Source organism: Pseudomonadota bacterium (genome assembly GCA_018823285.1).
Taxonomy (GTDB): domain Bacteria; phylum Desulfobacterota; class Desulfobulbia; order Desulfobulbales; family JAGXFP01; genus JAHJIQ01.
Genome location: JAHJIQ010000065.1, coordinates 1 through 89,786 on the forward strand (window position 1 = coordinate 1; position 89,786 = coordinate 89,786).

Sequence of the window (89,786 nt, forward strand, 5' to 3'; positions counted from 1 at the left end):
TCCAAACTGAAAGAGTCCGGGCATTATGAAAAATTTGTCGGTCGCCTCATCTGCAAGGACGGGTCGATTAAAAATATCGAGGTCAGTTCTTCAGCCGTCTATGATAATGGTGGCGAATTCATAGGTTCTCTCGATATCGTCCGGGATATCACGGCCCGTCTTAAAACCGATGAGGATATCAGAAGGCGGTTTGAAACCATGATGTCCGAACGGTCCGATGAACTCGCCCGGACCAATAAGCTGCTGATTGAAAAGATCAAGCAGCGGCAGGAGGCCGAAGATGCCCGACGGGCCTCCGAAAACAAGATCCGGCGGATCTTTGAGAGTTTACGGGAGGATTATTTTTTCTATTCAAGGGATCTGGCGGGGGTGTTTGTCTACTTAAGCCCGTCTATTCAGGACGTTCTGGGATACAGCCGTAAAGAATTTGCTGAACATGCAACTCTCTACAGGACCGCGAATCCGGTGAACGATCTGGCGGCCGACGCCTTGAAGCAGATCAGAAACGGCAGGAACCGGGCCTCATTCGAGCAGGAATTTGTCGCCAAGGACGGGATTATTCACTGGCTTGATTTCAGTGAAGTCCCCCTGCGGGACGAGTCGGGAAAAATTATCGGCGCTGAAGGGGTGGCCCATGATATCACCGACCGGAAACTGCTGGAAAAGGAGATTCTTAAAACCCAGAAACTGGAATCGACCGGGATTCTGGCCGGCGGCATCGCCCATGATTTCAATAACCTGCTGTCCGCGATCCTCGGGAATATCTCCCTGGCCAAGATATACGCCGAGCCTGAGAGCAAGGTGTTCGAGAAACTTGAACAGACGGAAAAAGCCTCCTGGCGGGCCAGGGACCTTACCCAGCAGCTTCTGACCTTTGCCAAGGGCGGCTCTCCCGTCACCCGACCTGAGTCCATAGAGGAGATGGTCAAGGACTCCGCCTGGTTTACCCTGCGCGGTTCAAACGTGAAGTGTGCGTTCCATGCGCCGGACGACCTGATGGCGGTGGATGTCGATGAAGGGCAGATCTGCCAGGTCATCCAGAATATTGCCCACAATGCCGACCAGGCCATGCCGGACGGTGGGAACTTCACCGTTACCGCCAGCAACGTCACCATCGATTCATCAAGCCAGCTGCCGCTTTCCGACGGCCCCTATGTTCTTATTTCGTTAAAAGACGACGGGCCGGGGATCAGCAAAAAGGACCTTGAGAAAATTTTTGACCCATATTTTACAACCAAAAGAAAGGGGAGCGGCCTCGGACTTGCGATAAGCTATTCCATCGTGAGGAGCCACGGCGGACTCATCACCGCCACATCCGTCAAGGGACAAGGCACCGAGTTTCTGATTTATCTGCCGGCGACTGAACACAAGCCTTTGGCCGTGGTAAAAGATGACGGCAAAAGTCTGTCCCGCAAGGGGAGCGGAAGAATCCTGATCATGGACGATGACGAGATTGTCAGGGAAATCGGTTGCGAAATGCTCGAACATCTCGGTTACCGGGCGGTTGCGGTCAGCGACGGAAAAATGGCCGTTGATCTCTATCAGGAGGAACTGGCGGCGGGGGACCCATTTGATGTGGTGATTCTTGATCTCACTGTTCCCGGTGGCATGGGGGGGCAGGAGACAATCCGGCAGCTCAAGGTGATCAATCCGGACGTCAAGGGGATTGTCTCCAGCGGTTATGCCAACGATGAGATTCTCGCCAATCATCGTGAGTACGGGTTTCTGACAATAATGCCCAAACCTTACAAGATTGAAGGCCTCAACGAAATTCTGAAAAACATCCTCTCGGAGTGATTATTGTTTCGCATTTGATTGATGGCATTTATGACCTGACTTATGATGGCATTTTGAAATTGTCTTTTATCCTTGACGGACCACATTCCTTACCTTTATAGATAAAGGTTTTCTATGATTTTTTAAGCTTCAGAGGCCATGTTATGAAAGGCAGCGTCAAAAGAGAACTCATCGGCAATGAAGGAATGGTCATTCTCGACACCCTGCGGCGCCTGATCCGCAGAAATGCCGTTGAAAATCTGTTGAAGCTGCTCCAGAAGACTCATCCTGCAGATATTGCCTGGGTTTTTCGACATCTCAACCCCGACGAAAGAAAATTCACTTTCAATATTATTGCCCAGACGGAAGCCATCAGCGAGTTCTTAAGCGAACTCGACCAGTCCATCATGCTGGAGCTTGTTGAAACCCTCACCCCCCAGTTCATGACCACGATCATCAAGGCCATGGCATCGGACGATGCCGCTGATATCCTGGAGGTTCTTCCCAAGGATCTTGCCAATGAAATCCGCCGCCTGATGGGCAAGGAAGACCGGGAAGAGGTCGATGAACTCCTGCAATATCTTCCAGACACCGCCGGAGGGCTGATGTCTCCGGATTTCATGTCTCTTGACGAGGAGCTGAGTGTCGGGGATGCGATCCAGAAAATCCAGGAGCGCAGTGAGGAGATGGAGATGTCTTTCTATCTCTATATCACCCACGGTGATGATGAGCAGCTGTCGGGTGTTCTTTCAATGCGGGAGCTGCTCATGCATCCGCCTTACCGGCTATTGAAAAACATCATGAATCCGAACGTGCTGGCCGTTGCCACCGATACCGACCAGAGCGAGGTCGCCCATATCGTGGCCCAGTATAATTTTCTGGCCATCCCGGTTGTGGATTCCTCCTACAATCTGGTCGGTATCGTCACCGTTGATGATGTGATCGATGTTATCCGGGCCGAGGCCACCGAAGATTTCCTGCAGATGGCCGGCGCCGGTAAAGACCGTGAAATTCTGCTGAAATCGACGATCGACAATGCCCTGATTAGGGCGCCCTGGCTTTTTGCGAGCTGGCTCGGTGGTCTTATAGCGGTGTTCATTATCACCTTCTTTGAAGAGGAACTCAGCAAAGTGATCGCCCTCGCCGCCTTTATCCCGATAGTTATGGGTATGGGCGGTAATATTGCCACCCAGTCGAGCACCATTGTGGTGCGAGGTATTGCCACCGGCAGAATCAACATGAAGGCCCTGGCCAATGTTATTTTCAAGGAGATGAGAGTCGGTCTGATTCTTGGTGCATTTTACGGTATTTTTCTTGGCCTGATCGCTCATTTCGGCTATCTGGAAACTGCCAATTTCGGCATAGTCATCGGTCTGTCCGTTCTTTTCGCAATGACACTGGCAACAACGGTCGGCACCTTTGTCCCTCTCATTCTGCGTCGCCTGGATATTGACGCGGCAATCGCTACCGGCCCTTTCGTTACCACCGCCATTGATATACTTGGTGTGTCCGCCTATTTCCTGATCGCCAAACTCATCCTCAATCTTTGATCGGTCATGTACAGTTCAAAACCCCAGTCTTTTCGGGACAGGGTCCCGACTTACCTGGTTTGGGCCCTCTGCCTTTTTGCCCTCTGGCATATCTTCGTACCCGACCGGCTCCCGGTAACCGATCCTGATGCCGTTCCGAGGAGTGTCACCCCGAGCGGAAATCTGGCTGATGATGAGCGGAACACGATCAGTCTCTTCAAGAATGCATCACCTTCGGTTGTCTACATCAACAGCATAGAATTGCGCAGGGACTTTTTCAGCCTGAATGTTTATGAGATTCCGCGGGGTACCGGTTCCGGGTTTGTCTGGGATCATGAAGGGCGGATTGTTACCAATTTTCACGTGATTGGCGATGCCGGCAGGGTTGAGGTTACTCTTGCCGACAACTCAACCTGGAAGGCATCCCTGGTTGGCGCCGCTCCAGACCGGGACCTTGCCGTGCTGCAGATCTCGGCTCCTCCGGAACGATTAAAACCCATTACCGTCGGCGACTCGGAAACCCTGCAGGTCGGGCAGAAGGTTTTTGCCATCGGCAATCCCTTCGGGCTTGACCAGACGATCACCAGCGGCATTGTCAGCGCCCTCGGCCGTGAGATCAAATCTGTGACCGGCCGGACCATCCAGGGGGTCATCCAGACCGATGCGGCCATCAACCCCGGGAATTCCGGCGGCCCTCTTCTCGACAGTTCAGGAAGGCTTATCGGTGTGAACACCATGATTTACAGCCCTTCAGGAGGGAGCGCCGGGATCGGTTTTGCGGTGCCGGTTGAATCCGTCAACCGGGTTGTCCCACAGATCATCAGACACGGCAAGGTGATCAGGCCCGGTCTCGGGGTGACTCTGGCGAGTCGTGAAATCCATGACCGCCTTGGTATCAAGGGGGTTCTGATCATCAGCGTCAGCAAGGGCGGCGCTGCAGACAGGGCTGGTCTCCGGGGGACAAGAAAGTCCTGGGGAGATATCATTCTCGGCGATATCATCATTGCTGTTGATACGCATCAGGTCAGTGATTATGATGAACTGCGCAATGTTCTTGATAATTACAGGGTTGGTGATCAGATTACAGTGGTCGTGATCAGGGATCAGAAAAAGCTCGAACTGCAACTCACTCTCGAAGAGGTCGGTTGATTGACCTGGTGGACCAAAGCCATAAGAAGTCTCATTTCCTCGGAGGAAGGAGAGAGGCTTGACCTGTTCCAGGTTTTTCCCGGAATCCGAAGGTTTCTCGCGACCCGTCAGCACTATGCCTACCTGCGTACCGCCGGTGATGTTCTTTTTGTTCTGGTTGTCGTTTCCGGTCTCTTCGGGCCTGCCGCTGCGGACAGCAATATCGCAGTTTTTCTCACCTGGGGTCTGTTGTGGCCTGCCATCGTACTCAGCTGGTTTTTTGTAGGTCGCATGTGGTGCGGGATCTGCCCCTTTCCGGGGCTCGGCGTTTTTCTGCAGCGCAAAGGACTTTCCCTGAATCTTCCGGTCCCGAGATTTCTTCAGAAATACGGGGTGTATTCCTCGGTTTTTCTCCTTGCTCTCATCATCTGGATCGAAGTGGTCGCAGGTCTTGATCAGTCGCCGGTGGGAACCTCATGGCTGGTCCTTTCCATCGTCGGCGGAGCTGCGATATTAAGTGTTCTTTTCAACGGCCAGTCGTGGTGTCGGCATCTCTGCCCGCTGGGCCGAATCAGCGGGGCGGCGGCAACCCTTTCAATCACGGAGTTCAGACCGGACCATTCCCGATGCCGGGTCTGTGAAACATATGCCTGCCGGAAGGGGAACAGCGAGAAAAAAGGGTGTCCGGTTTATCTCGGCGCCTTCGGGGTCCAGAACAATCTGCATTGTCTGGTTTGTGGCCATTGCCTGCCGTTATGTGAATTCAACTCGCCGCAGCTGCTCCTCAGGAATCCCTATTCAGAGCTGATCAGGAACAAGGGGCGGTATATCACCTGTACCTATATTGTTCCTTTCCTGATCGGCTCGCAGATCTCACGGTTCTTTCGTCTTCATGAAGAGCCGTATCACCTTTTCACCTCCTGGCTTGGACTGTCGGATGCCATGGCCTTCAGTTTGTTACTGGTGATCGGTTTTGTGGTGGTTCTTGCATTGATCAGGCTTGGCTCACTGCTGTTCGGAATAAGTGAGGATCCGCTCTTCGGCAAGTTTTCACCACTTGTTCCGGTGCTTATTCCAATGGCTTTTACCGGAGAGCTGATCTACAGGATGTCATATTTTGCAGCGGGGATTGGCGATTTTCTGCCGACCATCGGCAGGCAGTTTTCCCTTCCTTTTCTGGAACAGATTTCATTTTCGGTTCCGGACTTTCCCATTCAGATTCTTTCTGCTTTTTTCATGCTGAACGGAGCCATTGCCGGGACGTATATTTTCTGGCGATTATGTCTTGAGGATTTTGAAGGGATCGTGCTGCTGAAAAATTTTCTCTGCATCAACCTGCTCATCATGACCCTGCTGATTCTCTACCTTGCGGTGATATTCTGAGCAACAGCAGGGTGCCGTCTGCATCCATCGGACTCAGCTGATATTGCCGCTTTTTCTGTTTTCAGCCGCTCTCTTTTTCTGTTTTTTCTTGGCAAGGGCTCGCATATCCTGGGTCTGGTCGGACTCGTCCATAATTTCATGGCCGACGATCTCTTCAATGATATCCTCAAGACTGATGACACCGGTCACACTGCCGTATTCATCGACAACCACGAAAAGGTGGCGTTTCATTTCAAAGAAATCGAGCATGGTTCTGCTGAGTCTTGCCGATTCAGGTACAAAGTGGGCGGGATGAATCATGGTAGAAATTTTTATGCTGTCCATTCCTTCGGCGGCAGCCTGAAGCACGTCTTTTCGTAAGACAATACCGGTTATTTCGTCCGGTTTGCGATTGTAGACCGGAACCCTGCTGTGATAATTCCATTTGTTGGCGTGGGTTAATGCCTCCGCGACGGTGAGGTTTTCATCAAGGCTGAAAGTAACGGTTCTCGGGGTCATCACGTCGATTACATATTTGTTTTTAAGTTCCAGGATGTTCCCGATGACTTTCTCTTCCTGGGAGTCTATTTCTCCTGATTTCCGGCTTAATGCCGCAATGGCCTTCACCTCGTCCTGGGAGGCCGGGTATTTATTGTTGTGCCTCGGAATCATTCTGGTCAGGGCCTGGAAGAACCAGATGATCGGGGTCAGGATTTTCACCATCAAGGTGATCGGCAAAGCAATCCAGGGGGAGATTTCCCGGCAATAGGCGACGCCGATGGTCTTGGGGAGAATTTCCGAGAAAATCAGGATGGTCATGGTGAAAGCTGCAGAAAAAAGCGCCAGTCGCGACTCCCCGAAAACTGCCGCGGCTGCAGCGCCTGCCACCGCGGCGCCCATGGTGTTGGCGATCGTGTTCAGGGTGAGGATGGCGGTGATCGGTCTATGAATATCGGCCTTCAGAGAGCGGAGGGCTTTTGCCGATCCGACCCCCTTTTTGTCCAGTATCTCAATATGGGTCAAAGGGACGGAGTAAAGCGCTGCCTCCAGGATACTGCATATTGCGGAAATGCCGACAGCCATACCCACGGCCAGACAGAGTTGGGTGATCAAGGTGCCTCCTTTGGAGAAATAAAAAGATTGAGTGATTTGCCGATTGATTCTGTCAACGATTTAATAATATACTTTTTCAGATCAATACAGAAATAAAGCTTCAGTTGAGCAGCTCGTCTGCTCGTACCGATAGGATAAGCTTGCCAGACATCGAGACTTATACCCGAAGGGTGGAAGATCTTTCATGCCGGGGAGGCTGTCAGAGCCAATTGATTCCGCGCGGACAGGTGAAGAGGGCTTCTGGTCATGGGAAAAAAGTATTCTATCATGGTGGTTGACCATGATTCTGAGAATCTTGACAAGTTCCGGACTTTCCTGGTCGGCAAGGGACATCTCTCAAACTTCTGTACTTCCATGTCCGAAGCGAAATCGCTGATGATCGGGGTTTATCCTGATGTCTTTATCTCCAGACTGGATGTCGAGGATGATGACGGTGACATCCTGCCGTATGTCAGTAAAAATTTCCCGAATGCCATCAGAATTGCTTATGACGACAAGGAAAAAGAATCCGATCTGATGCGTCAGGTCGCTTCAGGCAATGCCCATCGCTATCTGTGTCTCCCCTGGGATGCGACCAGAATAAAAAATGCCCTTTCAAAAGACATTTACACCAGATCAAGAATCAGTCTGCACCGCTGCTGGAAGTTTATCGTCAAAAACAAGATAAAACCTGCCCTGCCGGAGATTGTCAAAGATATCGAGGTACTGATCAGGGATGAGGAGTTTTCGTTTGACAAACTGGTGCGTCTCATCGAAAAAGATCCGGTGATCACCGCAAATATCCTCAAGGTTGTCAATTCGGCCGCATTTGCAAAAAACGGCACCATCGGCGATCTTTATCATGCCGTGACCTACCTCGGGGTTTCGCGGGTCCGGGAGCTTGTGCTGTTTATCTGTGCAAAAGAAGCAGTCACGTTACACCGGAAATTCTCCGAACATGCCCGGGAAGTCGCAGACCACTGCTACAAGTGCAGTCGACTGGCCGGCCTGATTGCTGAAGAGATTCTGCCGGGCAGGGAAAAATCAACAACCACTGCGGCCCTGCTCCATGATATCGGTAAATTTCTCTTTTTCACCTACGCCGAAAACAACCCTTATCTTCAGTTTAAAGAGCTTAAAAGTTTCTTTGACATGGCCTCTTCGGAATATGAGGTAGAAGAGTTTGGGGTTACCCATGCCCAGCTCGGCGGCGCCCTGATGCTCTGGTGGAACCTGCCGATGACCATTGTCGAGACTGCTGCCAATCACAATATGCCGCTTGACAAGCTCAATGGAATCGTTCGGGTTGTGGCCATCGCTGACCGGTGTCTGCTCGAGGCACACCCCGGAAACACTATCCAGACCGATCTCAACCTGATTGCCGATAAGTTTCCCGTTGATAACTGGCGGAAGATTGCTCAGAAACTTCATCAGGATGGGGAGAATCCTTTCGACTGAAAGGTGCTCGGTTTTCCCGCTAAAAAAGTTGTGCCGGTAGATGGCTGTCCGGTTCTGTTGTTCCCAGCTGAACCCATGCAATTCTCAGGCAGGTCTGAAATTTCCCCGATCAGAAATCTTTGGAGAAGGCGGTATAAAAATGTTTTTCTTACGGCCAGCTGCCGCCAATTTATGTTAAATTGTCAGCTCATTTCCAGATTGCATTGAGTTTGTGATTTGTAACCATATGACGGGCTTGCCAATTAAATCGAATTCTTACCATACCGGAGTTTACAATGATCAAGGTGAGCAGCAGGCCATTTGCTGAAAGCAGGGAGGACACCGCAGTCTGCTTTGTCTATCAGAACAGTAAAAAACAGGTGTATTCATCGGACAAGGGAATATCCGAATATATCACCCAGGCCTGCAAGTCAGGTGATTTTAAAGGGAAGGAAGGCGAGACGCTTCTTTTCTATCCGACGATGACCGGAGGAACTGCCCGGGGAAAAAGGGTTGCGAGGGTCTTGGTTATCGGTTTGGGCAAGGATGAGCCGGACCTGGAAATGTTCCGCAAGGCCGGTGGTGCGGCTGCCGCTGCAGCAGTGAAGACTAAGGCGGCAACCATCAGTGTTGAGCTGCCCGCATGCAAGTCTTTGACGGAGATGGAGATTGCCGGAGCGATCACGGAAGGGCTTGTTCTGGGGACCTACCAGTTCAACAAATATAAGAATGTTGACACAGAGGATGACAAACCAGGAAAAATACAAAGCATTACCCTGCACGCGAGAAAAGGGGAAAAGATCGAGACGGCATCCGCCAGGGCCCTGGTTACTGCCGAAGCAGTCTGCCTGGCTAGAGACATGGCGAATGAGCCGGGAAATTTCTGGACCCCGGAACATTTTGAAAAAGCCGGACGGAAAATTGCCAAAAAACACGGTCTCTCCTGTACCGTTATGAACAGCGCCGCCATGAAGATGATGCGCATGGGTGGCATTCTCGGGGTAAGTCAGGGTTCGGCCCGGCCCCCCAAGATGGTGACCCTTGAATACCGTTCCGGTGAAAAGAATCCGACCCTGCTTCTGGTCGGCAAGGGATTGACCTTCGATTCCGGCGGTATTTCCCTGAAACCGGGGCTCGGGATGCAGGATATGAAGTTCGATATGTGCGGCGGCGCGGCAGTCCTGGCGGTGATGCAGGCGATAGGCGCCCTGAAACCGAAAGGAATCAATGTAGTCGGTATTGTGCCGGCCGCGGAGAATCTTCCCGGCCCGGAGGCCCTGAAGCCCGGCGATGTCATCACCCATTACAACGGCAAAACGGTGGAAGTGCAGAACACCGATGCCGAAGGCCGCCTGATCCTTGCTGATGCACTCGCCTATGGGATCAAAAAACACAAGCCGGCAGCGGTGATTGACCTGGCAACCCTTACCGGTGCTGTGATCATAGGCCTTGGCCACCATCTCACCGGCTTGATGAGCAATGATGAAAAACTTGCAACTGCCCTGTTGCGGAGTGGAGAAAAAACCGGAGAGCCCCTGTGGCGTCTCCCCCTCGGGAAAGAGTATCGAAAACAGCTTGACTCCAGAATCGCCGATCTGAAAAACATCGGCGGCAAATCTGCCGGAACCATCACTGCCGCCTGTTTTCTCCAGGAATTTGTCGGAAAAACACCCTGGGCCCATCTTGATATTGCCGGGACCGCGTGGGATTATACGAAAAAATCATATGTGCCTGAAGGACCCTCCGGTGTCGGGGTCAGGACACTTGTCGATCTTGTCATGAACTGGAAGAAAGAATAGCAGTATCCCCGGTAAATTCTGGAGCACTCGATGACATTCAATGCCTTGGCCATTCATGAAGGGATGTTCAACAGTTTTTTCAGACACGCCAACATCGGCATGTCTCTGACATCTCTGCAGGACGGCTCTTTCCTGATGGTGAATCCCGCTTTTTGTGAAATGCTTGGCTTCACTGAAGAGGAACTTCTTTCGATCAAACATGCCAATGTGGTTCATCCGGGAGACCTCGGTGAGCATAACAGCCATTTCACCTGTCTTGTCAAAGGGAAAGCGGTCTCGGCGAACTATGAGCTTCGCTATCGAAACAAAAGCGGGGAAACACTGTGGGCCCTTGTCGGATCATTTCTCCTGAACGATGACAACGGCTCCCAGCAATATCTTGTTACCCATATCCAGGATATCACCAGAGTCAGGCATCTTGAACTCCAACTGCGTCAGGCCCAGAAACTGGAGGCCATCGGCACCCTGGCCGGAGGAATCGCGCATGATTTCAATAACATCCTGGCGGCAATCCTTGGATTTACCAGCATGGCCAGAGACGATATATCAGAATCAAATCCCGCCAGATATCAGCTTGATGAGGTGATCAAGGCCGGAAACAGGGCCAAGGATCTGGTCAAACACATCCTGACCTTCAGCAGGCAATCGGACCTGCAGCGAAATCCGATGCTCCCCGACGAACTTGTCAATGAGGCGCTTGATCTTCTTCGTGCCTCCCTGCCGGCAACCATCGAAATCCAAAGAAATATTGCTTCCGATATCGGGACCATCATGGCCGATTCCACCCAGATCCATCAGGTCATCATGAACCTGTGCACCAATGCTTCACATGCAATGGATGAAAATGGCGGCATTCTCGGGGTGACTCTTGACCGTGTTGAGATGTCTGCTGCCGATCTGGCAGAAGATAAGGGTCTGCTCCCGGGTCCGTTTGTACGGATCAGAATCACAGATACCGGGACGGGCATTGCCCCTGATATTATCGATAGAATTTTTGAGCCGTATTTCACAACCAAGGAGGTTGGCAAAGGTTCGGGACTCGGTCTTGCGGTGGTGCATGGCATTGTCAAGACCCATGGCGGCAAAATCACCGTGGAGAGTGAGCCTGGCAAGGGCACGGCATTTACCATATATTTCCCTCTGATCGAGGAACAGTACCGCAATGCTTTCCTGGATGCAGGGCCGCTTCCTACAGGAAAGGAGCGAATTCTCATCATTGATGATGAAACGGTCATGGTTGAGATGACCATCAAAATCCTGGTCCGACTCGGGTATGAAGTTGTCGGCAGGGCAGGGAGTGCGGAAGCGCTGGAACTGTTCGCCGAAAACCCTGACGCATTTGATCTGATCATCACCGACCAGACGATGCCGGGCATGACCGGGATAAAAATGGCCGAAGAGATGCTCAGGATCAGGCCCGATATCCCGATTATTCTCAGAACCGGGTACAGTTCCAAGGTTGATGAGGAAAAGGCGAGGGCTATCGGGATCAAAAAATATGCCCTGAAGCCCATTGACTTAAGAGAACTATCGGCCATGATCCGCGAACTGCTGGATGAAAAGGCGAGCCGCTGAACCTGTTTTCACTGCAGAAGACACAGAAAGGACAGAAGGATAATAAACCAGCTGCATTATTCTTTATGCTCTGAGTCGCCTGCAATTGACATTTTACTTGAGGAGAACTCCCATGTGTATGGATGTGAGAAAGAAATGTGAGTGCGGAAGACATTTAATCCAGTTCCACCTTCGGGACAACATCCTGATCCCTGAAGTTATTATCAATCTCTACTGTCCGAAATGCCATGGCCCGGAAAATTTCGATTCCCTCACCATGCTGAATGATAATAACTGGATTATTGAATACGATATGGTCATGGCGAAGATGATGGTGGTCCAGAAGTTGATGGTCGATATGGAAGCGGTCACCCCGGAATTTATTTTTGATCGGGGTTACGCCTGCTGGCAGGAGATGTATCCGGGAGAACATGCCGAGATAAAAAAGGAAAGGGATGCGATTATCAAACTTGCCAAAACCGACCAGAAAAAATACCTGGAAACAATCCAGAAATGGAATATCGAGCGGATAAATCAGCTGAAGGCCCAAGGGTGGAGAAAGGTTCTGCGGGCCTGAGAGAAGAGGCAATTAAGAATGAAAAGTGAAGAATGAAAAATTGGGAAACACACAAAAAGCCCGTCAAAGTTGTTTTTGCCGGGCTTTTGAAATTTTGTGAGGCGACCCCCAAGCCGGACATGATTGAACAAGGCTGAATCCGGCTTCAAATAAAGATTCAGGCGCAGTATTCGACTTGAAAAAAGCTGCTGCAATCCTGATGATATTCAAAGATGTTGTTGATCTGTTCTTCAGATAAACTGTCAACGTAGTGGGCCAGGTTCCGGGCCGGAATTTTTTTGGCATCACTTACCGGACAATGGGAATTGATAAAATCATGCCCCAGCGGACAGCCGTTGAGTATCAGGTTCTGCAGGTTCTCTTTTTTCTTTGTCATCTCTGTGCTTTCCATCATCTTCCCCCCAGTCAGATTTTTTTTGACACCATCATGATTAAGTTGCAGCAGTATCCTTTAAATTCTCCTTACCATTTTCTGAATGAATTTTATGTCGGGATGTTGTGATAAAATTTGTAGGGGAACCTTGACAAAGCCTGACATTATCGAGGTGTTCACAGGGCAGTCCGGCGGAAAGATTTGCGGGAAGCTGAAAGACTGAAATATCAGAGGATAAAGCTCCAGTTGAGCAGACAAGCTGCTGATGGATGCCGTTTTTTTTAATCGGGTCCGGATTCCCCGTTTTCTTCCAGGTTGAATGCTGCTGCGAAAAGTTTTCTGGTATAGGGATGCTTCGGGTTGTCAAATATTCCGGTAGTCCCCTGTTCGACAATCTTCCCGTTGAGCATGACCGCAACTTCATCGGCCATTGCTTTTACAACCCGCAAATCGTGGGAGATAAAGAGATAGGTTATATTCAGACGTTTCTGCAGGTCCTTCAACAGATCAATGATCTGGGCCTGAATGGTCATGTCGAGGGCGCTGGTAGGCTCATCGAGAACGAGAAACTTCGGTCTCAGAACGATCGCCCTGGCGATGGCGATCCGTTGCCTCTGCCCGCCGGAAAATTCATGGGGGTAACGATCGGCCATTTCTTTTTCGAGACCGACTTCGGTCAGGGCATCTTCCACCAGTTGGCGGCGTTCCTGTCCGTTCCGGCCCATTTTATGGACTTTCAAACCCTCGCTGATAATCTGCTCGACGGTCAATCTGGGCGACAAAGAGGAAAACGGGTCCTGGAATACCACCTGCAATTCTTTGCGCAGATGGCGCAGGCTTGAATTTTTGTATTGGAACAGATCCTGATCGTTGTAGAGAATTTCCCCCCTGCATCCGGTCAGCCTGAGCAGGCACATTCCGAGAGTCGTTTTTCCCGAACCGGATTCTCCGACGATTCCCAGGGTTTTTCCTTCCTGTATCGTAATGCTGACATCATCAATCGCCTTGATATTGCCAACTGTCCGACGGAAGAAACCTTTCTTGACCGGGAAATAACATTTCAGGTTCGTCACCGTGATCAGTGGTCTCGAGGAAGGCTTCGCTTCAGGGTGCCCATGGGGGACGGATTCCAGGAGATGTTTTGTGTATTGATCGCGGGGGGAATTAAAAACTGTTTCGGTCAGGTCACATTCAACAATTTTCCCCTGATGCATGACATTGACCCGGTCGGCCGTTTTACGAACCATGTTCAGATCATGGGTGATCAAAAGGACCGCCATCCCCATCTCTTTCTGGAGATCTTTGATCAGGGCGAGGATCTGGGCCTGGATGGTCACATCGAGGGCGGTGGTCGGTTCATCCGCAATGAGCAGGGCGGGGCGAAGGGCGAGGGCCATCGCGATCATGACCCGTTGTCTTTGACCTCCGGAAAGCTGATAGGGATAACTGTCTATCCGGTCAGACGGGTTGGCGATACCGGTTCTGGCAAGAAGCTGGATAGCACGTTCTTTCGCCTGTTCACGGGGCATGTCCTGATGAATGATCAGGGATTCCATGAGCTGGGTGCCGATCGAATAGACCGGGTTCAGGGAGGTCATCGGTTCCTGGAAAATCATGGCGATCCGATTGCCCCTGATCTGCTGCATTTCCAGCTCACTGCAGGTGGCGAGGTCCTTCCCTTCAAATTCGATGCTGCCGGAAATCGTCGCCGCATTGCGGTCGAGCAGCTGAAGAACGGAAAGGGCTGTGACCGATTTTCCCGAGCCGGATTCTCCGGCCAGGGCGACTGTCTCCCCGGGCATGATATCAAGAGAGACATGGTCAAGAACCTTTTCGATTTCTCCTTCTCCATGAAACGAAGTGCAGAGATTTCTGATGTTCAATAATGGTTGAGTCCGGCCGGTCATCACACCTTCCTCGGATCGAAGGTTTCGCGCAGGGCTTCACCGATAAATATGAGCAGGACCAGCGTCCCGACCAGGACCCCGAAGGTGGTGAGAGAAAGCCACCACGCCTCGATATTGCTCTTCCCCTGGGAGAGCAGTTCGCCAAGGCTGGGAGATGGCGGAGGAACACCCAATCCCAGAAAATCAAGGCTGGTCAGGGCAAGTATGGCGCCGGACATCCTGAAGGGCAGAAAGGTGATCACCGGGGTCATGCCGTTGGGCAGAAGGTGCCGGTACATGATGGTGAAATTGCCGACCCCGAGAGCGCGGGAGGCCTGCACATAATCCATGTTGCGCCCTTTGAGGAACTCGGCCCTTACATAATCGGAAAGCCCCATCCAGCCGAACAGGGAAAGCAGCGCCAGCAGCAGCAGAATACTGGGTTTGAAAATGGCGGCAAAAATGATCAGCAGATACAGCTCGGGCATGGCGCCCCAGATTTCGATAAAACGCTGAAAGAAGAGATCTGTTCTGCCGCCGAAGTACCCCTGCACCGCACCGGCGGCGATCCCGAGCAGGGTGCCGACGATGGTCAGGGCAAACCCGAAAAGGACCGACAGGCGAAAACCATAAATCAGTCTTGCCAGGACATCCCGTCCCCGATCATCGGTTCCCAGGAGATTGTCTCCGCTGGGGGGCGAAGGTACCGGCTGGTCGATATCCAGATTGATGGTATCGTAATAATGGGGGTTCAGAGGAAACAGGGCCCAGTTGTCACCGGCTGTGATCTTATCGAGAATATAGGGGTCTTTATAATCCGCCTCGGTTTCAAAATCGCCGCCGAAGGTGGTTTCCGGGTATGAATTAAAAATCGGGACGTAATAGGAACCGTTGTACTGGATCAGAAACGGTTTGTCGTTACTGAGGGTTTCCGCACCGAGGCTCAGGATGAACAGAGCGGCGAAGATCATGAGGCTGTAATAGCCTCGGCGATTGGCACGGAACTTCTTCCAGCGCCGATACGTCAGCGAGCGGCGCTTCTTCATTATTGCGACTCCATGCTCTCGAAGGTGATCCTGGGGTCGACCACGACATAGCTTAAGTCGGAGAGGAGTCTCGTGAACAGACCGATCACGGTGAAGAAGTACAGGGTGCCGAGAACTACCGGGTAGTCGCGGTTGACGATGGAATCGTAAGCGAGAAGCCCCATGCCGTCCAGGGAGAAGATTGTCTCAATGAGCAGGCTGCCGGTGAAGAAGGCGGCAATGAACGAACCGGGGAAGCCGGTGATGATCGGGATAATCGCGTTCCGGAAAATATGTTTGTAGAGGACCTGATTTTCGCTTAAACCCTTGGCTCGGGCGGTGAGCACATACTGCTTGCGGATTTCTTCCAGAAAACTGTTCTTGGTAAGCAGGGTCATGACCGCCAGGCTGCCGACGGTGATCGAGATGATCGGCAGAACCATGTGCCAGAGATAGTCGGCTATCCGGGCAAGGAAGCCGAGTTCCGACCAGTTGTCGGAAGTAATCCCCCGCAGCGGGAATATGTTCCAGAAACTGCCGCCGCCGAAAAGCACGATCAGGACGATGGCCAGTACGAAACCCGGAATGGCATAACCGATCAGAATGGCCGAGGTGGTGATCACATCGAATTTTGAGCCGTCCCGCACCGCCTTTTTGATCCCCAGCGGGATGCAGGTCAGATAGACGATCAGGAAAGACCACAGTCCCAACGACATGGAGACGGGCAATTTGTCGATCACGAGCGATGCGACACTCTTGTGATGGTTGTAGCTTTCACCGAAATCTAACATTACATAGTTTTTCATCATGGTAAAAAAGCGCTGCACCGGGGGTTTATCGAAGCCGTACAATGCCTTGAGCTGCTCAATCTTTTCCCGGTCCAGACCCTTATTCCCCTGATACAATCCGCTTCCGCCCGCCCTGACTTCACCCCCCAGAGAGTGGCCTTCGATCCGGGCGATAAGCCTTTCCACCGGCCCACCGGGGACAAACTGGGTAACCGTGAAGGTGATCAGCATGATCCCGAAAAGGGTTGGGACCATCAGCAGTATTCTTCTCAGGATATAGGCGGTCATACTGCTAACAATGAAAAATGAAAAATGAAAAATGAAAAATGGTTGAAGTAAACGATTCAACCTGCTGAAAAACAAAGTCAATGTAACAAATAACCGGCTGTGCAGATGACACAATTACTGATTGATCGTCATTTTGCATTCTGCGTTCTTCATTGCCCTTTCACCCACCAGGTCATCAGGGCGTTGATCGGTGAGTAATAGGTGGGCAGGGTTTCAGGTTTTTCAAACCTGTTCCAGTAGGCGACCCGGTGATAGGGAATGTACCAGTTTGGAACGACATAGTAGCCATACCATAAAACACGGTCCAGGGCCTGGCAGGCGGCGGCAAGTTCCTCCTGGGTATCTGCATAGACGATCTTGTCGACCAGGTGATCGACAACCTCATTCTTCAAACCGATCAGGTTGCCGGATCCCGGATGGTCGGCGGTGCTGGAGTGCCAGTAATCGACCTGCTCGTTCCCCGGAGATTGGGACTGGCCGAAAACATTAACCATCATATCGAATTCGAAGTTTTTAATCCGCTGGATATACAAAGCCAGGTCAACTTGTCGGATATTGACTTTGATCCCGAGCTTCTCCAGGTTTTTCGCATACGGCTCCATTACCCGGACGAAAAATGGTGAATACAATAACACCTCGAATTCAAATGGCTTCCCTTCCGAATTGACCAGAACGCCGTCACGAGGAGTCCAGCCGACCTCTTGGAGCAGAGTCTTCGCCTGCCGGAGATTATTCCGCAGGCTTGCCTGGTCCTGGACGACTGGCGCCTCCAGCGGTGAGGTGAAAACCTCCCCGGGAAGTTTATCCTTGAAGGGGAGAAGATATTTCAGGCTCAACCCTTCGGGAAGACCGGTGGCGGCAAGCTGCGAGTTGCTGAAGTAACTGCTGCTGCGGGTATATTGACCGTGAAACAGGGACTTGTTGGTCCATTCAAAATCAAAGGCCAGGGACATCGCTTTGCGGACCCGGACATCCTGAAAGAGCGGCCGGCGGGTGTTCATCACGAATCCCTGCATCCCCTGATTGTTCTTGTGGGCCAGTGGTTCCTTGATCATCTCCTTGCTCGTAAACTTCGGACCATCGAGGTCCCTTGCCCACTGTTTGGCGACATTGATTTCCATGAAATCAAAATCATGGGCCTTGAACGCTTCCAGAGAGACACTCTGGTCCTTGAAGAATTTGAAGGTGATTCTGTCGAAGTTAAACTGGTTCCTGCGGGCAGGGTGGTCGATGGCCCAGTATTCCGGGTTTCTTTTGTAAGTGATCATTTTACCAGGTTTAAAGGTTTCTACCGTGTATGGGCCTGAACCGACCGGTGGAACCAGTGATGAATCGCCGAAAGGGTTTTCGGTATAGAATTTTTTGGAGAGAATGGGCAGTTCCGCCGCGATCAGGTGCAATTCACGGTTTGGCTGATGGAAATTGAACCGGACTCTGCTCGAATCAAGAATCTCGACATTTTTGATATCTTTATAATAGAACTGAAATCTCGGATCCGCCTTGTCTCCGGTCAGGGTCTCAAATGAAAATTTGACATCCTCACAGGTAACCGGAGTCCCGTCGGAAAATTTAGCCTGCTCATTTAAAGTGAAGATCACCGACAGTTTGTCTGCCCCGAGTTCAATATCCCTGGCAATGAGCCCGTATTCGGCAAACGGTTCATCAAGACTTTTGACCGCCAGGCTTTCAAAAACCAGCATTGACAACCCATCGGGGGAGTCCCCTTTCAGGGTGAAAGGATTCATTTTGTCAAAAGTGCCCAGTCCGTGCAGAACCAGATGCCCTCCTTTGACCGCCTTGTCCGAGGTATAGGAAAAACGGGAAAAATCGGCCGGGTATTTCACCTTGCCGTCAATGCTGATCCCGTGAGCCGCAAAGGAAATTGGGCAAAGGAAAAGGAGGAACGTAAGAGCCGCCAGAGTGATCCGGCACAGATAAATACGGGGAGAAGGTCTGATCATGGTGTATTAAAATCCGGTCTAAGGATGATGAACAAATCGACAGTCACAAAAATTAATGGAAAAGCGCCAAAGATGCAAGCAGAGGTGGAGCAGGGGGAAAATGTTTTCATGCAGGATCAGGTGTAGAAATCCTGAAAGCGGAAGACTCCATCGAGAGAGACTGCAATCACGTTGGCGAGCAGGGTCAGGATATCAAGATCGTGGCTTGAGAATTCACCGGTGATCTTGTTGACAACTTCCATGACCCCGATGAGTTCGCCATTGATATGAAGCGGAACCGCGACTACCGATTTGGTGTCAAAGCCTTCCCGGACCGTGCTGTCGATTTCCGAGTCGAAACGATCATCCTGATGGACATTGTTCACAATCGCAGGCTGCCCGTGGCTGAAAACCCAGCCGGCGAGTCCTTTATCTGCCGGCATCGTCTGACCGTCGAGCTGCTCCTTGTTCGGGCCGGTGGGAATGGCCATCAGCATTTCCTGGTTTTCCGTGTCGGCCAGAAGAATGTAGCTGCCCTCACAGTTCAACAGTTCATTGGTCATTTCAAGAATCTGGTCAAAGAGCCAGGGGCCGCGACCGATACTCTGCAGCAGGATAGAAATCTGCAGGAGAAACAGCAGCTCCGATCGGGACATTCTGGTGATCATGGAATGCGGCAGGGCCTGATAAAGGAGCCCTTTCCGGAGAACAGAGGGCTTGATATTCTGCATCTCCATCAGGATTTCGCCGAGACATTTCTCGTTGAACTGGCTGCCTTCCATCCAGGAAAGAAGCCGGTCGCGAAGAGAAGTGCCGGAAACTTTCCTCGGATTTGCGGCAGAAGGGTCTTTGCCATCTTTTTGGTGGACCAGGGCCGCTTTAAGCTGCTCGGCACTGACCAGGCCAAGGTCTTCAAGGATATCGCCAAGTCTGCGCCAACGGCTTCTTTTTCCCACCAGCTGCCCGGACAGATTGGCGGTTATGTTTTCAAGATACGGGTTTCTTCCGTCACCAAAAAAAGTTACCAGATATTGGTCCATCCGTCCCAGATCCTGCAGACGGGGCAGCACAAAGTGCTCGTAGAAGTCAACGGTGCCGTCAATCATTTCCTTGGCGGAGGAGAAGACCTTGATCCCGCGCTCCTCAAGGGATTCCTTGGTTTCGAACCGGTAGGCTTCCTGCAGCTCGGCATAGAGGTCATTGATCCGCTGCATATAATCAACATCCGCCATCTGGGCCACCAGATCGGAAGTGGCGACCATTCTGCCGGCTACCGATTCCTGACGGTTATCGAAAAGTCCCTCGAGGGTCAGGGGGCCATGGAATTTGGTGGTGGAGATGATGTTCGGCACCAGCCGGACCAATCGCTCCGGCCAGTTGTTTTCCGCAAGATAATTTGCGGCCAGCTCCATGCTTCTGTCTTCGTGGGAAAAGGAATATTTGCCACCGTACCCGTCAAAATCGCCTTTGTTCTTGATGTATCCGGTGTCATGGAAAAGAGCGCTGGCGATGGCGGCGAGAAAGATTGATTCATCAAGATGGGGATGATTGCTGTCGTTCAGCTTGTTCCAGCCGCCGATCATCCGGGCGGTGAGGAGGGCGACATCAAGGGCGTGATCAAGATTGTGATACCCGGTCTGGCAGGCCTCATGGGATTCCCATTTTCCCTGATAAAGATCACGGATATCATCGATCAGATCGGAAAGTAACGGGGAGACGGCCCCATACTGATCCGTGGCTATCTCCTTGATCAGGGTTGACCTGATCTGAAGATTATTATGACCGTTCCTGATATTGCCGCCGGAATTGGTCATCAAGCTCTCCCCTTGTAGTTTTGTCGGACACTCTCATGTCGTTAGAATATATCGTCCAATTTAGCAATTATTCCTTCCAAAGGCTATGTTTTTCAGAAAATGCCGGCAGGTAATATTCCCGAATAAGCTTAGGGCAAATTGTGCCTGTCTCGATACAAGACTCTTCAGCAGATTAAGATTTTCTGGTTCTTAAAAGAGAAATAATCCATGGAGTTCTTGTTCCTGAAGAATCATCGCAATTGACGATTATTATGAAAATTCCGGCGGGAATCAAAACAGCTTTGCAAAGTTTGCCACATGTTCTAATATGTCCAGTTCCGAAATCAATAAATTCCGGTAATACTGCACAACATCTCTATACGGTGCAGAAACAACTCGTCTTTTTTGTGATAACAAAGGGGCTGTTTTTTTTAACAGACTTTGAATAATAACAACGTGTGGAGGAATTATCGTGGGCAGAACTATCACCCAGAAAATCTTTGCAGCCCATACCAGAGACAACCCGACCCCGGACAACGTCGTGCTCGATATCGATGTTGTCATGTGTCATGAAATCACGACCCCCATCGCGATCAATGATCTTGCGGCACGCGGCATGGACAAAGTGTTTGACCCTGCGAAGATCAAGGTCGTCATTGACCATGTTACCCCCTCAAAGGATTCCAAAACGGCCACCCAGGCAAAGATCTTGAGAGACTGGGCAAGGCGACAGAGCATAAAAGATTTTTTTGATATCGGTCAGAATGGTGTCTGCCATGCCCTCTTTCCGGAAAAGGGTTTTGTCCGGCCGGGAAACACCGTGATCATGGGTGATTCGCATACCTGCACCCATGGCGCATTTGGTGCATTTGCCGCAGGGGTCGGCACCACTGATCTGGAAGTGGGAATCCTCAAGGGCGTCTGCTCGTTCAGGATGCCCAAAACCCTGCTTGTCAATGTAAACGGAGTGATGCCGACCGGGGTGTCCGCCAAGGATGTTATCCTGAAGATTGTTCGCTCTTTGACGGTAAATGGCGCAACCGACATGGTCATGGAGTTCAGGGGAGAAGTGATCGACACGATGAGTATGGAAGCGAGAATGACTCTCTGCAATATGGCCATCGAAGCCGGAGGAACCTGCGGTGTATGCATGCCCGACCGGGTGACCGCCGAATATCTCTGGCCTTTCATCAAAGAAAATTATGCAACCATCGATGAAGCCGTTCAAGACTTTCGGCAATGGCATTCCGACGTCGACGCGAAATATGAGGGGCAGTTCTCTCTCGATGTGAGCAGCATGGTTCCCCAGGTGACCTACGGTTTCAAGCCAGACGAGGTCAAGGATGTCTCCGAAATGGAGGGGACTCCGGTGGATCAGGTCTACATCGGATCGTGTACCAATGGCCGGATTGAAGACCTGCGCGCTGCCGCGGTGATCCTGGCCGGGCATAAACTTGCCGATGGCGTTCGGGGAATACTTTCACCGGCAACTCCTCTGGTTTATAGTCAGGCACTTGCTGAAGGATTGATCCGGCAATTCATGGAAGCGGGATTCTGTGTGACCAATCCAACCTGCGGAGCGTGTCTCGGCATGAGTAACGGTGTTCTGGCAGCGGGCGAGGTATGCGCCTCGACTACCAATCGCAATTTCAACGGCAGAATGGGGAAGGGCGGAATGGTTCATCTGATGAGCCCGATGACTGCAGCGGCTACTGCCGTAACCGGAAAAATAACCGACCCCCGCAAATTTCTGTAATCATCAATCAGCTGGAGAAAGAAAATGAAAGAGTTTGGCGGTTCGATCATCTGCCTGAACAGAAGCGATATCAATACCGATGAGATTATTCCAGCCAAGTATCTGACCGAGAACAGCAAAGAGGCCTTGAAACCTTATCTTCTTGAGGACCTCAAGCTTGACGGATTTGATCCGGCTTCGGAAACACTTGAAAAGGCAGGGGTCATAGTCACCCGGGCAAACTTCGGCTGCGGTTCGTCAAGAGAACATGCGGTCTGGGTGTTTGAGGTGAATGAGATCAATGTGGTCATCGCAGAAAGTTTTGCCAGAATCTTCCGGCAGAACATGTTCAACTGCGGGATGCTCGCGGTGGAACTGAAGAAAGCTGAGATTGACCAGATCATGGCAGCCGGTGATGGCGCCAGCATCAAAGTCGATCTGAAAGGGTCCAGAATTGTTGTTGCAGGAGACAACGAGAAATCGTTCACGTTCTCCTTGAACTCATTTGATCGTGACCTCGTCGAGGCAGGCGGCTGGCTGGCTTACGCCGACAAAAAGTACTGATAAAAATTGCCCAGGAAGTGATGTTCCTGGTTGTTCCGGGTTGCATATTTTCGTCTGGAACAACTTTCATTTAGCGTTGGATATAGAAAGAAAACTCTTTTTCGACATAAGTTATTGGAATAGCGAAACCTATTCCTTCGGTGTTGGTCAGAATTTTAGAATTCACTCCGATCACCTTTCCCTCCTGGTCAATCAATGGACCACCACTGTTCCCGGGATTGATTGGCGCATCGGTCTGAATCATGGTCTTGCCGTTGTGTCGCCGATATCCCGAGATAATCCCCGAGGTCACGGTGTGATTAAGCCCGGAAGGATTGCCGATGGTATACACCTTTTCTCCCTGGCTCATTTCAAGGGCATCGCTTGAAGGTTTTATATAGGGTGTGTCGTTAATGTATACACTTAATAAAGCAAGATCCATGTCCTGGCTGAGGTTGATGGAACTGACGCTGTATTGAGAACCATCAAGCAACGTCACCTTGATATCTGAATCAGATTTTAATGACATTGCGCTGATCTGTTGCTCAAATTCCTTATAGACGCTCATAGCCTTAGCAAGATTTCTGGTCCGGATTTCATACTGTCTTTCGAGCTGCTGCCGTACGTCCTGTCTTGTGATTTTTGGGAACTCCTTTTCAAGGAACCGCAGGCTTTTATTCTCATTCTCAATGTCTTCCTGCAGCTTGTCCCGGTTTGCCTTGAGACTGGCCAGTTTCTCCGGGCTGACTTGAACAACATGGCGGTTGGTAACGATATGTCCTCTGCTGTCAATAAAAAAACCGGATCCACTTCCCCATGGGGAACTGATGAAGACCGTAGCCTGTCTCGCTCGCTCGATGGCGCTAACGGTGTCCTTCCCGTCAGACTGTTGGCTCCATCCGGAAACTTTTGATTGCTGCACAGAATTTTGAGAAGCTTGACGATTTTGCGCGTAATTGTTCAGTTGCCGAGATTCCTGCAGGAGGTTGGTTTCGGTATCCTTATCTGGCCCAGGTGGGATCCTGTCGCTTCCTAACCAGAACCCGACAGCTCCAGCTATCACCAATAGAGTCGCTCCAAATGCCAGAATTGGCACCAGGCTTCTCTTTTGTGTTGACTGAGTTTCCGGTTCAGGATGGACCTGATCGGTTTTCTTTTCAGCCTCTTCAGCTCTTTTCAGAAATTTGGCAAAGATAATGCCGCATTTAAGGCATTCGGTCGTTCCGTCCTGTTCTGAACCGCATTTCGGGCATTCCATGATTTACCTGAGTTGCAATATTCAATAAAGAAGTGAATCTCAAACCGGAAAATTACCTAACTTTATACTTCATTAAAAGATTCAGGGAAAGTAAGCAGTGAAAAAAAAACTTGAATAGGTAATGCGGATGCAACAAGAATTCAGGTTTCAGAGCGGAGGATAATAATCTTTCGTGTGCAGAATAGTATTGCCCAAAAGGACTTCGCCATGAAAGAATCGCAAGAAATTCATGTGAAAAAATTTCCCCCCGAAACAACTACTTTTACTGAACGAAAAACTTTCTCGTTCCTTGAAAGCTGCGAATCCAGCTTTGCATATCAGCTATAAACCCATCATGAGGCAGGGGAATGATCCAAACGAGATTAATTTTTCATATCGTCGGCGATTTCTTCCAGGACTTTGGTGACCATCATCTTGGCGAGACCAAGGCTGCTGCTGCTGGCCAGGATGAGCATGACGTTGAATTTGTCTCGCCCGGAAATAAAGAGATGTCCTGATTCAGTGTCTATCTGGACCATCTTGCTGATACCGATTCCCATATTGCGGGTGGAGGACCTGGCAGTGGTTAGGATATTATTGGCAAAAACTCCGGCGCTTTCAAGGTTTACATTACTGCCGCTGGTGCTGACCATCTGCAGGGGTTCGCCGTTCACCGTGAGGAGCGCTGCTCCGGCAAAACCGTCGATGGCTGAAAACTCTTTCAACCTTTCCTGGACCTTGGGGAGGTTAATACCTGCGAGGTCGTTTTTGTTGCTCTTCACCGCAACCGGAGGTGAAGGAGGTTGTGTTGCAACGGGTTTCGGCATAGGTGGAGGTTCCGGCACGACTTCGGGAACCGTTACAGGTGCTGGTTTTACTTCAGATTTCGGGGGGGATGACGGTTCAGGTTCACCCTTCTCTTTAACTGCCGCTTCACCCTCTTCGTCAACACGGCCGCTCTCCGCAGCTTCCCGTTCATCCTGGAGTCTGGCAGCCTCCATCAGGAGCCCCATAATGGTGAACTGGATCTTTCGATCCTTGTTCGTACACTCATGATCTATTTCAATGGTCAGCCCCGCATCATTCCAGGAAATGATATCCCGGGCGGCATTGCCGCCGTCAAGGTTGCCGGACAAGGCGTTGATGAGCTCCCCGTTCAGGATATACATCGTCCCGGTTTTATCGCCGGATTTGATCTGCAGGGTGCAGGTTTTAGCCTCGATGCTGATCAGCTGCAGAAAAGATTGCAACGAAATGCCGTTGACATACCCTTTGCCATTGTTCTTTTTTTTGGGGGGGGCGAAGATTCTGTTGAAATCTATCTCCTCGAGATCTTCAAAAGAAAAGGGCTTGGGAATAAATTGCGCGGCGCCGAGATCGATAACTTTCTTTTTGATGTCCGGGGTTGCGAATGCCGACATGACGATAATCGGGGTAGAAGAGTAATTATTGTTCATGTGGGCGAGCAGTTCAAAGCCGTCCATTTTTGGCATATTCAAATCGGTTATCAGCAGATCAACCTTTTCCGCCGCAAGCAGTTTAACCGCTTCTTTTCCGTCAGCTGCCAGCAGAACATTGTATTGGGCATCAGCGTGGGCAACGGCAAACCATTCGGACATGGTTATTCTGATAGTGTCTTCATCATCGACAACCAGTATGTTTTTCATTCTTTTTCCCGCAAAATAAACATTGGTTAAACGTAAAAATAAAGCTTAAAAAGGAGATCCTGCCAGTGTTTGTGTTGACGCCCGGAAACGATCGATAGCCAGGGAGCCAGTGATTCTGATTTCCTTACCGGAAAGGTTTTGTGCCCGGCAGAAAACGAATATAATGATTCCCTTAACTGAGCACCTCGAATATATGCCATTATTAAACGGAGTATAGCAAATAAAAATTGCAACATTTCGCCGTTTTTTAGTGTTTTCAAAAGACAATGATACAGAACCTTTGACAGTAAGTAAAACCATGGTTGATGATTTTGGCTGAAAAAATTCTGGAAATAGAGAAGGTTATCAGCAACGGTTGTGGTCTCGGCAGGATGTCCGATGGCAAGATTGCAATGGTGCCGTACGTTTTGCCCGGTGAATTGGTTTCGTACCGGATCATCAGGCAACACAAGGATTATGCCGAATGTCTTCCTCTTGATATTAAAAACGCTTCACCCTTCAGGACGGATCCTCTCTGCAGTCATTTTGGACAATGTGGAGGCTGTGATTTTCAGCATGCGACCTATGATTTTCAACTCACCATCAAAAACGAATTTCTTCATGATCAGTTGTCTCATTTACTGAACATGCATAGCGAAACGCATTCCCCGCAGCTCCGAGTGTCGCAGGCTCCCATCCCTGCTGCGGGGTTAGTGAGCGAATCTGATGTAAGTAACCTTCCATACGGAGATTCCCCGCGGCATGCCGCGGGGAGCTTCAATTCCCGCGAAAATGAGTTCACCGTAATCTGGCAAGGGGTTGCCGGCTCGCCAAAACATTTTCATTATCGACAGAGAGTAAGACTGCATATAGATGAAAGAGGGGAGGTCGGTTTTTTCAGGCCGGGATCCAATATCCTGGAGCCTGTGTCCGGGTGTCCTCTGGCATCGGCCGAAACGGGTTTTCTCATTCCTTTTCTTCTCGAAAGTGTTCCGGCCCGTCGGCTTCTGGATATTTCCAGAGAGCTGGAAATACTATCGAGTCCTGGCGACAACACCGGACTCATTGTCTTTCATACCAGGCGGAAACCCAGGGCCGGAGATCTGGTTGCGGCAAGGGAGCTGCTTTCTGAGCTGATCCCGGTTAAGGCGGTGGTTCTGGACACCGAAGGAGCCCTGCGTCAAACTGTCTGCGCTGATGGAAACGATGAGCTCACGGCTGCTTCAATAATCCTGCCGTTCTCTGCGCCTGGAGGTCAGAATGCAGGGGGGTATGAACTGACCTACGAAGCAGGTGGCTTTTCCCAGGTCAACCATGAACTCAATCAGGTGCTGGTGAATGTTCTGATCGATTGGGTCAGGGAAAGCGGGGCGCAACGCGTGCTTGACATGTATTGCGGGATGGGGAATTTCTCCATTCCTCTGGCAATGCTCGGATACAAGGTGTCCGGATTCGATCAGCAGAGATCGTCAGTGCGAAGTGCGGAAAAAAACAGCGCGAGATATGGCCTTGATTGCAATTTTTTCAGATCATCTGCCGCCGGGGGCATGAAAATCCTTGCGGAAAGGGGGGCGAAATTCGATCTGCTGATCATCGATCCGCCCCGCATGGGCTGCAAAGAGTCGATCCCTGCGATCATTGCCGGTGACTGTCGATGGATTGTTTACGTTTCCTGTGATCCGGCAACCTTGTTCCGCGATCTTGCAATGTTTCTTGAGCACGGTTTTCGTCTGCAGAAAGCGGCCGGATTTGACATGTTTCCCCAGACCCGACACCTGGAAACAATGGTCATGCTGGGCCGGTAGAGTTATCTGGCTTTAATGGTTCCGGGTTTTTCAATGCCCTGATACCTGCTGCCATCGGGGAACGACCAGTTCCCTTTACCTGGTTTGCCGTTGATGAATTCACCGGTGAACTTTCTGCCGTCAGGGAAAGTCCATTTTCCCTGGCCATGTTTCAGCCCGTCTTTCCATTCGCCGACATATTTCGTGTCATCCGGCCAGGAAAAAGTTCCCGGGCCGTCATATTTGCCGTCCTTAAAATGGCCGATGTATTTTCTGCCGTCTGGAAATGTCCAGGTGCCGACGCCGTGCTGTTTACCGTCTTTCCAGTCCCCTTGATACTGTTCGTCCCCTGGGAATTTGAAGGTGCCGACGCCATTTGTGCAATCTCCTTGCAGGCAATCACCCGATAAAGCGAGGCTGGACGCGGGGAAAAAAAATGATGTCAGGAAGAGCAGGGCAATTAAAACAATTCCGGTTCGCATAACCAGCTCCTTGATGAATAGAGTGAATCGGTTTTTTAAGGTTGTTATCAATATTTTATCCTGATTATCAGGAGATGCGCATGATTATTTTGGTGAAAAAATCACGTTCGGAACGTCCGGAAAGATGGTGGTGTCAAACTCTTTTCAGACCACTTGACGTATCCTGCCCAGGACTCTTTTGACATAGGACTCATGAGACGGATCGTCGTTCAGCTTTATGAAATCGCTTTCCTTGGCAATGATTTCGTCAAAAAGCCCCTCGGCATGGGGATTTTCAAATCTTCGCAAGGCGCGGACTGACACCTGTAGAAGCTGCAGGGCATGCTTGAGGTCAGCTTTCTCGGGCTGGGTGTTATAAAATGAGGAGGTCGGGTTGCCAAACTCCCTGACGATCGCCAGAACAATCGACTGGGCGGCCTCGCCACCGATCAGGGCGAAAAAAATCACGATCTCCCGTTGCAGGTAGAGCAGAAATCTGGGTTGTTTTTCGTCACCTTGCGACTCATCCCGGTCGGAGGATTTCAACAGTGCTTCGGTCAGATTTCTGAATTTTCGCATCAGCAGTTCATGATTTTTCTCGAAAAAGTCGAGTGCCACCTGAACCATCTCCTGGTTGAGCCCTTTCCGAACCAGGAGGACCTCTTCCGGAGTGAGTTCGATATTGCTCCGTGCTTCCCGGTTCATGGTGCGCAGCAGGATGGAGCTTAGTATGAGGCCGTTTCGGTCGGAATAATTTACCGCAGAACGGCTGAAAATATCAGAGAGCAGTATTTTTAAAGCATCCTGAGGTTGTTTCAGTTCACCCACCAGCAACTGCAGGGCGTTCAGAAAAGAGACCCGGTCTTCCCTTGACGGCAGTTCCTTCAGATAATGCCAGAGGAAACCGAAGACCCGGCTTTCATACTGAACGAATTCGGGGATGTTTTTTTCAAAGAAATTGCGGCGGAAATGCCCCTGTTCGTTAAAACAGTTGCGAAGCAGGTCGATCAGATGCGCCGCTTCAAGCTCGGTGATCTGGAAATTTCTGGCGATGACCGAATAATCTTCTGAATCAAACTGGACATTCCGGTTGGCGATCGACTGGACCTTTTTCTTGGTCTCCGATCGCTGCTTGAAAAAACTGACCAGACCAAAGAGCTGTTTGTTAAGAGACCACTCCCTGCTCTCTCCTTGGTCATCAACCGTACTTATTTCACCGTCCCGGATAGTCAACCGGTCGAAAATCTCATCGGGAACATGATCAAGACCTGCCTCGATATTGTTCAGGGCCTCCTTCTGGACAACCTTGTTGTCTTTTTCTTTCGCCAGGGACAGAAAATCCGTTGCCAGACTGAGCCTTTTTCCCATGGTCTCGGTACGGATTTCGCTATATCCATCACTGTTGATACTGGAGATTACCTCAGAAGCCATCCTGGGATTATTCCCGTATTTGGAGAGAACAAGACGTGAAGCCTGAACCGCCTCCGCCGTTTTTTTCGCATCTGTCCGGAGGTTCTGGGTCAGCCACTGGACATTGTTGATTTCGATTGGCATCTTTGCCAACTGCTCCCGGTACTTTTTGGAAGCGAGAATGACATCATACACAGTTGTAAAAAAACTCAGTTCTTCGGCAGGTTCAGGGCCAAGGATTTTCGGCTTGATCTTGTCAACCAGATTCTGCAGGGCAGCGGCTTTAACCTTGTTGGTTGCGGCCAGCAGGGTCAGGTTGATATTCGGTTGATCATATTCATCAAGCACCACATTCCGGTCGGCAGTCCCCTCACTCTTGTAAAAATTGATCAGATGCCTGATCGTGGTTTCGATCCGGTCATAATCGCTTTTTGCTCCTTTGCCGATTTCGATTGAAAAGTTGAAGATCTTCATGACGCTCATGGCCCGGAAGGCGTCCATCAGTTTGGCGTAAATCGCCTTGCCCCTTTCTTTTTCCCTCTGCTCGACGATGCGGGCCATATTGTAGTCGAGCAGCAGATTCCCTACCGAGAGTTCATAGTCATAGGTTTCGGATGAGCCGATTTCTGTCCCGCTCGGTTCGGCAGGCTGTTGCTGGCCGCGAAGACGGCAGGTGATCCGGCCGTCAAACTTGGGGTGGGTGGCAATCTTTTTTAAGTGATTGATAAAGGCGATTATCTTCTGATCGTTTTCCTTTTCCAGCATCGCAAAACGGCTGTTGGTCAGGATTTCTGAGAATAAACAGGTGGCCTGGGAGAGGAGAAGGCGGTAGTAATCAAGCATCTTCTCTTCCTTGTTCAGATACTCGATGAGTTCTGAGCGGGAAGAATCTACTTCGGCGGCACGGTCGGAATCGTCGATCCCGGCAAACTGCCGATAAAGAGCCCGGGCCGATTCATCAAGATCAAACTTTTCTTCTTCCGGTGCCATCGTCAGCCTTTATTAAGGAGAGCAGGGTCTAAGAATGAGCGCGTCACTGTTTTCTGGATACTTAACAAATATTATCAAAAGCATAAGCCTGAAGCAAATACAGTGACAAGGCGCTCGAATTAATTTTTTCGGTCTCGCAAAAAACCTCGAGACGGAAGGGCAGTGATAATAGACTCATTGTTTTATCGTTGGCCGGTGCGGACGTAGATGGCTTTTTACGAATGCATCAATTCTCATTGACCGTTTTCAGGAGTGACAGAATCCGGTCCCGGGTATTTCGGTTCTGGTTTAGAATGATCACGAAGCTCTGTAAGGAGTGATTTCTTTTCAGATACCCGGCGTAGGAGTATACCCCTGTCAGGGTGCCCGACTTGATCAGATCTCCATTTTCAGACGGCAGCAGATCGGTGTAGGTCCTGAACAGCTTCAGGATCTGCAGCATCGCCCGGGCCGTGACCTTGTTTTTTCGGGAAAGTCCCGATCCTTCAATGATTGTAATGCCGCTCTTTGAGAGCACCGGATCGGCATCGATAAAATCATGAATGGCCGATTGCGCCTTCTCCCAGGTGGCAGGATACCCGTGCAAAACTGCGCCGACTGTAAGGAACAACTGGTTGGCAGTGAAGTTGTTCGAATAGAGAAGCATCCCCGTAATGAGCTCTTCAAGATTTTTTGATGAACGATGCGTATATATGTGCTTTGCATCAGGCGGAATTTTTTTTTGTAAAATCGGCCCTTCACCCGAGATCATGGCTGATACCTGAAAAGCCCTGAAAAGCTCGCCGGTCAGGGTGGTGACATTTTCCGGTTCATGGGAAATATTGATCCGGTGGATACCGGCCGGCAGATTTCTCCCAAGGGTTTTCATGATCGGCAGCAGAGGAGTCTGTGGTTCTGCAGAAGTGATCAGTCCGGTTTTGTCTTTGCTGATATTGACCGTATTGAAGTTCACCACCAGGCCCCCGGGGGACACATCATAAGGATTCAGGGTTTCCCCGGCGCCATCCGGGGGAGCAGAAAGATTGAAACTGGAGTCATCAATAAAAATCGTGCGGACCTCATTCACCCCTCTCTTCGTAAGATTCTGCATGATATCCGGAATCTCTTCCGAGACCAGAAAGGGATCGCCAAAACCCTGAATGAACAGGTTTTTGTCCTGGTCGATGTAGAATTCAGTCCTGAACCGGTAGTCAAGACCGAGAGTCCTGATGGCGAGCAGAGAGGTGAGAAGCTTGCTGATACTTGCCGGGACCATTGGCAGATCAAGGTTTGACGAGAGAATGATTCGGTCCTCGGTCGCCAGTGCATAGGAGCCGTTTGCCATCAACCGGCCAATCTCCTTCTGAGCTGCAGTCTGCCGTGGCTCACTGACAGCTGCGGGCGCGGGAGCGGGAAGCCAGAAAAACTGGAGAGAGATCACCAAGGAAAGGGCGACAGTCGACACCTTCGTTTTATTGACAAAGAGCACCAGCTGTAATATGTTAAGCGCCTTTAAAATAAACCTGTTACGGCGGATATTTACCATGAAAGAATTTATCGCTGCGAAGTTAAAAGATTCAATATCCGCAAAAGAAGATTTCGCGGCGGGCCATACCGATAAAATTATCGCTCTTGCTGAACTTATTGCCGATATTTTACGAAACGGCAACAAGGTTCTGATCTTCGGTAACGGTGGCAGTGCGGCAGATGCCCAGCACATGGCCGCCGAGTTCGTCAACCGCTTCATGATCAACCGGCCGCCCCTTGCCGCCATTGCCCTGACCACCGACACGTCAAACATTACCAGTATCGGCAACGATTTCTCTTTTGCCGAGATTTTCAGCAAACAGGTCCAGGCTCTCGGCAAAAAAGGAGATCTTGCCCTCGGTATTTCGACCAGCGGTAACTCCCCGAATGTGGTGAAGGGGATTGAGACAGCGAAAAGCATGGGGCTGCACACGGCGGTACTCACCGGCGGCAGCGGCGGGATTCTGGCCGGGATGGCCGATATCACGCTCAATGTCCCGACCACGGTCACCCCCCATATCCAGGAAACCCATGTCTGGGTGGAACATCTTTTATGCTGGCTGGTCGACGATCTTCTTTTCGGTGATAATCAATGACCATTGATCCGCTTGATTTTAAAGATCTCAACACCTATTCGGTTCACGACCGGTTCAGCAAAGTGACTGTGGAAAATTTTGCCAGACCGCTGCAGAAAGGCGCCACGGTCAAAGAATTTCTCGCCTCCCTTCCCGATCAGCTCCTTGGCCGTGAGTTCCCGGAACTCATCAGCAGGCTTGCCGAAAGCTACAACCATGACAAACCGATTCTCGTCGGGATGGGCGGGCATGTCATCAAGGTCGGTCTGAACCCTCTTCTGATTGATCTGATGGAAAAAGGGGTGATTACCGGAATTGCGATGAACGGATCCTGCATCGTCCACGATACCGAAATCGCCATGGTCGGCCGGACCTCCGAAGATGTTGACCTGGTTCTCGGAGCCGGTCAGTTTGGCGCTGCAAAAGAGACCGGGGAGGTAATCAACGAAGCGATCAATCGTGGCGCCCGGGCCGGTACAGGAATGGGGGAAGCCCTTGGTGCTTATCTTCTGGAACGGAACTTCCCGCACAACAATTGCAGCCTGCTCGCCTCAGCCAGGCGACTGGGGATACCGGCAACGGTCCACGTGGCCGTGGGGACGGATATCGTCCATATCCACCCTTCTGCCGACGGTGCGGCAATCGGCCAGACAAGCTATCATGATTTCAAACTCTTCTGCCGGCAGGTTTCCGAACTCGAGGGCGGCGCATATCTTAACTTCGGATCGGCTGTTTTAATGCCCGAGGTGTTCCTGAAGGCGATCACCGTGGTCCGGAATCTGGGGTATAAGGTTGAACGGTTCACCACCGCCAACTTCGATTTTATCCGCCAGTATCGGACCATGACCAACGTGGTGAACAGGCCCACAGCAACCGGCGGCCGGGGATTCAACGTGCTGGGTCACCATGAGTTGATGATCCCGCTCCTGATTGCCGGACTTCTGGAACGGATCGATAATTGAAAAGGTTGTTCGTTATACGTTATAATGCCGCTTTATGATTTCAGCTGCCGGAAGTGCAGCAAAGAGTTCGAGCTCCTGGTCATGGGCGGCGAGAAACCGCAATGCCCGGAATGCGGCAGCCATGATCTGAAAAAGATGATGTCGTCATTCTCCTCCCGGACGGGTGGGAATGACGGCACCGGCTCCGGCGGCAAATGTTCCGGTTGTGCCGGCGGCAGCTGCAGCAGCTGCCATTAAATTTAGCTGACAAAGTCATCTCACTATATTTTTCGAAACTACTAGACAAAGGAATCCACTGATGCAGAAAATTATCAAGATCGGGACCAGAGCCAGTCTTCTGGCCATGACCCAGAGTACGAATATAAAAAACCTGATCGAGAGTCAGTACCCGGAAACAACGGTTGAGCTGGTCAAAATCGTGACCAAGGGTGACAAGATTCTCGATGTTCCCCTGGCCATGGTCGGCGGCAAGGGGTTGTTCGTCAAAGAACTTGAGGAAGCGATGCTCTCCCGCGAGGTCGATATGGCGGTCCACAGCATGAAGGATGTTCCTTCCGACCTGCCGGACGAACTGCATATCGGGGTGGTCACCAAGCGTGAAGATCCGAGGGACGCCTTTATCTCGGTAAAATACAAATCCTTCAACAACCTTCCGGAAGGAGCGACTGTCGGCACCAGCAGCCTGCGCCGCAAGTCACAATTGGCCTGCCTGCGGCCCGATCTGAAAATCGAGGACCTGCGCGGAAATCTCGACACCAGACTTCGCAAGCTGGATGAGGGGATGTATGATGCGATTATTCTTGCCACCGCCGGACTCAACCGGATGAAATGGTCCGACCGGATCACCTCCTACTTCGAGCCCTCTGAAATGCTTCCGGCCGTCGCCCAGGGCGCAGTCGGAATCGAGCTGCGGAAAGACAACCAGGCATTGCTCGATGGCCTGGCCTTTCTCCAGGATGAGGAGACGACCATCGCGGTCACCGGAGAAAGGGCGTTTCTCCATCGCCTTGAAGGCGGCTGCCAGGTGCCGATCGGCGCGTTCGGCACCGTTGATGGCGATCGTCTCACCCTGACCGGGCTGGTCGCAGCCATTGACGGCAGCGAAGTGGTCAAGAAGGAAGTCAGCGGTAAGGTTTCTGATGCAGTCAGCATGGGTATCGCCCTGGCCGAGGAAATTCTTGATCTCGGCGGCCGGCGAATTCTTGAAGAAGTGTACGGCGACAACGTGAAGTGATCGTCAAAAGTTAAAAGTGAAGAGTGATGAGTGTAGAGTTGTTGAGGTGAGCTGAGCGAATGGTTTTCTAAACTTTCTTTTTTCGGTAGTGACTCTACGCTATAAAAATCAGAGCAGCAATTGAGGGGAGCGCCGGGAATGATGTCCCGCGCTCCCTGTCGTTTTATCGTGAGAGAAAATAAATCAATGATTGAAAACAAGAGTAATGCCGGGAAGGTCTACCTGGTCGGGGCTGGCCCCGGTGACCCTGGTTTGATTACGGTGAAAGGTCTCGCCCTTCTCGGCAGGGCCGAAGTCCTGGTCTATGACCATCTTGCCAGCAAAAAACTACTGAAGCATGTGCCGGCAACGGCAGAACTCATTTATGCCGGAAAAAAGGGCAATGTCCACCATGCCTTCACCCAGGAAGAAATAAATCAGATCCTGGTCGACAAGGCCAGGGCAGGGAAGCTGGTGGTTAGGCTTAAAGGCGGGGACCCGTTTATCTTCGGCCGGGGGGGAGAGGAGATCGAAGAGCTGGTCGCTGCCGGCATCGCTTTTGAAGTAGTGCCCGGAGTCACTTCGGCGACCGCTGCCGCAACCTATGCCGGCATTCCGATCACCCATCGCGATTACACTTCTTCGGTTGCCTTTATCACCGGCCATGAAGACCCGACCAAAAAAGACAGCCGGGTGGCCTGGGACAAGATTGCAACCGGCATCGGCACCCTTGTTTTTTATATGGGGATCAAGAATCTTCCGACAATTGCCGAAAATCTGATCAAGCATGGTCGCCCGCCGGAAAGCAGGGTAGCAGTGATCCGCTGGGCCTCCACCCCGGAGCAGCGGACGGTGGTCGGCACCCTTGCCGATATTGCCGAAAAAGTGAAAAAGGAAGGGATTACCCCTCCGGCCCTGGTCGTGGTCGGCGAAGTGGTCAAGCTCCGTGACACGATCAGCTGGTTCGAGAAAAAGCCTCTGTTCGGCAAGAAGATCCTCGTCACCAGAACCAGGGCCCAGGCCAGCGAGTTGGTGATGCTGCTCGAAGAGAACGGGGCGGAGTGCCTGGAGGGATCAACCATCGCCCTCGTCGAGCCGGAAAGCTGGCAGGAAATCGATCAGGCATTACAGCATATGGCGGAGTATGACTGGCTTCTCTTCACCAGCATCAATGCCATAGAATTCTTTTTCAGAAGACTTTCCGAACTTGGGATGGATGGCCGCGATTTGAAGGGACCGAAGGTTGGCGTGGTCGGCACTGCCACCGCCGACACCCTCAGATCATACGGGATCAAGGCGGACCTCCTGCCCGAAGAATTTACCGGTGAAGGGTTGGCCGAGGCGTTGATTGAAGCCGGTGTTCAGGGCAGCAAGGTGCTGATCCCGAGAGCCCAGGAGGCGAGGGAGGTCCTGCCGGAAAAACTTGCGGAGAACGGGGCCGTGGTGACAGTCGCTCCGGTGTATCGCAATATCAGGCCGGACGATTATGAAGCGGTCCGGACGGCCCTGGAGAATAAGGAAATCGATATGGTGACTTTCACCAGTTCTTCCACCGTCCGGAATTTCCTGGAAATGCTCAAAATCAGGGATGAAAAGGAGTTCAGGGAGCTGCTGGGTGAGGTGAAGGTGGCGGTCATCGGCCCGATCACCGCCCGGACCGCCGAGAAGAAAGGCCTCAAAATAGATGTGCAGCCCGAGGTGTACACCATCCCCGCCATGGTAAAAGCCATCACCGACTTTTACACCCTGCGGGTATAAGTCTCGATGTCTCGCGAGCTCGCATTCGCCCAGGGGCATAAGTTTCGGATAAGCAGGCACGCTTTTCAACGTAACTAATCGGTACGGGCAGACGAGCTGCCCGACTTAAGCTTTACCACGCCGACTCGTGATACCAAGGCGTCCAACAATTCAGGACAGGATCGCGATGACTCTTTCCGCGTTTCATCCCCTCTTTATTCTCGGATTTATTCTGGTTGCAGGTTATTTCGCCGGCAAGGGTGCCAATCTTCTCCGGCTGCCGAGAATCAGCGGCTATATTGTCAGCGGACTGGTTTTTTCGCCTTCAATCAGCGGTCTGCTCTCACTTCACCAGATCGAAGACCTTTTCAATTTCACCTCCGAAATCGCCCTTGGGTTCATCGCCTATTCCATTGGTGGAAGCCTGCTGATCTCAAGGATTCGGGGGTTGGGAAAAGAAATCTTGTGGATCAACTTCGCCGAGGGAACCGGCGCTTTTATCTGCAGCTGCCTCGCCGTTTATCTGTCGGGACACTTTCTCCCCGGGATCATCAGTGAAAACGGCAGCACCTTCCTCTCGGTGATCCTTGTTCTGGGGGGCATTTCGGTTGCAACCGCCCCGGCAGCAACCATGGCGGTTCTCCATGAACTCCGGGCCCGGGGCCCCCTCACCACCACCCTGCTCGGGGTTGTCGCATTGGACGACGCCCTGAGCATCATTATTTTTGCCGGCGCCATCACCATCGCCGGTCAACTGCTGTTCAGCAGCACGGACGTTTCTCTTGTTCTGCAGGGGATTATGACTATTGTCGGCGCTGTGACGGTTGGTCTGGCGGCGGGACTTGTTTTCAGCAAATTTCTCGACCCGTCGAAACGGCCTGAGGCCAATTTCATGCTGACCCTCGGGGTGATCTTTCTGGTCAGCGGTTTAGCTCATAAGTTAAATTTTTCGCCACTCCTGGCCAATATGGTGACCGGGTTTGTCATTATCAACAAGGTCAGGCACGCTGATGATTTATTCCATCAACTGGATATTATCGAGGAAACCGTGTTCTGTCTGTTTTTCACCCTTGCCGCCGCCCATTTCGACATGAAGGTTTTCGCCACGTCCGCCTCTCTCGGCATGATCCTTCTCGTCGGACGATTTGCCGGCAAACTGGGCGGCACCTATATCGGCGGCAGAATTGCCAAAGCTTCACCCCTGATCTACCGAAATCTCGGCATGGCCCTTTTGCCGCAGGCAGGCCTTTCTCTGGGGCTGATCTTTCTTGCCCGGCCGATATTGCCGGCAGAGGTTTTCGATGTTTTGCTCAGTGCGATGCTGGTCTCAATCATCCTGAATGAAATTATTTCCCCGCCTCTGGTGAAATGGGCGATTATGAACGCAGGCGAGACAAATAACGACAGGTGAATCTATGAAAATAAAAGAGATCATGGAGCATATCAAGGACCGGGAACTTCCTTGTGTCTCGAGCGATAGCGACATCGGCGAAGTGATCCGGGTGGCGGTTCGTTTTCCCCATACCCGCCTGGTTTATGTGGTCGACGAGCAGGGCCGGCTCCTTGGCGCAATCACCATCGGCTCGCTGATCCGGCATCTGTATCCATATCATTATAATGACAAGATCCACCCTCGGGATATCCTGCGGAACATCCATGTCGAAAAGGCCGCCCATCTCATGAGCAGCGGCAACGTCAACGCTTCTCCCGATGAAACCGTGGATGCCGTTTTCAAGCGCATGGCCGGCACCGGGGCCAAGGAGATGGCGGTAGTTGACGGGAACGGCCGTATTCTGGCTGATATTACCGCGATCGATCTTCTGAAATATTATGAATTATAGGATATAGAGAATTTAGTGTTCATCGAATCATTACAATCAGGAAATTGTCCATGTTCTGTGCTTTCTGCAAAAAAGGAATCCCCGCTGGAAGGATCATGTTTCGGGATGAGTGTGACCATTGCGGGCGGGATCTGCATATCTGCCTGAATTGTGCCTTTTATGATCCCAATGTATCTCGTGAGTGCCGGGAGCCGGCAATTCCCGATGCGGTGCATGACAAGGAAAGAAAAAACCTCTGCGAATATTTTAAAATGAAGGGCGGAGAGAATGACGCGGCTTATGAATCGGAAAGTGAGGCCGCCCGTCGGAAACTTGAAGAGCTTTTTAAATAAGAACCATTTTGGACAAAGCAGACCCTGCAATATGAGCAAAGGCCTGCATTCTTTCTTGCACATTATGCGCTATTCAGCGTGTTTCATATTCCTGTAAATAATCGCTGGCAAGGTTTTTTGGTGTCTGGGCAAGGATATGAGGTAACAGCAGGGATCCTCGTAATTTTCCGGTATTGAAATTCCCGGATAAATTTTATAACTTGAATCAGTTTGTCAGTCTCTACTGATGGACATTCGCCCTGCTATCCGAACATCCCCTTGCCATCTAATGTGGATGGATTTCGTTCGGGTGGCAGGGCCTTTTTGTATGGTGGCGGAAATGGATGCCACAGGGGGAGCAGTTTCTGCTTCTCATATCATTTCGCACTCAACCGCATGCTGATGTCACAGGCCGGTGCAGAATGGGTGAGGGCACCTACGGAGATGATATTGATTCCGGTTTCGGCAATGTCCCGAATCGTCTCCAGATTGACCCCTCCGGAGGCCTCAAGCAGTGCTCTCCCGGCGACAATTTCGACGGCCTCGCGCATCAGGTCGCAACTCATGTTGTCGAGCATGATGATCTCAACCCCGCAGGTAAGACATTCCCGCACCTGAGCAAGACTTTCAGTTTCCACTTCGATCTTCAGAGTGTGCGGTGCCCGGGACCGTACCATTTCCACCGCCCTGGTGATCGACCCGCACGCCTCAATATGGTTGTCCTTGATCAGAACCCCGTCAGCCAGACTCATCCGGTGGTTATGGCCACCACCTGCCCGGACCGCATATTTCTCAAGAACCCTGAGGCCGGGGGTGGTCTTTCTGGTATCAACCACCGTCACGGGAAGGTCTTTTACTTTCTCCACATATCGGGCGGTCAGGGTGGCGATCCCGCATAATCTCTGGACCAGATTGAGGGCGACCCGTTCCGCTTTCAACAGGTCGAGAACCGGACCTTCGGCGCTCAGAATTTCATCCCCGACAGAAACTCCTGCCCCGTCCTGAATTCCCCGGCAGGTGATTGTTTCGTTCTGACAATAAAACACTTCCGGCGCCACGGTCTCAAGTCCGGCGGCTATAAAATCATCCTTGGCAATAAAGATGGCCTTTCCCGGCTGGTCGGGAGGGAAAATCGGCTCGCTGGTAATATCTCCCTGGCCGATATCTTCCGCCAGAAAGCTTGTGATGATTTTCCGCAGATACTGGCTGTCCATAGATCAATTCTTCTTCATGGGTCATGGGTGGATGGGAAAAATCTGTTGATAATTGACAGATTATGAAAGAGGATACTATTTGGCAAGCACTTTAACGGAGGAGAGGGTGATTGCTGTTTCTCCCGCCCCGAAAACTCGCTTTTCACCCCGCGGTGACTCACTTCAGTCCCCCTTGGGTACAAGTTTCGTATGGGCAGACAAGCTGCTCAACTCAATTTTTACCGACTATCAACATGGAGGACCCCGAAAATGTCGAGCAGGATACTCATTCCGATTGCCCCCGGCTGTGAAGAACTGGAAGCGGTGACCATGATCAATCTTTTCCGCCGGGCGGGATTTACGGTGATCACCGCCACCCTTGCCGACCAGGTCGGACCCGTTACCTGCGCCAGAGGAACGCTGATCATCCCTGAAACAACCCTTGACCAGGTGATGGCAAACGAGTTTGACCTGCTCGCCCTGCCCGGCGGGCAACCGGGGACCAACAACCTGATGGCTGATGACCGGGTTCTGTCCCTGGTGCGATCAATGGCAGGCAAAGGGCGCCACATCGCCGCAATCTGTGCCGCCCCGATGGTTCTCGGCAAAGCAGGCATTCTCGAGGGCAAAAGCGCCACCAGTTATCCCGGATCCCTTGAAAAAATGGCACTGAAGAATGTTCGCATAAAGGACGCTCCGGTGGTGATTGACGGCAGAATCATCACTTCCCGGGGACCGGGAACGGCAATGGATTTTTCCCTTGAAATTATCGAGATCCTGGCAGACACCGCCACCCGGAAATCTGTTGAGGCCGGTCTGCAAAGACCTTGCAGTTGACAAACTTTTTTTAGCAGATTCAGGCCATGAGGTATTTGGTTGATTTGGCAGAGCTGTTTTTTATAGAATAAAGAGACCTGACAAAGCACTTAACCGAAATTTCTGGACTTTTATAATGCCGAACGCATTGCTGATCATCGAAGATCCGGCCCAAAAAAAACAGGCTGAGGATTATTTTGCCACAGAAACTTCCGATCTGGAATGCACCATCTCTTCTTCAACCCGAGAGGCTGTCGAAACCTTTCAAACCAGACCGGCCCAAATCATTATCGCTGATGTGAACGATCCAAAAAGTATCGATCAGCTGGTGCTGAATTTTCCAGCCACTCCGATTATCCTTCTTGTGAACAGGTCCGATGCCAGGGAGGCCTTCGCGGCATTGAATACCGGAGTTTCTGATTTTCTGATCAAGGACGGAAACGGAGAATTTCTGAAGGCGATCGACCCCGCAAGCCGGAAAACCCTGGCAATTTTCCATGACCGCGAGGCAAGCCGGAGAAAAAACGAGAAATTGCAGCACGAGCTTGATACCACCTTACGAAATCTTGAAAAGGAAACCACCAGCCACAAGCATACCCTTCTGGAGCTTCTGAGAAGCAACGAAATCTATCGGAACCTTGTTGAAACCAGCTCCGATCGCACCTGGGAAATGGACATCAACATGCATTACACCTTCAGCAGTTCCCAGGTTATTGACATGCTCGGCTACTCACCCGAGGAGACCATCGGCAGGTCTCCTCTTGATTTTATGACCATCGACAATGCGGCCAGGGCAAAAAATTCCTTTGCCGCATTCTATAAATCACAACAGCCTTTCTACCTGCAGGAAAATACTTTCCGGCACCGGGATGGCAGCGAAATGGTTCTTGAATCCAATGCGGTGCCCCTCTTCAAGTCCTCCGGGGAATTCAAGGGTTTCAGAGGCGTTGACCGGAATATCACCAACCGGAAAATGGCCAGGGAAAAGCTCCGCAGAGCCCTGAAAATGCAGAAGACCGCCAACGACCTGATGAAAATCTCCCTTGAACCGGCTGTTTTCAAGGAACAGCTGCAGAACGCCCTGGATCTCATTCTCTCCTGTTCATTTGAGGGTCTGCAGAAAAAAGGGGCCATTTTTACCGTGGAAGATGAACCGGGAATGTTGAATCTTCAGGTCCACAAAGGGTTCTCGGAGGAGCAGACGGTCATCTGTCACAAGATCCCTTTTGGCACCTGTATCTGCGGCAGGGCTGCGGAAAACAGGAAAATAGGCGGCTTCAGGTGCGAGTCCGAGATTCACGACATCAAGATAAAAGGCGCCGAACCGCACAGTCACTGCTGTATTCCGATCGTCCGCGGGGAAGAGGTTCTCGGGATCATCAACCTCTACCTTGATATCGACCATAACTGGGGATCCGAGGAAGAGGAGTTTATGAAATCCCTCGGACAGTCAATGGCTTCGATTATCGTGAGACACCGGACCGACGAAAAGAACAGAAAGCTCCAGGCCCAGGTGGCCTACAGAAAAAAAATGGAGACCATCAGCCGGATGGCCGGCGGGATCGCTCATGATTTCAATAACGTCCTGACCGCAATCAGCGGGTATTCACAGCTGATATTGATGGACTGCAAAAAAGGAACCACGCTTCATGAAAATGCTGAAATCATCAATGAATCGAGCCGGCGAGCGGCGGAACTGGTACGGCAGCTTCTGACCTTCAGCCAGGAACAGAGGACGATCCCCAGCAAAATATCCTTTAACGATATCCTGGACAAGCTTGCCGATGCCATCAGATCGATTGCCGGAGAAAATGTTACCACAACTTTCACCAGGGCCGAAAACCTCTGGGACATCAATATTGATTACGCCCAGATGGACCAGCTGATCATGAATCTGGTTAAAAATGCCCGGGACGCCCTTGAGAAAAACGGCGGGAACCTGCAGATTGAGACCCGAAATATTTCCCTGGGCCATCAGTTTGCCAGATCCCACCACGGTGTCAAACCCGGAGATTATGTTTTGGTAAGTTTCAAGGATGACGGCCCGGGAATTTCTCCCGAGGTCCGGGAGAAAATTTTCGAACCCTTCTTTTCGACCAAGAGCGAGAAAGGGCACGGCCTCGGTCTTGCCACCGTCTACGGCATTGTGAAGCAGAATAACGGCAACATCTTCGTAACCTCGGAACCTGGCAAGGGGGCGACTTTCGAGGTGTATCTTCCCAGAGCGGTTGAAGAAGGAGAAAAATCGACCATTTCAGTTGATCCGGAAATGGAAGGTGGCAAGGAAACGATACTCGTTGTTGATGATGAAAAGGAAATCAGAAATTACGTGGAAAGAGTGCTTGGCGGTCTCGGGTATAATCTGCTGATCGCCGAGGACGGGGTCTCCGCCCTGGAATATTATGAAAACTACGGCGACACCGTCGATCTGCTCCTCACCGATGTCTATATGCCGCGAATGGATGGCATCGAGCTTGCCGCAAGGCTCAGGAACCGGCAGGAAGACATCCGGGTCCTCTACATGTCGGGATTTGCCGACAACCCGGAAGTTCACCGGGATATCATAACCAGAGGCGCCAATTACATGAGCAAACCAATCTCCCCGCAACGCCTCGCCTCCGCTGTCAGAATGATCCTGGACATGCCGACAGACAAGGCTGGACATGCATAGCGAACCGCATTCCCCGCAGCTCGAAGTCTGCGCTATCTGATGCGGGGTGGGTGTGCGAATCTGATGTCAGTACCCTTCCATACGGAGATACCCCGTGGCTCGAAGGCGCACTCCGTTTGCTATCTTTCGCGGGGAGCTTCAATAACAACCATTTTGTCTCAAAGTTCCTCCATTTCCTGGAGCATGTCGTCGATCAGTTCGAGCCCCCCCAGCCAGAAGGATTTGTCGTTGAGGTCTATTCCGAATGGTTGCAGCAGTTCATAAGGACTCATGCTGCCGCCGCTCGCCAGAAGTTCAAGATATCGAGGGACGAATTTTTCCGAGTCGGTCTGGTAGATTCTGTATAACGACAGCACCAGAAGTTCACCGAAGGCATAGGAATAAACATATCCCGGGGTGTTCAGAAAGTGAGGGATATAGGACCACCACACTCCATAGTCATCGGTCAGCGTTACCGATCCGGCAAACATCTCCTTTTGTGACTCAAGCCAATGAACGGTCATCTCCTCCGGAGAGAGTTCTCCGCTCTCCCTTCTGCCGGTATGAATCCGCTCTTCAAACCTGTTCATGGCAACCTGCCGGAAAACGGTGGCAAAGATCGATTCCAGTTTCTGACAGATAAAGGCCTTTTTCTCCTTGCGGCCGGAAATCATCCCCAGCTGGGATCTGAAAAGCAGGAGTTCTGCAAAAACCGAGGCCGTCTCGGCAAGGACCAGGGTTGTTCCGCTGTTATAATAACCGCAGCGTGCCGCAAGATGCTGATGCACCCCGTGCCCGAGTTCATGGGCTACGGTCGATACATCCCGTAAGGTGCCGGCGTAATTCACCATCACATAAGGATGAACCTCCGGCACACAGGGGTGAGCAAAGGCTCCGGCGCGCTTGCCTTCAATGATCGGTGCATGAATCCAGGCGTCGGTGAAGAATTTTTCGGCGATTTCCGCCATCTCCCCTGAAAATTCAGCAAATGAATCAAGGACCATCTTTCGGCAGTCACTCCAGGAGACGGATGTTTCCGGAAGAAAGGGGAGTGGCGCATACCGATCATAGTCAACGAGTTCATCGAGTCCCAGCAGGTCCCGCTTGAGCAGATAATAGCGCTTCACAATGTCATATCTGCCGGTTACGGATTCGATCAGCGCCGCTACGGTTTTCTCCTCCAGTTCATTGTACAGGTTCATCGAACTCACCCAGGAGGGGTAGGCGCGCAGCCGGTCATCGATCATCTTGTCGGCAAGGATGGTATTGAAAATATGGGTAAGCACATGGAGCTGGCTTTTCAGGCCGCCGGTCAAATCAGCGGCGGCCTGTTTCCTGACCAGGCGGTCCGCGCTGTAGAGGTCGGACAGAACTTCCTCCTCGCTTCTTTTGTTGATACCGAATTCCAGATGTCCCAGCACCTTGTCGAACAGATTGTTCCAGCTGCTGCGGCCAACGGGAGCTCTTTCGATGAGCAGGGATTCTTCCTCCCGGGAGAGCTGGTGGGGTGCGTACCTTCTCATGCTTTTCAGATAGTGACGATAGGATGCCAGGTGGTGACTGCCCAGCAGTGACTCGACCTGTTTTTCATCCAGCCGGTTCCATTCCAGTTCAAAAAAGACGGTCTTGCGTCCGATGTTGCTGCCGAATTCCTTGATCTTCTGGAGAAACGCCCCGGCCTTAGCATCCCTGGTCCGGGTGGTGAAGTTTAAAAAGGCGAAGGTCGCGATCCTGCCCTGAAGGGATTCCAGCTTTTCCAGGGCAGCGACAAGTTCACAAAGGGCTGGACCATCCAGCTCCGCAATCTTGTATTCATATTGCTCCTGCAAACGGGTTGCTTCACTCCGGCAGAGTTCAAGGTCCCGGGTAAGAGCGGGATCGTCCTGGGATGAATAGAGATCTTCGAGTTTCCAGAGCACCTTTTCAGTGCCAAGTGCTGCGTTGCTGACAGAATTCATATGCTGATCGCTCCTTAAATAAAGAGATGGTCCGCCCATTTCGGCAAGCTTCAATTATTGCCGAAATGGGCGGTAATGAACAGCTCTCTTTCAAAAAAAAAACTCAATTATTGAAAAACCAATTTCCCTTTCAGACCAGGAGAATTTCCTGCATCAGTATGATCGACGGACCATCGTCAGGAGCGAGATGCGCCACTCTTTCGCTAAGATGCTGAATTAACGAAGAAGACGTTCTCCTCTAAACCGATGACCCAAAATTATCATTGCAGGGTTGCGGAAAGGGGGATATAGAAACAGGGTTTATTTATCTCGAACATCCAATGAAGATTTTATCAGGACACACCCTGATTTCTCAATGATCTCAATATCTTATAAGGCTCCAGCCTGTCGATGCACACCAGCTGACGACCATGACAAAGTATAACGAAGACAAGATCAAGACCCTGAGTTCTCTGGAACACATCAAGCTGCGTCCGGGGATGTATATCGGCCGCCTCGGCAATGGTTCTCATCCCGATGACGGGATTTATGTGCTCCTGAAGGAAGTGATCGATAATGCGGTTGATGAATTCATCATGGGGGAGGGGAACCGGGTCGAAGTTTCCATAAGCGAGACGGGGCGGGTCACGGTCAGGGACTATGGCCGCGGCATTCCTCTCGGGAAACTTGTTGAATGTGTCTCCGTTATCAATACCGGCGCCAAATACAACGATGAGGTCTTCCAGTTTTCCGTCGGCTTGAATGGCGTCGGCACCAAGGCGGTCAACGCGCTTTCCGCGGAATTTTCCGTCCGGTCCGTCCGGGACGGGCTCTTTGCCTCGGCCGAATTTGTCAACGGCGAACTGGTAGGTGAGGACAAAGGCAAGACCAGCGAGAAAAACGGCACGCTGGTGAGTTTCGTCCCTGACCCCAAACATTTTGAGGAGTTTGAATTCAACCTGGATTTCGTCCGGAAAAGATTATGGCGATATGCATATCTCAATGCCGGGCTCAAAATCTATCTCGATGAGGAGCTGTTCTACTCGGCAAACGGCCTGCGGGATCTTCTCGATGACGAGATTGAGGGGACCCAGCTCTATGAACCGATCCATTACAAGGACAGCACCCTGGAATTCACCTTCTCCCATACCGACTGTTACGGCGAGTCCTATTTTTCCTTTGTGAACGGCACCTACACCAACGAAGGCGGCACCCACCTTTCTGCCTTCCGGGAGGGAATTCTCAAAGGGATCAATGATTATTCAGGCAAAAAGTTTGCCGGAGAAGATGTCCGGGACGGCGTGGTCGGGGCGGCAGCGGTGAAGGTGAAAGATCCGATTTTTGAGTCCCAGACCAAGAACAAACTCGGCAACACCGAAATCAGGGGCTGGATCGTCAACAAGGTCAAGGATGTCCTGGTTGATTATTTCTACAAGCATACCGATGTGGCCGACATCCTGATCCAGAAGATCCAGCACAATGCCAAAGTTCGTAAAGACCTGCAGCAGGTCAGGAAAGAAGCAAAACTCAAGGCCAAAAAAGTTGCGCTGAAAGTCCCCCAGCTCAGGGATTGCAAATACCATCCCAGTAAAACCCACCCTTCGAAAGAAGGTCAGGAGAACATGATCTTCATCACCGAGGGGCAGTCTGCCTCCGGCTCGATCGTCAGCTCCCGCGATCCCATGACCCAGGCGGTTTTTTCGCTCAAGGGCAAACCGATGAATGTGTACGGCCAGGATCTCTCGCTCCTCTACAAAAACGACGAGATGTACAATATGATGCGAGCCCTGAACATTGAGGATTCCATCGGCGGCCTTCGTTACGACAAGGTCGTCCTGGCCACCGATGCCGATGTGGACGGCCTCCATATCCGGAATCTGCTCCTCACCTTTTTCCTCCATTATTTTGAGTCAATGGTCAAGAGAGGGCATGTCTATATCCTTGAAACCCCTATCTACCGGGTCAGGACCAAACAGGACACCATTTACTGCTATTCCGAAAAGGAACGAACTTCCGCGGAAAAAAAACTTGCCGGCAGGGGCAGCAAGAAACTGAAAGTCGAAATCACCAGATTCAAAGGGCTTGGCGAGATATCGCCCAAGGAATTCAAACAATTCATCGGCAATGATATCCGCCTGAAACAGGTCAGCATCGACCGGTTAAGCGACGTCCCGATTCTTCTCCAGTTCTACATGGGCAAAAACACCCCGGAACGCAAGGCGTATATTATGGAAAATCTTGTTGACGACCCGCTTATCTAGACGGAACCGGATATGGATACCAATTACGGCACACTGCACCAGCTTTTTGACGGAAACTTCCTTGATTACACCTCCTATGTGATCCGGGAGAGGGCGATTCCGGTCATCGACGACGGCTTAAAACCCGTCCAACGCAGAATTTTGCAGACCCTGCACAATATGGATGACGGGCGGTTCCATAAAGTCGCCAACGTGGTCGGAGACTGCATGAAGCTCCATCCCCACGGCGATGCGTCAATCTTTTCCGCCCTGGTCAACCTCGCCAACAAAGATTACCTGATCGACAAGCAGGGGAACTTCGGCAACATCTACACCGGAGACAATGCCTCGGCCGCGCGGTATATCGAGTGCAGATTGTCTCCTCTGGCCCGGGAAACCATGTTCAACCGGGATCTGACCGAGTTCGTCGATTCCTACGACGGCAGGATGAAGGAACCCGTTGCGCTGCCCGCCAAACTGCCGATGCTGCTCCTTACCGGAGTCGAAGGGATTGCGGTCGGCATGGCCACCAAAATCATGCCCCACAATTTCTGCGAACTGCTGGAAGCCCAGAAAAAAATCCTCCGGGGCGAAGAATTCGAGATTTTCCCTGATTTTCCCAGGGGAGGGCAGGTCGATGTCGGGGGCTACAATCAGGGGAACGGCCGGATCAAATGCCGGGCCAGAATCGAGGAAAAAGACGAGAAAACCATCACTATCAAGGAGCTGCCGCACTCGGTGAACACCGAATCCCTGATCGAAAGTGTTGAACGAGCGGCCCGTACCGGCAAGATCAAGATTCTCTCCATCAATGATTACACTGCGGAAGAAGTTGAGATCGAAATTAAACTGGCCAGAGGAATTTACGCTGCCGACACCATCCGCGCCCTCTATGCCTTTACCGATTGTGAAGTGCCCATCAGCCCGAATCTGACCGTCATCAGAGACAATCATCCTGTGACCATCGGGGTCAACGAGGTTCTCGAATACAACACCCGCAAACTGAAAATCGATCTTGAGAAAGAACTGCAGATCGATCTTGACCGGAACAAGGAAAAACTCCACGCCCATCTCCTTGAACAGATCTTTATTGAAGAACGCCTCTATAAAGACATCGAAGAATGTAAAACATACGAAGCGGTCCTCGTGACCATTGATGCCTCGCTGAAACCCTTCCGCAGCAAACTTGTTCGAGATGTGACCAGTGAAGATATCGAAAAACTCCTAGAGATCAGGATCAAAAGGATCTCGCGTTATGACATCAACAAGAAAAAGAAGGAGATTCAGGAGGTCAAAAGCCGGATCGACGAGATTGTCAAAAGCCTCAAGGATATGACAGGTTTTACCATCCGGTATATTGATGACCTGCTTGACAAATATGGCTCCCTGTATCCTCGGCGGACTGAAATATGTACTTTCTCCGAGGTTGAAGTGCGCAAGGTGGCTTTGTCAAACCTGCAGGTGGGTTATGACCGGGACAGCGGCTTTCTCGGCTCCCAGGTGAAAGCCCCCGAAGAGGACACCTTTGCCTGCTCGGAATATGACAAGATCCTGCTGATCAGTCTGGATGGCGTCTATAAAGTAATCAACGTCTGTGAAAAAACTTTTGTCGGCAATGATCTGGCCTGGGTCGGCAAGGTTGATGAAAAACTGATCTTCAACGTTGTCTATCGGGACGGGGAGGAAAATCTCTCATACATCAAGAGATTCAGAATGCCGAAATTCATTCTCGAAAAGGAGTACCGGCTCTTTGCCGAGAACAGGAAGTCGAAGATCCTGTTTCTGAAAACCGGGGAGGGGGTCTGGGTCAGGACCCATTTTGCCCCGAACAAAAGGGCCAAGCAGAATTTCTCGGATTTCAATATGGACGAGTTCCTGATTAAAGGGGCGCCGGCCATCGGGAAACGAGTGTCCTCGCGAGTGGTCAGAAAGGTTGCTGAAACCAAGCCGAAAGAAAACGGCGGCCTCCCGGAGGATGGTGTTGAACAACCACCCGGACTTTTCGACGGCAGGAAAGAATAAGATCCGCCCTGATGGTTCCTGAAACATAAAAAAAGGCCCCTCGAAACTCTCGAAGGGCCTTTTTATTTGTGGTGAACGGAACTTCTATTCAAGATATGCCTTGAGGATCACAATATCCTTTCTGGGAACATCCCGGTGGCCGCCAACCGAGGTCGTCGGCGCCGAAACAATCTTGTCCGCCACGTCCATTCCTTCAACAACTCTGCCGAAGACGGCGTATCCGAAATTCTGGGGCTGGGTTCCCCGGTGATCGAGACTGACGTTGTCAACGACATTGATGAAGAACTGACTGGTCGCACTGTGAATATTGCTGGTTCTGGCCATGGACAGGGTGCCGCGTTTGTTCTTCAGACCATTGGTCGCTTCATTCGGTATCGGCCTGCCGGTATTTTTCTTCTTCAATCCCGGTTCAAATCCGCCCCCCTGGATCATGAAACCGGGAATGACCCGATGGAAGATGAGCCCGTCATAAAACCCCTGTTTGACATAGTTTCTGAAGTTGTCCGCCGACAGGGGCGCTTCCTTGTCGAAGAGTTCGATCTTCATGGTCCCCATGGTTGTCTCCATGACCACGTTCTTCCCGGCGGGATCGGTTTTCTGTTCCGCCGCTGCAGAAAGCGGCAACAGCAGGATCATCAGCATCAACACCACTCTGAAATGCATAAAAACCTCCTGAAGTCAGGCAATAAAAGCCAAAAGTTTGAAATTATGGAACAATTGTGATATAAGGGTCGAGAATCAGAAAACAAAGAAACTTATTTTGCCATTTAATTCAACAGGAATAACCGTAATCGGATAATCTTAAAGCCACCTTTCAGCAAAGAACCTTCTGAGAGAACTTCTGTTTGTGAGCAGAAGTTTTTTTAATCTAATTTTTCCGGAAAATATTATAGAATACCCTTATGAATGTTATGGACGAAACCATTGAACCGCTGTTTGAACCTTCTCAAGCCCTCCTGGGTGACGAGAAGAAAGAACCTGTGCCCTGTGTCGAACCGATCCGGTTCGGCAACATCGAAGTGGACGGCCTGAATGTTCAGGCCTGCCTTGCCGTAACTCTGTGTGCATTCCTGATTCTGATCTCTGTCCTCAGATTTTCGCCTGCTGATTATTTTATGCAGCAGAATATCCAGGCTGTCAACCAGCCCCAGTATATTGATGTCGGATCCGGAGAGGAGCTTGTCCAGTCGCTTAAGGAAAACGGGCTCTGGGAAATCGACGAGCAGGACCGGGTGCCCCCCGTAATATTTTCCGGGTTCCCGGAAAGCATCAACAACCTGCATATTGAGGTCAAGAAGAAAAGCTTTCTTCATGCCATGGTTCCCGCCGCTCTGATCGCCCTCGCCGAGATTGAAAACGAGAAAAAAGCCCTGCAAAGTATCCTTGCCAGATTTCCTCAAGGTTTCAAGGAGCTGGTTTTTTCAGATGATTTTGCGGTCTGGGGGCGGGTTCTGACCATGGACGAAATAGAATTTGTCCTGATGCTGACCAGAAAATACCGGACAAACCGCGCAGCCGAACTCCACAAGAGGATCGATTTGATCCCGATCAGTCTGATCCTGGCGCAGGGGGCCATCGAGTCGTCCTGGGGCACCTCCCGTTTTGCCCAGCTGGGGAACAATCTCTTCGGCATCTGGACCTGGGGCGAAAAAGGAATTGTCCCAGCCGGGCGTGACGATGGCAAACAGCACAAGATTGCCACCTACGACACCATAATCGATTCGATCAGGGCCTATATCATCATGATCAACCGCCTGCCCGCCTATCGGAATTTCAGGGAGATCAGGAGCAAAACCAGCAACCCCATGAAACTTGCGGATGGCCTGTTATATTATTCGGAACGTCGCGATGCTTACGTCTGGGAAGTAAAAAATCTCATCAGATACAACAAATTGACTGCCTATGACGCACTGACCCTTGCCGATGCACCGGAGACACCTGTCATGATGAAGTCTTCGTTTATACTCGCCCGGTATGGCAAAAAGGCCGTCTGACCCATGGTCTCTTTCGATGCAAATGGCTGCTATGAACTCTCTGATATCTACCGGGGAATTCCTGTAAATTATCCCCCCCGGATTCACAAATACCTTGTTTTCTGTCTTGTTTTACTCTGCAGTCTTATCACCTTTTGCCCCTCCATCCCAAGTTATGCCTCTGAGCTGCATACTCCGGAAGTTACCGCTCTGATTTATCACCGTTTCGGTGAAGACAGATATCCTTCAACCAACGTTTCCATGGACAGATTCCGGGAGCAGATGGCGTATCTGCTTGCCCATCAGTATCAGGTGATCCCGTTGTCCCGGCTTGTGGATTCAATCATCGACAATAAACCCTTGCCCGACAAGTCGGTTGTCATCACCATCGACGACGGGTACCGCAGTGTTTATGAAAATGCCTGGCCCGTTCTTAAATCATTCGGTTTCCCGTTCACGGTTTTTATCTATGTGCAGGGGATTGATCGTGAATATCCCGATTACATGAACTGGGATCAGCTTAAAGAGATGCAGGAGAGCGGGGTTGATATCCAGGACCATGGATATGCCCATGAAAGACTGGTCAACCGGCCTGCCGGGCTCGATGATGCCGCATATCGAAGCTGGATCAGCGCCGATATGGTGAAAAGCTCGAGGATCATGATGGAAAAAATGGGCCGGAGACCCAGATTTTACGCGATTCCCTACGGGGAATACAATCTCCAGGTCATTGAGGAGGCGAAGAGCATTGGCTATGACGCGGTCTTTTCCCAGGATCCCGGGTCGATCAGCCGGTATACCGACCCCTATCTGATCCCCAGAGAGCCGATTCTCGGTGACAACTGGTCAACTGTCCGTCATTTTGAAGAGGTGTTGCAGCGGGTTGATTTACCGCTCAAGGATATTACCCCGACAGTAGGCAACCTCAACACCGTGCCGACCTCTTTTGGGGCAAGAATTCTTTCCCCAGGAAAATATGTTCAGTCGAGTTTCAATATTTATGTCAGTGAATTCGGCTGGATGCACCCGGAAGTTGTAGGAGATCTGGTCAGCGTAAAAAACGAAACGCCTTTGACCAAGCGGTTGAACAGGGTGATCGTCAAGGCACGGGAGAGGGAAAGCGGCAGGACCGCGATCCGCTCCTGGCTGCTTGTGAACAACTGACAGTTCAACCCTGATGGTCCGATCTGGCGGGCAGTTCTATAAACTCATTCACCCTTCGGGTATAAGTCTCGATGTCTCGCAAGCTCGCTTATCGGTACGAGCAGGTAAGCTGCTCAACTCAGCTATATCCATTTAGAAGTTTTGTGATTCTGGTCTTCAGCCAAAACTGAAACGGTTTGTTGAGAATCTCAGGGGCAACCATGCATCCCGATTCTCGCCGCACCCCCCCGTCTCGGGTCTCCTGCAGGTTTTCCCGAACTGATGGTGTGTACCCCACCGAAATAAACACTTCGCTCATCCCAGACATTCACCTGCCGGTATTCCCGCAGCTTTTCAATGGCGGACCGTTCATATCCCGGTTCAATCTGCAGGACACTGCCATCCCAGTGAATACGGGGCAGGTCAACTGCCTTTTGAACATCGAAACCGAAATCCAGAATATTACTCAACACCTGGGGAATCGCTGTCCGTATTCTCTTGCTGCCGCCGCTGCCGATCACCATTGCCACACCGGCCTCGCTCATGAGCAGAGATGGAGACATCATTGACGACACCCGCCGGCCTGGAGGACTGGCATGAAATCCCTGGGGATGAAGATCGTCCTCACCCATCATGTTGTTCAGCATGATCCCGGTTCCGGGAACAAAATAACCGGATCCTTCACCATTCGAAGTAGTCATTGATGCGTGGTTTCCCAAGCCATCGGACACGCTGATATGGGTTGTCCCCCGACTGAATTTCCTCAGCCTGCCGATTGCGGTGGTGAGCCAGCTGTCGGCGCTTTTAAAAGGATTGAAGACCGTTTCGTCCCGATGCAGATCAATTTCCTCCATGATTGCCGTCAAAGAGGCCAGGTGCAGGTTGCTCCCCCAATCCATTTCAGGAAAGGGAAGCGCTTCCATGAGTTTCAGGGTGGCTCCGATCAGGGTGCCGCCAAAAGAAGGAGGCGGATTGGTCAGAAGTGTGAAACCGCGATATTGTAAGGATAAAGGACGCCTTTCAATGACCTGGTATTCGGCAAGGTCCCGGGCGGTTAGAAGTCCATTTCCCCCGGCCATGTCTGCTTCGATGGCGGAAGCGATTGAACCGTTATAAAAACTTTCACCATGATCATCGGCCAGGGATTCAAGAAATCCGGCCAGATCTGGGTTATGAGTCATATCTCCTTCCTGAAGATAGCTGCCGTTTTTCACATACATTGACCGGCCGGTTTCCGAAAGGGTCATGATGGGGTGGAGGAGATCCATGAATTGTGACTGACGGTGGTTCAGCACCACCCCGTCGCGGGCAGCTCTCACCGCCGGTTGCAGAACCTTTGCCAGCGGCAATCGACCAAATCTTTTATGTACATGGAGAAACCCTTTCAGGTTTCCCGGAACTGCCACCGAACCCAGGCCGATATTGAAATCCTGGTCAGATCCGGAAAAACTGATCGTGACCGGGAAAAAATGGGGATCAAGAGCATTGCCGGCGAGACCTTTACCCGGGGTATCGGAAAAAAAATCAAAGAGAATCTCTTCTCCACCTGAGGTCCTGGCAAGAAGGAACCCCCCTCCACCGAGACTGGTCAGTGCCTGTTCGGCGATGGCTGCTGTAAATCCTGCAGCGACAACGCCATCAAAGGCATTGCCCCCCTCTTCCATAATTTCGATGGCGGCCTGGGAGGTGAGGGGATGCCCGCCGGCGACCATGGTTTTCCGTTGTCGGTTCAATTGAAAAAATCTCCGGCAAGTGTACGGATCACCTGGTGGTGATCCTTGCATCGATCATACACAGTTCTCATTTTCATGCTTCCGGTGCCGTGGACCAGAATCTCATAAATACCGTTCAATCTCGCGGAGGTTCCAAGCAGTTCGGAACTTTGACGAACTTTTGCCAGCAGGTCGACAATGGCTTCTCTGATCGTCAGAGGGACGGAAACCCTCTCCAGGTCGACATACCTCCCGTCAATTCCGTATCGGGCAGCCTGCCATTTGTTGTTGTTGATGATCTCCAGCCGGGGAAAGGTCGGCAGAAATGTCGTTTCCGCAAGGGTTTTGACCAGGGCCTGAATGAGTGCGGCAACAGCTGAAATCTCGGTAAAACGGACCGGAAGATCACATATCCGGATCTCGACGGTGCCGAAATCAGGATGGGGCCTGACATCCCACCAGATATCCCGGACATCGGTGATCAGGTGGGCCCGGTGCAGGTCGGTTATCAGTTCCCTGAAGCGGTCCCAGGTTCTGAAGGTATAGGGCAGACCGGAGCGGGAGAGCCCGTCAAGAAGCCGGGACCGATATGAGGCGTAGCCGGTATCGACATTGCCGAAATAAGGTGATGAAGTGGTCATGGCAAGAAGCAACGGCAAATAGGGGCGAATGGCGTCACAAACCCTGATCGCCGTTTCACCATCGGGGAGTCCGATATGGACATGCAGCCCCTGACTGATCATGCGCCTGCCGGCAATCTGCAATTCCGCCATCAATGCTGCGTAGCGCTCTCCAGGGGTCAGAAGCTGGTCCTGGTATCTGGCAAAGGGATGCAGGCTCGATGCAAAGAACATGCATCCGGACTGACCACAAAGATCGGTAAGAGACGCCAGCGATTCTCTCAGATCTTCTTCAACTTCATTAATATCTTCACAGACACCGGTTGCGACCTCCACCATCGATTGGATAAATTCCGGCTTGATCCTTTTTTGCATCATTTCCGGGACATTGTCCAGCACTCTCCCGGCTGCGGGCACCAGGTTCAGGGTGACAGGGTCGAGAAGCTGCAGCTCCAACTCAACGCCCATGGTGTATGATCTGCTGCCGATAAAATCCGGGACGAATACCATTTTGAAATCTCTCGTCGGATGCTTGCCTTGCCGTATGCTTCACACACCGGCTGATTGACTTTGGCGTACTTTATCAAACCTGCCAGCCGGGCAGATTAGGGAGTTGCCCCGGTTTCCACTACCTGCTCAATGTTCAGCAGGGTTTCAAAGGCGGCCCTGGCCATGAATGACGCTCCGATTGCCAGGGCTTTTTCATCAAAATCAAAACAGGGGCTGTGTGCCGGTGCATTAACAGGGCCTTCAAGGCCCCCGCCGAGTCGCACAAAGCAGCCGGGAACATCTTCAAGATAAAAAGAAAAGTCCTCACCGCCCATACTTGGATACGGCAAGCCCTTCACCCGGTCAGCGCCCACGGTTTTTTCTGCGGCAGACCGGGCCAGACGACAGATTTGCGGATCATTTTCTATCGGCGGGTACCCTTCAATAAAGAGTATTTCCGTTTTGGCGTTGTAAAGATCCTCCATGGCCCTGACCATTCTGGCCAGACCTTTTTTAATACTCTCCCTGACTCCTCGATCAGTGGTCCGGATGGTTCCCTCAAGAACGGCTTTATCAGCAATCACATTTGAGGCAGTCCCGCCGGAAAATTTACCAACGGTTATCACAGTCGGCAGTGAAGGATTGATCTCCCTGGAGACAAGGGTCTGGATCGACATGACCAGAAGACTTGCAACCACAATACTGTCAACGGTTTCATGAGGTTTGGCCGCGTGCCCGCCTTTGCCTCTGATCTCTATTCTGAAACCATCGGTGAAGGCACAGATCAGGCCAGGCTGGACCGCGATTTCACCGACCGCGAAATGCCGATCAAGATGACCGCCGATAATGGCTTTGACTCCCTCCAGGGCGCCATTTCGGATCATCATTCTAGCTCCGCCGCCATCTTCCTCCGCCGGTTGAAAGATCAGCCTGACCCGCCCCGGCAGATCCATCTCTTTCAACAGGGAGGCGGCTCCCAGGAGAATGGCGATATGACCGTCATGACCGCAGGCATGCATGACGCCGGGATTTTTTGATGAAAACACCAGCCCGGTGTTTTCATGCAGGGGGAGGGCATCCATATCCGCCCTTAAGGCGACGCACCGGGTATTTTCGCCATGTCCCACAGTGGCAAGGACACCGGAGCCACCGATTTCCGATCGGTAAGGGATCCCGAGTTCATCAAGTTTACTGCAGATAAAAGCTCCGGTCTGTTTTTCCTGGAAAGACAACTCCGGATACATATGAATGTGCCTCCGGATCTCGACCATCCAGGAGTACAAGGTGTCACTTACGGTAAAATATGACATGGCGGATATTCAGTTATTCAGTTTGAACGACACTTTAAAGTCGTCGTGAAGAGCTTCTGGTCACATACTAAGGGAATCCCCGGCAAAATGAAATAATAAGAGTCGGAAAATCATCCGTCCGTTCAAATCCGACCGGTTGGCAAGAACCGGGATAAACTGTTGGTTTGTTGCCGCTTTTGGGTTTATATTTCCGATCACAAATCAGAAATATAAACGGAACCCATACCCCATGATGGAAAAAGCAAAAAAACCGGTTGTCTCCCTGAATCACAAAATCATCATTGCCCTGTTCTTTGTGATTCTCTTCTATGCCGTTCTCGACAGCTTTCTGCATCATCGACTCATCACGCCGAATTTTACCGCCCTGGAGGAAAGAGATGCCAGGGCGAGCATCACCCGGTGTGTCTCCCATCTCAATGAGGATCTCGAAAGACTCGACAGACAGAATTACGAATGGTCCAACTGGGACGAGACCTATGATTTCGTCACAATCGGCAATCCCGACTTTGTCAAAAGAAACCTGGCGGGAACCTACCTCACCGATACCGATCTTGACTTCATGTACTTTCACGATGCAACGGGGCGGCTGGTCTGGGGTGAATTCCTTGATCCAATGAACAGCGGTCGGGATGTCGTCGTCCCGGAAGAGATAAACCGCGCACTTGGATTCTATATTTCAGGAAAGAACGGCAGAAAAGGGATTCATGGTCTGCTTGCCGACCGCAAAACACCGATTCTGCTTTCCATAAAACCGATTCTGAAATCGGATGGAAGCGGCGTCCAACAGGGTACTGTAACCATTGGCCGTTTCCTCGGCGAAGCGGCGCTTGAAAAGATTTCAAACGCAACACTGACAAAATTTTCTTTCATCCAGCTTGATTCTCCGGATTTCCCTGAAGACCTCAAACCTTTGCCGAATGCCATTTCCAACGAAAATCATTATGAGTTCAGGAGGAGTCGAGACACCCTTTCCATCTCCACCTTTTTCCCCGATATCTATGGGAAAACCGCCTTCCTGTTGTCCGTCTCCAATAATCGGGAAATTATTGCCCGGGCCCGGGATGCGGAAAAGAGCGCCTTTAATTCGGTGATGATCATCGGCCTGATCATTCTGGTTTCGACATTTATCCTGCTGAGAGTCATCGTCATTTCACCATTGAACAACCTGACCAGATATATCCGGCAACTCCAGGCGGAGGATTACAAAATCCCGGTCCCGATCAATATTCTCCACACAGATGAAATTGCCGTACTGGCATACGAATTCGACCGACTGGTCAACAAACTTTCTGAAAGCAGAAAGAAACTGCTGGTCCAGTCCTACTATGCAGGAATTGGTGAATCAAGTTCGCTGATCCTCCACAATATCAGAAATACGCTGAACCCCATTGTCGTCAATGTGGATCTTCTCAGGCTTGGATTACGAGAGATCTCAGTCGATCATCTCAAACAGGCGGTGAACGAATATACCAACCCAGAAACGAATCCCGAGCGACGAAAGGATATTGAAGAATACCTTCTTCTTTCAGCGGACAGGATTTCCGACTTTTTCAACAACATCCGGAAACGGCTTGACCAGATGATTGTCCAGTCCGGACGAATCGAAAGCCTGCTTGCCAGTCAGAAAAAATTCACGCACGTCAAACCCCCGATAGAGCAGATCCAGGTGCCTGAAGTTGTCAAAGATTCAATTGACAGACTTGATACGGCCGGTTTTCATAACATCACCATCAGGATTGATCCGGATCTGCATCAGTGCGGTATTTTAGAGGTGGAAAGAATATATCTGATGCAGGTTCTTGAACACTTGATAACGAACGCCGCCGAGGCCATCGAAGCCGGCGACGCAATTGATGGCAGAATTGAAATTTCAGGAAAACCGTTGGATAGTGATGGCCAGGAACGGATCCTACTGATGGTCATTGACAACGGGATTGGTATTGAGCGTGAGAAGATCTCTGAAATATTCCGGCGAGGGTATACTACCAAGGATAAAAAATCCGCCGGCACCGGTCTGCACTGGTGTGCCACAACAGTAAGTGCCATGCACGGCAGAATATGGGTAGACAGTAAAGGGAAAAACACCGGCACCTGCGTTTATCTGGAACTCCCCCGGTTCAGGGACCTTCAGTCATAACACCTGGTAAAGTCAGAGAGCAGACCTTCAGAATGAATATTTTCTCAAAAAGGTTGGCATGAAAGATAACAGAAAAAAAGCCCGGATACTTCTCGTCGATGACGAAGACCACATCCTCGAACTCTACAGGTATATTCTTACTGAAGATTGCGAAACCAATGGCGCTGCGGGAAGAATTGACGAGCTGGAAAAGAACCTGTTCGGCAATGAGGCGAACCCTTTTAAAATTGATGATTTTGCCCTGACCGTCTGTCACCAGGGGGATGAGGCCGTTCAGGCCGTGAAAATCGCTGATCAGGAAAATGACCCTTACGCAATTGCCTTTCTTGACATCCGCATGCCTCCGGGCCCCGATGGCCTCTGGACGGCTGAGCAGATACGGAAGATTGATCCCTACGTAATTGTCGTTCTCGTGACCGCATACGCCGATGTGACGGCAAATGATGTCTACCTGAAGGTACCCCCTCCCGGCAGGCTCCTCTATGTCCAAAAGCCGCTCCTGCATTTGGAAATACAGCAGATTGCGATGACCATGGCTGAAAAATGGCGTATGGAAAAACGGTTGATCGAATTGGGTGAGATAGTCTGAATTGGTTCCGGGAGAACTGTTTTGAACTCCGGTTGCAGAAAATTGAGAAGAAATGAGACTTGAAAAACAAGATGTTCCTGCCATGAAAACCAAAAAGGTTCTTAATCTGCTGGTTGTTGATGATGAGAAGGAGATTCACGATCTGTTCCGGGATATTCTCGGTGGAGAGAGCCCCCCTTCATTACATCGGGTCGATGAACTGGCCATGCGCCTTTTTAACGACAAACCGAAGCCTTCTGCTTCCGACTACAACGATTACTCTTATCATATTCATTGCTGCAGTCAGGGTGACGAAGCGGTGGCCCTGTTCCGTGAAACCTCTGCCAGGGGTGAGCGCTTCGCTGTCGCCTTTATCGATATGCGGATGCCTCCCGGGCCCGATGGCCTGTCGACCGCGGAACAGATCAGAGAACTTGATCCGGAAGTAAACATTGTTTTCGTTACCGCGTACACCGATGTTGATCCCTATGAAATCTCCGGCAGAATCCGACCCGCGGATAAATTTCTCTTTCTCCACAAACCGCTTCATCACCACGAAATAGTGCAGCTCGCCAGAGCACTCACCGCCAAATGGGTGGCGGAAAGAAGACTGAAGGAATTAAATCTCAACCTTGAAAGGGAAGTTGCGGAAAGAACGGCTGAAATCGCCGACATCAATACTGCCCTGAAAGTGCTGTTGAAACAGCGTGATGACGATATGAAGCGCATGGACCGGCTGATGGAAGAAACCGATGAAAAACTGCTCTTCAATGTCCAGGTTATGACCTCGCCTTCGATCAGCAGCCTGAAGGAGAGCGGCTTAAATAAGCGACAGATGGAACTTGTTGAAATAATTGAAAATAATCTTGAAGAGATTGTGTCTCCAACCATGAAGAGAATGTCCCAGAAAGGGGTGAATTTTACCGCCTCCGAACTGAATATTGCCAACCTCATCAAACAGGGAAAAACAACCAAAGAGATCGCTTACATTTTGAATCTCGGCACCAGAACAGTGGAGTTTCACAGGGCGAACATCCGCAAGAAGCTTGAATTGACTCATGAGAAGGAGAACCTGAAATCAATCCTTCTTTCCATGAATTAAACGCACATCTGCCTTTGCAAGCCAGACATCACGATCCCCTGGATCAGGGATTCTGAAAACAAAAAAACATGACAATCAGATCGCGCATAATCACTACCTTTATCATCATTTTTTCAATGACCATTCTGGATTTGGTCTCACAAAAAATCATGATCCATAAAGGCGAGATCTTGAATGAAGGGCTTGACCACATCAATCTCGAACTCGTTGCCCTGTTGGCCCTTGAAAATGCTGTCAACAAAGAGAACAGGATTGTAAACAGCATTGTGGTCGCATCATCCGGTGAGCCGGCGGATTTCTCTCTTCTTTCAAAACAGCTGTCCGCCGCTTTTAATGATATCTGGGCGATCAACAAGCGATATCATGTCCCTGAACTTTTTGCCGGTTTCGAGGAAGCGGAACAGGATGAGAAAGGGCTCGAATATCTTCTCAAGGAGAAACAAAAGCAGCTGCAGCAGGGCCAGGAGCATTTGAATTCACTTCTTGCCGCCGGCAGTTTCTCTGAAGCAGTGGCTTTCAAAAAGAATTTTTATGTCAATGAACTCGGCGGAGAATTTGTTAAAATCATTGACAACTGGATCATTCAGGAAAAGAAGGAGCTCTCGGAATCCAAAAAAGAGCACGACCAGTATGTCCGGTTTCATATGACAATGATGAACAGCATCGGCTTTATCTTTATCACGATTCTCTTCTGGTTATCCTATTCGCTCAATAAAACGATCGGCAGCAGGCTGGATAAGCTGGTCGAGCATACCCGGTTGCTGGCAAAAGGAAATTTTCGAAAAAAAATCGAGATTTCAGGCAAGGATGAACTGGCCGGACTTGCCGTTTCCTTTAACGAAATGACAACCAAACTTGCCCGAACCCAGGACAGATTGCTCGAACAGTCCTATCAATCGGGCATGTCTGAAGTTGCGGCGGATATTCTTCACAATGTAAAAAACTCATTCTCCGGGATTACTTCCGGATGCGAGAAAATCAACACTCTCATCCGGAAATCCAGAACCGGGAACATCCGCAAGGCGGTCAAGGAATTGCTGGCCAGGAACGGAAAATGTTCCGACCCCAGCTACACGGAACTTCTCGAATACATCGATCTTGCAACCGAGACCACTGAACAGCAATTTGAAAAAATCCAGGTTGCAAACAAACAGATTGAGTCGACGGCGTACATCATCAATTCTATTCTGACCGATCAGCACAGATATACCCAGGTTACCCATCCGGTCCAGTGGTGTGATCTGTACGAAATATTCAGTGAAACCCTGCCCCTGCTGAAACCGGCATGCAGAAACAAGGTGGAAATCGAAGTTGATCCGTTCCTGAAAGATTCCGGCGAAATACTCACCCACCGGATCGTGTTCATCCAGATTGTAACCAACATTCTGACCAATGGCATCGAATCAATCATGAGAAGCGGGATTGACAATGGGCTTCTCTCAATATCCGCATCCGTTGAAAAAGATTCCGGTTCAGAAATGATCCATCTGGTGTTCAAAGATAACGGGGAGGGAATCAAACCGGAACGGTTCGAATTGCTCTTCAAAAGAGGCCGCAGCAGCAAAAAAGATTCGGAACACAGCGGGCTTGGACTCCATTGGGTTGCCAATACCCTGTCCGGGATGGGAGGCAGAATTTATGCCGAAAGTGACGGCGCAGGGAAGGGGGCAACATTCCACCTGCTGGTTCCCAGGGCCTCCTCAAATGAAACAGCGGCTTTTGAACATGCATAGCGAAACGCATTCCCCGCAGCTCGAAGTCTGCGCTATCTGCTGCGGGGTTAGTGAGCGAATCTGATGTAAGTAACCTTCCATACGGAGATTCCCCGTGGCTCGAAGTCGCACGCCGTTTGCTATCTGCCGCGTGGAGCTTCAATAAGTGTCTGATTTTGTTGCTTTTTCTTGAAACATTCCTGCAGGCCATTCGTTTCCGGTTTCATTTGCACGAAAAAAACTACGGGGAAAAACCTGTTAGTAACATGGTGGTTTTCCAGTATTGATTCATTCATTGAATTGACAGTATATTGCAAGGCATCAAATGATACTTGTCCGGTCACAAACAACCGGACACACCTTGCGCACATATTTGCTGGCTCCAGGTATGTGTGCTTTCTGTCAGTATGGACACCTAATATCTGAATACTGACAGATGAAGTAAGGGGAAGAACGTTCTCTGGCTCTGGACTTCTTCCCTCTCTTTCCTTGTTGCTTACGGTTTGTCTATCCCCCGGCTTGTAAGCAGCAAGGATTCTTTTTTTTTTCACCTTCTGGTCAATAAAGCATCCCTCTTTCCCGAGGCATCTGCTTTCCCAAGACAACTGCACCGCTGTAATTGAAGCTCCCCGCAGCAGATAGCGCAGACTTCGAGCTGCGGGAATGCGTTTCGCGATGCATGTTCATTGGCAAAAAATCATATTTGGTGTTAAGGATTAGCATCATTATCAATCGGAACCGCTCTTTTTCCTATGGCATGCAAATGAGTTGTCGCTGGTGATTTTCAGAATGTTTTCCAGGGGATTGAAACCCGGCATTATTGTCAATCTTGTTCTGCTGATTACAGCAGCCATGTTGCTTGTTGATCTGGTAATGTTCGGCACCCTGCGACAGGAATTAATGAAATCCCGCCTTGTTTCCGGAACTGCATTAATGGTCATGGCGAGGCCGCTTCTTGCCGACAACACCGGAACCTTCAGCGCCCCATCTCTTGCCGAAGCCATGAAAGAGACGGAAGCCTCCTGTATCATGCTCGTCAACAGCAGCAGCGAAATTGTCTCCATCTCCGGGAGGGATTGCAGCGCAAGTTCTGCCCTGCAGTCCCAGGCACATAAATCCCTGGTCACCGGTCTGCCGGGTTCTTCATTGATCGGCAAAACATGGGGCATACTCTGGCCCGGAAGCAAGAGTATGGTTGTTTCCTCTCCTTTTAAAGACTCCGGAAATCTCCTCAAATCTGTCGCGGTCGAACTTTCTCTTCGTTCCTATTACGAAGCCCTTCGGAATTCCCAGCGGGTCTTTGCCGTTTATTTCCTGATCAATCTGTTCGCCCTGACGCTGCTGGGTTTTCACAGGCTGTATCGTTCTCTTGTCAGACCGATTAACAGTCTGGTGAGCACTGCTGAAGAATTTGCCGACAACCAGGAATTTTCCTTTACCCAGAACACCAGGGAAAACGAATTCAATATCCTGTCCAGATCCCTCAATAAAATGCTCAACCGAATCAAGGACGACAGAAGCAAACTCCAGGAATCCATCCGCACCCTTGAGAAAACGAATACGGAACTGATGCAGGCCCAGCAGGAGGTCATCCGGGCCGAAAAACTTGCCTCGGTGGGAAGACTTTCCGCAGGGATCGCCCATGAAATCGGCAATCCGGTCGGGATCGTCATCGGTTATCTGGATCTGCTGAAGCAGAACGCTATTTCAGACGATCAGAAGAAAGACTTTCTGGCCAGAGCCGAAAAGGAAGTGAACAGGATCAATACCATTATCAGGCAGCTCCTTGATTTCGCAAGGTATCCCCAGGATGATGTTGCGGAAATCACCGACCTCAACAAGGTGATCAGTGAAGTGGCGGAGATCTGCAGCGTTCAGCCTCTCACCTCCGACATAGTGATCGCAACCGAACTGAAGGCATCCAGCAGCCTGGTGCCTGCCTCGGCCGGACAGCTTAAGCAGATATTTATCAATCTCCTGATCAATGGAGCTGATGCTATCCATGCAGCGGGAATCAGCGACGGCAGAATTGAAATAATCACCGATGATGCAACCCTTGAAAATGGAAGTATTCAGGCGGTCACCATCTCATTTCGTGATAACGGCCCCGGTGTTGAGCCGGAAAAGTTGCAGAATATTTTCGATCCGTTTTATACTACCAAGGAACCCGGCAAAGGCACCGGACTTGGGTTGTCCATCTGTTTCACCATGGTTGAAAACCTGGGTGGGACCATTTTCGCAGACTCCGGCAACGGCGGGATGACCATTACCATCACCTTGCCGGTCGTAAACCGGCCGCCTGCATCCTGATATGGAATTTTAATGACAAAACTGACCAGTGACCTGAACAAACTCCTCGTTATTGATGATGAGGAAAACATGCGACACATGCTCAAAGTCCTTGCCGAGCATTCGGGTTACCAGGTAGAAACAGCCGCTGACGGTCGTGAAGCCTTGACCCTGCTGGACCGGTCTCAATTCGATTTTATTCTCTGTGATGTCAAAATGCCCAATATCGATGGTATGGAGTTCCTCAGGCGCTCACAAGCCGTTAAGGGCGATGCGACTGTGATCATGATGTCCGCATATGGCACCATTGATCTTGCCCTTGATGCGATGAAGGCGGGGGCATATGATTTCATCTCAAAGCCCTTTAAAACGGATGAGGTGCTGCTGACATTAAAAAAAGCGGAGGAGCGGGAGAAACTTCGCAGGGAAAACAACAGCCTGAAGAATCGCCTGCGTACTCTGGAAGGGGAATGGAACCTCCGGAACATGGTCGGCAGAAGCAGATCAATGCAGAACCTTTTCAGCCTTGCGGTGAAAGTCGCCCAGTACCGGACGACCGTGCTGATTACCGGTGAATCCGGTACCGGAAAAGAGCTCGTTGCCCGGGGGATCCATTATGCAAGTGAACGTGCGGACAAACCGCTCGTTCCGGTTAACTGCGGAGGGATTCCGGAAACCCTTCTCGAAAGTGAATTGTTCGGTCATCTCAAAGGATCTTTCACCGGAGCCGATCGCAACAAGAAAGGTCTTTTTGAAGAGGCTGAAGGGGGCACTCTTTTTCTGGATGAAGTTGGCGAGCTGCCTCTGGCGCTCCAGGTAAAACTGCTCCGGGTGCTGCAGGAAAATGAAATTCGGCCCATCGGCGCAACAACCGACAGAAAAATCGATGTCCGGGTGATCGCCGCTACCTCCCGAGACCTTGGGGCGGAAATTGAAGCGGGGAATTTCAGAGAAGATCTCTTCTATCGGCTGAATGTCATGCCACTGCAGATTCCACCACTGCGGGAGCATCCGGATGATATCCCGGATCTCTGCAGAAACTTTATTGAAAAGTTCAACAAAAAAATGGGCCTTGGGGTTACCGGAATTGCCAGGGACGCCATGGCGGAACTTCTTGTATACCCTTGGCCGGGGAATGTAAGGGAGCTTGAGAACAGTCTGGAACGGGCCATGATCATGGCCGACGGCGAGGAGATTCGAAGCAGGGATTTCAATTTCATTTCCCGAACAGAAAACAGTTGCTGCCTCGAAGAAGAGCCCCTGGCGGCAGGGACGCTCTCCCTGAAAAAGGCAAAGGCCATCTGGGAAAAAAATCTGATCCAGAAGGCCATCGAAAAAACCGGGGGAAATCGATCAAAGGCAGCAGAGATACTCGAGCTGAGCTTCCCCTCACTCTTGGACAAGATCAAGAAATACAGGATAAAGGTCTGACCGGTCCTGGAATTTCTGGACTCCGCCGGCAAGCTGTCAACATGCCGGGTGTCAGTCGCCCTTCAGGGCGAGAAGCGGCTCCATTCTGGCAAGACGCCAGATCGGGAAAAACGCCCCGGCCAGACAGGAGAGACTGCCCAGAAACATTGCCAGCAGGCTGAAGAGAATGCTGCCTGGAGAGGTCACTGAAATTTCACCAAGTCGGCTCATCAGGCTGAAATCGGCGGCAAGAATGTTCAGCAGCAGATGACCGGTAACAACTCCGATCACCCCGCCGAAGAGGCTGATAATCGCCGCCTCACTGACGAACATATTGATGATATGGATTCTTCGCGCGCCGATGGCCTGAAGGATACCTATCTCCCGCTGCCGTTCATTGGTGATGGCGGTAAAAGTCGACCAGGCAAGCAGCACGGCAAGAAACGAGGCAATAAAGATGGTAATCGTGAAAATCCTGGTGATGTCTTTCAGGGTGGATCTGACATCTTTGCCGATACTGCCTCTGGTCATCAGCCCCACTCTGGGGTTCGCGTTTCTGACTGCGGCAACCCCGTCATCAAGGGAAACCCCTTCCTTCAGTTTCAGGAACACAATGGAAATATCGGTTTTTTTACGCTGGCCGGTTGACTCGACTGAAATGGTATCAAGATCCTTTCTGCGCATGAAAACCCCGTGATCAAGACCGGTTCCAGTCTCTTCAAGATGCCCGACAACTTTAATATCGTGGCCGAAAAGAGTGGCGGTGTTGATCAGCCCCAAAAATTCGTGCACATAACTCCCGATATACACCTCACCCTCACCGAGCTCAACGTCGGTATCCAGCCAGGGTTTGATCACGAAATCAGTGTCCTGGTCAATGGCAACGACCTGACCTTCGACGATACTGCAACACTCGGATTCCAGGGTGTCGAGATAAATGTGATAGGTCGCGGCCTTGACTTCCGGCAGATCTTTTAACGACTCGAAGACAAACTCATCCATGTAAAAGGTCTTCTCATCGCTTTCCAGAATGAATTCTTCCGCGAGTTCAACGGCTTCAGGAGGAACGACTACGATATCAGCGCCAAGCTTCTGCGAAGCAGCTTCAATATCCTCTTTGATTGACCTGTTGAAAAGGAGGGCAAAGACCAGAAGAGAGACAAGCATCGAAACAGCAAGCACCAGAACCAGATTACGAAACATTTTTCTGGTGACGCTTTTCCAGGCTATTGCGGTTATCGAAGCTATTTTTTCAGAGGGTGCCGGCATGGGAATCCTTTTTCACTCACGATATTCAGTTTGTTTTCGATGTAAAAAGACAAAAAAAGAGGAGGGGTTACCCCCTCCTCTTTTTAGCACATATCTTCAAACAGAGTAAGCAGGAACTATACTCTTAGTTGAAATTGGCGTCCAGACCACAAAGGATGGCGTGCTGCTCAACACCTTCAGGGGTATGGCAGGCAAGACATACCGAGGTATGTTTGCCGACAAACATCTTCTTCTCAACATCATACAGCTTGAGAACGCCGTCCATGGTGAATTCGCCTTCTTTGGGTTTGGTCGGATCTTCACATTCCGGTCCGACCTGTTTCCATCTGGAGGTGGCAACAATATATTTGCCGTCCGGGGTGAAAATCGCATCATGATTATGGTCGATGCTGCTCACCGGCTCGGTATCAATTGCGGTGAGGGTTTTGGCGTCAACCAGGAACATAACGTCGCCGCCGGAAGCTGCGATCATGGAGTCATCCGGTGAATAATAGGCACGGAAAGTCACGCTTTTCGGGGTGCCGGCAATTACACCTTTATTGAGGACTTTGATCTCGCCCTTGACGAATTTGGCCAGGTCAAGTTCCACGAGATGCATTTTGCCGTTGGTTGTGCCGTGATCCTTGTCGGCTTCATTGGCGATGATCAGCAGTTTGGTCATCGCGTTGTTGGTGTTGCCGTGATAGAACTTGTAAGGAGCAGGGATAGCGGCTTCGGTGCCCTCGAGGAATACCCTCTGGACTCTCTGCAGGTCGGATTTGTTGAACACATCGATGTAGGCTTTACTGGACATGGTAATCGGAATGAAATGATCCTTGGCCTGTCCTGAAGCACAGTACATGGCGCCGGTATTGGTCGCTTCCGGCGGAACGTCTACCAATACGTCCTGCAGAACCTTCCCGGTCTTGAGATCGGTCTTGCCGACATGAGTGCCGCCGGCATCCTTGTCGATCTTGTAGGTCGACCAGAACATGGTGTTGCGGTCATTGTTGTCGATTCTGGCATCATGGGTGGGATGAGTAGCCCTGGTGCCGATATCGATTTTGGTGACCGGCGCGGTCAGCTGGATCGGCTGGTCAGCAGACGGATCAATTGTCGCAACAGCCTTGGCATAATGACCACCCATACCGGCAACATAAAATGTACCGTTATAGGTCTTGCTGGATGCACTGCTGCTGTCGGCGGCAGGTTTGCTGCCCATAGCTGAAACTGTGGGCTGATTAATGCAGAGAGCGCCGACCGCCACCGCACCAACCAGCATTGAACCAACTAACAACTTCTTTGATACTTTCATGCTTTCCTCCTCCTTCATCAATTAAAAGTTCAGCAACATGACAATAGTTCTTTGAGCAGTAATGCTGCCGAGCCAAGCCTTAAAAAGGCTTACTACAAAATAAATCTTGATCCAACTAAAACCACAAGCATAGATAATACCACAGCGTGGTACGAAAAAAAAGAGGGAAATATATTTTTTTCTAGCAGAGAGTTAATAATTGACATTTATAAAATACAAATCAGTTCAAATTTCAACTCCTAAAGAATCGAAAAGCAAAATACCACAGTGTGGTTGCCATGTCCATACCTTAGTTATTATAAGTCGATGGTACAATATAGCCGGGCCGCATAGCGGATGCCATCCGAAAAGCAAACTGATTCTTGATTAAAGAAACACAATCAGCTAGTTTGTTTCTGGCTGAATGATCGCTGATCGGTAAATTTCCCTTGAGGGTTTGATAATGCAGATAGAATGCTGTGACCTGGTAAAAAAATATATCATTGACGGTGATGAGGTTGGTGCGGTCGATCATGCTTCACTCTCGATCAACCGTGGAGAGTTCGCCATAATTCTCGGTCATTCAGGGTCCGGAAAAACCACCCTGTTGAGTATGATCGGCGGACTTGCCAAGCCTGATCAGGGATCAGTAACGATTAATGGCATCGACTGCTGGAAGCAGTCGGAAATTGATCTCGCTTTGATGCGCAACCGGACAATCGGTTTTATTTTCCAGTTCGGCAGCCTGATCCCAACCCTGACAACCCTTGAAAACGTGCTGCTCCCGCTATCATTCTCTCCCGGCAAAAAATCAATGCCCGAAGATATTGCCCATGCCCATGCTCTTCTGGAGCAAGTTGGACTTGCCGATAAGAAAACATCATTCCCGGCGCAGCTCTCCGGTGGTCAACAGCGGCGAGTTGCTATTGCCAGAGCCTTTATTACCCGACCGGAGATCATTCTGGCCGATGAACCCACCGGAGATCTGGATGAAGAAACAGAAAACGACATTCTCCGGATCTTCAGAAAATACAATACCGAGCAGAATACAACCTTTCTGGTTGTCACCCACAATTCACATTTGTGCGCAACCCAGCATCAACCCCGCACCTTTATGATGCAGAAGGGGAGTATTTCTGAAATCACTCCGGATGGGACTGCCGATGAAGATGCCTAGAACCCTTCTCCTGATCAGCGCCTGTGTCGCGATCCTCTTGATTGCCGGCTGCGGGTCCGAAAAAATGAAAAAACTGAAAGTAGGGGACAAAGCCCCCGATTTTCTGGTTGAGGATCTTTCCGGCCAACCATTCAGTCTGGCCAATGCCGCAGGGATGCCGGTGATCATCCGTTTTTTCGTTACCGACTGCAAATTCTGCCGGGCCGACACCCCGGTTTTCAACGAGTATTATGCCAAACACAAAGATAAAGGCTTGAAGGTTCTCTACCTGACCACAACGGTTGACAGAAAAAGAGTCGAGAAGTTTGTGGCGGAACTCGCCATCCCGTTTCCGGTGGCGATTGATTTCAATAAAAAGGTGTCAGATCTTTTTCGCGTCCGGGTTGAACCGCAGGCTATTATTCTCGGTCCGGATCATGTTATAATCGGTGCCATATTGGGAGGGGTAACCGAAGCGGAACTTGACGAACTCCTCAAAAAACATCTGCAGTAATGCAGTTTCCGCAATCAACAGCTTATTAATCCAACAGGTCTTCAGCTGAATCATGAACAACAAATCAGAACACTTCCATCGCCTGTTTCGTCCCGGCGTACTCAATTGTCGCCGGAACCTCCTTCCGGCGGCCCTGTTTTTTTCTTTTTTTGCCCTGCTGATCTACTGGCCGGGTCATTACGACCACATCTCAGCCGAACCTCTTGAGGTGATCGCCGCCGACGCCAGGTGCCCGGTCTGCGGCATGTTTGTGGCCAAATATGATGTCTGGATCACCCAGATCAGAACCACCGACAACTCCGTCTATAATTTTGACGGTGTCAAGGACATGATGGCATTCCGGGCAACCCCGGAATCTTTCATTCACGGTAAAGTCCAGGATATTTCGGAGATCTGGGTCAAGGATTATTATTCATTGAAATGGATTCGGGGAGAATCAGCCTTTTATGTCGCCGGCAGTGATGTGCTCGGACCGATGGGGCATGAGCTTGTCCCGTTTGCAAGCCGGGCTGCGGCTGAGTCCTTTATGACCGATCACAAGGGAAAAGCGATTTATACCTTTCCGGAAATAACCTCTGACCTGGTCAACACTCTCCGATCGGGTCACATGATGAAATAAACATGCAGCAGATACGTCCCGGCCACATCCTCTTCCTGACCATCGTGCTGTTAATCGTTGTCGATACAGGTCTGTATCTGAACTCGAAGAAAATACTGAAACAACGGAACTCCTGGACCAGGCAGACCAACATCCTGAGTTCCGCGCTCGGTCTCACGGACCTCTGCATCGCAACGGAAGCCCGCTATACCAGGCACCCCTCAATATCAGATCCGATTTCACCGTTCATGGATCATCCCGGAGCCCTTGAGCATTTTCCTTCGGGATCTTTCTGGGGGGTTCCGGAACAGATCACCGCCTCCTCCCGGAGAAAAAGTTGAACCGCGCACTGGAAAAACATTTCAGTCTCCTCGACTATTCACTTTCCTCGATCTGGCGCCGCAGGATGAAGAACCTTGGCGTGATGCTGGTTTTTACCGCGGTAATCTTTCTTCTTGCCTCCTTCCAGATCCTGACCGGCAGCCTGACCAGAACCGCCGAAATTCTCCTCGAACGCTCTCCGGAAATCATTATTCAGAAAATGACCGCCGGCAGGCAGGAGAACATCCCGGTCGCCTACGCCGAAAAGCTTTCCGGCCTCTTCGGTATCAGAACTATCGCCCCGCGGGTCTGGGGATATTATTTTGACGAAACCTCCGGAGCGAACTACACCGTTCTCGCCGTCGACCCTGAAGTCATGCCGTACGGGAAAAAGATCGATGAAGTGATCGTGGGTCATTTCCCTAAAGAGAACGAACACGGCGTCGTGCTTGGCCGTTATGTCGTGCAGAGCCTTGGTCTCGGCGAAAGAAAGCAGATGTCTCTTTTCCGTCCGGATCTCACCTTGAAATCATTGACGGTCACCGGCTATTTTCCCGAGACCTCAAATCTTCTCACCGGCGATCTGCTGGCTCTCACTCTGGCCGACGCCAGGGATCTCTTTGCGATCCCCCCGGAATATGCAACGGATTTCTGCGTCTATGTCAACAACCCGAACGAGATTGAAACCACTGCCCGCAAGATTGCCGCCATTCTTCCGGATACCAGAGTTCTGACCAGTCCCCAGATCCGGAAGACCTATCAGGTTGTCTTCGGCTGGCGGAGCGGATTTGCTTCAATCTGCCTGCTATCGGCCCTGGTCGCCTTTATCATCATGGCCTGGGACAAGGCTTCCGGGCTGTCGCCCGAGGAAAAGAGGGAGATCGGCATTTTAAAAGTCCTCGGCTGGCAGACTTCCGACATCCTCACCCTGCGGATGTGGGAAGGTCTGGTTCTCTCCGGAGTCTCCTTCCTGGCCGGTTACACCGCCGCCTATATGCATGTTCTCCTGTTCGAAGGATCTCTTTTCCGGCCGGTGCTGATCGGCTGGTCGGTCATCCATCCGGCCCTGAAACTAGTTCCGGAAGTCGCTACTAAAGACATGCTGCTGGTGTTCAGCCTTGCGGTCCTGCCCTATATGGCGGCGACGATTATCCCGGCCTGGCGCAGTTCAACCATCCCGCCCGATGCGGCCATCAAATAGAAAATGGAATATTCAATTGCAGACGGGACCCATGGTCAATCATATTATCGAACTCAGTAGAGTCAGCAAAACGTACAATCTCGGCGAAACAAACGAGGTGAATGCCCTGACTGACATCAATCTGCAGATCCCTGAAAACAGCATGGTCTGTCTGAAAGGGGCCAGCGGCTCAGGGAAATCAACCCTGCTGGCGATCATCGGCTGCCTGTTCCCCCCCACCAGCGGCAGGGCGACGATCGCAGGAAAACTGCTCTCCAGGCTGCCGGACCGATTCATGACCATTCACCGGCGCAACTCCATCGGTTTTATTTTTCAGCAGTTTAATATCCTGCCCGACCTGACCGTGCGGGACAATATAACCCTCCCTCTGATTCCACTCGGCGTCGAGCCCTCTGAGCGCAACCGCAGGGCCTCCCGGTTAATGGAAAAATTCAACATCTCCCACCGGCAGGCGTTCCCGGCAAGACAGATTTCCGGCGGTGAGCTGCAAAGGGTCGCGATCGCCAGAGCCCTGATCAACGAGCAGCCGATTATTCTGGCCGATGAACCGACCGCCCATCTGGATACGAAGCTGAGCAAGGAATTCCTGGGGATCATGAACGATCTGAAGGCAGGCGGCAAGACCATTATCATTGCCTCCCATGACCCATTGGTCACCGAGAATCCATTGCTGGATCGCATCATCGACATCAAGGACGGAAGGATCGATGTTCCTTAACGCCTGGAGCTTAAGCCTGACCCTGTGCAGCATCATTGTTATCTTCCTGATGACCATTGCCGCCCGGACAGCCTTCCGGGTCATCCGGTACTGGAACCCCGGCAGTGACAGTAATCTGCAGATCAGACTCGAGAGCGAAACCTGGCTCGCCTCGACCCTGGTCGAGTACGCGCTGGCGGTCCAGGCCTTCAGCCTGCTGCTTTTTCTGCTGGCGGCCGACAACTACAGCAAGGTCATCGCCGGGGCGATGTGCGCGACCGGCACTCTCCTCGCCAACGGCTATGGCATGCCCGCCCTCCTTTTCAAGATCAGCGGTTTTTTCCTCTACGCCTTCTGGATCCTGACCCACCAGCTTGACATCAGGTCGGAATCCTACCCTCTGGTCAGATTCAAATTCAGCTACCTGCTTTTCCTGCTGCCGGTGGTGATCATCGACCAGGCGCTGCAGACCGCCTATATCGCGAACCTCGACCCGGATATCATCACTTCCTGCTGTGCGGTGGTCTTTAGCGATGCGGCAGGGGAGGGCAGGAACCTGATCGGCGCTCTGTCCGCGCCTGTGCTGCCCGTGTTCTACACTCTGGCCGCCTTTCTTTTCATCCTCGGACTCCTGCTGGGAAAGGTGCTGCCGGTGAAAACCGGGGAGCGAACAGCCGGCTTTCTGCTGTTGCTTTACACAGCCGGCTGGGCCATTTTTTTCCTGGTTTCTCTGCTGGCCATTACCAGTGTCCTCTCTTCATATATTTACGCCATGCCTTCCCATCGATGCCCCTTTGACATCATCAAGCCTGAATACAATTACATCGGCGTCCTGATCTATACCGCGCTCCTGGCCGGTACATTCGCAGGAGTTTCCCCGGCGTTCGCGAAGTTTGTAACCAGAAACACCGGTCTGGGTGACGCTGCTGTAAAGTACGGCAGAACGGCGGTGATTCTCTCAACTCTCTTCCTGGCCATCTTCATCTGTGCCTCCTCCTATCACTATCTGAAATACATGATTACCGGCGGTGAGTCCCTCTGATCCGCATCCGGCAGGTTGGTATTTACTTTATCCCTTGGCCTGTTAGAATTGTCTTCGACCTGCCGTAACAATACTCCGGCAGGTTCCGGCCGATGGTTGAGAGCAGTAGGCAGTTAAACCCGGGCGTGCGGTCCTGATATACTTCACCCGGGGGAAGGGGAGAGACAGTTGGGCAGAAAATCACGGCACAGGAAAGATGCGAAACAGGTAAGGCCAGTTACCAGAGAAGGGCTAAATCCGCAAAACAGCAGGGAACCTCTGTCCGTCAGCCAGGAGGTTCCCCGACAGGACTTTCTGCAGAGATGGTACGGAAAAAGAAACCTGCAGGTCGCTCTGTTCCTGGCCCTGCTGACGGCGACCATCTATGGCCATGCTCTGCACAGCCCGTTCCTGTTCGATGATGTTCCGAATATAAGCCGCAACAGCTATTTTCAGCTGGACGGATTCAGTCTGGAAAAAATCAGAGAGGCCCTGGTAAAAAGCCCGAACTCGACCAGACCGGTCTCAAATTTCTCCTTCATCCTGAATATCTTTCTGAATGGTCATGATGCCGCCTCTTTTCGCCTGATCAATTTTTTAATCCACGCTGTCAACGGGTTCCTTTTGTACAGATTTCTTATTCTGACCCTTGGCTTGCCTGCCAATAAACAGGTTAACCCGGCTGCGCCGGAAATTGCCTTCTGGGCCACGGTGCTCTGGTTTGTCCACCCGCTGCATGTGCAATCAGTCACCTATATCGTCCAGAGGATGAACAGTCTGGCCGCTCTCTTCTACCTGTTGACCTTCCTTTGCTATATCAAGGCCCGTTTCACAGAAAGCGAAAACAGGAGATGGGTCCTTGCCGCACTTGCCATGATCTCATTTCTGCTGGCCCTGGGTTCGAAGGAAATCGCAGTGACCGCACCGGTCTTCATTTTTCTCTATGAATGGTTCTTTTTCCAGGACCTCAGCCTTCAGTGGCTGCAAAAAAACCTCAAGGCAATGATCGCCGTCGTCATGATCATTGTCGTCACAACTTTCGCCTACCTCGGTTTAAATCCCCTCGATACAATCCTTGCCTCCTACGCAAATCGCAACTTTACCCTCTGGCAAAGAGTGCTGACCGAACCCCGGGTGATTCTCCATTATCTCGATCTCCTAATCCTGCCGCATCCCGACAGGCTTTCTCTGCTGCACGAGTTTCCACTTTCCCTTTCCCTGACCGAACCGATGTCGACAGTCCCGGCGTTGCTGTTCCTTAACGGACTGTTGCTCACGGCTATTATCCTGGCAAAAAGATTCCGGTTGTATGCCTTCTGTCTGCTGTGGTTTTTCGGCAATCTTGTGCTGGAGTCATCCTTTATCGGCCTGGAGATTTTTTTTGAGCACAGGACCTATCTGCCGTCAATGCTGTTCATGCTGTTGATGGTTCTGCTGTTACGGGAATTCATCATGCAAAAATGGGTGTACAGAGCAATCCTGCCCCTCCTGTTCGTGTTGTTTTCATTCTGGACCTGGCAGCGGAATATGGTCTGGAGCAACGATGTCTCTTTATGGCAGGACTGCCTGCAAAAGCACCCTTTCGAGGTCAGGATTTACAACGCTCTTGGCCAGGCCCTGCAGGAAAGAGGGGATACCGCGCAGGCCATGAAACATTTCCAGGCGGCTTTGGCCATTGATTCCCGAAACGGGGAAGCCCTGAACAATCTCGGTATCGCCCTCTCCAGGCTGGGGGATTCTGCTTCTGCGATTGAGTACTTCAAACGGGCGATTGCGGCACACCCTGACGATGCCAACGGTCATTACAATCTGGCCGTATCATTCGGAGAACTCGGCTACTTTGCCGATGCGATCAAACATTACAACCTGGCCTTGAAGATCAATCGGGAGCACCTGGACCCTGACTTGAACAACAATTTAGGGATCATGCTGGCAAAGATCGGCAAAAATGCGGAAGCCGTCGACCATTTCAAAAAGTCACTGCAGATCCGACCCGCCCATCCCGAAGCGCATAATAATCTGGGCGTGATCTTTGCGAGAAACGGGAACTACGAAAAAGCAGTAGAGCATTTCCAGGCAGCCCTTGCCCTGAACAAAGAAGATCCCACTCTCCATAACCGTTTGGGGTTGGCCCTGATGTTTCTGGGAAAAAATGTTTCCGCCCGTGAACATTTCAACCTGGCGCTGGCCAAAGATCCCGGCTTTTCCCTGGCCCGCCGAAATTTGCAGAAACTGGAGGGGAAAACCTATTCTTCTAAATGAAGAGAGTGAGAAGCATTTGTCTTTCAAGTTTACATAACTCATAAAATCTGCAAGAATCGAATCAGAATCACGACAGCAAACGAAAAACTTAAAGATAACGCCAAACATATTATTAAGGAGACGGTATGGATATTTTCTGTGAGAAGTGCCGGAAGGTTATCGGCCATGTCGCCGACGAGAAGGTGCCGGTCGGCAAGAAGGCCAGTGTTTCCTGCCCGGGTTGTGGTGAAAAAATTTTTTTCAGCCGGGAAGAGCGCCCATCCAATCCTGATTTCGATGACACTATTCTCGCCCCTCCCGACCCCAAACCATCACAATTCAGAAATCCCGGCTTCACCCCGGCGTCTTCCGCAAAGAGTGTTTCGCCAGATACCGGCTATGATTTCGCGATCATGGACATCATCCGTGAAGCGTGGCAGAAAACCAGCGGTGCCAAAGGGCCTCTCTGGGGTGCCGGCATCCTGGTTTTTCTGATTGTCATGGGGTTTTCAATTCTCATGGGCGTCCTGCTGGGCCTGGTCGGCGCCCGCTCAGAAAGTATCGCCATTTCCGGAGCCCTGCAGCTTGCCCTGACGGTTGCCATGTATCCGTTTCTGGCCGGAATCATGATGATCGGAATCCGCCGGGCAGTCGATCTGCCGATCAGCTATAAAATGGCATTCGGCTATTTCGGTTTCGTGGTGCCGATTGTGATTGCCGCTTTCCTGGTCTCGATCATGACCACTCTCGGCTTTATTCTGCTCATTCTCCCGGGAATTTATTTGAGCCTTGCTTACATGCTGGTCATTCCGCTGATCGTCGACAAGAAAATGAGTGCGTGGCAGGCCATGGAGGCATCCCGCAAGGCGATCCACAAGCACTGGTTCAAGGTTTTCGGGCTGTATTTCGTCATGGGCTTTATTTATCTCCTCAGCCTGATTCCGCTCGGGCTCGGCATCATCTGGACCATGCCGATGTTTGTCGTGATGAGCGGGATTCTTTACCGGGAGATTTTCGGGGTCAGCGAAATGGCTTGAACCATATCTGTCCCCGGTGGTCATTAGTCGCAAGCAATAATATGATTCCCCCTCATCTTCAGCAGACCTGTGGTACGGCAATATCACCGAAATGGTGGCGCAATCAATCCGGGCCAGCCTTCGGCAAGACTCAGGATGATTTGAGAACAAGCTCCGGATGATTAGGAATCAGGGGTTGGATGAGTCGGTGTAATAGTTATTCCGTTCATCCTGAGCCTGTCGAAGGATAACAGTGAGCTTGCCAAACCGGCGAAGGTGCCAATGACCGAAAGACGATGGGAATCGGCATAAAAAAAGCCCGGGTCAGTCCCGGGCTTTTTTTTGTGCTTTCAAGGGCTAGAGGTCATTCGAGCCCCAGTTTTTCCTTGACTGCTTTCCGTATTTTCAGTTTTTCATACCAGTCGGCCAGCCGGGCGCCGTCAACCGCGACCTTGTAGGAACCCTCCCAGTGCTGCCAGTCCTGGCCCTGCATGAAACCGCCCATCCGCCAGATTCTCCCTTCATGGTGCCAGGTCTCATGCCAGAGATTGTCGACCGCGCTCTGGCCGTTGAATTTAATTCCCTCGTCGAGCTTCTCCTTCTTGATCGGGTCGTAAAATTTGACCTTGATCGCGAGGGATACGGCATTGTAGACATCGATCACCGCATCGGCTTTTTTCAGATCACCCTCGGCCCAGCTCCGGACATGGCAGTTCGAGCAGATATAGAGCATGTCCTCCCGCTTTTCATACGGGGTGCGGAGGGCATCACCACCGAAGGCGTCGAGCCTGGTTTCCCCCTTTTCCCACCATTTACCCGGACCGACATAGGCGGCATACACTTCCGGTGAGAATTTTTCCGCTTCGGCAAAAGGATTGGGGCCACCGGTGGGGACCGATTTCAGCGACCCGGCGGGCAGGTTATGGATCGTCTCATACCGTTTGGCAATCGCGGGGTCGATCGGATATTCCTCCCTGCCGGCCTGGTATTTCTGATCGGTCGGCCAGGAGAATACCGGCTCAAGTTCCCATTTCAGGCGGGCGCTCACGTTATGGGTCGATTCGATAATCCCTCCGAAACCGCTCATGTGGCAGACCGCACAGGTCGGGGCCTCCGCATCTTCCGGGCCCCATTGGCCGGGAGGGGCGGACCAGTTGTAACTCTCACCATTGGCTGCCACCAGATTGCCGTGCTTGCTTTCCTCGTAGATCTCACGCTGGGGATGGTCCGGCCCGAGATGACAGTTGCCGCAGGTTTCCGGCTTTCTTGCCTGCGCAATGCTGAAGACATGCCTGGTGTGACAGGCGGCACAACTGCCGACACTGCCGTCGGGATTGAAGCGTCCGATGCCCATGTTCGGCCAGTTGATGAGTGTGCCGTCCTTGCCGACCTGGATCACGGTGCCATGACAGTCAAGGCAGCCCGCCTCCGCGCTTTCCCGCGAGTGGTTGGCCTTGTAGTTTCCCGTCTTGCCATAGGTCACGCCATCTCTAATATCGGCTTCTCCCTGTATCGCATAGGAGGAGAGGGAAAAAAGCCCCGCCTCGTCGTGCAGGCTCTCTTTAAATTCCCGGGCCTGCTTTGGATGGCATCCCGCACAGTATTTCGGGGTGACCAGGGGTGTCACCCTGACCCCCTGATGCTCAAATCCGGCCGGGTCGTCATCCATGGCCCGGTGGCAGTCATAGCACTTCACCCCGACCCGGTTGTGTTTGCTGTCCTGCCACTGGCTGACGATTGCAGGTGTTTCCGTGACATGACAGCCGACGCATGAATCGGTCGAAACGCCGCCGTTGGCAAAAGCTGCAAAAGGCGTGAAAGCAAGCCAGGTCAGAGTTATTGCCGGGGCAACAAATCTCGTCTTCATTTGGAACACCTCCAATTCATTATCGATTTTTTCAGAAGGGGGACATCGGGAATAATCCAGCTTGTTTACATTCATCACTCCACCCGGTCACAATAACGTGGGGCGATCTTACGGCAATTCAGTTAATCTTTACCATAAGGATATCAGAAATAGGATATCCTTATCAAAAAAAGCAGTTTACATTCCTCGTCAAAACATGAAAACTTGAAGCCATGCCTTCACCATCGGTTCTCACAGATTCCTTCCTTGCCTCGGTCCCCCATTTTCCCGGAGTTTATATGATGTACGGGAAGAGTGATGTGGTGTTGTATGTCGGAAAGGCAAGGGATCTCAGGAAACGTCTTTCCTCCTATAAACGCGCCGACGGATCTGCGCATTCGAAAACAATCGCTTTGCTGGCTCACACCCGGAAGATCGAAACGATCGTGACCGGAACCGAAAAAGAAGCGCTGATCCTTGAAGCGTCGTTAATCAAAAAGCATCGTCCCCGTTACAATGTCATTCTTCGCGATGACAAGAATTACCCCTATATCAAAGTGACCTTGCACGAAAGATGGCCGCGGGTCGTGGTCACCAGAAGGAGGGCAAAAGACGGGAGCCGGTACTTCGGCCCTTATTCATCGGCTTCGGCGATGAATGAAACATTGCGCCTGGTGAAGAAAGTCTTTCCCCTGCGGAACTGCAAAGGCACCGAACTGACCGCCCGCCAGAGGCCGTGCCTGAATTATCAGATCGGCAGATGTCTTGCCCCGTGCAGCGGCCTTGCAGACCGTGATGAGTATCTGAATAACGTTGAACGGGTCATCACAACCCTTTCCGGCCATCGCAAGGAGCTCGGCCGCTGGCTTGAAGAAGAGATGAAAAACGCTTCGGGCAGACAGGATTTCGAAAAGGCCGCCCTCTATCGCGATCGCCTCCAGGCCCTTGCCAAGACCTTGGAAAAGCAGGTCGTTTCCGCGGCCCATTTCAAAGACCAGGACATTATTGCGCTGGCCCGGCAAGGCCCATCGGTCGCAGTCTCTTTTCTCTTTATCCGGGAGGGGGCGATCAACGGCCACCTCTCCTATTTTATCGCCGAACCGCTGGGTGATGACGGGCAGATTCTCGCCGAAGCAATGGAACAGTTTTATGGTGATGACCGACTCATTCCGCCTGAGATCATCGTCTCCGACCGCATCGACGACCATGAATTGCTCGAAGAGTGGCTTCTTGATCTGAAGGGAAGCCGGGTCGGTATCAAAGTTCCCCAGCGGGGAATTCTGGTCAACCTGGTAAACATGGCCCGGGGAAACGCTTCCCAGGTCTTTGCCGACCGGGAAAAGCGGGAGCGGTCCAACGAGGCGCTTCTCAGATCGGTTGAAAAAAACCTGCAGATGAAGGTGGCGCCGCGTCAGATCGAATGTCTCGACATCTCAAATATCGGCGGCAAACAGGCGGTCGGGTCGCTGGTCTGTTTTACCAACGGCGAGCCGGACAAGAAAAACTACCGCCATTATCGCATCGCAAATGACGACACTCCCGATGATTACCGGATGATCCGGGAAGTTCTGAACCGGCGTCTCGATAAAAAAAACGAACGATCCCTTCCTGACCTCCTCATTATCGACGGCGGGAAAGGGCAGCTCAATGTCGCGCTTGACGTTCTGAAGGATCATGGCCTGATCGACCAGGTTGCGCTTGCCTCAATTGCCAAGGACAAAAATGACAAGGGGGAAAGGATCTTCACTCCGGGGCGAAAAAACCCGCTCGATCTGAAAGCGGGGAACCCGGTCCTGCTGTTCTTCATGAAAATCCGCGATGAGTCACACCGTTTCGGGATCACGTTCCACCGGAAGCTGCGCAGCAAAGGTTCCATCCGTTCCCTGCTCGACGACATCCCTGGGGTCGGACCCTCCCGGAAAAAGACCCTGTTGAAGCATTTCGGCAGTCTGAAAAGAGTAAAAGAGGCAACCGTTGCAGAATTGACTGCGGTAGAAGGAGTCGGCCCCGAACTGGCGCTGACGATTTTTAACAATCTGCACTCAACTTTCTGAGTCAGGTTCCTCTCCCGACAACCAATGGGGTTTGGCGATTTTTTCGTGCCTGTATTCCACAAGAAGCCGGAAGTCAGGAGTCAGAAGCCAGGAGAAAAGCTTTAGTATTGCTTTTTAAGTGCCGAAAAATTAAGATGACGAATCATTTTACAGGCCGGCGCCATTTTCAGAGGGCCGGCATCCATGAGTATCCATTTCCTTTTCAAGTTTTTTCAGGAGCTGCTAAAGCCATGTGGGAATATACAGACGAAGTAAAACAGCACTTTCTTACCCCGAAAAATGTCGGCGAGGTCGAAAATGCCGATGCAACCGGTGAAGTCGGCTCCCTGGCCTGTGGCGACGCTCTGAAACTGACCCTGAAGGTTGATGAGAACGAGATCATCACCGAGGCGAAATTCAAGACCTTCGGCTGCGCCAGCGCCATTGCCTCTTCCTCGGTCCTTACCGAACTGGTCAAAGGGATGAGCCTTACCGAGGCCGCCAAAGTTTCCAATGAGGACATCGCCAAGGCCCTGGGCGGCCTGCCGAAAGAGAAGATGCACTGCTCGGTCATGGGCCGCGAGGCCCTGGAAGCGGCCATCGCCGATTACCGCGGCGTCACCCTGCCCATGGCGGAAGGTGAAGTGGTCTGCGAGTGTTTCGGCGTGACCGACCTCGAAGTGAAAAGGGCGATCCAGGAAAGCAATCTGCAGACGGTTGAGGAGATCACCAACTTCACCAAGGCCGGCGGTGGCTGCGGCAAATGTCACGACCGGCTTGAGGAACTCATTAAAGAGGTCCGCAAGGTAGGGATCCAGCCCTTTATACCCGACCAGCGCCCCAAACGGATGACCAATATCCAGAAGATCAAGATGATCGAGGATGTTCTCGACCGGGAGATCCGGCCGACCCTGCGCAAGGACGGCGGGGATATCGAGCTGATCGATGTCGATGGCGATTTCGTCACCGTTTCCCTGCGCGGCTCCTGCAGCAGCTGTCTGAAATCGCAGACGACCCTGAAGGAGTACGTGGAAAAGAAACTGCGCGAACAGGTCCTTGACACCCTGGTGGTCGAGGAGGGCAGAGCATGATCTCGGAAAAAACCGCCAGAATCGTCTATATGGACAATAACGCCACCACCCGGGTCGCTCCCGAGGTGCTGGAAGAGATGATGCCCTATTTCAGCGAGTTCTACGGCAACCCCTCCAGTATGCATACCTTCGGCGGGCAGGTCGGCAGCAGGATCGCCTCCGCCAGACAGAAAATCGCCGCGCTGATCGGCGCATCTCCGGATGAGCTGATCTTCACCAGCTGCGGCACGGAAAGTGATTCAACCGCCATTCTTTCCGCTCTGCAGGCCCTTCCCGGCAAAAGGCATATCGTCACTTCACGGGTCGAGCATCCGGCGGTCAAGCATCTCTGCGAAAGCCTTGACAACCTGACCGGTCACAAACACCGGGTGACCCAGCTGCCCGTTGAATGCGACGGCACCATCGATCTCAAGAAATATGAAGAGAGCCTCACCGACGAGACCGCCATCGTCAGCATCATGTGGGCCAACAACGAGACGGGGGTCATCTTTCCCATTGAAAAAATGGTCGCCATCGCCAAGGAGCGGGGGATTCTCTTTCACACCGATGCGGTGCAGGCGGTGGGCAAGATCCCGATCAACCTGGCGGAGGTGCCGGTGGATTTTCTGTCGATTTCAGGCCATAAGCTGCACGCAGCCAAAGGGGTCGGCGTTCTTTACGTCCGCAAGGGGACGCCCTATGCGCCCTTCATGATCGGCGGCCATCAGGAGCGCGGCCGCAGGGGAGGCACCGAGAACGTCGCGTCGATTATCGGGCTCGGCAAGGCGTGTGAGCTCGCGGCGGCGCGGATGGCTGACGAAAACACCAGGGTCCGGGCCCTGCGCGACCGTCTTGAGTCCGCTTTGCTCAAAAAAATTCCCCGCTCACTTTTAAACGGTCATAAAATCGACCGCCTGCCCAATACCAGCAACATCAGCTTTGAATATGTGGAAGGGGAGGCGATCCTGCTCCACCTCGACCGTTTCGGCATCTGTGCCTCCTCCGGTTCGGCGTGCACCTCCGGCTCCCTTGAACCGTCGCATGTCCTGCGGGCGATGGGGGTGCCGTTCACCGCGGCCCACGGTTCGATCCGTTTCAGCCTGAGCGTTTACAACAGCGAAGACGATGTGGATTATGTTATTGAACACCTGCCGAAGATCATTGCCGACCTGCGCGCCATGTCGCCATTCTGGGAAGAGGCGATGAAGAAGGATGATGGGGCCGGAAGCTGCGGCTGCGGCTGTAAATAACCAACCAATTCCATTGAAGGGAAAATCATGAAAGTTATTCCGCCATCCTTTGAGATTCAGGACGATCTCGACAACCAGTCACTGGCCGTTCGTATCGAGGCCTGCGGGCGGATCTGCTACAAGAGTGAAGATAAAATCGAGGCCGGGTCCACCGAGCCCTTCATTGAAAAGGTCTTGAAGCACGGCCACAACTCGGTTGCCGAAATGGGGGTGATCACCCTGCGGGTGGAGATCGACTCGGAGACCCTCGCCACCCAGTTTTTCAGCATCCAGCCCAAATTCGTTCATATCGATCGCCCGTCCAAAACCGAGATGATCATTACCGGCAGCGTCCGGGCGTTTCGCGAACTCTACCGGGAGCATGGCAACGTCAAGCTGATCAAGGCGATGACCAGCACTCTTTATGAAAAGACCCCGCTCTTTTTCAGGGATATCGTTCCCGAAAGGGGAGTGGTCCACCAGTCCGGGGTGAAGGTGGAACAGATCCCGCTGGCGGAGGTCGACAAACTTCCGGTCAATCTTCTCGCCAAACACCGGTATGTCGGGGTTAAATTCTTCACCAACCGGGCGGTGACCCACGAGATCGTCCGCCACCGGCCCTGTTCCTTTCTCCAGGAAAGCCAGCGCTACTGCCGGTATAACGACGAGAAATTCGGCTCGGAGGTGACCTTCATCAAGCCGATGTTCTACGAAGAGGGGACCGCCGAATACAAACTCTGGGTCAAGGCCATGAAAGAGACCGAGAAGATCTACCTGAAGCTTCTTGAGACCTCGTCTCCCCAGGCGGCAAGAACGGTGCTGCCGAATTCCTGCAAAACCGAACTGATCGTCTACTGCAATCTCCTCGAATGGCTCCATATCTTCAGACTTCGGACCACCAAGGCGGCGGAGCCCTCCATGCGGGAGGTCATGATCCCGCTGCTCGCAGAATTCTCCCGGCGGTTCCCGGCCATCTTCGGCGATCTCAAGGTCGCCCCATAGTTTATTTAAACCGGCCGGGCAGGTCGGTTCTGGAATAAGTTTGACTCATAAATGGTATAAAAAAACGAAAATCAAGAAGGAGGAGACAATGGCTTTTAACGCAGTGGAAATGGCGGACTGGCAGATATCCGAAGCTGCCGAGAAGAACATGCCCACCCCCGAGGAGTGGCGCGACAAATTAGGGCTCGAGAAAGACGAGATCCTGCCGATGGGCAGGCTTGCGAAACTCGATTTCCTGAAGATCATCAACCGGCTTAAGGACAAGCCGGACGGCAAATACATCGAGGTCACCGCGATCACCCCGACCCCGCTCGGCGAAGGAAAGAGCACCACTTCCTGCGGCCTGATGGAAGGCCTTGGCAAGAGGGGGATGAATGTGGGCGGCGCCCTGCGCCAGCCATCAGGCGGCCCGACCATGAATGTCAAGGGGACGGCGGCGGGCGGCGGCAATTCGCTCCTGATCCCGATGACCGAGTTCTCCCTGGGCCTCACCGGCGATATCAACGATATCATGAACGCCCACAACCTCGGGATGGTCGCCCTGACCGCCCGCATGCAGCACGAGCGGAACTACAACGATGAGCAGCTGAAACGTCTGACCGGCATGCGCCGTCTCGACATCGACCCGACCCGGGTGGAGATGGGCTGGATCATCGACTTCTGCGCCCAGGCATTGAGAAACATCGTGATCGGTCTCGGCGGCCGGACCGACGGCTTTACCATGCAGTCCAAATTCGGCATCGCGGTCGGCTCCGAGCTGATGGCGATTCTCTCCATCGCCACCGATCTGGCTGATCTCAAGGAGAGGATCAACAACATCACCGTCGCCTTCGACAAGAGCGGCAAGCCGGTGACCTGTCGCGATCTGGAAGTGGGCAACGCGATGGCCGCCTTCATGCGGAACACCATCAACCCGACCCTGATGTGCACCGCCGAGTACAATCCGTGCCTGGTCCACGCCGGACCTTTCGCGAACATCGCGGTCGGCCAGTCGTCAATCATCGCCGACCGGGTCGCCCTGAAGCTTTTCGATTACAACATCACCGAATCCGGCTTTGCCGCCGATATCGGTTTCGAGAAATTCTGGAACGTGAAATGCCGTTACTCCGGCTTGAAACCCCACGTCTCCGTCCTCACCGCGACCATCCGCGCCCTGAAGATGCACGGCGGCGGGCCGAAAGTCGTGGCCGGAAAACCTCTGGATGATGCCTACACCAAGGAGAACGTCGGCCTGGTCGAGAAGGGGTGTGAGAACATGGTCCACCTGATCAACGTGATCCGCAAGGCCGGGATCAATCCGGTGGTCTGTATCAACCGCTTCTACACCGACACCGATGAAGAGTGCAAGGTTGTTCGCCGGATCGCCGAGGCAGCCGGCGCCCGCTGCGCCGAATCCAAGCACTGGGAACTCGGCGGCGACGGCGCTCTGGAGTTCGCCGATGCAGTCGTCGACGCCTGCAACGAGGAGAACAACTTCAAGTTCCTCTATCCGCTGGAAATGAAACTCCGCGACCGGGTCGAGATGATCACCAAAGAAGTTTATGGCGGTGACGGGGTTGACTGGTCGCCCGAGGCGAATGCCAAGGCCGAGATGCTGGAAAAAGATCCCCAGTACGCGGATTACGCGACCATGATGGTCAAGAGCCACCTGAGCCTCTCCCACGATCCGAGCAAAAAAGGGGTGCCCAAGGGCTGGCGTCTGCCGGTTCGGGACATCCTGATCTATTCCGGCGCCAAGTTCCTCTGCCCCTGCGCGGGAACGATCAGCCTGATGCCCGGCACCAGCTCCAATCCGGCCTTCCGCCGCATTGACGTTGATCCGGTCACCGCAAAGGTCACCGGATTGTTCTAGGTCAGTCTTTTTTTACCTGAGCTTTATCCAAAGCGGATCGGGGTTTTCCCCGGTCCGCTTTTTTGGTGGAAAATGGATGGATCGTAAAGGGATAAAGGGGTTGGCAAACTGTTTTCTTAATCAATTTTCTCGGGTAGATTGTTTTTATCAAGCAAGAGGGTTGACCATGAAAAACCACGCGTTCTGGATTTTGATAGTTTTCGGGATACTTGCCGCAAACCCCGCTTCGGCCTGGTTCTGGGAGAAGAGTGAAGTAAAGCCTCCGGCTGCGCCCGCCGCCATTGAAAAGAAAGAGGGCAAAAAAGAAAAAGAGATCCGGGAGGAAAAGGGGTTCTGGGCCGGGGTGTATGACTCCAGCCGACAGATCGCCAGGGATCTCCGCCATTACTTCAGAGGGGTCGGAAAAGAAGCGAAAAAGAGCGCCAAAGAGGTTCCCGGAGAGGCGAAAAAAGAGGCGAAGGAGGTCGGCAGGAGCATCAAAAAATCCGTAAAAGCGGTCGGCCAGGAAGCCAAAGAGGGGAGCAAGGCGGTCGGCCAGGGGTTCAAGGACTTCGGCCATGATCTGAAAGACGCTACCAAATCAGTTTTCACCGACCAGCCGAAAGATACCGGAAAATGAAAAGCGGGGCAGGGTGCGGAAACGGAACATCGCTGCGGCTCTTCATTCTCCTGACCATCCTCCTGGTCAATTTTTCCTCGCCGGAGGTTTTGTCGGCGAACGGTTACAGCCAGCCGGGCCTGTACACTCCCGAACGGATCCTCCTGGAAAACGGCCTTGAACTCATCCTCAAACCGAGGGGGGAGGCCAGAAACGTCTCGATCCGCATCGTCGTCGGCGTCGGTCATGATGATTTCCGGAAAGGGAAAAAACACGCCCCGCACCTCCTTGAGCACCTGTCCTTCACCGGCACTTCAAAACACAATGAAGCGGCGCTGGAGAAAATGGTCAAGGAGCATGGCGGCGCCTGGAACGCCACAACCTCGAACACCCAGACCGTTTACGAACTGGACATTTACAGCGACCACGCCCTCTGGGGCATCGAGCTCCTCTATGAAATCCTGACCGATTCAACCTACACCCCTGAAAATTTCGAACTGACCAGGGAGATCATTCACCGGGAAAACGGCGGCAGATCCTCGGCGGCAAAACGATGGCTGTACGACCACGATGTCGGTAAATTCCCGTCGGTCATGGCCGGCGAGGCCCTGACCAATAACGACGCCTACTTTCTCGGCCTGGAAAACTGCGACGCGATCACCAGGGACGACATTCTGCAACTGTACAAAACGTTCTATGTCCCCGCCAACCTGCAGATCATCGTGGTCGGACTGTTCGACCGGGACCAGGTTCTCGGCCGCATCAAATCCAGTTTTGGAACTCTTGCCAAAGCCCCGCCCCCCGGAAGAATCAATTGGGACCTGCCTTTCCCTGAAAAGGCGCGGGTATTCAACGGCACCTTCGCCCCGATCATCGACACGGAAGCGTTCGCCGGGCTCTTTTTCAGGACCGACGGCCGATTGAACGGCGACCATTACCCGCTCATCGTGGTCGCCGAATACCTCGACCGGAAAATCATGGAAGAACTCCGGATCAAGCGGGGCTGGGCCTATTCGCCCGAAGCTTCGTTTTACGCGCTTGATCACTGGGGTGTTTTCGGGATCGGCGGGGATGTTGATTTTGACAAACTGGATGGCACTCTTGAGATCATCCGGCAGGAAACAGAAAAAGTTGTGTCCGGAAAAGTCCCGGTCGCTGAAATAGAAAAGACCCGGACCGGCATTCTTCTGCGCCTGGCCAACGGCTATGAAACCAACGCGGGGATTGCCGAACTGTATGCCGGGGCGATTGCCGAATTGAAAACGTATGGAAAATTCATCAACCACGAAGTCCGGATCGAGGCGGTCACCCCCGACCAGTTCTTCGCCGCGGCACAGAAGTATCTGGACATGAACAAGGTGATGATCGTCCGAAGCCTGCCCACCCTCACCATTGAGCAACTGGTCATCCTGATCGGGGGCCTGGTTGTCGCCTTGACCCTGTTTCTCTGGCTGCGGTTCAGGAACCTGAAAAGGAAAAACAGGGTTTAAGGCTGATAAAAGTTATGCTAGTTGAGCCGCTTGCCTGCTCGTACCGACAAGCGAGCTTGCGAGACATCGAAACTTCGGGGCTCGAAAACTGCCGATATACCGTTTCTCAGTTTTCGTCATTCCGGCAGGCTGTAAACCGGAATCCATTCCATCCTGGACCCCGGTTTACAGCCTGCCGGGGTGACGGCTCAGGTATAACCGGTACTTTTAAACTTTCCATACCCCTTATACCCGCAGTGTGAAAGTCGTTATTGGAGATAATCCATGATCGGCACTCTCTGTTGATTACGACGTTCGCTTCTAAAATATAATTTGACACGCGTAACCTGTGGGGTTACAATTTGTGCATGATCAAATCATTTAGACATAAAGGTCTGGAACAATTTTTCTATACCGGCACAAAGAAAGGTATAAAGCCTGAGCATGCTGGCAAACTCGAAAGAATTTTAGATCGACTGAATGCTGCAAATGATTTGAAAGATATGAATTACCCAGGATCAAATCTGCATGCACTGAGTGGAGACCGAAAAGATCAGTTTTCAGTCAGAGTTTCAGGTAACTGGCGTGTTATTTTCGAGTTTGAAAATGGCGACGCATATATTGTTGATTACGACGACTATCATTAGGAGGTGTCTCATGAGTTCAATAAAAAGACAACCCACTCATCCCGGCAATATTCTGAAAGAAGATTACCTGAAACCACTATCCATAACAATTCAGGATATAGCTTCGACCCTCGGTGTTTCGAGAAAAACCCTGTCGAAAATTATCAACTGTCGAGGAGCTGTCACACCTGACATGGCTTTACGGTTATCCCGTGCTTTTGACACCACCCCAGAGTTATGGCTGAATCTACAAAAAAATTATGATTTATGGCATGCTGCAAATGATTCAAAATCTTGGAAAAGCGTGAAGCCAATTTTTCATTCAACTATGCCCAATCACGCATAGGGAAAAGCGAATCGGGTAGCCGGGGGGATCTCTCCCTAGGTTCAGGCCTTCACCTTGTCCCAACCATTACGATGGGCGTCTGGCTACTATGCCGTCTGCTGACTTCTGCTTAATCACTCAATCAGTTACCCGATTAAGCGCTATCGGTTTTCATCTGGTTCGCTCTTCCCAGGTGATGACCCTGAAAAGCCGAGACACTTATATACCAGAGCCTCACTGGTGGTTGTCCGATCGCTCCTTAAGCAGAAAAGACCGGATATTCTACACAGCGTTCTCCTTGTACCTTAAAAGGATTTTCAGGGCGGGTTTAATCAGGATGGTCACCACAAAGGCGCCTGTCGCAAGGACTCCGAGGGTGATCAGGATCTCATTGAAAGTCGGTGCATAATCGACGACTTCTCCCATGGGTGAGGGCACGAAGCCGGGGATGATGAGGCCGAACCCTTTTTCGATCCAGATGCCGAAAAACAGGCTGACGGCCGCTGTCAGCAGATACCCGGATCTGCCCCGGGTCGGATCAAATATGAACAACATGGTGCCGAAAATATTCAGGGGAAGGGGAAGGGAAGCGCTTTGGGAAGGGAAGGGGAAGGGGTCAAGTCCGCTTTTGACCTTTGAGGATTGATATGGTATGAAGGAAACATGTCCAGACCATTGCGCATAGAATATCCCGGGGCCTGGTATCATGTGATGAACCTGGGAAGGGGTCAAGGGGAAGGGGTCAAGTCCGCTTTTGACCTTTGAGGATTGATATGGTATGAAGGAAACATGTCCAGACCATTGCGCA

At 51.6% G+C, this 89,786-nt stretch carries 71 protein-coding genes; 49 read left to right on the plus strand and 22 right to left on the minus strand.

Annotated elements, in window-relative coordinates; all coding sequences use genetic code 11:
* The 4 genes from KKG35_14395 to KKG35_14410 all read left to right on the plus strand — a co-directional run.
* On the plus strand, nucleotides 1-1,797 hold a 1,797-nt coding region (locus tag KKG35_14395; GenBank protein ID MBU1739317.1), incomplete at its 5' end, for a PAS domain S-box protein.
* Between the two features lie 143 nt (nucleotides 1,798-1,940).
* Nucleotides 1,941-3,326 (plus strand): magnesium transporter, encoded by a 1,386-nt coding sequence (gene mgtE / locus KKG35_14400; GenBank protein ID MBU1739318.1) that lies wholly within the window; start codon nucleotides 1,941-1,943, stop codon nucleotides 3,324-3,326.
* Nucleotides 3,327-3,332: 6 nt separating this feature from the next.
* Entirely contained in the window at nucleotides 3,333-4,454 is a 1,122-nt protein-coding gene (locus KKG35_14405) for a trypsin-like peptidase domain-containing protein (protein MBU1739319.1), read from the plus strand.
* Nucleotides 4,455-5,816 carry a 4Fe-4S binding protein gene (locus KKG35_14410; protein ID MBU1739320.1) on the plus strand — a complete coding sequence of 454 codons (1,362 nt, stop codon included), beginning with the start codon at nucleotides 4,455-4,457 and terminating at the stop codon, nucleotides 5,814-5,816. It begins immediately after the preceding gene.
* Nucleotides 5,817-5,849: 33 nt separating this feature from the next.
* Here KKG35_14410 and KKG35_14415 read toward each other — a convergent pair whose 3' ends face one another.
* Nucleotides 5,850-6,878: a hemolysin family protein gene (locus KKG35_14415; protein MBU1739321.1), complete on the minus strand. Its 1,029-nt coding sequence runs from the start codon at nucleotides 6,876-6,878 to the stop codon at nucleotides 5,850-5,852.
* Nucleotides 6,879-7,154: 276 nt separating this feature from the next.
* Between KKG35_14415 and KKG35_14420 the strand changes: the two genes are divergently transcribed.
* The 4 genes from KKG35_14420 (at nucleotide 7,155) to KKG35_14435 (ending at nucleotide 12,254) form a co-directional block, all read left to right on the plus strand.
* A complete protein-coding gene (locus KKG35_14420) occupies nucleotides 7,155-8,345 on the plus strand; it encodes an HDOD domain-containing protein (GenBank protein MBU1739322.1) in 1,191 nt (396 codons plus the stop codon).
* 275 nt (nucleotides 8,346-8,620) lie between these two features.
* Complete coding sequence (locus tag KKG35_14425) at nucleotides 8,621-10,123, plus strand: leucyl aminopeptidase (GenBank protein MBU1739323.1); 1,503 nt, start codon at nucleotides 8,621-8,623, stop codon at nucleotides 10,121-10,123.
* A 30-nt stretch (nucleotides 10,124-10,153) separates the two neighbouring features.
* Nucleotides 10,154-11,698, plus strand: a complete 1,545-nt coding sequence (locus tag KKG35_14430; protein MBU1739324.1) for a response regulator — start codon at nucleotides 10,154-10,156, stop codon at nucleotides 11,696-11,698.
* A gap of 112 nt (nucleotides 11,699-11,810) precedes the next feature.
* Entirely contained in the window at nucleotides 11,811-12,254 is a 444-nt protein-coding gene (locus KKG35_14435) for a hypothetical protein (protein MBU1739325.1), read from the plus strand.
* A 157-nt stretch (nucleotides 12,255-12,411) separates the two neighbouring features.
* On the opposite strand, the gene KKG35_14440 is transcribed toward KKG35_14435, so the two are convergent.
* The 6 genes from KKG35_14440 to KKG35_14465 form a co-directional block, all read right to left on the minus strand.
* A complete protein-coding gene (locus KKG35_14440) occupies nucleotides 12,412-12,630 on the minus strand; it encodes a hypothetical protein (protein ID MBU1739326.1) in 219 nt (72 codons plus the stop codon).
* 278 nt (nucleotides 12,631-12,908) lie between these two features.
* Nucleotides 12,909-14,534 carry an ABC transporter ATP-binding protein gene (locus KKG35_14445; protein ID MBU1739327.1) on the minus strand — a complete coding sequence of 542 codons (1,626 nt, stop codon included), beginning with the start codon at nucleotides 14,532-14,534 and terminating at the stop codon, nucleotides 12,909-12,911.
* On the minus strand, nucleotides 14,534-15,559 hold the full coding sequence (locus KKG35_14450; GenBank protein MBU1739328.1) for an ABC transporter permease: 1,026 nt from the start codon (nucleotides 15,557-15,559) through the stop codon (nucleotides 14,534-14,536). The genes KKG35_14445 and KKG35_14450 overlap by 1 nt, the downstream gene beginning before the upstream one ends.
* Entirely contained in the window at nucleotides 15,559-16,614 is a 1,056-nt protein-coding gene (gene yejB / locus KKG35_14455; protein MBU1739329.1) for a microcin C ABC transporter permease YejB, read from the minus strand. Before yejB ends, KKG35_14450 begins: the two co-directional genes overlap by 1 nt.
* A 149-nt stretch (nucleotides 16,615-16,763) precedes the next feature.
* Nucleotides 16,764-18,575: an extracellular solute-binding protein gene (locus tag KKG35_14460; protein MBU1739330.1), complete on the minus strand. Its 1,812-nt coding sequence runs from the start codon at nucleotides 18,573-18,575 to the stop codon at nucleotides 16,764-16,766.
* Between the two features lie 116 nt (nucleotides 18,576-18,691).
* Nucleotides 18,692-20,368, minus strand: coding sequence for a GAF domain-containing protein (locus KKG35_14465; protein MBU1739331.1), 1,677 nt, complete (start codon nucleotides 20,366-20,368; stop codon nucleotides 18,692-18,694).
* A 451-nt stretch (nucleotides 20,369-20,819) separates the two neighbouring features.
* Between KKG35_14465 and KKG35_14470 the strand changes: the two genes are divergently transcribed.
* Both KKG35_14470 and KKG35_14475 read left to right on the plus strand, forming a co-directional pair.
* A complete protein-coding gene (locus tag KKG35_14470; GenBank protein ID MBU1739332.1) occupies nucleotides 20,820-22,103 on the plus strand; it encodes a 3-isopropylmalate dehydratase large subunit in 1,284 nt (427 codons plus the stop codon).
* A 24-nt stretch (nucleotides 22,104-22,127) separates the two neighbouring features.
* Nucleotides 22,128-22,646, plus strand: a complete 519-nt coding sequence (locus KKG35_14475; GenBank protein ID MBU1739333.1) for a 3-isopropylmalate dehydratase small subunit — start codon at nucleotides 22,128-22,130, stop codon at nucleotides 22,644-22,646.
* Nucleotides 22,647-22,716: 70 nt separating this feature from the next.
* Here the strand turns inward: KKG35_14475 and KKG35_14480 are convergent, their stop codons facing one another.
* Both KKG35_14480 and KKG35_14485 read right to left on the minus strand, forming a co-directional pair.
* The gene (locus KKG35_14480; GenBank protein ID MBU1739334.1) at nucleotides 22,717-23,883 is read right to left on the minus strand and encodes a trypsin-like peptidase domain-containing protein; all 1,167 of its coding nucleotides are present in this window, start codon (nucleotides 23,881-23,883) and stop codon (nucleotides 22,717-22,719) included.
* Between the two features lie 362 nt (nucleotides 23,884-24,245).
* Nucleotides 24,246-25,529: a response regulator gene (locus tag KKG35_14485; GenBank protein MBU1739335.1), complete on the minus strand. Its 1,284-nt coding sequence runs from the start codon at nucleotides 25,527-25,529 to the stop codon at nucleotides 24,246-24,248.
* A 311-nt stretch (nucleotides 25,530-25,840) separates the two neighbouring features.
* Here KKG35_14485 and KKG35_14490 point away from each other — a divergent pair, with 311 nt between their 5' ends.
* Complete coding sequence (locus KKG35_14490) at nucleotides 25,841-27,313, plus strand: methyltransferase (protein MBU1739336.1); 1,473 nt, start codon at nucleotides 25,841-25,843, stop codon at nucleotides 27,311-27,313.
* Between the two features lie 2 nt (nucleotides 27,314-27,315).
* Here KKG35_14490 and KKG35_14495 read toward each other — a convergent pair whose 3' ends face one another.
* From KKG35_14495 to KKG35_14505, 3 genes are all read right to left on the minus strand, one after another.
* Nucleotides 27,316-27,774 (minus strand): hypothetical protein, encoded by a 459-nt coding sequence (locus KKG35_14495; protein ID MBU1739337.1) that lies wholly within the window; start codon nucleotides 27,772-27,774, stop codon nucleotides 27,316-27,318.
* A gap of 144 nt (nucleotides 27,775-27,918) precedes the next feature.
* Nucleotides 27,919-30,153: a hypothetical protein gene (locus KKG35_14500; GenBank protein ID MBU1739338.1), complete on the minus strand. Its 2,235-nt coding sequence runs from the start codon at nucleotides 30,151-30,153 to the stop codon at nucleotides 27,919-27,921.
* Nucleotides 30,154-30,379: 226 nt separating this feature from the next.
* Nucleotides 30,380-31,477, minus strand: a complete 1,098-nt coding sequence (locus tag KKG35_14505; protein MBU1739339.1) for a D-alanyl-D-alanine carboxypeptidase — start codon at nucleotides 31,475-31,477, stop codon at nucleotides 30,380-30,382.
* Between the two features lie 199 nt (nucleotides 31,478-31,676).
* Here KKG35_14505 and KKG35_14510 point away from each other — a divergent pair, with 199 nt between their 5' ends.
* From KKG35_14510 to KKG35_14545, 8 genes are all read left to right on the plus strand, one after another.
* Entirely contained in the window at nucleotides 31,677-32,255 is a 579-nt protein-coding gene (locus KKG35_14510) for a D-sedoheptulose 7-phosphate isomerase (protein MBU1739340.1), read from the plus strand.
* Nucleotides 32,252-33,196 carry a hypothetical protein gene (locus KKG35_14515; GenBank protein MBU1739341.1) on the plus strand — a complete coding sequence of 315 codons (945 nt, stop codon included), beginning with the start codon at nucleotides 32,252-32,254 and terminating at the stop codon, nucleotides 33,194-33,196. The genes KKG35_14510 and KKG35_14515 overlap by 4 nt, the downstream gene beginning before the upstream one ends.
* Before the next feature lie 24 nt (nucleotides 33,197-33,220).
* Nucleotides 33,221-33,433, plus strand: a complete 213-nt coding sequence (locus tag KKG35_14520) for a zinc ribbon domain-containing protein (GenBank protein MBU1739342.1) — start codon at nucleotides 33,221-33,223, stop codon at nucleotides 33,431-33,433.
* 61 nt (nucleotides 33,434-33,494) lie between these two features.
* The gene (hemC, locus tag KKG35_14525; GenBank protein ID MBU1739343.1) at nucleotides 33,495-34,430 is read left to right on the plus strand and encodes a hydroxymethylbilane synthase; all 936 of its coding nucleotides are present in this window, start codon (nucleotides 33,495-33,497) and stop codon (nucleotides 34,428-34,430) included.
* A 186-nt stretch (nucleotides 34,431-34,616) separates the two neighbouring features.
* The gene (gene cobA, locus KKG35_14530; protein ID MBU1739344.1) at nucleotides 34,617-36,167 is read left to right on the plus strand and encodes a uroporphyrinogen-III C-methyltransferase; all 1,551 of its coding nucleotides are present in this window, start codon (nucleotides 34,617-34,619) and stop codon (nucleotides 36,165-36,167) included.
* A gap of 166 nt (nucleotides 36,168-36,333) precedes the next feature.
* A complete protein-coding gene (locus KKG35_14535) occupies nucleotides 36,334-37,557 on the plus strand; it encodes a cation:proton antiporter (protein MBU1739345.1) in 1,224 nt (407 codons plus the stop codon).
* Nucleotides 37,558-37,561: 4 nt separating this feature from the next.
* Nucleotides 37,562-37,987, plus strand: coding sequence for a CBS domain-containing protein (locus KKG35_14540; GenBank protein ID MBU1739346.1), 426 nt, complete (start codon nucleotides 37,562-37,564; stop codon nucleotides 37,985-37,987).
* A 95-nt stretch (nucleotides 37,988-38,082) separates the two neighbouring features.
* Nucleotides 38,083-38,319, plus strand: a complete 237-nt coding sequence (locus KKG35_14545) for a hypothetical protein (protein ID MBU1739347.1) — start codon at nucleotides 38,083-38,085, stop codon at nucleotides 38,317-38,319.
* A 356-nt stretch (nucleotides 38,320-38,675) separates the two neighbouring features.
* Here the strand turns inward: KKG35_14545 and nadC are convergent, their stop codons facing one another.
* Entirely contained in the window at nucleotides 38,676-39,512 is an 837-nt protein-coding gene (nadC, locus tag KKG35_14550) for a carboxylating nicotinate-nucleotide diphosphorylase (protein MBU1739348.1), read from the minus strand.
* A 249-nt stretch (nucleotides 39,513-39,761) separates the two neighbouring features.
* Here nadC and KKG35_14555 point away from each other — a divergent pair, with 249 nt between their 5' ends.
* Both KKG35_14555 and KKG35_14560 read left to right on the plus strand, forming a co-directional pair.
* Entirely contained in the window at nucleotides 39,762-40,328 is a 567-nt protein-coding gene (locus KKG35_14555) for a DJ-1/PfpI family protein (GenBank protein ID MBU1739349.1), read from the plus strand.
* 115 nt (nucleotides 40,329-40,443) lie between these two features.
* Nucleotides 40,444-42,978, plus strand: a complete 2,535-nt coding sequence (locus KKG35_14560; protein MBU1739350.1) for a response regulator — start codon at nucleotides 40,444-40,446, stop codon at nucleotides 42,976-42,978.
* 158 nt (nucleotides 42,979-43,136) lie between these two features.
* On the opposite strand, the gene KKG35_14565 is transcribed toward KKG35_14560, so the two are convergent.
* A complete protein-coding gene (locus KKG35_14565; GenBank protein MBU1739351.1) occupies nucleotides 43,137-44,915 on the minus strand; it encodes a M3 family oligoendopeptidase in 1,779 nt (592 codons plus the stop codon).
* A gap of 410 nt (nucleotides 44,916-45,325) precedes the next feature.
* On the opposite strand from KKG35_14565, the gene KKG35_14570 reads away from it, so the two are divergent.
* On the plus strand, nucleotides 45,326-47,155 hold the full coding sequence (locus KKG35_14570) for a type IIA DNA topoisomerase subunit B (GenBank protein MBU1739352.1): 1,830 nt from the start codon (nucleotides 45,326-45,328) through the stop codon (nucleotides 47,153-47,155).
* Between the two features lie 12 nt (nucleotides 47,156-47,167).
* The gene (locus KKG35_14575; GenBank protein MBU1739353.1) at nucleotides 47,168-49,156 is read left to right on the plus strand and encodes a DNA topoisomerase IV subunit A; all 1,989 of its coding nucleotides are present in this window, start codon (nucleotides 47,168-47,170) and stop codon (nucleotides 49,154-49,156) included.
* A gap of 84 nt (nucleotides 49,157-49,240) precedes the next feature.
* Here KKG35_14575 and KKG35_14580 read toward each other — a convergent pair whose 3' ends face one another.
* Entirely contained in the window at nucleotides 49,241-49,819 is a 579-nt protein-coding gene (locus KKG35_14580; GenBank protein ID MBU1739354.1) for a peptidylprolyl isomerase, read from the minus strand.
* Between the two features lie 248 nt (nucleotides 49,820-50,067).
* Between KKG35_14580 and KKG35_14585 the strand changes: the two genes are divergently transcribed.
* Nucleotides 50,068-51,150 carry a glucosaminidase domain-containing protein gene (locus KKG35_14585; protein MBU1739355.1) on the plus strand — a complete coding sequence of 361 codons (1,083 nt, stop codon included), beginning with the start codon at nucleotides 50,068-50,070 and terminating at the stop codon, nucleotides 51,148-51,150.
* A 3-nt stretch (nucleotides 51,151-51,153) separates the two neighbouring features.
* Complete coding sequence (locus KKG35_14590) at nucleotides 51,154-52,293, plus strand: polysaccharide deacetylase family protein (protein ID MBU1739356.1); 1,140 nt, start codon at nucleotides 51,154-51,156, stop codon at nucleotides 52,291-52,293.
* A 188-nt stretch (nucleotides 52,294-52,481) separates the two neighbouring features.
* On the opposite strand, the gene KKG35_14595 is transcribed toward KKG35_14590, so the two are convergent.
* The 3 genes from KKG35_14595 to KKG35_14605 all read right to left on the minus strand — a co-directional run bounded on the left by KKG35_14595 (nucleotide 52,482) and on the right by KKG35_14605 (nucleotide 56,403).
* A complete protein-coding gene (locus KKG35_14595; protein MBU1739357.1) occupies nucleotides 52,482-54,005 on the minus strand; it encodes a gamma-glutamyltransferase in 1,524 nt (507 codons plus the stop codon).
* Nucleotides 54,002-55,114, minus strand: a complete 1,113-nt coding sequence (locus tag KKG35_14600; protein MBU1739358.1) for a YbdK family carboxylate-amine ligase — start codon at nucleotides 55,112-55,114, stop codon at nucleotides 54,002-54,004. The genes KKG35_14595 and KKG35_14600 overlap by 4 nt, the downstream gene beginning before the upstream one ends.
* Before the next feature lie 95 nt (nucleotides 55,115-55,209).
* Nucleotides 55,210-56,403 carry an amidohydrolase gene (locus KKG35_14605; GenBank protein MBU1739359.1) on the minus strand — a complete coding sequence of 398 codons (1,194 nt, stop codon included), beginning with the start codon at nucleotides 56,401-56,403 and terminating at the stop codon, nucleotides 55,210-55,212.
* Between the two features lie 229 nt (nucleotides 56,404-56,632).
* Between KKG35_14605 and KKG35_14610 the strand changes: the two genes are divergently transcribed.
* The 6 genes from KKG35_14610 (at nucleotide 56,633) to KKG35_14635 (ending at nucleotide 65,642) form a co-directional block, all read left to right on the plus strand.
* Nucleotides 56,633-58,540 (plus strand): hypothetical protein, encoded by a 1,908-nt coding sequence (locus KKG35_14610; GenBank protein MBU1739360.1) that lies wholly within the window; start codon nucleotides 56,633-56,635, stop codon nucleotides 58,538-58,540.
* 58 nt (nucleotides 58,541-58,598) lie between these two features.
* Nucleotides 58,599-59,129, plus strand: a complete 531-nt coding sequence (locus KKG35_14615) for a hypothetical protein (protein ID MBU1739361.1) — start codon at nucleotides 58,599-58,601, stop codon at nucleotides 59,127-59,129.
* An 82-nt stretch (nucleotides 59,130-59,211) separates the two neighbouring features.
* On the plus strand, nucleotides 59,212-60,210 hold the full coding sequence (locus KKG35_14620; protein MBU1739362.1) for a LuxR C-terminal-related transcriptional regulator: 999 nt from the start codon (nucleotides 59,212-59,214) through the stop codon (nucleotides 60,208-60,210).
* A gap of 116 nt (nucleotides 60,211-60,326) precedes the next feature.
* The gene (locus tag KKG35_14625; protein MBU1739363.1) at nucleotides 60,327-61,943 is read left to right on the plus strand and encodes a HAMP domain-containing histidine kinase; all 1,617 of its coding nucleotides are present in this window, start codon (nucleotides 60,327-60,329) and stop codon (nucleotides 61,941-61,943) included.
* Nucleotides 61,944-62,711: 768 nt separating this feature from the next.
* Complete coding sequence (locus KKG35_14630; protein ID MBU1739364.1) at nucleotides 62,712-64,232, plus strand: HAMP domain-containing protein; 1,521 nt, start codon at nucleotides 62,712-62,714, stop codon at nucleotides 64,230-64,232.
* 12 nt (nucleotides 64,233-64,244) lie between these two features.
* Nucleotides 64,245-65,642: a sigma-54 dependent transcriptional regulator gene (locus KKG35_14635; GenBank protein MBU1739365.1), complete on the plus strand. Its 1,398-nt coding sequence runs from the start codon at nucleotides 64,245-64,247 to the stop codon at nucleotides 65,640-65,642.
* Between the two features lie 51 nt (nucleotides 65,643-65,693).
* Here the strand turns inward: KKG35_14635 and KKG35_14640 are convergent, their stop codons facing one another.
* Together KKG35_14640 and KKG35_14645 are read right to left on the minus strand one after the other, a co-directional pair.
* On the minus strand, nucleotides 65,694-66,890 hold the full coding sequence (locus tag KKG35_14640; GenBank protein MBU1739366.1) for an ABC transporter permease: 1,197 nt from the start codon (nucleotides 66,888-66,890) through the stop codon (nucleotides 65,694-65,696).
* 124 nt (nucleotides 66,891-67,014) lie between these two features.
* Complete coding sequence (locus tag KKG35_14645; protein MBU1739367.1) at nucleotides 67,015-68,184, minus strand: hypothetical protein; 1,170 nt, start codon at nucleotides 68,182-68,184, stop codon at nucleotides 67,015-67,017.
* Nucleotides 68,185-68,626: 442 nt separating this feature from the next.
* Between KKG35_14645 and KKG35_14650 the strand changes: the two genes are divergently transcribed.
* The 9 genes from KKG35_14650 (at nucleotide 68,627) to KKG35_14690 (ending at nucleotide 76,949) form a co-directional block, all read left to right on the plus strand.
* The gene (locus KKG35_14650) at nucleotides 68,627-69,340 is read left to right on the plus strand and encodes an ABC transporter ATP-binding protein (GenBank protein ID MBU1739368.1); all 714 of its coding nucleotides are present in this window, start codon (nucleotides 68,627-68,629) and stop codon (nucleotides 69,338-69,340) included.
* On the plus strand, nucleotides 69,327-69,833 hold the full coding sequence (locus tag KKG35_14655) for a redoxin domain-containing protein (GenBank protein MBU1739369.1): 507 nt from the start codon (nucleotides 69,327-69,329) through the stop codon (nucleotides 69,831-69,833). The genes KKG35_14650 and KKG35_14655 overlap by 14 nt, the downstream gene beginning before the upstream one ends.
* 52 nt (nucleotides 69,834-69,885) lie before the next feature.
* Nucleotides 69,886-70,452: a nitrous oxide reductase accessory protein NosL gene (locus KKG35_14660; GenBank protein ID MBU1739370.1), complete on the plus strand. Its 567-nt coding sequence runs from the start codon at nucleotides 69,886-69,888 to the stop codon at nucleotides 70,450-70,452.
* A gap of 2 nt (nucleotides 70,453-70,454) precedes the next feature.
* Entirely contained in the window at nucleotides 70,455-70,772 is a 318-nt protein-coding gene (locus tag KKG35_14665) for a hypothetical protein (protein ID MBU1739371.1), read from the plus strand.
* Nucleotides 70,773-70,837: 65 nt separating this feature from the next.
* Nucleotides 70,838-71,953: an FtsX-like permease family protein gene (locus KKG35_14670; protein ID MBU1739372.1), complete on the plus strand. Its 1,116-nt coding sequence runs from the start codon at nucleotides 70,838-70,840 to the stop codon at nucleotides 71,951-71,953.
* Nucleotides 71,954-71,984: 31 nt separating this feature from the next.
* Nucleotides 71,985-72,671, plus strand: coding sequence for an ABC transporter ATP-binding protein (locus KKG35_14675; protein ID MBU1739373.1), 687 nt, complete (start codon nucleotides 71,985-71,987; stop codon nucleotides 72,669-72,671).
* Complete coding sequence (locus KKG35_14680; protein ID MBU1739374.1) at nucleotides 72,661-73,692, plus strand: hypothetical protein; 1,032 nt, start codon at nucleotides 72,661-72,663, stop codon at nucleotides 73,690-73,692. Before KKG35_14675 ends, KKG35_14680 begins: the two co-directional genes overlap by 11 nt.
* A gap of 168 nt (nucleotides 73,693-73,860) precedes the next feature.
* A complete protein-coding gene (locus KKG35_14685; protein ID MBU1739375.1) occupies nucleotides 73,861-75,933 on the plus strand; it encodes a tetratricopeptide repeat protein in 2,073 nt (690 codons plus the stop codon).
* Nucleotides 75,934-76,058: 125 nt separating this feature from the next.
* The gene (locus KKG35_14690) at nucleotides 76,059-76,949 is read left to right on the plus strand and encodes a hypothetical protein (GenBank protein ID MBU1739376.1); all 891 of its coding nucleotides are present in this window, start codon (nucleotides 76,059-76,061) and stop codon (nucleotides 76,947-76,949) included.
* Nucleotides 76,950-77,292: 343 nt separating this feature from the next.
* Here the strand turns inward: KKG35_14690 and KKG35_14695 are convergent, their stop codons facing one another.
* A complete protein-coding gene (locus KKG35_14695; protein ID MBU1739377.1) occupies nucleotides 77,293-78,795 on the minus strand; it encodes a hypothetical protein in 1,503 nt (500 codons plus the stop codon).
* Nucleotides 78,796-79,007: 212 nt separating this feature from the next.
* On the opposite strand from KKG35_14695, the gene uvrC reads away from it, so the two are divergent.
* The 9 genes from uvrC (at nucleotide 79,008) to KKG35_14740 (ending at nucleotide 88,999) form a co-directional block, all read left to right on the plus strand.
* A complete protein-coding gene (gene uvrC / locus KKG35_14700; GenBank protein ID MBU1739378.1) occupies nucleotides 79,008-80,828 on the plus strand; it encodes an excinuclease ABC subunit UvrC in 1,821 nt (606 codons plus the stop codon).
* 230 nt (nucleotides 80,829-81,058) lie between these two features.
* Complete coding sequence (gene nifU / locus KKG35_14705) at nucleotides 81,059-81,898, plus strand: Fe-S cluster assembly protein NifU (GenBank protein MBU1739379.1); 840 nt, start codon at nucleotides 81,059-81,061, stop codon at nucleotides 81,896-81,898.
* Nucleotides 81,895-83,127, plus strand: a complete 1,233-nt coding sequence (gene nifS, locus KKG35_14710) for a cysteine desulfurase NifS (GenBank protein ID MBU1739380.1) — start codon at nucleotides 81,895-81,897, stop codon at nucleotides 83,125-83,127. Before nifU ends, nifS begins: the two co-directional genes overlap by 4 nt.
* 27 nt (nucleotides 83,128-83,154) lie before the next feature.
* Complete coding sequence (locus KKG35_14715; GenBank protein ID MBU1739381.1) at nucleotides 83,155-84,108, plus strand: FAD-dependent thymidylate synthase; 954 nt, start codon at nucleotides 83,155-83,157, stop codon at nucleotides 84,106-84,108.
* Between the two features lie 88 nt (nucleotides 84,109-84,196).
* Nucleotides 84,197-85,960 (plus strand): formate--tetrahydrofolate ligase, encoded by a 1,764-nt coding sequence (locus KKG35_14720; GenBank protein MBU1739382.1) that lies wholly within the window; start codon nucleotides 84,197-84,199, stop codon nucleotides 85,958-85,960.
* A gap of 166 nt (nucleotides 85,961-86,126) precedes the next feature.
* The gene (locus KKG35_14725) at nucleotides 86,127-86,579 is read left to right on the plus strand and encodes a hypothetical protein (GenBank protein MBU1739383.1); all 453 of its coding nucleotides are present in this window, start codon (nucleotides 86,127-86,129) and stop codon (nucleotides 86,577-86,579) included.
* The gene (locus tag KKG35_14730) at nucleotides 86,576-88,048 is read left to right on the plus strand and encodes an insulinase family protein (protein MBU1739384.1); all 1,473 of its coding nucleotides are present in this window, start codon (nucleotides 86,576-86,578) and stop codon (nucleotides 88,046-88,048) included. The genes KKG35_14725 and KKG35_14730 overlap by 4 nt, the downstream gene beginning before the upstream one ends.
* Before the next feature lie 347 nt (nucleotides 88,049-88,395).
* Complete coding sequence (locus tag KKG35_14735; protein ID MBU1739385.1) at nucleotides 88,396-88,674, plus strand: type II toxin-antitoxin system RelE/ParE family toxin; 279 nt, start codon at nucleotides 88,396-88,398, stop codon at nucleotides 88,672-88,674.
* A gap of 10 nt (nucleotides 88,675-88,684) precedes the next feature.
* The gene (locus KKG35_14740) at nucleotides 88,685-88,999 is read left to right on the plus strand and encodes a HigA family addiction module antidote protein (protein ID MBU1739386.1); all 315 of its coding nucleotides are present in this window, start codon (nucleotides 88,685-88,687) and stop codon (nucleotides 88,997-88,999) included.
* 261 nt (nucleotides 89,000-89,260) lie between these two features.
* On the opposite strand, the gene KKG35_14745 is transcribed toward KKG35_14740, so the two are convergent.
* A partial coding sequence (locus KKG35_14745; protein MBU1739387.1) for a hypothetical protein occupies nucleotides 89,261-89,786 on the minus strand: 526 nt, incomplete at its 5' end.

Bases quoted from the DNA above. Each gene is read 5' to 3' on its own strand.
- KKG35_14610 (MBU1739360.1), top strand. From the start codon at position 56,633: ATGATGGAAAAAGCAAAAAAACCGGTTGTCTCCCTGAATCACAAAATC.
- KKG35_14655 (MBU1739369.1), top strand. From the start codon at position 69,327: ATGAAGATGCCTAGAACCCTTCTCCTGATCAGCGCCTGTGTCGCGATC.
- KKG35_14485 (MBU1739335.1), bottom strand. From the start codon at position 25,529: ATGAAAAACATACTGGTTGTCGATGATGAAGACACTATCAGAATAACC.
- KKG35_14420 (MBU1739322.1), top strand. From the start codon at position 7,155: ATGGGAAAAAAGTATTCTATCATGGTGGTTGACCATGATTCTGAGAAT.
- KKG35_14640 (MBU1739366.1), bottom strand. From the start codon at position 66,890: ATGCCGGCACCCTCTGAAAAAATAGCTTCGATAACCGCAATAGCCTGG.
- KKG35_14510 (MBU1739340.1), top strand. From the start codon at position 31,677: ATGAAAGAATTTATCGCTGCGAAGTTAAAAGATTCAATATCCGCAAAA.
- hemC (MBU1739343.1), top strand. From the start codon at position 33,495: ATGCAGAAAATTATCAAGATCGGGACCAGAGCCAGTCTTCTGGCCATG.
- KKG35_14635 (MBU1739365.1), top strand. From the start codon at position 64,245: ATGACAAAACTGACCAGTGACCTGAACAAACTCCTCGTTATTGATGAT.
- KKG35_14675 (MBU1739373.1), top strand. From the start codon at position 71,985: ATGGTCAATCATATTATCGAACTCAGTAGAGTCAGCAAAACGTACAAT.
- KKG35_14740 (MBU1739386.1), top strand. From the start codon at position 88,685: ATGAGTTCAATAAAAAGACAACCCACTCATCCCGGCAATATTCTGAAA.
- mgtE (MBU1739318.1), top strand. From the start codon at position 1,941: ATGAAAGGCAGCGTCAAAAGAGAACTCATCGGCAATGAAGGAATGGTC.
- KKG35_14465 (MBU1739331.1), bottom strand. From the start codon at position 20,368: ATGACCAATTCCGGCGGCAATATCAGGAACGGTCATAATAATCTTCAG.
- KKG35_14585 (MBU1739355.1), top strand. From the start codon at position 50,068: ATGGACGAAACCATTGAACCGCTGTTTGAACCTTCTCAAGCCCTCCTG.
- KKG35_14630 (MBU1739364.1), top strand. From the start codon at position 62,712: ATGTTTTCCAGGGGATTGAAACCCGGCATTATTGTCAATCTTGTTCTG.
- KKG35_14730 (MBU1739384.1), top strand. From the start codon at position 86,576: ATGAAAAGCGGGGCAGGGTGCGGAAACGGAACATCGCTGCGGCTCTTC.
- KKG35_14440 (MBU1739326.1), bottom strand. From the start codon at position 12,630: ATGACAAAGAAAAAAGAGAACCTGCAGAACCTGATACTCAACGGCTGT.
- nifS (MBU1739380.1), top strand. From the start codon at position 81,895: ATGATCTCGGAAAAAACCGCCAGAATCGTCTATATGGACAATAACGCC.
- KKG35_14425 (MBU1739323.1), top strand. From the start codon at position 8,621: ATGATCAAGGTGAGCAGCAGGCCATTTGCTGAAAGCAGGGAGGACACC.
- KKG35_14535 (MBU1739345.1), top strand. From the start codon at position 36,334: ATGACTCTTTCCGCGTTTCATCCCCTCTTTATTCTCGGATTTATTCTG.
- KKG35_14720 (MBU1739382.1), top strand. From the start codon at position 84,197: ATGGCTTTTAACGCAGTGGAAATGGCGGACTGGCAGATATCCGAAGCT.
- KKG35_14665 (MBU1739371.1), top strand. From the start codon at position 70,455: ATGCAGCAGATACGTCCCGGCCACATCCTCTTCCTGACCATCGTGCTG.
- nifU (MBU1739379.1), top strand. From the start codon at position 81,059: ATGTGGGAATATACAGACGAAGTAAAACAGCACTTTCTTACCCCGAAA.
- KKG35_14570 (MBU1739352.1), top strand. From the start codon at position 45,326: ATGACAAAGTATAACGAAGACAAGATCAAGACCCTGAGTTCTCTGGAA.
- KKG35_14480 (MBU1739334.1), bottom strand. From the start codon at position 23,883: ATGGAATGCCCGAAATGCGGTTCAGAACAGGACGGAACGACCGAATGC.
- KKG35_14680 (MBU1739374.1), top strand. From the start codon at position 72,661: ATGTTCCTTAACGCCTGGAGCTTAAGCCTGACCCTGTGCAGCATCATT.
- KKG35_14590 (MBU1739356.1), top strand. From the start codon at position 51,154: ATGGTCTCTTTCGATGCAAATGGCTGCTATGAACTCTCTGATATCTAC.
- KKG35_14690 (MBU1739376.1), top strand. From the start codon at position 76,059: ATGGATATTTTCTGTGAGAAGTGCCGGAAGGTTATCGGCCATGTCGCC.
- uvrC (MBU1739378.1), top strand. From the start codon at position 79,008: ATGCCTTCACCATCGGTTCTCACAGATTCCTTCCTTGCCTCGGTCCCC.
- KKG35_14650 (MBU1739368.1), top strand. From the start codon at position 68,627: ATGCAGATAGAATGCTGTGACCTGGTAAAAAAATATATCATTGACGGT.
- KKG35_14615 (MBU1739361.1), top strand. From the start codon at position 58,599: ATGAAAGATAACAGAAAAAAAGCCCGGATACTTCTCGTCGATGACGAA.
- cobA (MBU1739344.1), top strand. From the start codon at position 34,617: ATGATTGAAAACAAGAGTAATGCCGGGAAGGTCTACCTGGTCGGGGCT.
- KKG35_14620 (MBU1739362.1), top strand. From the start codon at position 59,212: ATGAAAACCAAAAAGGTTCTTAATCTGCTGGTTGTTGATGATGAGAAG.
- KKG35_14735 (MBU1739385.1), top strand. From the start codon at position 88,396: ATGATCAAATCATTTAGACATAAAGGTCTGGAACAATTTTTCTATACC.
- KKG35_14430 (MBU1739324.1), top strand. From the start codon at position 10,154: ATGACATTCAATGCCTTGGCCATTCATGAAGGGATGTTCAACAGTTTT.
- nadC (MBU1739348.1), bottom strand. From the start codon at position 39,512: ATGGACAGCCAGTATCTGCGGAAAATCATCACAAGCTTTCTGGCGGAA.
- KKG35_14515 (MBU1739341.1), top strand. From the start codon at position 32,252: ATGACCATTGATCCGCTTGATTTTAAAGATCTCAACACCTATTCGGTT.
- KKG35_14645 (MBU1739367.1), bottom strand. From the start codon at position 68,184: ATGAAAGTATCAAAGAAGTTGTTAGTTGGTTCAATGCTGGTTGGTGCG.
- KKG35_14575 (MBU1739353.1), top strand. From the start codon at position 47,168: ATGGATACCAATTACGGCACACTGCACCAGCTTTTTGACGGAAACTTC.
- KKG35_14520 (MBU1739342.1), top strand. From the start codon at position 33,221: ATGCCGCTTTATGATTTCAGCTGCCGGAAGTGCAGCAAAGAGTTCGAG.
- KKG35_14435 (MBU1739325.1), top strand. From the start codon at position 11,811: ATGTGTATGGATGTGAGAAAGAAATGTGAGTGCGGAAGACATTTAATC.
- KKG35_14555 (MBU1739349.1), top strand. From the start codon at position 39,762: ATGTCGAGCAGGATACTCATTCCGATTGCCCCCGGCTGTGAAGAACTG.
- KKG35_14605 (MBU1739359.1), bottom strand. From the start codon at position 56,403: ATGTCATATTTTACCGTAAGTGACACCTTGTACTCCTGGATGGTCGAG.
- KKG35_14495 (MBU1739337.1), bottom strand. From the start codon at position 27,774: ATGCGAACCGGAATTGTTTTAATTGCCCTGCTCTTCCTGACATCATTT.
- KKG35_14580 (MBU1739354.1), bottom strand. From the start codon at position 49,819: ATGCATTTCAGAGTGGTGTTGATGCTGATGATCCTGCTGTTGCCGCTT.
- KKG35_14415 (MBU1739321.1), bottom strand. From the start codon at position 6,878: ATGGCTGTCGGCATTTCCGCAATATGCAGTATCCTGGAGGCAGCGCTT.
- yejB (MBU1739329.1), bottom strand. From the start codon at position 16,614: ATGACCGCCTATATCCTGAGAAGAATACTGCTGATGGTCCCAACCCTT.
- KKG35_14725 (MBU1739383.1), top strand. From the start codon at position 86,127: ATGAAAAACCACGCGTTCTGGATTTTGATAGTTTTCGGGATACTTGCC.
- KKG35_14600 (MBU1739358.1), bottom strand. From the start codon at position 55,114: ATGGTATTCGTCCCGGATTTTATCGGCAGCAGATCATACACCATGGGC.
- KKG35_14450 (MBU1739328.1), bottom strand. From the start codon at position 15,559: ATGAAGAAGCGCCGCTCGCTGACGTATCGGCGCTGGAAGAAGTTCCGT.
- KKG35_14445 (MBU1739327.1), bottom strand. From the start codon at position 14,534: ATGACCGGCCGGACTCAACCATTATTGAACATCAGAAATCTCTGCACT.
- KKG35_14715 (MBU1739381.1), top strand. From the start codon at position 83,155: ATGAAAGTTATTCCGCCATCCTTTGAGATTCAGGACGATCTCGACAAC.
- KKG35_14405 (MBU1739319.1), top strand. From the start codon at position 3,333: ATGTACAGTTCAAAACCCCAGTCTTTTCGGGACAGGGTCCCGACTTAC.
- KKG35_14565 (MBU1739351.1), bottom strand. From the start codon at position 44,915: ATGAATTCTGTCAGCAACGCAGCACTTGGCACTGAAAAGGTGCTCTGG.
- KKG35_14560 (MBU1739350.1), top strand. From the start codon at position 40,444: ATGCCGAACGCATTGCTGATCATCGAAGATCCGGCCCAAAAAAAACAG.
- KKG35_14460 (MBU1739330.1), bottom strand. From the start codon at position 18,575: ATGATCAGACCTTCTCCCCGTATTTATCTGTGCCGGATCACTCTGGCG.
- KKG35_14505 (MBU1739339.1), bottom strand. From the start codon at position 31,477: ATGGCAAACGGCTCCTATGCACTGGCGACCGAGGACCGAATCATTCTC.
- KKG35_14670 (MBU1739372.1), top strand. From the start codon at position 70,838: ATGAAGAACCTTGGCGTGATGCTGGTTTTTACCGCGGTAATCTTTCTT.
- KKG35_14695 (MBU1739377.1), bottom strand. From the start codon at position 78,795: ATGAAGACGAGATTTGTTGCCCCGGCAATAACTCTGACCTGGCTTGCT.
- KKG35_14475 (MBU1739333.1), top strand. From the start codon at position 22,128: ATGAAAGAGTTTGGCGGTTCGATCATCTGCCTGAACAGAAGCGATATC.
- KKG35_14625 (MBU1739363.1), top strand. From the start codon at position 60,327: ATGACCATTCTGGATTTGGTCTCACAAAAAATCATGATCCATAAAGGC.
- KKG35_14660 (MBU1739370.1), top strand. From the start codon at position 69,886: ATGAACAACAAATCAGAACACTTCCATCGCCTGTTTCGTCCCGGCGTA.
- KKG35_14540 (MBU1739346.1), top strand. From the start codon at position 37,562: ATGAAAATAAAAGAGATCATGGAGCATATCAAGGACCGGGAACTTCCT.
- KKG35_14545 (MBU1739347.1), top strand. From the start codon at position 38,083: ATGTTTCGGGATGAGTGTGACCATTGCGGGCGGGATCTGCATATCTGC.
- KKG35_14500 (MBU1739338.1), bottom strand. From the start codon at position 30,153: ATGGCACCGGAAGAAGAAAAGTTTGATCTTGATGAATCGGCCCGGGCT.